The organism is Streptomyces sp. NPDC003943, from assembly GCF_053605265.1.
The window spans coordinates 1-112,563 of sequence record NZ_JBSGIW010000007.1 but is presented as its reverse complement, the minus strand read 5'-3'; the positions used below and the strand labels follow the sequence as shown (position 1 = coordinate 112,563).

100 protein-coding genes, 2 tRNA genes and 2 pseudogenes (1 of these 104 only partly in view) are annotated in these 112,563 nt (G+C 72.7%); 67 read left to right on the top strand and 37 right to left on the bottom strand.

Annotated elements, in window-relative coordinates; genetic code table 11:
* Together ACWEV0_RS05085 and ACWEV0_RS05080 are read right to left on the bottom strand one after the other, a co-directional pair.
* Positions 1-385 carry the start of a glycosyltransferase family 39 protein gene (locus tag ACWEV0_RS05085; RefSeq protein ID WP_453146606.1) on the bottom strand. The gene continues 845 nt to the left of window position 1, outside the view, so only the first 385 of its 1,230 coding nucleotides appear in the window; the start codon lies at positions 383-385; the stop codon falls past the left edge of the window.
* A 233-nt stretch (positions 386-618) separates the two neighbouring features.
* Positions 619-1,791 (bottom strand): pyridoxal phosphate-dependent aminotransferase, encoded by a 1,173-nt coding sequence (locus ACWEV0_RS05080; protein ID WP_453146561.1) that lies wholly within the window; start codon positions 1,789-1,791, stop codon positions 619-621.
* Between the two features lie 836 nt (positions 1,792-2,627).
* Here ACWEV0_RS05080 and ACWEV0_RS05075 point away from each other — a divergent pair.
* The 8 genes from ACWEV0_RS05075 to ACWEV0_RS05040 all read left to right on the top strand — a co-directional run bounded on the left by ACWEV0_RS05075 (position 2,628) and on the right by ACWEV0_RS05040 (position 11,441).
* A complete protein-coding gene (locus ACWEV0_RS05075; protein WP_453146559.1) occupies positions 2,628-3,146 on the top strand; it encodes a DUF2617 family protein in 519 nt (172 codons plus the stop codon).
* 115 nt (positions 3,147-3,261) lie between these two features.
* Complete coding sequence (locus tag ACWEV0_RS05070; protein WP_453146557.1) at positions 3,262-4,950, top strand: spermidine synthase; 1,689 nt, start codon at positions 3,262-3,264, stop codon at positions 4,948-4,950.
* A 71-nt stretch (positions 4,951-5,021) separates the two neighbouring features.
* Positions 5,022-5,861 (top strand): SRPBCC family protein, encoded by an 840-nt coding sequence (locus ACWEV0_RS05065; protein ID WP_453146555.1) that lies wholly within the window; start codon positions 5,022-5,024, stop codon positions 5,859-5,861.
* Between the two features lie 67 nt (positions 5,862-5,928).
* Positions 5,929-6,720, top strand: a complete 792-nt coding sequence (locus tag ACWEV0_RS05060; protein WP_453146553.1) for an aldose epimerase family protein — start codon at positions 5,929-5,931, stop codon at positions 6,718-6,720.
* Positions 6,721-6,756: 36 nt separating this feature from the next.
* Positions 6,757-7,305, top strand: coding sequence for an orotate phosphoribosyltransferase (gene pyrE, locus ACWEV0_RS05055; protein WP_453146551.1), 549 nt, complete (start codon positions 6,757-6,759; stop codon positions 7,303-7,305).
* 241 nt (positions 7,306-7,546) lie between these two features.
* Positions 7,547-8,569, top strand: coding sequence for a class II fructose-bisphosphate aldolase (gene fbaA / locus ACWEV0_RS05050; RefSeq protein WP_403793974.1), 1,023 nt, complete (start codon positions 7,547-7,549; stop codon positions 8,567-8,569).
* An 89-nt stretch (positions 8,570-8,658) separates the two neighbouring features.
* Positions 8,659-9,816 (top strand): MalY/PatB family protein, encoded by a 1,158-nt coding sequence (locus tag ACWEV0_RS05045; RefSeq protein WP_453146604.1) that lies wholly within the window; start codon positions 8,659-8,661, stop codon positions 9,814-9,816.
* 167 nt (positions 9,817-9,983) lie between these two features.
* Positions 9,984-11,441, top strand: a complete 1,458-nt coding sequence (locus tag ACWEV0_RS05040; RefSeq protein WP_453146602.1) for an MFS transporter — start codon at positions 9,984-9,986, stop codon at positions 11,439-11,441.
* A 306-nt stretch (positions 11,442-11,747) separates the two neighbouring features.
* Here ACWEV0_RS05040 and ACWEV0_RS05035 read toward each other — a convergent pair whose 3' ends face one another.
* Complete coding sequence (locus ACWEV0_RS05035) at positions 11,748-12,173, bottom strand: DUF3151 domain-containing protein (protein WP_453146549.1); 426 nt, start codon at positions 12,171-12,173, stop codon at positions 11,748-11,750.
* Positions 12,174-12,325: 152 nt separating this feature from the next.
* Here ACWEV0_RS05035 and ACWEV0_RS05030 point away from each other — a divergent pair, with 152 nt between their 5' ends.
* The 7 genes from ACWEV0_RS05030 (at position 12,326) to ACWEV0_RS05000 (ending at position 19,641) form a co-directional block, all read left to right on the top strand.
* A complete protein-coding gene (locus ACWEV0_RS05030; RefSeq protein ID WP_453146547.1) occupies positions 12,326-13,129 on the top strand; it encodes a DUF3152 domain-containing protein in 804 nt (267 codons plus the stop codon).
* A gap of 118 nt (positions 13,130-13,247) precedes the next feature.
* Positions 13,248-14,111 carry a tryptophan 2,3-dioxygenase family protein gene (locus ACWEV0_RS05025; protein WP_453146545.1) on the top strand — a complete coding sequence of 288 codons (864 nt, stop codon included), beginning with the start codon at positions 13,248-13,250 and terminating at the stop codon, positions 14,109-14,111.
* Positions 14,104-15,330: a kynureninase gene (gene kynU / locus ACWEV0_RS05020; RefSeq protein ID WP_453146543.1), complete on the top strand. Its 1,227-nt coding sequence runs from the start codon at positions 14,104-14,106 to the stop codon at positions 15,328-15,330. The genes ACWEV0_RS05025 and kynU overlap by 8 nt, the downstream gene beginning before the upstream one ends.
* A 130-nt stretch (positions 15,331-15,460) precedes the next feature.
* Entirely contained in the window at positions 15,461-16,330 is an 870-nt protein-coding gene (locus ACWEV0_RS05015) for an alpha/beta hydrolase family protein (RefSeq protein ID WP_453146541.1), read from the top strand.
* A gap of 96 nt (positions 16,331-16,426) precedes the next feature.
* Positions 16,427-17,737: a sensor histidine kinase gene (locus ACWEV0_RS05010; RefSeq protein WP_453146540.1), complete on the top strand. Its 1,311-nt coding sequence runs from the start codon at positions 16,427-16,429 to the stop codon at positions 17,735-17,737.
* Positions 17,734-18,396 (top strand): response regulator, encoded by a 663-nt coding sequence (locus ACWEV0_RS05005; RefSeq protein ID WP_453146538.1) that lies wholly within the window; start codon positions 17,734-17,736, stop codon positions 18,394-18,396. Before ACWEV0_RS05010 ends, ACWEV0_RS05005 begins: the two co-directional genes overlap by 4 nt.
* A 42-nt stretch (positions 18,397-18,438) precedes the next feature.
* A complete protein-coding gene (locus tag ACWEV0_RS05000) occupies positions 18,439-19,641 on the top strand; it encodes a cytochrome P450 (protein ID WP_453146536.1) in 1,203 nt (400 codons plus the stop codon).
* A gap of 65 nt (positions 19,642-19,706) precedes the next feature.
* Here ACWEV0_RS05000 and ACWEV0_RS04995 read toward each other — a convergent pair whose 3' ends face one another.
* On the bottom strand, positions 19,707-21,287 hold the full coding sequence (locus ACWEV0_RS04995) for an ABC transporter permease (protein WP_453146534.1): 1,581 nt from the start codon (positions 21,285-21,287) through the stop codon (positions 19,707-19,709).
* Positions 21,284-22,177: an ABC transporter ATP-binding protein gene (locus tag ACWEV0_RS04990; RefSeq protein WP_453146532.1), complete on the bottom strand. Its 894-nt coding sequence runs from the start codon at positions 22,175-22,177 to the stop codon at positions 21,284-21,286. Before ACWEV0_RS04990 ends, ACWEV0_RS04995 begins: the two co-directional genes overlap by 4 nt.
* Before the next feature lie 83 nt (positions 22,178-22,260).
* Here ACWEV0_RS04990 and ACWEV0_RS04985 point away from each other — a divergent pair, with 83 nt between their 5' ends.
* Complete coding sequence (locus ACWEV0_RS04985) at positions 22,261-22,869, top strand: GbsR/MarR family transcriptional regulator (RefSeq protein WP_453146600.1); 609 nt, start codon at positions 22,261-22,263, stop codon at positions 22,867-22,869.
* Here ACWEV0_RS04985 and ACWEV0_RS04980 read toward each other — a convergent pair.
* Together ACWEV0_RS04980 and ACWEV0_RS04975 are read right to left on the bottom strand one after the other, a co-directional pair.
* A complete protein-coding gene (locus ACWEV0_RS04980) occupies positions 22,853-24,139 on the bottom strand; it encodes a hypothetical protein (RefSeq protein WP_453146530.1) in 1,287 nt (428 codons plus the stop codon). The two genes, ACWEV0_RS04985 and ACWEV0_RS04980, sit on opposite strands and share 17 nt — an antisense overlap.
* 34 nt (positions 24,140-24,173) lie before the next feature.
* Positions 24,174-24,938, bottom strand: a complete 765-nt coding sequence (locus ACWEV0_RS04975; protein WP_453146598.1) for a diacylglycerol kinase — start codon at positions 24,936-24,938, stop codon at positions 24,174-24,176.
* A gap of 194 nt (positions 24,939-25,132) precedes the next feature.
* Between ACWEV0_RS04975 and ACWEV0_RS04970 the strand changes: the two genes are divergently transcribed.
* Positions 25,133-26,416 (top strand): adenylosuccinate synthase, encoded by a 1,284-nt coding sequence (locus ACWEV0_RS04970; RefSeq protein ID WP_453146528.1) that lies wholly within the window; start codon positions 25,133-25,135, stop codon positions 26,414-26,416.
* Between the two features lie 68 nt (positions 26,417-26,484).
* Here the strand turns inward: ACWEV0_RS04970 and ACWEV0_RS04965 are convergent, their stop codons facing one another.
* Positions 26,485-27,318: an oxidoreductase gene (locus ACWEV0_RS04965; protein WP_453146526.1), complete on the bottom strand. Its 834-nt coding sequence runs from the start codon at positions 27,316-27,318 to the stop codon at positions 26,485-26,487.
* A gap of 87 nt (positions 27,319-27,405) precedes the next feature.
* Between ACWEV0_RS04965 and ACWEV0_RS04960 the strand changes: the two genes are divergently transcribed.
* Positions 27,406-28,476 carry a LysR family transcriptional regulator gene (locus ACWEV0_RS04960; protein WP_453146524.1) on the top strand — a complete coding sequence of 357 codons (1,071 nt, stop codon included), beginning with the start codon at positions 27,406-27,408 and terminating at the stop codon, positions 28,474-28,476.
* A 12-nt stretch (positions 28,477-28,488) separates the two neighbouring features.
* On the opposite strand, the gene ACWEV0_RS04955 is transcribed toward ACWEV0_RS04960, so the two are convergent.
* The gene (locus tag ACWEV0_RS04955) at positions 28,489-30,336 is read right to left on the bottom strand and encodes a serine/threonine-protein kinase (RefSeq protein WP_453146522.1); all 1,848 of its coding nucleotides are present in this window, start codon (positions 30,334-30,336) and stop codon (positions 28,489-28,491) included.
* A gap of 39 nt (positions 30,337-30,375) precedes the next feature.
* Positions 30,376-30,637: pseudogene (locus ACWEV0_RS04950) on the bottom strand (phosphate ABC transporter substrate-binding protein); the annotation flags it as partial.
* Between the two features lie 105 nt (positions 30,638-30,742).
* On the opposite strand from ACWEV0_RS04950, the gene ACWEV0_RS04945 reads away from it, so the two are divergent.
* Positions 30,743-31,696 (top strand): NADP-dependent oxidoreductase, encoded by a 954-nt coding sequence (locus ACWEV0_RS04945; RefSeq protein ID WP_453146520.1) that lies wholly within the window; start codon positions 30,743-30,745, stop codon positions 31,694-31,696.
* A gap of 41 nt (positions 31,697-31,737) precedes the next feature.
* Here ACWEV0_RS04945 and ACWEV0_RS04940 read toward each other — a convergent pair whose 3' ends face one another.
* Complete coding sequence (locus tag ACWEV0_RS04940) at positions 31,738-32,226, bottom strand: MarR family transcriptional regulator (protein ID WP_453146518.1); 489 nt, start codon at positions 32,224-32,226, stop codon at positions 31,738-31,740.
* Positions 32,227-32,322: 96 nt separating this feature from the next.
* On the opposite strand from ACWEV0_RS04940, the gene ACWEV0_RS04935 reads away from it, so the two are divergent.
* A complete protein-coding gene (locus ACWEV0_RS04935) occupies positions 32,323-32,787 on the top strand; it encodes a MarR family winged helix-turn-helix transcriptional regulator (protein WP_453146517.1) in 465 nt (154 codons plus the stop codon).
* A 3-nt stretch (positions 32,788-32,790) separates the two neighbouring features.
* Here ACWEV0_RS04935 and ACWEV0_RS04930 read toward each other — a convergent pair whose 3' ends face one another.
* Entirely contained in the window at positions 32,791-33,225 is a 435-nt protein-coding gene (locus tag ACWEV0_RS04930) for a hypothetical protein (RefSeq protein WP_453146515.1), read from the bottom strand.
* A gap of 566 nt (positions 33,226-33,791) precedes the next feature.
* Here ACWEV0_RS04930 and ACWEV0_RS04925 point away from each other — a divergent pair.
* From ACWEV0_RS04925 to ACWEV0_RS04915, 3 genes are all read left to right on the top strand, one after another.
* Entirely contained in the window at positions 33,792-35,153 is a 1,362-nt protein-coding gene (locus ACWEV0_RS04925) for an aminotransferase class III-fold pyridoxal phosphate-dependent enzyme (protein WP_453146513.1), read from the top strand.
* 148 nt (positions 35,154-35,301) lie between these two features.
* Positions 35,302-36,018 carry a GntR family transcriptional regulator gene (locus tag ACWEV0_RS04920; RefSeq protein ID WP_453146511.1) on the top strand — a complete coding sequence of 239 codons (717 nt, stop codon included), beginning with the start codon at positions 35,302-35,304 and terminating at the stop codon, positions 36,016-36,018.
* A gap of 236 nt (positions 36,019-36,254) precedes the next feature.
* A complete protein-coding gene (locus ACWEV0_RS04915; RefSeq protein WP_403793928.1) occupies positions 36,255-36,908 on the top strand; it encodes a hypothetical protein in 654 nt (217 codons plus the stop codon).
* Positions 36,909-36,946: 38 nt separating this feature from the next.
* On the opposite strand, the gene ACWEV0_RS04910 is transcribed toward ACWEV0_RS04915, so the two are convergent.
* On the bottom strand, positions 36,947-37,777 hold the full coding sequence (locus ACWEV0_RS04910) for an SLATT domain-containing protein (protein WP_453146508.1): 831 nt from the start codon (positions 37,775-37,777) through the stop codon (positions 36,947-36,949).
* Between the two features lie 243 nt (positions 37,778-38,020).
* Here ACWEV0_RS04910 and ACWEV0_RS04905 point away from each other — a divergent pair, with 243 nt between their 5' ends.
* From ACWEV0_RS04905 to ACWEV0_RS04895, 3 genes are all read left to right on the top strand, one after another.
* Positions 38,021-38,362, top strand: coding sequence for a YbaB/EbfC family nucleoid-associated protein (locus ACWEV0_RS04905; protein WP_403793926.1), 342 nt, complete (start codon positions 38,021-38,023; stop codon positions 38,360-38,362).
* A gap of 156 nt (positions 38,363-38,518) precedes the next feature.
* Positions 38,519-39,118 carry a recombination mediator RecR gene (gene recR, locus ACWEV0_RS04900; RefSeq protein WP_265865201.1) on the top strand — a complete coding sequence of 200 codons (600 nt, stop codon included), beginning with the start codon at positions 38,519-38,521 and terminating at the stop codon, positions 39,116-39,118.
* A gap of 50 nt (positions 39,119-39,168) precedes the next feature.
* Positions 39,169-39,822 carry a DUF5063 domain-containing protein gene (locus ACWEV0_RS04895; protein WP_453146506.1) on the top strand — a complete coding sequence of 218 codons (654 nt, stop codon included), beginning with the start codon at positions 39,169-39,171 and terminating at the stop codon, positions 39,820-39,822.
* Between the two features lie 311 nt (positions 39,823-40,133).
* Here ACWEV0_RS04895 and ACWEV0_RS04890 read toward each other — a convergent pair whose 3' ends face one another.
* Genes ACWEV0_RS04890 through ACWEV0_RS04880 form a run of 3 tightly spaced genes read right to left on the bottom strand, consistent with a single transcriptional unit; the run spans position 40,134 to position 42,672 of the window.
* Positions 40,134-40,898: an amino acid ABC transporter ATP-binding protein gene (locus ACWEV0_RS04890; protein WP_453146504.1), complete on the bottom strand. Its 765-nt coding sequence runs from the start codon at positions 40,896-40,898 to the stop codon at positions 40,134-40,136.
* Positions 40,895-41,740 (bottom strand): amino acid ABC transporter permease, encoded by an 846-nt coding sequence (locus ACWEV0_RS04885; protein WP_453146596.1) that lies wholly within the window; start codon positions 41,738-41,740, stop codon positions 40,895-40,897. Before ACWEV0_RS04885 ends, ACWEV0_RS04890 begins: the two co-directional genes overlap by 4 nt.
* Positions 41,741-41,784: 44 nt before the next feature.
* Positions 41,785-42,672, bottom strand: coding sequence for an ABC transporter substrate-binding protein (locus ACWEV0_RS04880; protein WP_453146502.1), 888 nt, complete (start codon positions 42,670-42,672; stop codon positions 41,785-41,787).
* Positions 42,673-42,920: 248 nt separating this feature from the next.
* On the opposite strand from ACWEV0_RS04880, the gene ACWEV0_RS04875 reads away from it, so the two are divergent.
* The 4 genes from ACWEV0_RS04875 to ACWEV0_RS04860 all read left to right on the top strand — a co-directional run bounded on the left by ACWEV0_RS04875 (position 42,921) and on the right by ACWEV0_RS04860 (position 47,428).
* Positions 42,921-44,192, top strand: a complete 1,272-nt coding sequence (locus ACWEV0_RS04875; protein WP_403793917.1) for an aspartate kinase — start codon at positions 42,921-42,923, stop codon at positions 44,190-44,192.
* Between the two features lie 46 nt (positions 44,193-44,238).
* A complete protein-coding gene (locus ACWEV0_RS04870) occupies positions 44,239-45,273 on the top strand; it encodes an aspartate-semialdehyde dehydrogenase (RefSeq protein ID WP_453146500.1) in 1,035 nt (344 codons plus the stop codon).
* A 263-nt stretch (positions 45,274-45,536) separates the two neighbouring features.
* A complete protein-coding gene (locus ACWEV0_RS04865) occupies positions 45,537-46,295 on the top strand; it encodes a SigE family RNA polymerase sigma factor (protein WP_453146498.1) in 759 nt (252 codons plus the stop codon).
* A 59-nt stretch (positions 46,296-46,354) separates the two neighbouring features.
* Positions 46,355-47,428 carry a hypothetical protein gene (locus ACWEV0_RS04860; RefSeq protein WP_453146497.1) on the top strand — a complete coding sequence of 358 codons (1,074 nt, stop codon included), beginning with the start codon at positions 46,355-46,357 and terminating at the stop codon, positions 47,426-47,428.
* Between the two features lie 24 nt (positions 47,429-47,452).
* Here ACWEV0_RS04860 and ACWEV0_RS04855 read toward each other — a convergent pair whose 3' ends face one another.
* Positions 47,453-48,193 carry an SURF1 family protein gene (locus ACWEV0_RS04855; protein WP_453146495.1) on the bottom strand — a complete coding sequence of 247 codons (741 nt, stop codon included), beginning with the start codon at positions 48,191-48,193 and terminating at the stop codon, positions 47,453-47,455.
* Positions 48,194-48,216: 23 nt separating this feature from the next.
* Positions 48,217-50,118 (bottom strand): prolyl oligopeptidase family serine peptidase, encoded by a 1,902-nt coding sequence (locus tag ACWEV0_RS04850; RefSeq protein WP_453146493.1) that lies wholly within the window; start codon positions 50,116-50,118, stop codon positions 48,217-48,219.
* A gap of 70 nt (positions 50,119-50,188) precedes the next feature.
* Between ACWEV0_RS04850 and ACWEV0_RS04845 the strand changes: the two genes are divergently transcribed.
* Positions 50,189-51,031, top strand: coding sequence for a class I SAM-dependent methyltransferase (locus tag ACWEV0_RS04845; protein ID WP_453146491.1), 843 nt, complete (start codon positions 50,189-50,191; stop codon positions 51,029-51,031).
* Here the strand turns inward: ACWEV0_RS04845 and ACWEV0_RS04840 are convergent.
* On the bottom strand, positions 50,997-51,317 hold the full coding sequence (locus ACWEV0_RS04840; protein WP_453146489.1) for a DUF6191 domain-containing protein: 321 nt from the start codon (positions 51,315-51,317) through the stop codon (positions 50,997-50,999). The two genes, ACWEV0_RS04845 and ACWEV0_RS04840, sit on opposite strands and share 35 nt — an antisense overlap.
* 73 nt (positions 51,318-51,390) lie before the next feature.
* On the opposite strand from ACWEV0_RS04840, the gene ACWEV0_RS04835 reads away from it, so the two are divergent.
* A complete protein-coding gene (locus ACWEV0_RS04835) occupies positions 51,391-52,410 on the top strand; it encodes a YdcF family protein (RefSeq protein ID WP_453146487.1) in 1,020 nt (339 codons plus the stop codon).
* 119 nt (positions 52,411-52,529) lie between these two features.
* On the top strand, positions 52,530-52,811 hold the full coding sequence (locus tag ACWEV0_RS04830) for a hypothetical protein (RefSeq protein WP_453146485.1): 282 nt from the start codon (positions 52,530-52,532) through the stop codon (positions 52,809-52,811).
* 25 nt (positions 52,812-52,836) lie between these two features.
* Here ACWEV0_RS04830 and ACWEV0_RS04825 read toward each other — a convergent pair whose 3' ends face one another.
* Complete coding sequence (locus tag ACWEV0_RS04825; protein WP_453146484.1) at positions 52,837-53,955, bottom strand: protein kinase domain-containing protein; 1,119 nt, start codon at positions 53,953-53,955, stop codon at positions 52,837-52,839.
* Positions 53,956-54,112: 157 nt separating this feature from the next.
* Positions 54,113-54,631, bottom strand: coding sequence for an SAM-dependent methyltransferase (locus ACWEV0_RS04820; protein ID WP_453146482.1), 519 nt, complete (start codon positions 54,629-54,631; stop codon positions 54,113-54,115).
* 202 nt (positions 54,632-54,833) lie between these two features.
* On the opposite strand from ACWEV0_RS04820, the gene ACWEV0_RS04815 reads away from it, so the two are divergent.
* From ACWEV0_RS04815 to ACWEV0_RS04805, 3 genes are all read left to right on the top strand, one after another.
* On the top strand, positions 54,834-56,351 hold the full coding sequence (locus ACWEV0_RS04815) for an alkaline phosphatase (protein ID WP_453146480.1): 1,518 nt from the start codon (positions 54,834-54,836) through the stop codon (positions 56,349-56,351).
* Between the two features lie 89 nt (positions 56,352-56,440).
* Positions 56,441-57,013 carry a hypothetical protein gene (locus ACWEV0_RS04810; RefSeq protein ID WP_453146478.1) on the top strand — a complete coding sequence of 191 codons (573 nt, stop codon included), beginning with the start codon at positions 56,441-56,443 and terminating at the stop codon, positions 57,011-57,013.
* 183 nt (positions 57,014-57,196) lie between these two features.
* Complete coding sequence (locus ACWEV0_RS04805) at positions 57,197-57,964, top strand: alpha/beta hydrolase (protein WP_453146476.1); 768 nt, start codon at positions 57,197-57,199, stop codon at positions 57,962-57,964.
* 109 nt (positions 57,965-58,073) lie between these two features.
* On the opposite strand, the gene ACWEV0_RS04800 is transcribed toward ACWEV0_RS04805, so the two are convergent.
* The 3 genes from ACWEV0_RS04800 to ACWEV0_RS04790 form a co-directional block, all read right to left on the bottom strand.
* Positions 58,074-58,147, bottom strand: a tRNA-Pro gene (locus ACWEV0_RS04800).
* Between the two features lie 37 nt (positions 58,148-58,184).
* A complete protein-coding gene (locus ACWEV0_RS04795) occupies positions 58,185-58,868 on the bottom strand; it encodes a Pr6Pr family membrane protein (RefSeq protein WP_453146475.1) in 684 nt (227 codons plus the stop codon).
* A gap of 61 nt (positions 58,869-58,929) precedes the next feature.
* Positions 58,930-59,868 (bottom strand): metallophosphoesterase, encoded by a 939-nt coding sequence (locus tag ACWEV0_RS04790; protein WP_453146473.1) that lies wholly within the window; start codon positions 59,866-59,868, stop codon positions 58,930-58,932.
* A gap of 74 nt (positions 59,869-59,942) precedes the next feature.
* Between ACWEV0_RS04790 and ACWEV0_RS04785 the strand changes: the two genes are divergently transcribed.
* Positions 59,943-60,407, top strand: coding sequence for a GatB/YqeY domain-containing protein (locus tag ACWEV0_RS04785; RefSeq protein ID WP_451606013.1), 465 nt, complete (start codon positions 59,943-59,945; stop codon positions 60,405-60,407).
* Positions 60,408-60,513: 106 nt separating this feature from the next.
* Here the strand turns inward: ACWEV0_RS04785 and ACWEV0_RS04780 are convergent, their stop codons facing one another.
* The gene (locus tag ACWEV0_RS04780) at positions 60,514-62,739 is read right to left on the bottom strand and encodes a transglycosylase domain-containing protein (protein ID WP_453146471.1); all 2,226 of its coding nucleotides are present in this window, start codon (positions 62,737-62,739) and stop codon (positions 60,514-60,516) included.
* Positions 62,740-63,339: 600 nt separating this feature from the next.
* On the opposite strand from ACWEV0_RS04780, the gene ACWEV0_RS04775 reads away from it, so the two are divergent.
* Positions 63,340-63,684 carry a WhiB family transcriptional regulator gene (locus tag ACWEV0_RS04775; RefSeq protein ID WP_046910200.1) on the top strand — a complete coding sequence of 115 codons (345 nt, stop codon included), beginning with the start codon at positions 63,340-63,342 and terminating at the stop codon, positions 63,682-63,684.
* Between the two features lie 57 nt (positions 63,685-63,741).
* Here the strand turns inward: ACWEV0_RS04775 and ACWEV0_RS04770 are convergent, their stop codons facing one another.
* Positions 63,742-65,232, bottom strand: coding sequence for an ArsA family ATPase (locus ACWEV0_RS04770; RefSeq protein WP_453146594.1), 1,491 nt, complete (start codon positions 65,230-65,232; stop codon positions 63,742-63,744).
* 56 nt (positions 65,233-65,288) lie between these two features.
* A complete protein-coding gene (locus tag ACWEV0_RS04765; RefSeq protein ID WP_453146469.1) occupies positions 65,289-66,251 on the bottom strand; it encodes an ArsA family ATPase in 963 nt (320 codons plus the stop codon).
* Positions 66,252-66,400: 149 nt separating this feature from the next.
* Here ACWEV0_RS04765 and ACWEV0_RS04760 point away from each other — a divergent pair, with 149 nt between their 5' ends.
* From ACWEV0_RS04760 to ACWEV0_RS04740, 5 genes are all read left to right on the top strand, one after another.
* Positions 66,401-66,559, top strand: coding sequence for a DUF4177 domain-containing protein (locus tag ACWEV0_RS04760; RefSeq protein ID WP_017947820.1), 159 nt, complete (start codon positions 66,401-66,403; stop codon positions 66,557-66,559).
* Positions 66,559-67,026, top strand: coding sequence for a RidA family protein (locus ACWEV0_RS04755; protein WP_453146467.1), 468 nt, complete (start codon positions 66,559-66,561; stop codon positions 67,024-67,026). The genes ACWEV0_RS04760 and ACWEV0_RS04755 overlap by 1 nt, the downstream gene beginning before the upstream one ends.
* A 211-nt stretch (positions 67,027-67,237) precedes the next feature.
* Positions 67,238-68,128, top strand: a complete 891-nt coding sequence (locus ACWEV0_RS04750; RefSeq protein ID WP_453146465.1) for an NUDIX hydrolase — start codon at positions 67,238-67,240, stop codon at positions 68,126-68,128.
* Positions 68,125-68,955 carry an MBL fold metallo-hydrolase gene (locus ACWEV0_RS04745; protein WP_453146463.1) on the top strand — a complete coding sequence of 277 codons (831 nt, stop codon included), beginning with the start codon at positions 68,125-68,127 and terminating at the stop codon, positions 68,953-68,955. The genes ACWEV0_RS04750 and ACWEV0_RS04745 overlap by 4 nt, the downstream gene beginning before the upstream one ends.
* A gap of 111 nt (positions 68,956-69,066) precedes the next feature.
* Entirely contained in the window at positions 69,067-69,951 is an 885-nt protein-coding gene (locus tag ACWEV0_RS04740; protein ID WP_453146461.1) for a prohibitin family protein, read from the top strand.
* A 167-nt stretch (positions 69,952-70,118) separates the two neighbouring features.
* On the opposite strand, the gene ACWEV0_RS04735 is transcribed toward ACWEV0_RS04740, so the two are convergent.
* On the bottom strand, positions 70,119-70,793 hold the full coding sequence (locus ACWEV0_RS04735) for a Crp/Fnr family transcriptional regulator (RefSeq protein WP_046910193.1): 675 nt from the start codon (positions 70,791-70,793) through the stop codon (positions 70,119-70,121).
* Between the two features lie 214 nt (positions 70,794-71,007).
* On the opposite strand from ACWEV0_RS04735, the gene nth reads away from it, so the two are divergent.
* The 3 genes from nth to ACWEV0_RS04720 are packed head-to-tail and all read left to right on the top strand — an operon-like array spanning position 71,008 to position 74,051.
* Positions 71,008-72,012 carry an endonuclease III gene (nth, locus tag ACWEV0_RS04730; RefSeq protein ID WP_453146459.1) on the top strand — a complete coding sequence of 335 codons (1,005 nt, stop codon included), beginning with the start codon at positions 71,008-71,010 and terminating at the stop codon, positions 72,010-72,012.
* 47 nt (positions 72,013-72,059) lie between these two features.
* Positions 72,060-72,803: an NUDIX hydrolase gene (locus ACWEV0_RS04725; protein WP_453146457.1), complete on the top strand. Its 744-nt coding sequence runs from the start codon at positions 72,060-72,062 to the stop codon at positions 72,801-72,803.
* 48 nt (positions 72,804-72,851) lie between these two features.
* Entirely contained in the window at positions 72,852-74,051 is a 1,200-nt protein-coding gene (locus ACWEV0_RS04720; protein ID WP_453146455.1) for a MarP family serine protease, read from the top strand.
* A gap of 48 nt (positions 74,052-74,099) precedes the next feature.
* Here the strand turns inward: ACWEV0_RS04720 and ACWEV0_RS04715 are convergent, their stop codons facing one another.
* The 6 genes from ACWEV0_RS04715 to ACWEV0_RS04690 all read right to left on the bottom strand — a co-directional run bounded on the left by ACWEV0_RS04715 (position 74,100) and on the right by ACWEV0_RS04690 (position 82,178).
* Complete coding sequence (locus tag ACWEV0_RS04715) at positions 74,100-74,288, bottom strand: hypothetical protein (protein ID WP_453146453.1); 189 nt, start codon at positions 74,286-74,288, stop codon at positions 74,100-74,102.
* Between the two features lie 153 nt (positions 74,289-74,441).
* Positions 74,442-75,389, bottom strand: coding sequence for an alpha/beta fold hydrolase (locus ACWEV0_RS04710; RefSeq protein ID WP_453146451.1), 948 nt, complete (start codon positions 75,387-75,389; stop codon positions 74,442-74,444).
* Positions 75,386-75,883, bottom strand: coding sequence for a phage holin family protein (locus tag ACWEV0_RS04705; RefSeq protein WP_453146449.1), 498 nt, complete (start codon positions 75,881-75,883; stop codon positions 75,386-75,388). The genes ACWEV0_RS04710 and ACWEV0_RS04705 overlap by 4 nt, the downstream gene beginning before the upstream one ends.
* Before the next feature lie 46 nt (positions 75,884-75,929).
* Complete coding sequence (gene nhaA, locus ACWEV0_RS04700; protein WP_453146447.1) at positions 75,930-77,342, bottom strand: Na+/H+ antiporter NhaA; 1,413 nt, start codon at positions 77,340-77,342, stop codon at positions 75,930-75,932.
* 239 nt (positions 77,343-77,581) lie between these two features.
* The gene (gene acs / locus ACWEV0_RS04695) at positions 77,582-79,537 is read right to left on the bottom strand and encodes an acetate--CoA ligase (protein WP_453146445.1); all 1,956 of its coding nucleotides are present in this window, start codon (positions 79,535-79,537) and stop codon (positions 77,582-77,584) included.
* A 220-nt stretch (positions 79,538-79,757) separates the two neighbouring features.
* Complete coding sequence (locus ACWEV0_RS04690; protein WP_453146443.1) at positions 79,758-82,178, bottom strand: bifunctional SulP family inorganic anion transporter/carbonic anhydrase; 2,421 nt, start codon at positions 82,176-82,178, stop codon at positions 79,758-79,760.
* Between the two features lie 231 nt (positions 82,179-82,409).
* Here ACWEV0_RS04690 and ACWEV0_RS04685 point away from each other — a divergent pair, with 231 nt between their 5' ends.
* Positions 82,410-83,726, top strand: a complete 1,317-nt coding sequence (locus ACWEV0_RS04685; protein WP_453146441.1) for a hypothetical protein — start codon at positions 82,410-82,412, stop codon at positions 83,724-83,726.
* Here the strand turns inward: ACWEV0_RS04685 and ACWEV0_RS04680 are convergent.
* Positions 83,704-84,726, bottom strand: a complete 1,023-nt coding sequence (locus tag ACWEV0_RS04680) for an ATP-binding protein (protein WP_453146439.1) — start codon at positions 84,724-84,726, stop codon at positions 83,704-83,706. The two genes, ACWEV0_RS04685 and ACWEV0_RS04680, sit on opposite strands and share 23 nt — an antisense overlap.
* A gap of 102 nt (positions 84,727-84,828) precedes the next feature.
* Between ACWEV0_RS04680 and ACWEV0_RS04675 the strand changes: the two genes are divergently transcribed.
* Positions 84,829-85,647 carry an oxidoreductase gene (locus ACWEV0_RS04675; protein ID WP_453146437.1) on the top strand — a complete coding sequence of 273 codons (819 nt, stop codon included), beginning with the start codon at positions 84,829-84,831 and terminating at the stop codon, positions 85,645-85,647.
* Between the two features lie 323 nt (positions 85,648-85,970).
* On the opposite strand, the gene ACWEV0_RS04670 is transcribed toward ACWEV0_RS04675, so the two are convergent.
* Positions 85,971-86,867 (bottom strand): HAD family hydrolase, encoded by an 897-nt coding sequence (locus tag ACWEV0_RS04670; protein ID WP_453146435.1) that lies wholly within the window; start codon positions 86,865-86,867, stop codon positions 85,971-85,973.
* A 604-nt stretch (positions 86,868-87,471) separates the two neighbouring features.
* On the opposite strand from ACWEV0_RS04670, the gene ssd reads away from it, so the two are divergent.
* From ssd to ACWEV0_RS04635, 7 genes and pseudogenes are all read left to right on the top strand, one after another.
* The gene (gene ssd / locus ACWEV0_RS04665; protein ID WP_453146592.1) at positions 87,472-88,515 is read left to right on the top strand and encodes a septum site-determining protein Ssd; all 1,044 of its coding nucleotides are present in this window, start codon (positions 87,472-87,474) and stop codon (positions 88,513-88,515) included.
* Positions 88,512-89,663 (top strand): TadA family conjugal transfer-associated ATPase, encoded by a 1,152-nt coding sequence (locus ACWEV0_RS04660; RefSeq protein ID WP_453146433.1) that lies wholly within the window; start codon positions 88,512-88,514, stop codon positions 89,661-89,663. Before ssd ends, ACWEV0_RS04660 begins: the two co-directional genes overlap by 4 nt.
* A complete protein-coding gene (locus ACWEV0_RS04655) occupies positions 89,663-90,508 on the top strand; it encodes a type II secretion system F family protein (protein ID WP_453146431.1) in 846 nt (281 codons plus the stop codon). The genes ACWEV0_RS04660 and ACWEV0_RS04655 overlap by 1 nt, the downstream gene beginning before the upstream one ends.
* A complete protein-coding gene (locus tag ACWEV0_RS04650) occupies positions 90,505-91,266 on the top strand; it encodes a type II secretion system F family protein (RefSeq protein ID WP_453146429.1) in 762 nt (253 codons plus the stop codon). Before ACWEV0_RS04655 ends, ACWEV0_RS04650 begins: the two co-directional genes overlap by 4 nt.
* A gap of 88 nt (positions 91,267-91,354) precedes the next feature.
* Positions 91,355-91,567 carry a DUF4244 domain-containing protein gene (locus ACWEV0_RS04645; protein WP_451606064.1) on the top strand — a complete coding sequence of 71 codons (213 nt, stop codon included), beginning with the start codon at positions 91,355-91,357 and terminating at the stop codon, positions 91,565-91,567.
* Entirely contained in the window at positions 91,554-91,910 is a 357-nt protein-coding gene (locus ACWEV0_RS04640; protein ID WP_453146427.1) for a TadE family type IV pilus minor pilin, read from the top strand. The genes ACWEV0_RS04645 and ACWEV0_RS04640 overlap by 14 nt, the downstream gene beginning before the upstream one ends.
* Positions 91,907-92,176 (top strand): annotated as a pseudogene (locus ACWEV0_RS04635) (Rv3654c family TadE-like protein); the annotation flags it as partial. The gene ACWEV0_RS04640 and the pseudogene ACWEV0_RS04635, both read left to right, overlap by 4 nt.
* 43 nt (positions 92,177-92,219) lie before the next feature.
* Here ACWEV0_RS04635 and ACWEV0_RS04630 read toward each other — a convergent pair.
* The gene (locus ACWEV0_RS04630) at positions 92,220-94,790 is read right to left on the bottom strand and encodes a DEAD/DEAH box helicase (protein ID WP_453146425.1); all 2,571 of its coding nucleotides are present in this window, start codon (positions 94,788-94,790) and stop codon (positions 92,220-92,222) included.
* A 78-nt stretch (positions 94,791-94,868) separates the two neighbouring features.
* Here ACWEV0_RS04630 and ACWEV0_RS04625 point away from each other — a divergent pair, with 78 nt between their 5' ends.
* The 12 genes from ACWEV0_RS04625 to ACWEV0_RS04570 all read left to right on the top strand — a co-directional run bounded on the left by ACWEV0_RS04625 (position 94,869) and on the right by ACWEV0_RS04570 (position 112,035).
* A complete protein-coding gene (locus tag ACWEV0_RS04625) occupies positions 94,869-95,222 on the top strand; it encodes an STAS domain-containing protein (protein ID WP_345487142.1) in 354 nt (117 codons plus the stop codon).
* Between the two features lie 60 nt (positions 95,223-95,282).
* Entirely contained in the window at positions 95,283-95,741 is a 459-nt protein-coding gene (locus tag ACWEV0_RS04620; protein WP_453146423.1) for an ATP-binding protein, read from the top strand.
* Positions 95,742-95,973: 232 nt separating this feature from the next.
* Positions 95,974-98,328, top strand: a complete 2,355-nt coding sequence (locus ACWEV0_RS04615) for a sodium-translocating pyrophosphatase (protein WP_453146422.1) — start codon at positions 95,974-95,976, stop codon at positions 98,326-98,328.
* Between the two features lie 188 nt (positions 98,329-98,516).
* On the top strand, positions 98,517-99,188 hold the full coding sequence (locus tag ACWEV0_RS04610; RefSeq protein WP_453146421.1) for a small secreted protein: 672 nt from the start codon (positions 98,517-98,519) through the stop codon (positions 99,186-99,188).
* A 108-nt stretch (positions 99,189-99,296) separates the two neighbouring features.
* Entirely contained in the window at positions 99,297-100,844 is a 1,548-nt protein-coding gene (locus tag ACWEV0_RS04605; protein ID WP_453146419.1) for a DUF7059 domain-containing protein, read from the top strand.
* Between the two features lie 123 nt (positions 100,845-100,967).
* The gene (locus tag ACWEV0_RS04600) at positions 100,968-102,152 is read left to right on the top strand and encodes an ABC transporter permease (RefSeq protein ID WP_453146418.1); all 1,185 of its coding nucleotides are present in this window, start codon (positions 100,968-100,970) and stop codon (positions 102,150-102,152) included.
* A 224-nt stretch (positions 102,153-102,376) separates the two neighbouring features.
* Positions 102,377-102,574 carry a hypothetical protein gene (locus ACWEV0_RS04595; protein ID WP_453146416.1) on the top strand — a complete coding sequence of 66 codons (198 nt, stop codon included), beginning with the start codon at positions 102,377-102,379 and terminating at the stop codon, positions 102,572-102,574.
* Positions 102,575-102,823: 249 nt separating this feature from the next.
* Complete coding sequence (gene topA, locus ACWEV0_RS04590) at positions 102,824-105,646, top strand: type I DNA topoisomerase (RefSeq protein WP_453146414.1); 2,823 nt, start codon at positions 102,824-102,826, stop codon at positions 105,644-105,646.
* A gap of 164 nt (positions 105,647-105,810) precedes the next feature.
* Positions 105,811-108,969, top strand: coding sequence for a dTMP kinase (tmk, locus tag ACWEV0_RS04585; protein ID WP_453146412.1), 3,159 nt, complete (start codon positions 105,811-105,813; stop codon positions 108,967-108,969).
* A 63-nt stretch (positions 108,970-109,032) separates the two neighbouring features.
* Positions 109,033-110,235, top strand: coding sequence for a DNA polymerase III subunit delta' (locus ACWEV0_RS04580; protein ID WP_453146410.1), 1,203 nt, complete (start codon positions 109,033-109,035; stop codon positions 110,233-110,235).
* 80 nt (positions 110,236-110,315) lie between these two features.
* The gene (locus ACWEV0_RS04575; RefSeq protein ID WP_453146408.1) at positions 110,316-111,854 is read left to right on the top strand and encodes an alpha/beta hydrolase; all 1,539 of its coding nucleotides are present in this window, start codon (positions 110,316-110,318) and stop codon (positions 111,852-111,854) included.
* A gap of 107 nt (positions 111,855-111,961) precedes the next feature.
* A tRNA-Thr gene (locus tag ACWEV0_RS04570) sits at positions 111,962-112,035 on the top strand.
* Positions 112,036-112,563: the final 528 nt, after the last annotated feature.

The following is a 112,563-nucleotide window of genomic DNA, read 5'->3' as shown; positions in this document are numbered from 1 at the left end:
GCAGCCCGGCGGTCCCGTAGGCGATCGGCAGCACACCGGCGACGGCCCGGATCAGCCCCGGGTAGAGCGGGAAGAACGCCAGGTCGGACATGGGCGCCCCGTCCGGCCAGTGGAGCGTGCGGCCATAGCCGTTGGCCGCGATCCGCAAGTACCAGTCCGAGTCCCACGACTTCGCGAGCAGGGCCCGCGGCGAGCGCCCGATGTGCCACGCCCAGAGCGCGAACACCAGCGTCCCGGTCAGCCGCGCGGCGGCGAAGAGGCCGAGCGCGGGCGCGGCCCGGCGCAGCGAGGCGCGCAGGCGCGCGAGGCGGCGGCGCCGGGCGGGCGCGGCGGTGGGCGCGGGGGCGGCGTCGGCCGGCGGGCGGTCGATCGTCTCGGCGGACAGGGGGCACCTCCGTGCGCGCGGGAATCCGGTCGGTCATTTCCCGACAGTCGGTTTACCCGACAAGCGGCGTGCCACGGAGGGGGCGCGCCCGTCGGAACCGGGGGATTTTCCCCGGATTGTCCGTGTCCGTGTACATGCCCGTGTACGCGTACGTGCCCGTGCCCGTGTGCGTGCCACTGCCGCGCGCCGCGCGGGATGTGCCGATCCGCGCCCGAACCCGCCCCCCCCCAGCCCTACGCCAGCTTCTTCAGCCGCTCCACCGCCTCCTCCAGAACCTCCGTCTTCTTGCAGAACGCGAACCGCACGAACGGCGCGCCCTCCTCGCGGTGGTCGTAGAAGACCGCGTTCGGGATGGCGACGACCCCGGCCCGCTCCGGCAGCGCGCGGCAGAAGGCGAAGCCGTCGGTCTCGCCGAGGGGACGGATGTCGGTGGTGACGAAGTACGTGCCGGCGGGGCGGTGGACGCCGAAGCCGGCCGCCGTCAGGCCCGCGCTCAGCAGGTCTCGCTTGGCCTGGAGTTCGGCGCGCAGGGCGTCGGTGTACGAGTCGGGGAGCCGCAGCGCCTCGGCGACCGCGTACTGGAACGGGCCGGACGACACGTACGTGAGGAACTGCTTCGCGGACCGGACCGCGCTGGTCAGTTCGGGCGTCGCCGTGATCCAGCCGACCTTCCAGCCGGTGAAGGAGTACGTCTTGCCGGCCGAGCCGATGGTGACGGTGCGCTCGCGCATCCCGGGCAGCGAGGCGATCGGCAGGTGCGCGGCGCCGTCGAAGACCAGGTGCTCGTACACCTCGTCGGTGACGACCAGCAGGTCCCGCTCCTGGGCGAGTTCGGCGACGGCGGTCAGCTCGGCGCGGCTGAGGACGGTGCCGGTGGGGTTGTGCGGGGTGTTGAGCAGGATCAGCCGGGTCCGGTCGGTGACCGCCGCGCGCAGCTCGTCGAGGTCGAGGACGAAGGCCCCGTCGTGCGGGCGGAGGGTGACCGGGACGCGGGTGCCGCCGGCCATGGCGATGCAGGCGGCGTACGAGTCGTAGTACGGCTCCAGGGCGATGACCTCGTCGCCCGGCTCGACCAGCGCGAGCAGCGCGGCGGCGATGGCCTCGGTGGCGCCCGCGGTGACCAGGGCCTCGGTGTCGGGGTCGTACGCGAGGCCGTAGCGGCGCTGCTGGTGCTCGGCGATCGCGGCGCGCAGCTCGGGCACGCCGGGGCCGGGCGGATACTGGTTGCCGCGGCCCTCGCGCAGGGCGCGCACGGCGGCCTCGCGGATCTCCTCGGGGCCGTCGGTGTCGGGGAAGCCCTGGCCCAGGTTGATCGAGCCGGTGGCGGTGGCGAGCGCGGACATCTCGGCGAAGATCGTCGTCCCGAACTCGGCGAGCCGGCGGTTCAGCAGCGGCCTGGTACCCATCAATGCTCCTCGCTCCTCACGACTCGTCGTCGGGGTCATCCTCTGACGGCGGGCGAGCGACGGACAAGCAGGCGACCCGGGCGCCCCGCCAGCCCCCGGCCCCCCGGCGCCTCGCCCGAGGCGCCAGAAGGCTCCTGAGACGGCCGGTGTCGACCGCCCCGCGGGGCGAAGCTCTGGACTTGCTCAAGTGCGCGGCCGGTGCGCTTCGAGCCCGGTCGGGGCGGGAATCCCCCTCGCACAGCCACTCCGGCTGACGCGAAAGCTCGAACGTACGGGGGACTCCATGGGCGGTTTCATCGTCATCGGACTCATCATTCTTGTGGTCGTCGGATTCGCCGCGGCGACCAGTGGCAGCCGGTCCCGCAAGCGGCGCAAGCGCCGGGGCGGCTGGGCGGGCGGCGGTTCCTCTTCTTCCTCTTCCTCGTCCTCGGGTGGCGGCGGCTGCGGCTCCTCGTCCTCGTGCGGTGGCTCCTCGGGCTGCGGGTCCTCGGGTTGCGGCTCGGGCTGCGGGGGCGGCTGTGGCGGGGGCAGCTGACGGGCCCGGCGGGAACAGCGGGGGACAACACGCGTCTGTGACCACTCTGTTGAGCGATTGTGGGAATCACGCGATCGAATCCGGTTGAACAGTTGAACCGTGGGGCCCCCGAGGGGATGGAAACCACGCCAAGTTGGGCAAAAACGCTGCGACTCGCCCACGGTTCATGATTCCCTCGTTGTTGAGAACATCCAGCCCTCGGACCGTGTGTGGACCCGAGCCGGCGATCCCCACTCCCGGTCGAAACACTTCACCGGGACGCCTCCGGCCCACCCGCCAACCGTGTTTGCGGAGCCGATCCATGCTCACGACCCTGAAAACCTCCTACACCGATACGCGCGCGGCCGACCTGGCCTGGGCGCTGGGGCGCGACCCGCTGCCCGCGCTCGCCGTACTCGATCTCGAACTCTCCGGGGCCGAACTGCAGTTGAGACTGCTCGGCGCCTCCCATCAGGTACTCCTCCGGGAGGAGGACCGCAGTTGCTCGGAGACCGTCGCCTGCATGCCCGGCAGCAGCACCCCGCTGCCGCTGGGCGTGTCCAAGCGGGTCGGCGAGTGGGAGTACGAGTTCGCCGCCCGCGTCGAGACCCTCACCCAGGGCTCGTTCGCGGGCCGCGCGCAGGAGTTGCTCGCACTCGTCGCCGACCATCCGCACGGCCTCGCGGGGACCTTCCCCGGCTCGCCGCACGCCTTCACGGCGATGCTGGCGCAGCGCCACGAGGGCCAGGTGCGCTGGCGCACCTGGCACGCCTACCCGCAGGAAGGGCAGTTGGTGGTGACGAGAACGCGGATCGGCGCGCGGATGCCTGCCGCGCTCTGAGCCTCGCTCCGAACCGACGGCGTAGCCGCGCCTTCGCGGCGCCGCCGCACATATGCCTCGGATGCACTCGTTCGGGTGACACTGCGCGGAACAGGTGTGACGTAGCGTTACGGGCATGATCGACCCGCCCGTGACCACGCTGCCCCTGCCGCCCAAGCCGGCGGTGCGGCAGCCAGTCCGGCCGGGCGGGGTGCGGTATCCGGTCCTGGTCACGGTCTTCGTCTGCGCCGCCTGCGGCCTGGTCTACGAGCTCGAACTGGTGGCGCTCGCCTCCTACTTGATCGGCGACTCGGTCACCCAGGCGTCCGTCGTGCTGTCCGTCATGGTCTTCGCGATGGGCGTCGGCTCGCTGCTCGCCAAGCGGCTGCGCTGCCGCGCCGCCGTCGGCTTCGGCCTGGTCGAGGGCGGGCTCGCGCTGATCGGGGGCTGCTCGGCGATGGTGCTGTACGCGGCCTTCGCCTGGCTCGGTGAGGCGCAGTGGGTGCTCGTCGCCTTCTCGCTGGCCATCGGCGTGCTGATCGGGGCCGAGATCCCGCTCCTGATGACGCTCATCCAGCGGGCGGAGTCGGCGCGTTCACGGGCGCGGCCGGTCGCCGGCGTCGTCCCGGGCGGCACCCGGCGCGGCCGGGCCCGCGCCCAGCGGGGCCCGTACGACGCCGCCGGGACCGTCGCCGACCTGTTCGCCGCCGACTACGTGGGCGCGCTGGTCGGCGGGCTCGCCTTCCCGTTCCTGCTGCTGCCCTGGCTCGGCCAGCTGACCGGCGCGCTGGTCACCGGCGCGGTCAACGCGGTCGCGGGCGGCGCGCTCGTCCTGTGCCTGTTCCGGCACGACCTGACGGCCCGTGCGCGGGCGCTGCTCATCGGCGCGAACCTCGCCGTGCTCGCCGTGCTCGCCACCGCGACCGTCCTCGCCGACGACTTCGAACAGGCGGCGCGACAGGCGGTGTACGGCGACAGCGTGCGGATCGCCGTGCGCACCGACGTCCAGGAGGTGGTGGTCGCCGGCGAGCGCGGCGGCCCGCCCGACCTCTTCCTGGACGGCCGGCTGCGGGTCGGCGGGCGCGACGAGTACCGCTACCACGAGGCCCTGGTGCACCCCGCGATGAACGGCCGGCACCGGCGTGTGCTGATCCTGGGCGGCGGCGACGGGCTCGCCGCCCGCGAGGTGCTCCGCTACGACGACGTCCGCGCCGTCACCGTCGTCGAGCTCGATCCGGGCGTCGCCCGGATCGCCCGCACCGACCCCGACCTGGCCGCCCTCAACGGGCAGGCGTTCCGCGACCCGCGGGTGACCGTCGCGTACGGGGACTCGTTCCGCTGGCTGCGCCTGCACCGCGCTTCGCAGGAACGGTACGACGTGGTGATCTCCGACCTGCCCGACCCCGGGCCCGGCGACACCGCGGGCGCCGTGCTCTACTCCGAGGAGTTCTACGGGCTCGCCGCCGGCGTCCTCGCCGACGGCGGCCGCCTCGTGGTCCACGCCGGCCCGGCGACCGGCCGCCCCCGCACGTACTGGACCGTCGACGCCACCCTCCGCGCCGCCGGCTTCACCACCCGCCCGTATGCCGCGGCCGCGCGGGGGGACGAAGAGCGGGCGGGCGAGCGGGCCGGGGACGAGGAGTGGGGCTTCCTGCTCGCGACCCGGGGCGGCCCGCCGCCGGTCCTCGGCCTCGCGTCCGACGCCCCCCGGCTGCGTTCCGTCACCGCTGCCACCCTCACCGAGGCGGAGAGCCGCCTGGAGCGCACCCGCACGGGCGGCGCGGGTGACCTGCCGCCGTCGACGCTGGTGCATCCGCGCTACTGACGCGCGGCCGGGGCGCCCGGAGGCCCGCAAACAGGCGACGGGCGGGCCCCGGCTGAGTAGGCTCGGCTCCCATGGAGCATGAGGTGTTCGTCCCGGTCCCGGCCGAGGTCCTGCGCGCCACGCTGACGGACCCGGCGCGGATCGCGCGCTGCGTCCCCGGCTTCCAGCAGGACGCCGACGCGGCGACCGGGCCGCTCTCGGGCCGGCTGAAGATCCGGGTCGGCGGCAACACCATCACCTACCGCGGCACCTTCCGGATCGCCGAGCGCGACGGCGGCGCGGGCTTCGCCGTCGAGGGCGAGGGCACCGAGGTCCGCGGCAAGGGCACGGCGTCGCTCGCGCTGGCGCTGACCCTCACCCCGCTGGCCGAGGGCACCACGATCGGCTTCACCGGCGAGGTGACGGCGGCCGGGCGGCTCGCCGAGGCCGACGCGGACGCCCGGGGCGCGGTGGGCGCCCGGCTGCTCGACCGGTTCGCGGAGGCGCTGGTCGCGGTCGCGGACGTGGAGGCCGAGATGGCCGTCGAGAGCGAGGGCAAGGGCAACGGCCAGGACGAGGACGAGGACGAGGACGGGGACGGGGTGGAGGACGCCGACGAGGCGGCGGAGCGGGACGCGCGTACGTCCGTCTTCGACACCCCGGTGCCGCCGCCGTCCCTCGACGCGCTCGCCGACGAGGAGTACGAGGCGCCCGGCACAGGTCAGCCCGCCGAGGCCGCGCACGCCCGGCGCACCATGATCGGCCGCAGCGCCGAGGAGGTCGACCACGCCCCGCCGCGCGGCCGCTACGCCCCCGTGCCCGCCGTCGAGACCTCCGGCGCCGGCGCGAGCCTGCGCTGGATCGCCCCGGCCGCCGCGCTCGCCCTCGCCTCCGCCGTCGTGGTGAGCCGCGCCCTGCGCCGCCGCCGCTGAGTCGGCAGGTGAGTCGGCGAGTCGCTGAAACGCTCCCGCACGCCTGGTCATCGCCTAGGGTCGGGACGTGAGCAATCTGACGCGACTGACGGCCGGTGACGCCGAGCTGACCATCGACCCCGAACACGGCTGCCGCATCACCGGCCTGCGCATCGGGGACACCGAACTGCTGCTCCAGGGCGCGCACTTCGGCTGCTTCGTGATGGCGCCCTGGGCGGGCCGGACCGAGAACGCCCGCTTCCGCAACGGTGCCACCACCCAGGAGCTCCCGGTCAGCGAGCACGCCGCCCCGCACGCCATCCACGGCACCGTCCGCGACGTCCCGTGGAAGACCGCCGAGGTCACCGAGTCGACGGCCGCGTTCACGACCGAACTGGGCGAGCCCTGGCCGTACGCGGGGAAGGTCACCCAGATCGTCGAGCTGGGCGAGGGCTCGCTCACGCTCACGCTCGGCGTCGAGACCGCGTCCGACTCCTTCCCGGCGCAGGCCGGCTGGCACCCCTGGTTCCGGCGCTCGCTCGGCGGCGCGGACGTCGAGCTCGGCTTCCACCCGGCCTGGCAGGAGGAGCGCGGCGCCGACCACATCCCGACCGGCCGCCGCATCGACCCGACCCCGCGCCCCTGGGACGACTGCTTCGGCATGCCGGACGGCGTCGACGTCACCCTCACCTGGCCGGGGCAGCTGGAGCTGCGCGTCACCAGCCGCGCCGAGTACGTCGTCATCTACGACGAGCCCGAGGACGCCGTCTGTGTCGAGCCCCAGTCCGGTCCGCCGAACGGCCTCAACACCCTTCCGCGCCTGGTCACGCCCATCGATCCGCTGGAGGTCTCGACGACCTGGAGCTGGCGCCGGCTGTAGCGGGCGGCTCCGGGGACAGGCCCTAAGCTCATGAGCATGACTGACGTACGCGCTGAGCTGCTCCAGCAGATCAAGGACAAGGCCGTGGTGCACGGCAAGGTGACCCTCTCCTCGGGTCTTGAGGCCGACTACTACGTGGACCTTCGCCGGATCACGCTCGACGGCGCGGCCGCGCCGCTCGTCGGCCAGGTCATGCTCGAGCTGACCAAGGAGCTGGAGTTCGACGCCGTCGGCGGTCTGACCCTGGGCGCCGACCCGGTCGCCACCTCGATGCTGCACGCCTCCGCCGCGCGCGGTGCGCGCCTGGACGCCTTCGTGGTCCGCAAGGCCGCCAAGGCGCACGGCATGCAGCGCCAGGTCGAGGGCCCGGACATCAAGGGCCGCCGGGTCCTGATCGTCGAGGACACCTCGACCACCGGCGGCTCGCCGCTGACCGCCGTCGAGGCGGCCCGCGCGGCCGGCGCCGAGGTCGTCGCCGTCGCGACGATCGTGGACCGGGCGACGGGCGCGGGCGAGAAGATCGCCGACACGGCGGGTGTGCCGTACCTCTACGCGTACGCGCTGGACGAGCTGGGCCTGGGCTGACGCTGACCTTCCCGGCTGAATCGCCGCGAAGTCGTGACTTAGCGTCCGGGACCGGTGTGAACCGGCTCTGACCTGGGGTTTTATCAAGGGGCGGGGTGTTTCACGTGAAACACCCCGCCCCTTCCTCTGCCGCGCCCGTGGGACCTTCCGCAGGAGTCTGGAAGGATGGGGGCGACGATGACGTCGCCCCCAGGTCAGGGACAAGCAACGCACCTACCCGCACATCACAAGGAGCGGACGTATGCCCATCGCAACCCCCGAGGTCTACAACGAGATGCTCGACCGGGCGAAGGCAGGCAAGTTCGCCTACCCGGCGATCAACGTCACCTCGTCCCAGACCCTCCACGCCGCCCTGCGCGGTTTCGCGGAGGCCGAGAGCGACGGCATCATCCAGATCTCGACCGGTGGCGCCGAGTTCCTGGGCGGCCAGTACAACAAGGACATGGTCACGGGCGCCGTCGCCCTGGCCGAGTTCGCGCACATCGTCGCCGCGAAGTACGACATCACGGTCGCGCTGCACACCGACCACTGCCCGAAGGACAAGCTGGACGGCTACGTCCGCCCGCTGCTCGACATCTCCGCCGAGCGCGTCAAGGCCGGCCGCAACCCGCTCTTCCAGTCGCACATGTGGGACGGCTCCGCCGAGACCCTGGCCGACAACCTGGCCATCGGCCAGGAGCTGCTCGCCAAGGCCGCCGCCGCCAAGATCATCCTCGAGGTCGAGATCACCCCGACCGGTGGCGAGGAGGACGGCGTCAGCCACGAGATCAACGACGAGCTGTACACCTCCGTCGACGACGCCATCCGCACCGCCGAGGCCCTGGGCCTGGGCGAGAAGGGCCGCTACCTGCTGGCCGCGTCCTTCGGTAACGTCCACGGCGTCTACAAGCCGGGCAACGTCGTGCTCCGCCCCGAGCTGCTCAAGGACCTCCAGGCGGGCGTCGCCGAGAAGTTCGGCAAGGCCTCCCCGTTCGACTTCGTCTTCCACGGCGGCTCCGGCTCGACCGCCGAGGAGATCGCCACCGCCCTCGACAACGGCGTGGTGAAGATGAACCTCGACACCGACACCCAGTACGCCTTCACGCGTCCGGTGGCGGACCACATGTTCAAGAACTACGACGGTGTCCTGAAGGTCGACGGCGAGGTCGGCAAGAAGTCGACCTACGACCCGCGCACCTGGGGCAAGCTCGCCGAGGCGGGCATGGCCACGCGTGTGACCGAGGCGTGCGCCGCGCTGCGCTCGACCGGTACGAAGCTGAAGTAAGCGCCCTCGGCGTTGTACGACGGGCCCGGCACCACGAGAGTGGAGCCGGGCCCGTTCGTCGTTCCCGTTCCTGGAGGTATGAGGTGTCGGTGTTCGAGTTCGACCGCGAGATAGACCGGCGCGGCACCTGGTCGGTCCAGTGGGACGGGATATCCGACCGCTTCGGCGTCTCCGACCTGCTGCCCTTCACCATCTCCGACATGGACTTCGCCTCCCCGCCGGCCGTCCTCGACGCCCTGCACGCGCGCGTCGACCACGGCGTCTTCGGCTACACCGACTGGCGGCTCGGCGAGTTCCGGGAGGCCGTACGGGACTGGTACGCGAGCCGGTACGGCGCCGAGGTCGACCCGGAGGCCATGGTCTACGCGCCCTCCGTGCTCTCCCAGCTCTCCCAGCTGCTCAGGATGTGGACGGAGCCCGGCGACGGCATCGTCGTCCACACCCCCACCTACGACGGCTTCCGCAAGGCCGTCACCGGCCTCGGCCGCGAGCTGCGCGGCGTGCCCGTCGGCGACACCGAGGCCCTGGAGCGCGAGCTGGCCCGGCCCGACAGCCGGATGCTGCTGCTCTGCTCCCCGCACAACCCGACCGGCCGGGTGTGGCGCGAGGACGAGCTGAAGGAGTTCGCCCGGCTCGCCGAGCGGCACGGCGCGGCCGTCGTCAGCGACGAGATCCACGCCGACCTGACCGGCGCGGGCCACCGCCACGTGCCATGGACGGCGGTCGCCGAGGCAGGGCGGGGGCGCCGCTGGGCGCTGGTCACCTCCGGCACCAAGGCCTTCAATTTTCCCGCGCTCTCCGGTTCGTACGGCTTCCTCGGCGACCCCGAGGAGCGCACGGAGTTCGTCCGGCGCATGGAGACCGGCGAGGGCCTGGCCTCCCCGGCCGTGCTCTCCCTGACCGCGCACATCGCCGCGTACCGGCACGGCGCGCCCTGGCTCGACGCGCTGCGCGGCTATGTCGCCGGGACGATGACCATGGCCGCCGAGCGGCTCACCGCCGGTCTCCCGGGCCTCGACTGGACCCCGCCGCAGGCCGGCTACCTCGCCTGGATCGACCTGCGGCCGCTGGGCATCGACGAGACCGCGCTCCAGGAGGAGCTCGTCACCAAGGAGAAGGTCGCGATCATGCCGGGTGGGGTCTACGGCACCCCCGGCTTCGTCCGGCTGAACCTCGGCTGTCCGCGGGCCAAGGCCGAGCGCGGCGTGGACGCGCTGGTACGGGCCGCGGCCCGGCTGCGGGGCTGAGCGGCCGAGGGGCCGGGAGGTTGCGGGGCGAGGGGCTGCCGGGGCCGGACGGCTGCGGGGCTGAGCGGCCGAGGGGCCGGGAGGTTGCGGGCCGCGCGGCTGCGGAGTCGAGTGGTTCGCGGGACCATGCAGGCATGGCCGACACGGCGGGCGCTGCGGCGCCGGGCATGGGGATCCGGCTCGCCTCCGGGACCGGGCGGTGGATCGTCTTCACCACCGTGCTCGGTTCGGCGATGGCGCTGCTCGACTCGACCGTCGTCAACGTCGCCCTGCCGCACATCGGCGAGGACCTCGGCGCCGATCTGGGCGCCCTGCAGTGGACCGTCAACGCCTACATGGTCACGCTCGCCGGGCTGATCCTGCTCGGCGGGTCGCTCGGCGACCGGTACGGACGGCGGCGCGTCTTCGTGATCGGCGTGGTGTGGTTCGCGGTGGCCTCGCTGCTGTGCGGGCTCGCGCCGAACGCGGGCATCCTCGTCGCCGCCCGCGCCCTCCAGGGAGTCGGCGGCGCGCTGCTCACGCCCGGCTCGCTCGCGCTGATCCAGGCCAGCTTCCACCAGGACGACCGGGCCCGGGCGGTCGGGCTCTGGTCCGGGTTCGGCGGGGTGGGGGCGGCGGTCGGACCGTTCGTGGGCGGGTGGCTGGTGGACGGACCCGGCTGGCGATGGGTGTTCCTGCTGAACGTGCCGCTCGCGCTCGTCTGCGTGCCCGTGGCCCTGCGGCACGTCCCCGAGTCCCGCGACGTCGTCGCGCACGGCCGCTTCGACGTGCTCGGCGCGGTCCTCGGTGCGCTGGCGCTCGCCCTCGTCACGTACGCGCTGATCGCGCAGGTGTGGTGGGCGGGCGCGGCCGGTCTGCTGGTCGGCGCGGGGTTCGTGTGGGTCGAGCGGCGGCGGGGCGAGCGCGCGATGGTGCCGCTGTCGATCTTCCGGTCGCGGCAGTTCACCGCGGTCAACCTGGTGACCTTGTGCGTGTACGCGGCGTTCAGCGGCTTCTTCTTCCTGGCCGCGCTGCAGCTCCAGGTGGTCTCCGGCTACTCGGCGCTCGCCGCCGGGACGGCGCTGCTGCCGACCACGGTGCTGATGCTGCTGCTCTCGGCGAAGTCCGGCGAGCTGGGCGAGAAGACCGGGCCGCGGTTGCCGCTGACGGTCGGGCCGCTGCTGTGCGCGGCCGGAATGCTGCTGATGCTTCGGGTCGGCGAGGACCCTTCGTACCTGGCCGACGTCCTGCCCGCGATGCTCGTCCTCGGCCTCGGCATGACGACGCTGGTCGCGCCCCTCACGGCCACGGTGCTCGCCTCTGTCGACGTCTCCCGAGCCGGCCTCGCCAGCGGCATCAACAACGCGGCCGCCCGGGCGGCGGGGCTCATCGCGGTGGCGGCGCTGCCGCTGCTCGTGGGGATGGGCCCGGAGGCGTACCGCTCGGCGACGGAGTTCGACGCCACCTTCCGCCGTGCGATGCCGATCCTCGCGGGCGTGCTGGTGGTGGGCGCGGCCCTCGCCTGGTTCACCCTGCGGGCCCCGGCCCCGGCGCGGGCCGCCGGGTGCCACCCCGAGTGCCGGGTCCACTGCGGGGTGGGGGCGCCGCCGCTGGACCCGGGCGAGTCGCGGAAGACGCGGGGCTGAGCCCGGGCCCGGGTGCGCGTGGGCGGCCGCGCCGCCGTGGGTGGTGCGCCCGGCCTCAGGCCGGGCTGGGGACCCACCCGCACCACCCGTACAGCTCTGTGTGCAGAGGGGTGCGGGCCTTCGGGGGCCGGGCGCTCGCCGTCGGCGGCCGACGGCCGACGGCTGCGCGCCCGGCCTTCGGCCGGACGGAGGCGGCGCCGGCCCCACCGGGCTGCGCCCGGGAGGGCCTGGCCCGCGCGGCGCGTCTGCCGGGCGGGGGCTTCACCGGGCTGCGCCCGGAAGCCCGCGCGGCGCGCGCCGCGATCGTCAGCGGTGCAGCTCCGTGTACGCCTCTTCGCTGCTGTCGCGCAGGAACTGCCAGCAGCGCTCCTGCTCGTCCTTCTCGCCGATGTCGCCCGCCGCGCGGGCCAGGGCCGCCAGGCAGCGGAGGAAGCCGCGGTTGGGGCGGTGGGACCACGGGACGGGGCCGTGGCCCTTCCAGCCGGCGCGGCGGAGGGCGTCGAGGCCGCGGTGGTAGCCGGTGCGGGCGTAGGCGTAGGACTCGATGACGCGGCCGGACTCGTAGGCGTCGTCGGCGAGCATGGCCCACGCGAGGGAGAAGGTGGGGTGCTTGCGGGCGACCTCCGCGGGGGCCAGGGACTCCTCGGCGAGGAGGCGGTAGGCGTCCTCGTTCTCGGGCAGGAGCGTCGGGCCGGGGCCGCCGAGCAGGTTCTGGTGGGTGTGCGTCGTCATGAGGGCAGTCTGCCACCGGACCGGCGGAAGCCGGCGGCCGGAACTCTTCTCTCCGATCCCCCGTCCTGAGGGGCGGGGACACCTGTTCGAAGGTGTGGGAAGAGGGGGCTGCGGTGGGGCGACGACGAGCGAGACGGAGGCGCGGGTGGCCGGTGCTGCTCCTGGTCCTGGTGGTGCTCGGCTGCGGGGCGGCGGCCGTCCACTACCGGGGGCGGAACACCGCTGCCGCGCCCGCGCCCGCCGCGTCGGGTCCGCGGCCGACGACAGCCTCACCGACACCGACACCGACACCGACACCGCCCCCGCCGCCCTCGGCCAAGCCGAAGCCGAAGCCGAAGCCCGCGCCCAAGCCCGCGCCCAAGCCCGCCCCGAAGCAGCCGCCCCGCGTGCCCCGCTCCGGCCCCGGCACCTTCACCACCGCCCGGGCCACCGGTGACCCCGTCGGCTCCGGCGGCGCCCTGCGCCGCTACCGCGTCCAGGTCGAGGACGGCGTCGACGTCTCCGCGCGCGAGGCCGCCGAGGAGATCCAGCGGATCCTGGCGCATCCGCGCGGCTGGGCCGCGCACGGCCGGGGCCGCTTCCAGCTGGTCACCGACCACGCCGACTTCGTGATCCGGATCGCCACCCCGGACACCGCCGACCGGCTCTGCGCGGCCAACGGCCTGAACACCCACGGCGAGCTGAACTGCGAGACGAGCACCGGTGTCGTGGTCAATCTGAGGCGGTGGATGCTGGGCTCGCCGACCTTCGCGGGCCCGCCGGCCGAGTACCGGAACCTGATCATCAACCACGAGGTCGGGCACGAGATCGGCATCCGCCGGCACCTCGGCTGCGCCGGTCCCGGCCGGCCCGCGCCCGTGATGATGCAGCAGATCAAGGGCCTGAACGGCTGTCATTCGAACGCATATCCGTATGACGAAGACGGGATCTACATCTCGGGTCCGGTCGTGTCATGATGCGCTTGGGAGTGCGTGCGCCGAAGCCCGCCTCCCGAGGGGACCGGGGCTCCTGAGCCGGACGAGCCGGAGGAGAGGAGCGGACCGCTACCCGGTGTTACGTATCGAGGAGACAGAAATGTCCACCTTCCCCGATGCCCCCGGAGCCGGTACGGTCGCCGACGCAGTCGCCGACGCGCCGAACCTCGACTTCGCGGGTACGACGCCGTACGAGGACTACGTCCAGGCGGACGTCCTGACCCACCTCCAGCACCTCCGCTCCGACGACCCGGGCGAGATGGTCTTCCTGGTCACCACCCAGGTCATGGAGCTGTGGTTCACCGTGATCGTCCACGAGTGGGAGACCGCGAGCCACGCCCTGCGCCGGGACGACCTGCCCGTCGCCATGGACGCGCTCAAGCGCTCCGTGCGCGAGCTCGAAGCCCTCAACCACTCCTGGCGGCCGCTCGCCCAGCTCACCCCCGCCCAGTTCAACGCCTACCGCAGCGCGCTCGGCGAGGGCTCCGGCTTCCAGTCGGCGATGTACCGGCGGATGGAGTTCCTGCTCGGCGAGAAGTCGGCGTCCATGCTGGTGCCGCACCGCGGCGCGCCCCGCGTCCACGCCGAGCTGGAGAAGGCGCTCCAGGAGCCCAGCCTGTACGACGAGGCGCTGCGGCTGCTGGCCCGCCGCGGGCTGCCCGTCCCGGCCGAGGTCCTCGACCGCGATCCGGCGCTGCGCTACGAGCCCTCCGCGGAGGTCGAGCGGATCTGGGCCGGGATCTACGCCGACCCCGACCAGAACGCCGAACTCGTCCGCCTCGGCGAGGCGTTGAGCGATGTCGCCGAGCTGGTCTGGCGCTGGCGCAACGATCACCTGGTCGCCACCCGGCGCGCGATGGGCGCCAAGACCGGCACCGGCGGCTCCGCGGGCGTGGCCTGGCTGGAGAAGCGGGCCCAGAAGAACGTGTTCCCCGAGCTGTGGACGGCGCGCAGCCATGTCTGAGACGTACGCGGAGCGCGCACAGGCGCTTGACACCGCCGACGAACTGGCCAAGCACCGCGAGAAGTTCGCCCTCGACGAGGTCGTCTACCTGGACGGCAACTCGCTCGGGGCGCTGCCCGCGCACGTACCCGCCCGCATGGCCGACGTCATCACCCGCCAGTGGGGCGAGCTGCGCATCCGCTCCTGGGACGAGTCCGGCTGGTGGACCGCGCCCGAGCGGATCGGCGACCGGATCGCCCCGCTCGTCGGCGCCGCCGCCGGGCAGATCGTGGTCGGCGACTCGACCAGCGTGAACGTCTTCAAGGCGGTCGTGGCGGGCGTCCGGCTGGCCGGCGAGGGGCGCGACGAGATCCTCGTCGACGCGACGACCTTTCCCACGGACGGGTACATCGCCGAGTCCGCCGCGCGCCTCACGGGTCACCGGATCGTGCCCCTCGACCCGGCCGAGATGGCCGGCGCGGTGACCGACCGCACGGCCCTCGCCCTGGTCAACCACGTCGACTACCGCACCGGCCGGCTCCAGGACCTGCCCGGTCTCACCGCCGCCCTCCACGAGGCGGGCGCGCTCGCCGTCTGGGACCTGTGCCACAGCGCGGGCGCGCTGCCGGTCGGCCTCGACGCGCACGGCGTGGACCTGGCCGTCGGCTGCACGTACAAGTACCTCAACGGCGGCCCCGGCGCGCCCGCGTACCTGTACGTCGCCGAGCGCCACCAGGCCCGCTTCGACTCGCCGCTGCCCGGCTGGAACTCGCACGCCGACCCCTTCGGCATGACCCCCGGCTACCGGGCGGCCGAAGGCGCGCTGCGCGGCCGGGTCGGCACGCCCGACATCCTGTCGATGCTGGCCCTGGAGGCGGCCCTGGAGGTCTGGGACGGGGTCGGGATCGAGGCCGTGCGCGCCAAGTCGCTGGCCCTGACGGACTTCTTCCTGGAGTGCGTACGGGCCTACGCCCCGGCGGGCCGGGTCGAGTCCGTGACGCCCGAGGCGCACGCGGAGCGGGGCAGCCAGGTCGCGCTGCGCTGCGCCGAGGCGCCGGCCGTGATGGCGGAGCTGATCCGGCGCGGCGTGGTGGGCGACCTGCGGCGCCCGGACATCCTGCGGTTCGGCTTCACGCCGCTCTATGTGGGCTTCGCGGACGCGGAGCGGGCGGCGCGGGTGCTTGCCGAGGTGCTCTCTTCCCAGGGCTCCGTCCAGGGCTCCACCCAGGGCTCCGTCTAGAGCTCGACCCAGGGCTCTTCCCAGGACGGATGATCATCGGTTGATCGCCTGATCTGCGGGGGCCGTACTCCTGATACGGTCCCCGCAGGTCAGGCCAATCGGCCCCGTTCCAGGAGAGGTTGGAAGCAGCATGCCGGACCCCGCCGCGCGCGACGCCGCCGAAGAAGCATCGGCCTTCTCGCACCCGGCCGTCGCCCCGGACGCCTCCGCCGCGTACGGCGCGCATCCCGACCAGCTCGTCGACTTCTACGCGCCGCGCGACGGACGGGAGCGCGCGCCGCTCGTCGTCGCCCTGCACGGCGGCGCCTGGCGCGCGCCGTACGACCGGCAGCACCTGACCCCTTTCGTGGACTTCCTCGCCCGGCGCGGCTTCGCCGTGGCCAGCGTCGAGTACCGGCGCGGCAGCGACATCCCGCGGCAGGGCGGCACGGCCCCGGTGGCCGGGCGCTGGCCGGAGACCTTCGACGACGTGGCCGCCGCGCTGGACGCGGTCGCCGACCTCGCCGCCGAGCACCTTCCGCAGGCCGACCCGCGTCGCCTCGTCCTCACCGGCCACTCCGCCGGCGGCCACCTCGCCCTCTGGGCCGCCGCCCGCCATGTCCTGCCGGCCGGCTCCCCGTGGCGTCTTCCGGCCCCGCCCGCGCTGCGCGGCGTCGTCGCCCTGGCCCCGATCGCGCACTTCGAGCGGGCGGTGGAGCTGGACGTCTGCGGCGGTGCGACGACCGAACTCCTCGGTGGGAAGGCCGACTTCGACGCCCGCGCGGCCCTCGCCGACCCGGCCGTGCTGCTGCCCACCGGCATCGCCACGACCGTCGTCCAGGGCCGTGACGACATCGTCGTCCCGGCGGCCGTGGCGGAGGCGTACGTGGACGCGGCGGCGAAGGCCGGCGAGACCGTCGGCTTCACCCTGCTGGAAGACGTCGGCCACTTCCCGCTGATCGACCCGGCGGCGGACGCGTGCGCGGTGGTCGCGGAGGAGATCGCCCAGCTCGCCTGGTGACGGACGCGGGCAGCCGCGGGTAGTCCTCAAGGCGGACCCCGCGGAATCCGCATCCAGCCGGACGCCCCCGCCGCGGCCCGCCCGTACGGTGGTCCGGTGACTTCGACCCGGACCACCGAAACGAGCCGCAGCCCCGAGCTACGCCTGACCCTGACGGCGCTCGGCGGTCTGCGCGCGGACCTCTTCCACGGCGCCTTCGCCTACCGGCCGCTGAGGCGTCTCGACCTGAGCCGCGGGCCGCTCCGGTTCCTGCCGGAACGGATCCGCGACGAAGCGGGTGTGGTCCCGCACCTCGCCGTCGGCTTCGCCGCCCTGATCGTCTTCTTCCTCGGGCTCGCCCGGGCCGACGGCTCCCCCAGCCCGGTCGTCCTCGTGTACACCCTCGTACCGGCCGCGACCGTGGTGCTCACCCTGATACGTCCGGTGCTCGCCTTCTGGGCCTCACTCGTCTCCACGCCCTTCGTCGCCTTCCTGGGCGGCCACGGCGAGGGCTGGCCGTGGGCGCCGAACTCGCTGGCCGCGCACCTGGTCGTCCTCGTCGTCGTCGCCCTGCGCACCCGGCCGCGCACCGCCGGCTGGATGTGGCTGGTCACCGCCGGCTACGCCGCCTCGGCCTCGGCCGTCATCGGGGTGAGCGGCGGCGACGCCGTAGTGCTGCTCTTCGTCGCCGGCGTCCTCCTCCTGCTCGTCACGACCTTCCAGGTCCGCCGCGAGGCGGCCCGCGAGGTCACCGCACAGCAGTCGGTGACGGCGGTCGAGCGGTCGAAGCGGACCCTGCTCGAAGAGCGCACGACCATCGCCCGCGAGCTGCACGACGTCGTCGCGCACCACATGTCGGTGGTGGCGATCCAGGCCGAGGCCGCCCCGTACCGCGTCGAGAACCCGCCGCCGGAGCTGGAGCAGGCCTTCGTGACGATCCGGGAGAACGCGGTGGCCGCGCTGACCGAGCTGCGCCGCATCCTCGGGGTCGTACGGGCCGAGGACTACGAGGCGCCCGACGCGCCGCAGCCGACGCTCGCGGACCTGGACGGCCTGGCCGCCAACGTCCGGGAGGCCGGCCTGGAAGTGGAGCGGACGGTGACCGGCGCGGTGCGCGAGCTGCCGCAGGGCGTGGAGCTCTCGGCGTACCGGATCGTGCAGGAGGCGCTGTCGAACGTGCTGCGGCACGCGCCCGGCGCCACCGCGAAGGTGGAGCTGTCGTACGTCCTCGGCGGGCTCGGGCTGCGGATCGCCAACGGCCCGGCGCGCGGTCTCGTGAAGCCTTCCCCGGGCGCCGGCCACGGCCTCACCGGCATGCGGGAGCGGGTGACCATGCTGAACGGCGAGATGACCGCCGAGGCGACCGGCGACGGCGGCTACGAGGTCACCGTGTACATTCCCGTGCCCCGTGAGGAGCTCCAGTCGTGATCCGCGTCCTCATCGTCGACGACCAGATGATGGTCCGCGAGGGCTTCTCCGTCCTCCTGAACGCCATGCCGGACATCGAGGTCGTCGGCGAGGCCGTGAACGGCCGCGAGGCCGTCGCCCAGGTCGCCGCCCTCCGCCCCGACGTGGTCCTGATGGACATCCGCATGCCGGAGCTGAACGGCATCGACGCCACCCGCGAGATCGTCGCGGCCGACGCCGCCGCGAAGGTGCTCGTCCTGACCACCTTCGACCTGGACGAGTACGTGTACCAGGCGCTGCGCGCCGGAGCCTCCGGCTTCCTCCTCAAGGACGCCTCCGCCCGGCAGCTCGCGGAGGGCGTGCGGGTGGTCGCGGCCGGCGAGGCGCTGCTCGCGCCGACCGTGACGAAGCGGCTCATCAACGAGTTCGCGAGGTCGGCGGCGACCGCGCCGCGACCGCCCGCGATGGCCCAGATCGGCGAGCTGACGGAGCGCGAGACGGAGGTCCTCGTGCTCATCGCGCAGGGCCTGTCGAACCAGGAGATCGCCGACCACCTCGTCGTCGCCGAGTCGACGATCAAGACGCATGTGAGCCGGATCCTGGTGAAGCTGGGCCTGCGGGACCGGACGCAGGCGGCCGTCTTCGCGTACGAGGCGCGACTGGTGCAGGTCGGCGGCTGACAGCGGGTGGGCAGCGGGTGCGCAGCGGGTAGGGAACGGGGCATGGATTTCGACCCCTGGTCCCCGGAGTTCGTCGCCGACCCGTACCCCGCCTACGCGCGGCTGCGCGCCGCCGGCCGCGCCCACTGGTACGGCCCCACCCAGCAGTGGCTGATCCCGCACTACGAGGACGTGTCCGCGCTGCTCCGGGACCGCCGCCTGGGCCGTACCTACACTCATCGCTTCACGCACGAGGAGTTCGGCCGCCCGGCGTCCGACGCCGCCCACGAGCCGTTCCACACGCTCAACGACCACGGACTGCTCGACCTGGAGGGCGCCGACCACACCCGGATCCGGCGCCTGGTGTCGAAGGCGTTCACGCCGAGGACGGTGGAGCGGCTCGCGCCGACCGTACGGCGCCTGGCCGGCGATCTGGTCGGGGGACTGGTCGCGGACGGCGGCGGCGATCTGCTCGCGCGGGTAGCCGAGCCGCTCCCGGTGGCGGTGATCGCCGAGATGCTGGGCGTGCCGGAGGACGACGAGGAGCGGGCGCGGCTGCGGCCGTGGTCGGCGGACATCTGCGGGATGTTCGAGCTGAACCCGTCGGAGGAGACCGCCCGCCGGGCCGTCCGGGCCTCGATCGAATTCTCCGACTACCTGCGGGAGTTGATCGCACGGCGGCGGAAGGATCCGGGGGAGGATCTGATCTCGGGGCTGCTCGGTGTCGCGGACTCGGCCGAAGGAGCGCTGACCGAGCAGGAGATGATCTCCACCTGCGTGCTGCTCCTCAACGCGGGCCACGAGGCGACCGTGAACGCCACGGTCAACGGCTGGTGGGCCCTGCTCGCCCGCGGGGTCCGCCCGGATCCGGCTCCCGAGGCTTTGTCCACAGCTGTGGATGAACTCCTGCGCTACGACACCCCGCTCCAGATGTTCGAGCGCTGGGTCCTCGACGACATCGAGCTCGGCGGCGTCGTCATCCCGCGCGGCGCCGAGGTCGCCCTGCTCTTCGGCTCCGCGAACCGCGACCCCGCCCGCTTCGGCCCGGACGCCGACAGGCTCGACCTCGCCCGCCCCGACAACCCGCACATCAGCTTCGGCGCCGGCATCCACTACTGCCTCGGCGCCCCCCTCGCCCGCCTCGAACTCACGGCGGTGTTCGGTGAGTTGCTGAGGCGGGCGCCGGGGCTGCGGCTCGCCGCGGAGCCGGTGCGGAAGCCGGGCTACGTGATCCGGGGCTTCGAGGAGCTGCTGGTGGAGGTCTGACAGGCGTACGGGTACGGGCTCGGACGGGTACGGGCTCGGCGGGTAGGGCCAAGACGGGTACGGGCTCAGCTCTGCATGTCCCGGCGGCGCAGTCCCGCCAGGCCCGCCGCCGTGAGCGCCGACGCCAGGGCGGTGAGCACGAGGACGGGGGTCCAGGCCATGTCGCCGCCCGGCAGCTTCGGCAGATGCCCGAACGGGGACAGGTCCAGGGCGGCCTGCGGCAGGTCGAGCGCGGGCCCGATCCAGCCGAGCGCCAGGCACACCCCGGCCACGCCCCACGCGGCCGCGGCGGCCTTCGGGACCGCGCCCCACAGCAGCACCGCCAGGCCCGCGAGCGTCCACACGGCCGGGACCTGGGCCAGCGCGGCGCCCAGGATCGGGCCGAGCTCCCTGCCGTACGAGAGCGCGAGCCCGACCCCGCTGAGCAGCAGGATCAGCGCCGAACCGGCGAACGCGACCACCAGGTGCCCGGCCGCCCAGCGGAGCCGGCCGACGGGGCCGGCGAGCAGCGGTTCGGCGCGCTGCGAGGTCTCCTCGCCGTGCAGGCGCAGCACCGAGCCGACCGCGAACAGCGCGGCGACCATGCCGAAGAGCCCGACCATGGTGGCGAGGAAGGCGTCGGTGAGGGCGCTCTGGCCGCCCATCCGCTCGAAGATCTGCCGGGCCTGTTCGTTGTCGCCGACGATGTCCGCGGCGCCCTCGACCATTCCGCCGAAGACCAGTCCGCCGAGCAGGAAGCCGAGCGACCAGCCGAGCAGCGTGCCGCGCTGCAGCCGCCAGGCCAGCGCGCCCGCCGTCGCGAGCCGTCCGTCGGCGGGCCCGGGCCGGGTGGGCAGGAAGCTCATGCCGACGTCGCGCCGGGCGGTCAGCCCGTACGCCACGGCCGTCTGGACGAGGACGGCGGCGGCGACCAGCGCCGGCACCCACCATCGTTCCCCGTCCGCGTCGAAGGCGCGGATGTTCTCGGCCCAGCCGACGGGCGAGAGCCAGGTGAGGACGCTGCCGCCGTCGGCAGTGCCCGCGTCGCCGGCCGCCCGCAGGACGAAGGCGAGCCCGAGCAGCCCGCCCGTCAGCCCCTTGGCGAGCCGGGCGCTCTCGGTGAGCTGGGCGACGATCGCCGCCATCGTCGCGAAGACCATGCCGGTCCCGCCGATGGCGAGGCCGAGCGCGAGGGCGCCGCTCGTGCCTTGCCTCGCCAGTCCGGCGGTGACGATGAGCACCACGGCGGTGTTGGCGGTGAGCGCGGCGAGCAGTGCGGCGGTCAGCGGGGCCCGGCGGCCCACCGCGCCGGCCGACAGCATCTCCTGACGGCCCGTCTCCTCCTCCTCGCGGGTGTGCCGGACCACGATGAGCAGGCTCATCACGGCGGCGAGGACGGCGGCGAAGGTGCCGAACCGCCAGGCGACGAGCCCGCCGAGGGAGTCGTCGAAGACCGGCCCGTAGAGCGAGCGCATCGAGCTGTTCGCGGTCATGGACGCGGCGAGTTCGGCGCGCTGCGCGGCCGTCCCGTAGAGGCTCTGCAGCGAGCCCGCGCCGCTCGCCACCAGGCCGCCGGTGACCAGGGCCCAGACGGGCAGCATCAGCCGGTCGCGGCGCAGGGCGAGCCGGGTGAGGGAGGCGGTGCCGGCGAGGCTGAGCGTGCTCATGCCGCTTCCTCCGCGGTGTAGTGGCGGAGGAACAGCTCCTCCAGGGTGGGCGGGGTGCTGGTGAGGCTGCGTACGCCGGACTCGGTGAGCGAGCGGAGGACGGCGTCGAGCTTGTCGGTGTCGACCTGGAGGCGGATCCGCTGCCCCTGCACGTCGAGGCCGTGCACGCCCGGCAGATGGGCCAGGCCGTTGGGCGGGCCCGCGAGTTCGGCGACCACGCTCGTCCGGGTGAGGTGGCGCAGTTCGGCGAGCGAGCCGGACTCGACGGTGCGGCCCTTGCGGATGATGCTGACCCGGTCGCAGAGGGTCTCCACCTCGCTGAGGATGTGCGAGGAGAGGAGGACGGTCCGGCCGTGGGCGCGCGCCTCGGCGACGCACTCCTGGAACACCTCCTCCATCAGCGGGTCGAGCCCGGACGTCGGCTCGTCGAGCACGAGCAGGTCGACGTCGGAGGCGAAGGCCGCGACCAGGGCGACCTTCTGCCGGTTGCCCTTGGAGTACGTCCGGCCCTTCTTCGTCGGGTCCAGCTCGAAGCGCTCGATCAGCTCGGCGCGCCGGGCCCTGTCGAGGCCCCCGCGCAGCCGCCCGTACAGGTCGATCACCTCGCCGCCGGAGAGGTTGCGCCAGAGGGTGACGTCACCGGGGACGTAGGCGATCCGCCGGTGCAGCTCGACGGCGTCGGCCCACGGGTCCCGGCCGAGCACCCGGGCGCCCCCGGAGTCGGCGCGCAGGAGCCCGAGGAGGACGCGGATGGTGGTGGACTTCCCGGAGCCGTTGGGACCGAGGAAGCCGTGGACCTCACCGGTCTCGACGGTGAGGTCGAGGCCGTCCAGTGCGCGGGTGCGGCCGAACGACTTGTGGAGTCCGGCGACGCTGATTGCCTTCGTCATGCTTCAGAACGTACGCTGATTTCACAAACTTGTGAAGTTAAGGAAGCGCATAAACTTGGGGGATGAGTGAGGGGATGAGCGAGATGACGACGCCCGAGGAGAGCAGGGCCGGCGAGCGCAGTGACGTGGGGAGCGCGGCCGCTGACGACGAGGCGGTCTCCCGCTTCGTCGAGCGGTTCGCGGGCGAGATGACCGCGGCCGGCATGCAGCGCATGGCGAGCCGCGTCTTCGCGGCCCTGCTCGCCTCCGAGACGGCCTCCATGACCTCCGCCGAGCTCGCCGAACGGCTCCGGATCAGCCCGGCCGCCGTCTCCGGCGCGATCCGCTACCTCTCACAGGTCGACATGGTCAGCCGCGAACGCGACCCCGGCACCCGCCGCGAGCGGTACGTGCTCCACAACGAGCTCTGGTACGAGACCTTCACCCGCCGCGACCAGGTCCTCACCCGCTGGGAGAAGGTCCTCGTCGAGGGCGCCGAACTCCTGGGCCGCGACACGGCGGCGGGCCGCCGCACCGCCGAGACGGCCGAGTTCTTCGCGTTCCTGCACGGCGAGATGGCCGGGATCATGGACCGCTGGCGGGCCCACAAGGACGCCGAGAAGGCGGCGGAGAAGGCGGCCGACAGGGCAGGGGCGAAGGCGGCGGACAGGGCAGCGGCGAGGGCGGCCGGGGCGGCTACCCCAGGGGAATGAGCGAGGTGGGCGGAGCCATCACCTCGGCGAACTTCTCCGTCCCCGCCTCCAGGTACGCGTCCATGGGCCACAGCGCCCGGCCGTCCACCCACGGGACCACGATCGGCCGCCCGGCGGCGGTCCGGTCCAGCCAGCCCCGCAGCTCCACCTCGCCGACGGACGCCTCCGGGACGTCCACCGCCCGCAGCGGCAGCACCCCCATGGGCCGGGCGTCCGGCCCGCCGCCCGCGGGGAAGACCACGAGGAGCGGCCCGTTGCCCCGGGGCGTGCGCAGCAGCACGTACCGCTTCGGTACGAGGGCGGGGGCGGCCGCCGCGCGGGCGAAGAGGGCCGCGAGGGGCCGGCCGAAGGTCAGGAACCGGTACGCGTACCAGCCGGCCCCGCCCAGCGCGATCGCCCCGGTCACCACGGGCTTGAAGCTCGGCTGGACCCACCACAGGGCGCCCGTCACGAGCACCAGCAGCGCGCTCAGCGCGATGGACGGCAGTCCGGACAGCCTCCGCAGACTGCGCACCCGCCACCACGGCACGCTCCGCGCGTCCGCCTCGGGGCGGCGGCGCCCGGGCTTCTTCCCGGACCCGGGCTTCGGTGTCCAGGCGTACGCGGCGAGCAGGCCGTACGTGAGGTCGGAGGGCCTGACGGTCGGGCGCACCGGGCCCGGGGCCGGGGCCGGCGCCACGCACTGCGGCTGGGCCGGGACCGGCCGGACGAGCAGCCCGTCTTCGGCCGCGCGCCGGACGAGGCTCCGCCGGGCGTTCCGGTGGAGCACCGGCACCGCCCAGACCAGGGTGCCGCCACCCGGCTGGGCGAGCACCCCGCCGCGTTCCGGGTCGCCGCACCACCACAGCACGCCGGAGGGGCCGGGCTGGGCCAGGTAGTGGCGCTGCTGGACCGCTCGCAGGGCCAGCGGCCACGTCTCTCCGGTGGCCGGGTCGGTCAGGACCACGGTCGCCGGGTGCAGCCGCCCGCGCGAAGGCACGAGATCGGCCGGGTGGGCGGACCAGGGTTGGGCGGCGAGGACGCGGCGCATGCGGCGGGCGGTGACGACGGTGCCGAGGCTGACGGCGGCGACGAGCAGCCCGAACGTGAGGAGCCCGGGCCCCACCTGCTCGCCCCACACGCCGTCCGCCGACGCGGCGACCAGCAACCCTCCGGCCACGGCCACGACGACCCCGCCGGCCCAGAAGCCGTGCGCCCGCGTCCGGTACTCGCCCAGAGCGTTCGCCGTCGCCGGCACGTCGAGCGCTCTCGCGCCCCCCGCCTCGTCCATGAAATCCCCCTGCGGATCGGTCCCCGCCAGGAGCCTAGACCCGCTCCGCCGGCACCGTCAGACCCCAGGCCCCCTCCCGTACCGCCCAGGTCCGGCGGCGCACCGGCCCGGCGACCGCCGCGTCGGCGCGGTAGCGGAAATCGGGGCCGGTGACGGTGAGGGTGCGGGCGGTGGTGTGCAGGGCCGGGGCGCCGGCCGGGATCAGGGTCAGCGCGGCCCGGCCGTCCACGACGCGGGCCGTGAGGCTCTCCACGGGGGTGTCGACGTCGCAGAGCAGCTCGCCGTCCGCCTCGATCCGCAGCCGGTGGGTGCGGACCGCGAGGGCCGTCGGGGCGGGGCGGACCAGGGTCCGGACGAGGGAGCGGCAGGTGTCCCAGACGGTGGGCGGCGCGGGCGCCAGCTCGTGGGCGGCGGGCACGTCGAGCCGGGTGAGGACGATGCCGTCGCTGTCGTCGACCAGCAGGTCGAGCCGGCGCACCGCCCCGTCGAGGACCGCCCGGGCGGCGGCGACCGTGCCCTGCGGCACGCCGAGCGCACGGGCCGTCTCCAGCCGGTCGGGCGCGCCGATCGGGACCATCGCGACCGCTGTGGCGGACGCCGTGCCGCTCGGGTTCCGCTCGCGCTGGAGGAGGGTCACGGTGCGCAGCAGCGCGCGGTCGTCTCCGAGGACGACGGGGCGCCGGGAGCCGCGCCTGGCCAGGGCCCGGGAGAATTCCTCCGGAGTGTCCGGCAGGCAGATCTTCGCTTCCGCGCCCGCGGACAGCACATCTTTCGCGATCCGTACGGACTCGCCGTCCATTCGGCGGGCGACCGGGTCGACGATGACCAGCAGCTGGTCGTGATCCGACACCTCGGTCCTTCCTCGGGTAGTCTCTTTGTGCAAGAGCCCCTTGCGCTATTGCGCCAGGGGCTTCGTCTATTCCGGGGCACACAGGTGAGGCGGCGTCGGCCCCCTGACCTTGGTCTTGCCCCGCCCGGAAGGGGTGTACGCCTGTGCCCGCACTTGTGCTGCTCGGTGCTCAGTGGGGTGACGAGGGCAAGGGAAAGGCCACCGACCTGCTCGGTGGTTCCGTTGATTATGTGGTGCGCTACCAGGGTGGCAACAACGCCGGCCACACGGTCGTCGTAGGCGACCAGAAGTACGCGCTGCATCTTCTCCCTTCCGGAATCCTCTCCCCGGGGTGCACCCCGGTCATCGGAAACGGCGTCGTCGTCGACCCGGCGGTCCTGCTCTCCGAGCTGAGCGGACTCAACGAGCGCGGCGTCGACACCTCCAAGCTCCTGATCAGCGGCAACGCCCACCTGATCACGCCGTACAACGTCACCCTCGACAAGGTGACGGAACGGTTCCTCGGCAAGCGCAAGATCGGCACCACCGGCCGTGGCATCGGCCCGACGTACGCCGACAAGATCAACCGCGTCGGCATCCGGGTCCAGGACCTGTACGACGAGTCGATCCTCACCCAGAAGGTCGAGGCGGCGCTCGAGGGCAAGAACCAGCTGCTCGCGAAGCTCTACAACCGCCGCGCCATCGAGGCCGGGCAGATCGTGGAGGAGATGCTCCAGTACGCGGAGCAGATCAAGCCGTTCGTCGCGGACACCACGCTGATCCTCAACAAGGCGCTCGACGACGACAAGGTCGTGCTCTTCGAGGGCGGCCAGGGCACCCTGCTCGACGTCGACCACGGCACGTACCCCTTCGTCACCTCCTCGAACCCGACCGCCGGCGGTGCCTGCACCGGCGCCGGCGTGGGCCCGACGAAGATCAGCCGCGTCATCGGCATCCTCAAGGCGTACACGACCCGCGTCGGCGCCGGCCCGTTCCCGACCGAGCTCTTCGACGAGGACGGCGAGGCCCTGCGCCGCATCGGCGGCGAGCGCGGTGTCACCACCGGCCGTGACCGCCGCTGCGGCTGGTTCGACGCGGTCATCGCCCGCTACGCGACCCGCGTCAACGGCCTGACCGACTTCTTCCTCACCAAGCTCGACGTGCTCACCGGCTGGGAGCAGATCCCGGTCTGCGTCGCGTACGAGATCGACGGCAAGCGCGTCGAGGAGCTGCCGTACTCGCAGACCGACTTCCACCACGCGAAGCCGATCTACGAGATGCTCCCGGGCTGGTCCGAGGACATCACCAAGGCCAAGACCTTCGCCGACCTGCCGAAGAACGCGCAGGCGTACGTGAAGGCCCTGGAGGACATGTCCGGCGCCCCGATCTCCGCGATCGGCGTGGGCCCGGGCCGCGACGAGACGATCGAGATCAACTCGTTCCTGTAGGCGGTAGGCCGTACTGCATACGTGAAAGGGCCCGCACCCCTGAGGGTGCGGGCCCTTTCACGTGCGTGCTAGGCGTCGAACTTGGTGTCCCGGCCGACCTTCTCCCACGCGTCGAGGTCCGCCCGGACCTGGTCCAGGTGCGCGTAGATCGTGTCGATCGAGTCGTCGCCGAGCGCCAGCCGCAGCGGCGGCTCGTCGGCGTTCAGCGCCGCGAGGACGGCCGCCGCGGCCTTCGCCGGGTCGCCGGCCTGGCCGCCGTCGCCGCCCTCGACGAAGGCGCGGGTGGCGCCGACCGTGTCGGCGTAGTCGGCGATGGTGTCCTCGCTGAGGCTCTTGCCGCTGCCGAAGAGGGACGTGCGGAAGGCGCCCGGCTCGACGATCAGGACCCGGATGCCGAGCGGGTTCACCTCGGCGGCCAGCGCCTCGGACATGCCCTCCAGGGCGAACTTCGTCGCGCTGTACGCGCCGAAGCCGGCCATCGACATCTGGCCGCCGACGCTGCTGAGCTGCACGATCGCGCCGGAGCGGCGAGCCCGCATGTGGGGCAGGACGGCCCGCGTGAGGGCGGCGGGACCGAAGACGTGGACGTCGAAGAGCGAGCGCAGCTCGGCGTCGCCGGTCTCCTCGACCGAACCGACGTGGGTGCGGCCCGCGTTGTTGACCAGGACGTCGATGCGGCCGTGCCGCTCGGCGACCTCGGCCACCACGCGGTCGATCGCGGCCGTGTCGGTGACGTCGAGGGTGACGGCCTCGACCTGGTCGGGGTGGGCGGCGACCAGCTCGTCCAGGGTGCCGGCGCGGCGCGCGGCGGCGACCACGACGTCCCCGGCGCCGACCGCGGCCTCGACGAAGGCGCGTCCGAAGCCGCTGTTGGCGCCGGTGATCAGCCAGACCTTGCTCATGTTCGTGGATTCCCCTCGTTCGTTGTGCAACTAGCGTGCATCCGAAGGGCGTTGCCCGTCCAAGATCCGTCGTGATAGCCCATGGTTATGGACGCGAATGGGGACGTGGGTGCGAAGGGGCACGGCGGCGCGCACGGGCTCGTGGACGCGAACGGGAACGTCGGCGCGCAAGGGCTTGTGGACGCGCACGGGCACGTGGACGCGGATCGACTCGTGGACGCGCACGGGGTCGTGGACGTGCACGGGCGGGATCTGCGCTACTTCCTCGCCGTCGCCGAGGAACTCCACTTCACGCGCGCCGCCGAGCGGATGTACGTCTCGCAGCCGGCGCTCAGCAAACAGATCCGGGCGCTGGAGCGCGGGCTCGGCGCCCCGCTCTTCGACCGCGACCGGCACGGCGTCCGCCTCACCGAGGTCGGCGCGGCCCTGCTGCCGCACGCCCGCGCCGTGCTCGCCGCCTGGGCGGAGGGGCATGCCGCGGTACGGGCCGCCCGGGAGGCCGCGGACGGCACCCTGGTCGTCGGGATGAGCACCAGCCCGGGCCGCGGCGGCCTGCTGCCCGCGATCCGCTCCCGCTTCACCGAGGCCCACCCGAGGGCCCGCACCCGGCTCCGCCAGGTCGGCTGGGAGGACCCGACGGCGGGGCTCGCCGACGGCAGCAGCGACGTGGCCTTCGTCTGGCTGCCGCTCACCGGCGCCGAACGCTTCCGCTGGGTCGTCGTCGCCACCGAACCCCGCCTGGTCGCCCTCCCCGCCGACCACCCGCTGGCCGCCCGTGACCGCCTCGCCGTGGCCGACCTCCTCGACGAGCCCTTCCTCGCCCTGCCGCCCACCGGCCCCGAACTCCGCGACTACTGGCTCGCCCTCGACGCCCGCGCCGGCCGCCCCCCGGTCATCGGCGCCGAGGTCGCCAGCGCCGACGAGACGTACGAGGCCCTCGTCGGCGGCCTCGGCATCTGCCTGGTCGCCACCGGCAACGCCCCTCTCCTCACCCGCGACGGCGTCGTCACCCGCCCCGTCGACGGCATCTCCCCGTCCCGTTTCGCCCTCGCCTGGCGCGCCGACGACCCCCGCGCCCTGGTCCAGGACTACGCGCGGGCGGCGGCGGAAGTGGCGGGGGCGGGGGCGGGGGCGGGGGCCGGGGCGGGGGCCGCCTAGGGGTCCGGCGGGCTACTCGCGGACGAACTCGCCCGGCTCGCCGTCCGCGCTCATGCCGTAGACGTGGAGCAGCTCCTTGCCCTGGTAGTGGACGATCCGGAGATTGCTGGAACCCTCCTCCACGCACTCCGGGTCCCAGCTGTCCGGGTCGCGGGTCTGCGGGCCGATGACGAGGAGGCCGCCGGCGCCGCCGACGAGGGCGGTGGCGGTGCAGTGGACGTCCTCGGAGGTGAGGTTGCCGTCCTTGTCGGTGCGCGGGTAGATCTGCTCGAAGCGGACCAGCGGGGCGCCGACCGGGCCCTGGGTGACGGTGAGGCGGTAGCTCCAGCGGTCGGGCTCGGGCTGGGTGACGGTGGACGGGTTCTGCTTCCAGGTGCCGAGGAGGGCGGCCGGGACGACGCTCGCGCCGGGCGCGGTCCGCTGGAAGGTGGCCTTGGCGACGCCGGAGCCCCATTCGACGACGTCGTTCGAGCGCAGCCGGAGGGTCTGGCGGGCGGCCGGGGTGCAGCGCTGGGCGGGGACGCTGGCGGTGACCTCGGCCTCGCCGAGGACCAGTTCGGTGTCGGTGGCGGAGACGAGGGCGGCCCGGCCCATGCACAGCTGCTCTCCGGTGACATGGGTGTAGACGGCCGTCCGGGCGCCCGCCGCGCCCTGGGTGATCTCGATGCGGCTGGTCTCGTAGGGGGCGTCGGCCGAGCCCCGGAGGACGCCTTCCCAGGCGCCGAGGAAGGCGGCCGGGACGATTCCCGCGGTCCGGGCCGCACCCGTGCCCGCGCTGGCGCTCGTACCGCCGCGGGCCTTGCCGTCCGGTCCGCCGGTGTCCGGGGCGGGCCAGTAGGTGTACGCGAGTCCCGCCGCCGCGGCGACGGCGAGCGCGGTCGCGGCGGCGAGCAGGCCACGGCGGCGGCGCCGGGGCGCCGGGGCCGCTGGGGGTGCCGGGGTGGGGTCCTCGGCCGGTGGCGGGGCGCCCTGGTCCTCGGTGTCGAGGAGCCGGGCGGCGTGGCGGCCGAGCCGGGCCAGGACGTCGGCGGGCAGCCACGGGTCGGTGACCTGGAGGGTGTCGACGAGTTCGGTCGCCGAGGGGCGCGCCGCCGGGTCCTTGGCCAGGCAGGCGCGGATGAGGCCGGCGAGCTCGGGCGCGAGGCCCGTGAGGTCGGGCTCGTCGTGGGCGATGCGGAACATGGTGGCGTGCACCCCGCTGTCGGTGCCGCCGAACGGCGAACGCCCGGTCGCCGCGTACACGAGCACCGAGCCCAGGCAGAACACGTCGGAGGCGGGGCTGAGCTTCTCGCCGCGGACCTGTTCGGGCGACATGAAGCCGGGCGAGCCGACGACCGCGCCGGTGGTGGTCAGGCCGCCGTCGGTGACGGTGTCGAGGGCGCGGGCGATGCCGAAGTCGATGATCTGCGGGCCGTCGACCGTGAGCAGCACGTTGGACGGCTTGAGGTCGCGGTGGACCAGGCCAGCGGCGTGGATGTGGGTGAGGGCCCGGGCGAGCCCGGCGGCGAGGGTGCGCACGCTGGCGGGCGGCAGCGGCCCGTACTCGTCGGCCACGACCGTGCGCAGCGAGGGCCCGGGTACGTATCCGACGGCCACCCACGGCAGCTCGGCCCCGGTGTCGGAGCCGAGTACGGGCGCGGTGCCGGTGCCGCCGACCTTCTCCAGGGCGGCGACCTCGCGGGCGAACCGCAGCCGGAACTCCTCCTGCGCGGCCAGCTCCGGGTGCACGACCTTCACCGCGACCGCGCGGCCGCCCGCCGAACGGCCCAGGTACACCCGGCCCATGCCGCCGGTGCCGAGCCGTCCGATCAGCCGGAAGGGCCCTATGACGACCGGGTCTTGCGTGCTCAAGGGATCCACGAGGTCAGAGCATGCCAGAGCGGGAACCGGCGCGGATCGTCATCCCTCGCCGCAGATCTTCAGACCCCTGGGGGTGGCCGCCGCCGCGGGTGAGGCAGGTCAGGAAGGTGGAGGTCAGCGAGTCGGCCGGCGGCCGGCCGTGGGTGTCGGCGTACTCGATCTCCCGGTACGGGTACGGCGGGGTGCCGATCCCGTCGACGTTCGGGCGGCGCCCGTCGATCGCGATGCGGTGCAGGCCCCTGAGGCCGATGCCGGAGCGCGGTTCGGTGTAGCCGAGGGCGCCGGGCAGCGCGGCGACGGTCGTCGCCCTTCCGCCAGGTTCCCCCGAGCTTCCGTCACCTGTTGCCGGGGGTGGCGGGCGTGGGTCTAATGGCGACGAGGGGGCTGCCGCAGGAGGAGAAACCCCATGCGTGTCGTCGAAGTGACCGCCTACGGCGGACCCGAGGTCCTGAACATGGCCCGCCGCCCCGAGCCCGAGCCCGGGGACGTGCCCGGCAAGGTCCGGGTCCGGCTGAAGGCGGCCGGTGTGGCCGTCGCGGACATGAGGATCCGGGCGGGTTACTACGCCGACGAGCTGGAGCCGCTCCGGCCCCCGTTCGTCCTCGGCACGGACTTCGCCGGCCGGCTCCTCGACCCCGCGCCCAGCCCGACGGGCACCCTTCCGGCCGGTACCCGGGTGGCCGGCTTCGTGCCGTGGTTCACCGAGCGGACCGGCGAGGGCACCTACGCGGAGGTCATCCGGGTCGACCCGGAGTGGCTGGCGCCGATCGCGGACGACATCGACTTCACCCAGGCGGCCTCCGTCCCGCTCGCCGCCGCCACCGCGCAGCAGGGCCTCGGCGTGCTCGATCTCCCCACGGGCTCGACGATCCTCGTCACCGGCGCCAGCGGCGTCGTGGGCCGCTTCGCGGTCCAGTTCGCCTCGGCGGCCGGCCTGGAGGTCGTCGCCGTCGCCCACGAGGGCGACGAGAGCGAGCTGAAGGTCCTCGGCGCCAAGCACTGCGTCACCCGCGGCGAACCCGTGGACGTCCTCAACCAGCTCCTCGCGATCCTCCCCGACCGCGTCGACGGCGTCTTCGACGGCGCCCTCGTCGGCGGCCCGGTCCTCCCCGCCGTCAAGGACGGCGGCGTCTTCGTCGCCCTCGCGAAGGACCGCACCCCCGCCTCCGAACGCGGCATCCGCGTGGAGACCGTCTTCGGCCGTCCCGACCCCGTCGAGCTGGCCGCCATCTTCCAGATGGTCGCCGACCGGCGCCTCATCACCCGCGTGGCCGACGTCATGCCCCTCGAAGAGGTCGCCGAGGCCCACCGCCGCGCGGAGGCGGGCCGCCGCCCGGGGCGGATCATCCTGATGATCTGAGCTTCCGCCTCCCCAACCGGCTCGTCCTGGAGGGCCGGCTGTCAGGCCGTCAGCGCTGCGAGCTCCGCGTCGGCCCGCTCGGTCACCAGCGCGAGCACCCGGCCGGCGGCGGCGAGGTCCTCGGTGGGTATGCCGCCCCAGACACGGGCCGAGATGGGGGCGGTCTCCGCGGCGAGGGTGGCGATCAGCTCGCGGCCCGCGTCCGTGGGGAGGAGGTGTGCGCCGTCCGTGACGAGCAGCTTCCGGGCCTCCAGCTCGTCGAGCGTGGTGCGGATGTCGGCCGGGTCGGTCTTGAGGGAGCCCCGGACCTGGGCGATGAGCTCGTCCGCCGTCTGCGGGGCGTCGGCCGTGACGGCGGCGCGCAGGGCGATCTGCTGCTGGAACGTGGTGCCGTGCCGGCCCAGCACGTGCTCCAGGACGCCGCGGGCGGCGTAGTGGGCGAGGCCGAGGGCGCGGGCGTCGGCGAGGGGAGCGGTGGTCGGGGCGGCGTTGACGCTGGTGGCACTGGCGGCGTCGGTGTTCACGGACATGCTCGTTCACTCCTCTAACGTTCGGATGACTAACGTTTGTGGCACTAACGACAGTAGATCGTTCGTGCCACTAACGCAAGGGGTAATCTGCACCGCATGAGCGAGACTCCCGAGACTCCCGAGATGCCCGAGGTCACCGACCTCCCCGACCGGCTGCGCGGCCTGCCCAGCCGCCTGCTCGCGCTCACCTCGGCCCGCGCCGACCGGGTGGTGAGCGAGCGTCTCGCCGCCGAGGACGCCCGCAAGTGGCACTACGCGACGCTCGCCTCACTCGCCGAGTACGGCCCCACCAGCCAGGCGGGCCTCAGCCGTCGCACCGGCATCTACCGCAGCGACCTCGTCGCCGTCATGAACGAGCTGGAGGCGCAGGGCCACGTCGCCCGCACCCCCGACCCCGCCGACCGCCGCCGCAACGTCGTGACGATCACCTCGCAGGGCCGCCGGCACCTCCGGCGCCTCGACAAGATCCTCGCCGACGCGCAGGACGAGCTGATGGCCCCGCTCTCGGTCGCGGAACGGTCCCTGCTCGTCAGCCTGTTGGAGCGGATGCTCGCGCGCTGAGCCTCAGCTTCCGCTGTCGAAGATCGCGACCAGCAGGCTTCCCAGCGCGACGAGCGGGACCCCGACGCCCACCAGGCCCTTCAGCACCCCGGCCTCCGAGCGGTACTTCTTCCGCACGTCCTCCGCGGTCCCCACCATCGCCCGACTGGGCCGACGCGGGTCGTACACCACCGGCGCCACCGAGCCGACCGGCTCCGGTTCCTTCACCTGGAGCTCGTAGAACTCACCGCTCCGGCCGCCGTCCACGACGACCCGGTAGTGCACCCGGAACTTCCTGTTCATCCAGTCGTGGTGATACGACACCGCGTCACCCTCGACGCCGTGCCGCACCAGCGCGCGCAGCTTCAGGCACAGCGCGATGCCGCCGGTCGTGACGAAGAGCGCGAAGCCGCCGAACACGATGAGCAGGGCGCCTATGACGGTGAGGGCTCTGTTCATCAGCGCTGCCCGGTGAAGAAGGCGACGCCGTCGCCGGAGCCGGAGCTGCTGTGGCTGGACTCGAACCAGTGCAGGGTCTTGCTCATCTTCCCTCTCCCGCCAACCGCTCGACGAGGCCCGGTGATTCGCGCGGGCCAGGAGCCCGAGACCGGATCTTCGCACAGCGCCGGGCGTACGTGCTCCCCTTGGCCGGCCGCGTTGTTGCGGAGGCCGGAGCCCACGGGAGCTGCTCCCGAACGCTCCGGACATGAAGATCGGTGAGGCCTCCAGCCCAGCGGCGTCGAGGCTCGGAGGCGCCCTGCCGGCGCCCCCGAGGTACACCCCCTGGCCGACGGCCCGGAGGTGCGGCGGCGGCCGGGCACCCGGCGGACCCGCGGCAAACACGCCCTCGACCCCTGGCGCTGGAGCCCCGCCGGATCACTCCGCACACACGGCGCGCGCCCGCACACTCCGCGCGCCCGCACACTCCGCGCGCGACCACTCCCAGCAATCTGTCTCGTCCGCCCCGGTCTCGGTGGACAAGATGGTCATGGCCCGCCCCACCTGCGGTTACCTACCCTCGACCCATGACCCCTCATGTCGAACCCGACCCCCAGGCCGGTGCGGCCGTCAAGGCCGCCGACCGCGCGCACGTGTTCCACTCCTGGTCCGCCCAGGGCCTGATCGACCCGCTCGCCGTCGCCGGCGCCGAGGGTTCGTACTTCTGGGACTACGACGGCAACCGCTACCTCGACTTCACCAGCGGCCTCGTCTACACCAACATCGGCTACCAGCACCCCAAGGTCGTCGCCGCGATCCAGGAGCAGGCCGGGAAGCTCGCGACCTTCGCGCCCGCCTTCGCCGTGGACGTGCGCTCCGAGGCCGCGCGCCTCATCGCCGCGCGCACGCCCGGCGACCTGGACAAGATCTTCTTCACCAACGGCGGGGCCGAGGCCGTCGAGAACGCCGTCCGCATGGCCCGGCTGCACACCGGCCGTACGAAGGTGCTCTCGGCCTACCGCTCGTACCACGGCGCCACCTCCACCGCGATCAACCTGACCGGTGACCCGCGCCGCTGGGCCTCCGACACGGCCTCGGCCGGCGTGGTCCACTTCTGGGCGCCGTTCCTCTACCGCTCGCCGTTCTACGCCACCACCGAGGCGGAGGAGTGCCAGCGCGCGCTCCAGCACCTCGAGGACACCATCGCCTTCGAGGGCCCGGCGACCGTCGCCGCGATCATCCTGGAGACCGTGCCGGGCACGGCCGGCATCATGACCCCGCCGTCCGGCTACCTGACCGGCGTGCGCGAGATCTGCGACAAGTACGGGATCGTCTTCGTCCTCGACGAGGTCATGGCGGGCTTCGGGCGCACCGGCAAGTGGTTCGCCTCCGAGCACTTCGACGTCGTGCCCGACCTGATGACCTTCGCCAAGGGCGTGAACTCCGGGTACGTGCCGCTGGGCGGCGTCGCCATCAGCGCGAAGATCGCCGCGACCTTCGACACCCGCCCGTACCCCGGCGGTCTGACCTACTCCGGGCACCCGCTGGCCTGCGCCGCCGCCGTCGCCACCATCAACGTGATGGCGGAGGAGAAGGTCGTCGAGCACGCCGCCCACATCGGCGAGACCGTCCTCGGCCCCGGCCTGCGCGAGCTGGCCGAGCGCCACCCGTCGGTCGGCGAGGTCCGCGGCATGGGCGTCTTCTGGGCGCTCGACCTGGTCAAGAACAAGGAGACGCGCGAGCCGCTCGTCCCGTACAACGCGGCCGGCGAGGCGAACGCGCCGATGGCCGCCTTCGGCGCCGCGGCGAAGAAGAACGGCCTGTGGCCGTTCATCAACATGAACCGCACCCACGCCGTCCCCGCCTGCAACGTCAGCGAGGCGGAGGCCAAGGAGGGCCTGGCCGCCCTCGACGCGGCGCTGAGCGTCGCCGACGAGCACACGGTGTGACGCACCCTGCGTGACGCACACGGTGTGACGCACCCTGCGTGACGCACACGGTGTGACGTATTCGGGCCAAGCGACTGTGATCGGCCCCTCTCCGCCCTGGACTAGGGTGTCCCGGAACCGGACGGACCGGACGGAGGGGGCCGACCACATGCCCGCGAGCGGAGCTGTCACCCGCAACACCCTGCGACAGCAGATCGCGGACGCGCTGCGTGACGAAGTCCTCGCTGGGCGTCTCCAGCCGGGGGAGGAGTTCACGGTCAAGCAGATCGCCGAGCAGTACGGCGTCTCCGCGACGCCCGTGCGCGAGGCCCTCGTCGATCTGTGCGCGCAGGGGCTGCTCGACTCCGACCAGCACCGGGGCTTCCGGGTGCACGAGTTCTCGGTCGACGACTACCGGGGCATGGTCGAGGCGCGCATGCTCGTGGTGGACGGCATCTTCCGCCGGAACGCGCCCTCCTCGGAGCTGCCGGCCGAGCCCGCCGAGCCCGACATGACGTACGGCGTCACCCTTGTCTCGATACGCCGCCGGGGCGAGGCCGCCGCGCGTGCCGCCCGGGCCGGGGACCTGGACGTTCTCATCGGATACGACATCCGATACTGGCGCGAGCTGGGCCGGCTCGTCGCCGCCAACGACTACATCGCCGACTTCCTGCACCGGCTGCGCGTCCAGGCGTGGGTCTTCTCCGTCCCGTACCTGCGCTCCGACCGCGATCTGGTCGGCTGGCTGTGGAGCGGGCACGTCGAGCTGGTCGACGCGATCACGCGCGGCGACGCGGACGGCGCGGTGGCGGTCGTACGGGACTACAACGCGCGGTCGCTGGAGTGGGCGGACCGGCTGGAAGCGCGCCCCCGGCGCACGGGCTGAGACGTACGGGTCGAGACGCGCCGGTTGAGACGTACGGGCTGAGTCGTGCCGGTTGAGACGTACGGGCTGAGTCGTGCCGGTTGAGCCGTACGGGCTGAGTCGTGCCGGTTGAGCCGTACGGGCCCAGACGTACGGGTTGACGAGCCGCCCGCGCGGGCAGGCACCCAGCGGGTAGGCGGGGCCGCGTGGTCCCACTAACCTGGCCACCCCTGCAACTGACGGAGAGCGAGCCTCCCTTGGCCTGTGACCTGTGGCTGGTCCCCCTCGTCGACGTGCTGTGCCACAGCGCCGACAACCCCTTCGCCGAAGAGATAGCCACCTTCGACCAGGCCCTGACCGAGGCCGGCCTGCCCACCGTGCCCGTCTACGCCTACATGCCGGGGCTCACCGGCGACGTCGCCCCGGTCGCGGGCTTCGACTACGAGGCCCTGCACTTCCTGCGCCGTGCCTACCTGCTCCAGATGTGCGGGCTGCCGGTCGAACCGGTCGGCGAGCTCGGCGGGGACTACGAGCAGCTCCTGGAGATGTTCGAGGCGACCGCCCAGCAGTCGCACCTGGTGTGGCACTACGACCACGCCGGCGCCTATGTGCCGGTCGACTTCCCCGTACCGCTCTCCAACGACGAGCTCCTGGAGGGCGGCGGTCCGCTCGGCTCCTCGCACGGGCTGCTCCGCGAGCTGGAGTTCGTCGCGCCCGCGATCGGCATCGACCCGGCGAACCCCCCGGCCGCGCCCGCGCCCCCGGACCGGCCGACCAGCCTGGAGGAGCCCGCCGCCCCGGCCCCGTACCAGGACGACAGCCCCTTCGCCCGCGAGCGGCACGTCTGGCTGGGACTGCACGCGGCGGCCACCCGCAGCCTGGCACAGGGCTCGATGATCATCCTCAGCTAGTACGGGTACGGGTACGGGACCAGGGCTCCCTACGGCGCTCAGCGCGGCTCCGGCGGGCGCTGGCGCGGCATGTTGGGCCGGGTGCCCGGCGGCAGCGGGAAGCGGCCCGAGGGATGGCCGGCCTCGGGGCGGGAGCCCGGGGCCGTGCCGACGGCCTGGAGGGCCAGCGGCGCCGGGCCGGAGCGGAACTCGACCATCCAGTCCGTGGTCTCCGCCCGTACCAGCTCCGTCACGTCCTCCGAGAAGCGGCGCAGGATGCCCAGACAGCGCTCGGCGGCCTCGCTGGCCGTGCCCTCCGTCGGGCCGAGCACCTCGCGCACGCTCTCCGAGGCCCAGTCGAACTGGAGCGCCTGGAGCCGGCGCTGCACGGCCTGCGCGGTGGCCACGTTCCTTATCCAGCCCGAGGTGATGCCGAAGTAGCGGTCGCAGGCGAGGCAGGCGGCGCCGAGGAGCAGCGAGAGATAGCCCCAGCCGGCCAGGCCGTCGGCGACCCCGGCCAGGTCGAGCAGCGGCAGCGCGGCGCCCGCGATCGCGCCCAGGGCCGTGCCGACGCGCAGCAGGCGGGCGCAGCGGCGCTTCCACACGCGGTCGGAGAGGTACCACTCGGCGGTGCGCAGCGCGTTCGACTCCACCCAGCGGTAGAGCTCGTCGAGGCGCTCGGCGGGCTCGCCCCAGTCGCCCAGCGGGAAGGGCGCCCCGGTCAGGTCTGCGGCCCGGTCGCCGTACCGGTCGCCGTTCAGGCCCCTGCTCCGGCCACTGCTCCGGTCTCCGGTCCGGTCGCGGTGCGCGGCCGGGACTCCGGGCTCGCCGGAGTTGCCCGGGCCTTCGGGGTTCCCCGGCTGCGGCTGCATGTCCGGCTGCTGGCTCACCGGGGGACTCCTCTGTTCAGCTCAGCGCTCGTGTCCTTCTGTGACGTGCGGTGCACGTGGTGCCTGCCCTTCCTACCGCCGAATGGTGGGCTGTGGGCCCGGAATCCCGGGATTTCCGCCCACAAGAGGGTGTTGATCAGGTAGAGGAGCCCGCAGTTTCTCACTCGAAAGAGTTGCGTCGGCGTGGGGGTCGACGACCACGTAGGCTCGTTTTCACCAAGTTCCGAAACCTGAGGAGTGACCGTGATCCCCGGTGGTGGCCAGCCCAACATGCAGCAGCTCCTCCAGCAGGCCCAGAAGATGCAGCAGGACCTCGCCCGCGCCCAGGCGGAGCTCGCGGCGACCGAGGTCGACGGGCAGGCGGGCGGCGGCCTGGTCAAGGCCACCGTGACCGGCTCGGGCGAGCTGCGCGGCCTGGTGATCGACCCGAAGGCGGTCGACCCGGAGGACACCGAGACCCTGGCCGACCTGATCGTGGCCGCCGTGAAGGCCGCCAACGACAACGCGCAGCAGCTCCAGCAGCAGAAGCTGGGCCCGCTGGCGCAGGGCCTGGGCGGCGGCGGCCTGCCGGGCCTGGGTTTCTGAGACCCGGCCCCGGCCAGGCCTTCCGGGACCCGGCCTCCGGTCCGGTTTCCGGGACCTGGTCCCGCCATCCCTCCGGGTCTTCGACCCGTACATCTTCTGTGGCCGGATTCCAGCCACTACCGTAAGAATCAAGCACTTCCGAGAAGGGCGCCGGCATTGTACGAAGGCGTGGTTCAGGACCTCATCGACGAACTGGGCAGGCTGCCCGGCGTCGGTCCCAAGAGCGCCCAGCGGATCGCCTTCCACATCCTCCAGGCCGAGCCGACCGACGTGCGGCGGCTCGCCCAGGCGCTTCTGGAAGTGAAGGAGAAGGTCCGGTTCTGTGCGGTCTGCGGAAACGTCGCGCAGCAGGAGCAGTGCAACATCTGCCGTGACCCGCGCCGGGACCAGACCGTCATCTGCGTGGTCGAGGAGCCGAAGGACGTCGTGGCGATCGAGCGGACCCGCGAGTTCCGCGGCCGCTACCACGTGCTCGGCGGCGCGATCAGCCCGATCGAGGGCGTCGGCCCGGACGACCTGCGGATCCGCGAGCTGCTGGCGCGGCTCGCGGACGGCACGGTCACCGAGCTGATCCTGGCCACCGACCCGAACCTGGAGGGCGAGGCCACCGCGACGTACCTGGCGCGGATGATCAAGCCCATGGGCCTGAAGGTGACGCGGCTCGCGAGCGGTCTGCCGGTCGGCGGCGACCTGGAGTACGCCGACGAGGTCACCCTGGGGCGTGCCTTCGAGGGGCGGCGACTGCTAGATGTATGACGACGACCGAGTCCGTGCGGACGACGCCGCACTCTCAGAGAGGCTCCTCGATGTCTGACGCCACGCTGCACTCCATCACCCAGGACCCGGACGACTTCGCGGTGCAGGTCGCGGACTCGATCGAGAGCTTCATCGTCGCGACGACGGAGGTCGCCAAGGGCGACGAGCCGGACAGCGCGGTGCCCTTCCTGCTCCTGGAGGTCTCGCAGCTGCTGCTCGCCGGCGGGCGGCTCGGCGCGCACGCGGACATCGTTCCGGACGAGCAGTACGAGCCGGACGCGGGGCCGGACGTGGACGTGGACGACCTGCGCGAGCGGTTCGCGGTCATGCTGGAGCCGGTCGACGTGTTCTCCGAGGTCTTCGACCCGTACGAGCCGCGCAAGGCGCCCGTACCGGCGCGGATCTCCGACAACCTCGCCGACATCGTCACCGACCTGAGGCACGGCCTCGCCCACTACCGGGCGGGCCGGACCAGCGAGGCGCTGTGGTGGTGGCAGTTCTCGTACTTCTCGAACTGGGGCCCCACCGCCTCCGCCACCCTGCGCGCCCTCCAGTCCCTGGTGGCGCACGTCCGGCTCGACCAGCCGCTCGCCGACCTGGCGGGGCTCGACACGGACGAGGACCTGGCGGAGGACGCCCTCGCGGAGGAGGCGGGGCGCGTGATGGCGGAGGAGCTGGGCGGCCTGGGCCGCCACGGGATCTGACAGGCAGAGAGACTTACGGGCCGGCCCCGGCTTTGCGGGGCCGGCCCGCGGTGTACGTACGGGGCTCACGTGGCCGTACGAGCCGGCTCGCGGGTCTCTACGGGGCCGGGCACCGCGCGTAACGGCCCGGCCCGCGGCCTACGAGCCCGACGGTGGCGTACGAGGCCGACGGCGGCGTACGGCCCCGCCCGCGGCGTACGGCCAGCGGGGGGGCCTACGAGCCGCCCGACGGCGGCATACGAGCGGGCGGCGTACGAGGCCAGCGGCGTACGGGCTGACGCGGCCGTACGGGCCAGGCGGCGGCGTACGCCCTACAGGCGGCCCGCCTCCACGATGCGGCTCAGGAACCGGCGCGTGCGCTCGTGCGCCGGGGCGCCGAAGACCTCGGCCGACGTGCCGCGCTCCAGGACGACCCCGTTCTCCAGGAAGCACACCTGGTCGGCGACCTCGCGGGCGAAGCCCATCTCGTGGGTGGCGATGACCATGGTCATGCCCTCCTCCTTGAGGTCCCGCACCACGTTCAGGACCTCGCCGACCAGCTCCGGGTCGAGCGCCGCCGTCACCTCGTCGAGCAGCAGCAGGCGTGGCCGGCTCGCGAGCGCTCGGGCGATCGCCACGCGCTGCTGCTGGCCGCCGCTGAGCCGGTCCGGGTACTCGCCCGCCTTGGCGCCGAGCCCGAGCCGGTCGAGCAGCTCGCGCGCCCGCTCCTCGGCGGCCCGGCGCTCGGCCTTGTGGACGCGGCGCGGGGCGAGCGTGATGTTGTCGAGCACGCTCATGTGCGGGAAGAGGTTGTACGCCTGGAAGACCACGCCGATCCGGCGCCGTACGGCATCGGCGTCGGCGCGCGGGTCGGTGATGTCCTCGCCGTCCAGGAAGATCGCGCCGTCGTCGATCTCCTCCAGGAGGTTGGCGCACTTGAGGAGGGTCGACTTGCCGGAGCCGGAGGCGCCGATGAGGACGGTGACCGAGTGCTGCGGGACGGTGAGGTCGACATCGCGCAGGACGACGGTCTGGGCGGAGCCGTGGCCGTACGTCTTGCGGACGGACTCCAGGCGGAGGACGGGCGTCTGCGTCATACCGTGCCTCCCTGCGACTGGCGGCGGTTCATCCGGGCCGTGACCCAGTCCGTGAACCGGGTCATCGGGATCGTCAGGACGACGAAGACCAGGCCCGCGACGACGTACGGCGTGTAGTTGAAGGTCTTGGAGGCGAGGATCTGGGCCGCGTACACGGCGTCGACCGCGCCCGCGATGGAGACCAGGCCGGTGTCCTTCTGGAGCGAGACCAGGTCGTTGAGCAGCGGCGGCACCACCCGGCGTACGGCCTGCGGCAGCACCACGTAGCGCATGGTCTGCGCGCTCGACAGGCCGAGCGAGCGGGCGGCGGCGCGCTGGCTGGGGTGGACGCTCTCGATGCCGGCCCGGAAGACCTCGGCGACGTATGCCGAGTACGTGAGGACCAGCGCCGTACCGCCGAGGACGACCGGGTCGGTCGGGACGCCCTGGAGGCGCAGTGCGGGCACGCCGAAGATCACCGCGAGCAGGCAGATGATCAGCGGCAGGCCGCGGAAGAAGTCGACGTAGGCGGTGGCGAGCGCGCGCAGCGGGAAGAACGCCGGGCCGCGCAGGGTGCGGGCGACGGCGAGCAGCAGGCCGAGGACGAGCGTGATGGCGCCGCAGACGACGAGGAGGCGGAGGTTGAGCCACAGGCCGTCGATGACCTGGGGGAACGCCTGGCGGGCGTACCCCCAGTCGAAGAAGGTCTCCTTCGTGCGCGGCCAGCCGGGGGAGCCGGTGATGACGAAGTAGAGCACCGCCAGCGTGACGGCGGTGCTCAGGGCGGCGACGGCCGTCGCGCGGCGGGTGCGGGAGCGCTTGTAGCGCTCCCGCTCGATCCGCCGCTGCGACGGCCTGTACATCTCGCCCGGAGTGTCCTCCCGGGGCGAGTCCTCCTTCGTGACGGTCACTTCAGCACCGGCGCGCCGGCCGCCTCGGACAGCCACTGCTTCTCGATCGCGGCGAGCGTGCCGTCCTTGCGCAGCGCGTCCACGGCCTGGGAGACGCAGGAGGTCAGCGCGGAGCCCTTGTCGAGGACCAGGCCGAACTGCTCCTTGGCGCCGCCGGTGGTCTCGAACTGGCCCACGACCTTGGCCTCGGGGACCTCGGCGCCGGTGATGTAGAACGCGGTCGGCAGGTCCACGACGATCGCGTCGACCTGGCCGTTCTTGAGCGCGGCCTTGGCGAGGTCGTTCTTCTGGAAGACGGCGGGCTGCTGCTCCGGCTTGATCTGCTGGTTGATCACGTCGAGGCTGGTCGTGCCGACCTGCGCGCCGAGCTTGGCGCCCTTGAGGTCGGCGAGGGTGGTCGCCTTCGCGGCCTTGGAGCTCTTGAGCGCGATGACGGCCTGGCGGACGTCGTAGTAGCCGGAGGACAGGTCCACGGCCTTGCGGCGGTCCTCGTTGATCGACACCTGGTTGACGTCGAAGTCGAAGCTCTTCTCGCCGGGCGCGAAGGCGTTGTTGAACGCGACCTTCTGCCAGACCACGTCACCCTTCGCGAAGCCGAGCTTCTGCCCGACCGCGTACGCGACGGCGGACTCGTAGCCCTTGCCGTTGGCCGGGTCGTCGTCCTGGAACCAGGGCGCGTAGGCGGGCGTGTCGGTGCCGACCGTCAGCTTGCCCTTTGCCTTCGTGGCGAGCGTGTCCTTCGCGCAGGACGCGGGCGCGTTCTTGGCGGGCTTGGCGCCGGCCGCCTGCCCCTGGGGGGCCTCGGGCTGGGGCGCGCACGCGGACGCGGCGAGGGCGACGAGGACGGAGGCCGTTGCGAGCGTGGCGGTGTGACGTGGGCGCATGGCGGGAGATTGGCACTCGTCCGGGCATCTGTCCAGGTCACGCGCATGCCGTCTCGTATGCCGAAACGTTTGTGACCGGCGTGTTGCGGCACCTCCGCGGCACCTCGCGGCGGGTTCGACGATCGTGAGTGATCACTCCGCGAGCAGCGGATCTCATCATGCGATATCACCGTGGCGTTTTTCCACCGCTCGTTAGACTGAGCCGACCGCAGTGAGAAGCTGCGGCAACGACTGAGCGAGGAGCGCACGTGGGCCTTGTCGTGCAGAAGTACGGAGGCTCCTCCGTTGCCGATGCCGAAGGCATCAAGCGCGTCGCCAAGCGAATCGTGGAAGCCAAGAAGAACGGCCACCAGGTGGTGGTCGTGGTCTCCGCGATGGGCGACACGACGGACGAGCTGATCGATCTCGCCGAGCAGGTATCCCCGATGCCGGCCGGCCGTGAGTTCGACATGCTGCTGACCGCCGGAGAGCGGATCTCCATGGCCCTGCTGGCCATGGCGATCAAAAACCTGGGCCACGAGGCCCAGTCGTTCACGGGCAGTCAGGCGGGTGTCATCACCGACTCGGTCCACAACAAAGCGCGCATCATCGATGTCACGCCGGGCCGCATCCGCACCGCGCTCGACGAGGGCAACATCGCCATCGTCGCCGGTTTCCAGGGCGTGTCCGCGGACAAGAAGGACATCACCACGCTGGGCCGCGGCGGCTCCGACACGACCGCCGTCGCCCTGGCCGCCGCGCTCGACGCCGAGGTCTGCGAGATCTACACGGACGTCGACGGCGTCTTCACCGCCGACCCGCGCGTGGTGAAGAAGGCGAAGAAGATCGACTGGATCTCCTTCGAGGACATGCTGGAGCTCGCCGCCTCCGGCTCCAAGGTGCTGCTGCACCGGTGCGTCGAGTACGCACGCCGCTACAACATCCCGATCCACGTCCGCTCCTCCTTCTCGGGGCTGCAGGGCACGTGGGTCAGCAACGAACCGACAGGGGATCTGAAGGTGGAGCAGGCCATCATCTCCGGTGTCGCCCACGACACCTCCGAGGCCAAGATCACGGTCGTCGGCGTGCCGGACAAGCCGGGCGAGGCCGCGGCCATCTTCCGTGCCGTCGCGGACGCCGAGATCAACATCGACATGATCGTGCAGAACGTGTCCGCGGCCTCCACCGGGCTCACGGACATCTCCTTCACCCTCCCCAAGTCCGAGGGCCGCAAGGCCATCGACGCCCTGGAGAAGACGAAGGCCACGATCGGCTTCGACTCGCTCCGCTACGACGACCAGATCGGCAAGATCTCCCTCGTCGGCGCCGGCATGAAGACGAACCCGGGCGTCACCGCGGACTTCTTCAAGGCGCTGTCGGACGCGGGCGTCAACATCGAGCTGATCTCCACCTCCGAGATCCGCATCTCGGTCGTCACCCGCGCCGACGACGTCAACGAGGCCGTCCGCGCCGTCCACACCGCCTTCGGCCTGGACAGCGACTCGGACGAGGCCGTGGTCTACGGCGGCACCGGCCGGTGACGTGCCTCAGGTAGGCACTTCGGGCACGAAGCCGACGCTCGCGGTCGTGGGAGCGACCGGGGCCGTCGGCGCCGTGCTGCTCCGGATGCTCTCGCACCACGCGGACGTCTGGGGCGAGATCCGACTCCTCGCCTCCGCCCGCTCGGCCGGCTGCCGCAAGCTGACCGTGCGGGAGGAGGAGAGCGAGGTCCTCGCGCTGAGCGAGGAGAACCTGGAGGGCGTCGACGTCGCCCTCTTCCTCGTGCCCGACGCCGTCGCGGCGCGCTGGGCGCCGATCGCCGCCGCCAAGGGCGCGGTGGTCGTGGACACCTCCGCGGCGTTCCGGGCCGACCCCGACGTGCCGCTCGTGGTCCCCGAGATCAACGCGCACGCCGCACGGATGCGGCCGCGCGGCATCGTCGCGAGCCCCGGCTGCTCCACCCTGGCGCTGATCGTCGCCGTGGGCGCCCTGCACGCCGAGTACGGGCTCGCCGAGCTCGTCGTCACCGTGCAGCAGGCCGCGAGCGGCGCCGGCCGGGCGGGCACCGCCGCGCTGCGCCACCAGCTGGCCGTCGTCACCGGCAGCGAGCTGGGCACGCACCCCGGCGACGTGCGCCGGGCGGTCGGCGACGCCACCGGCCCCTTCCCCGGGCCGCTCGCCCTCAACGTGCTGCCCTGGTCGGGTGAGCTCGCCGCCGACGGCTGGTCCACGGAGGAGCTCGCCGTCCGCGAGGAGACCCGCAAGATCCTCGACCTGCCCGGGCTGCGGGTCGCCGCGACCTGCGTCCGGATCCCGGTGGTGGCCGGGCACTCCGTCTCCGTGCACGCCCGCTTCGAGAAGCCCGTCACCGTCGCCCGCGCGCACGAGATCCTCGCCACCTCGCCGGGTGTGGTGCTGTACGACGATCCCGGCGCCGGCGACTTCCCGACGCCCGCCGACGTCGTGGGCACCGATCCCTCCTGGGTCGGCCGGGTGCGGCGGTCGCCGGACGACACCCGGGCCCTGGACCTCTTCGTGTGCGCGGACAACCTGCGCAAGGGCGCCGCGCTCAACGCCGTCCAGATCGCGGAGTCGATCGTGGGGACGATCTCAACTTTGTAGGATCTGTGAACGCCTTGTGAGTAATTCGGCGTCGGCAGGCTCTTGATCAGGTCAGATGTCCTGGACGACGATGCTGTTCCCGCCCCGCTGCAACCAGGCGGTCGGGCGGGAGCGTCTTCGCGTGCACCCAGGACCATGTGACGCGAAGCACGCCTAGAGCGGGGCATCGGGGGAGAACGGGTACGCATGAGGGCAAACGACGCACCGTCAAAAACGGTGGCGTACGCGTACAACCCTGACGGGGGGAAGCGTGTCCAACAGGCGTGGCAGAGGTACTCGACATCGCGGCGGTCATCCCGCTGCACGGCACCGGGGTGCGCCCGCTCAGGCGGCCGCGCCCGGTCGGCGGCATGCCGGTGATCGCGCCCATGCCCCTCAAACCCCGCCCCTTGCGGCCCGCCCGTCCCGCCGGTCAGACTCCGGGGCAGACCGAAGAGATCGCTGGTCAGAGCGCCGGTCAGAGCACCGCGACGCCGACCGTGAGCGGTATTCCGGCGCCCCGCGGGGGCGCTGACGACACGATGGCTGCCGGCACCACCGTCGACCACCTCACCGAGACCTACCGCGCCCACTACCGGTCGCTGCTCGGTCTCGCCGCGCTGCTCCTCGACGACACCGCCTCCTGCGAGGACGTCGTGCAGGAGGCGTTCATCCGGGTCCACTCGGCCCGCAACCGGGTCCGCGACCCCGAGAAGACCCTGGCCTACCTGCGCCAGACCGTCGTCAACCTCTCGCGCTCCGCGCTGCGCCGCCGCATCCTCGGCCTCAAGCTGCTCTCGAAGCCCATGCCGGACATGGCGAGCGCGGAGGAGGGCGCGTACGACCAGCTGGAGCGGGACGCGCTGATCAAGGCGATGCGCGGGCTCCAGCGACGCCAGCGCGAGGTCCTGGTGCTGCGCTACTTCGCGGACATGACGGAGGCCCAGGTCGCCGAGACCCTCGGCATATCGCTCGGCTCGGTCAAGGCATACGGCTCCCGCGGCATAGCGGCACTGCGCGTCGCCATGGAGGCCACGTCATGAGCGGCGGGCGGCATGATGGGCGCGACGGTGAGCGGGACGACCTGAGTGGATTCGGTTTGGTGAACGAAGCGCCGGAGGGCCAGGCGGCGGAGGACCGGGCGGTCGGGTCTGGGGCCGCGGACGGCTCCCTCGACGAGGTCGCGCTGCGGCGGCTGTTCCAGGGCGCGGTGTCCGGGCTCGAGCCGTCCACGGACGCGCTCGACCACCTGCGCCGGGCCGTGCCCGCCCGCCGGGCTCGCAAGCGGCAGGCCGTCGTCGGCATGGCCGCCGCGATCGTCCTCGTCGGCACGGCCGTGCCGGCCCTCGTGCACGTCGCATCGTCGGACGGGATCAGCACCGACAAGGCCGTCAACGCCGGACACGGCGAGCAGGCCCAGGGCGGCACCGGCACCGAGACCGGCATCGAGGGCGGACAGAAGACCACCACACCGTCCCCCGGGGCCACCGCGACCGGCCAGGGCGGCGCCGAGGGCACCACGGGCAGGCCGCCCGCCGCCACGGCGCCCGGCACGGGCGTCGGCAGCGGCGCCAAGCCCACCCCGTCCGTCGCCCCGGACGCCCCGCCGGCCTGTCTCGCCGGCCAGCTCGGCGTCGTCTCGGCCCAGGCCGGCGCGCCGGACGAGTCCGGGAAGGTCTACGGCACCTTCCGGATCGCCAACGTCTCGCCGCGCGACTGCGTGGTCGGCGGCGCCGGGAAGATCGCCTTCGAGGCGCACGGCGCGGCCGACCGTACGAAGATCGCGGTCGTGGAACACACCGCGGGGGACGCGGCCGGCGGCCTGCCCGACCCCGCCCAGGAGTCGCCGCGGCTGCTGCTCACCCCGGACAACGCGTACGAGGTGAAGTTCGCCTGGGTGCCCAGCGAGACCTGTCCGACCACCGGCACCACGCCGACGCCGACCCCGACCGACCCGACGAGCGGCGGCTCGACCACCGGCGGCACCACCACCGGCGGGTCCGGCGCGGAACCGTCCGCCAACACGCCCGACACGCAGACGACGGACGGCACCACCGCCGACGGCAGCATCGCCGTGACGCACACGGCGGACCCGGGCGGCCCGGTGGCCGAGACGACCGTCCCCAACGCCTGCGCGGGCACGATCTACCGGACCGGGATCCTGGACGCCTCCTGAGGCGTCCAGGACCGGCGGCCTCCGTCAGAGCCCGAGGGCCGCATCCCGCTGGGTCTCCACCTCGCGGCGGACGAGGCGGAACCACATGAAGACCACGAAGCCCGCGAAGACGAACCACTCGGCCGTGTAGCCGAGGTTCTGGAACGCCTTCATGTCCAGGCTCGTGCCGGCGGCCGCGGCCGCCGGCACCGGCTTGAGCCCGGCGGGGGAGTCGGTGAGCGTGATCCAGGCGTCGTAGACGTCGTCCTGCACCACGTTCACCAGCGACGCGGCGCTGATCAGGCCGAGCTGCCCGGCGGGCAGCCCGCCCGTGGTGCGGACGCCCTTGGTGCCCGGGCCCTCCGACGCCTGGAGTGCGCCGGTGACCGTGACCGGGCCGGTCGGCGGGGCCGGTGCCTCGGCGCCCGTCGGCAGCCAGCCGCGCACCACCGGCAGCGACTTGCCGTCGTCCGTCTTCAGGAGCGTGAGGACGTACGAGCCGGTGCGGCCGTCCAGCTCCCGGTCCGGAACCAGGAACTGCTCCCCGTACCGCCCGTCGGCCCGCGCGATGCGACCCGAGGTCTCCTTGTCCACGGGCAGCAGCGCGTCCAGCGCCTCGGCCTTCTGCGTCGCCGGGTCGGGGCGCCGCCCGGCCTCCTCGTGGGAGGCGACACGGTCCTCGAACCTGCCCAGCTGCCAGGTCCCCATGAACACGCAGAACGGGATGGCGAGGAGGACGAAGACGTTGATCCCCCACCAGCGGGGCGTTCTCAGGAACCGGTACACACCCCCACGGTACGGGGGGCCGCTCAGCCCACCTCCTTCCGGGGTCCGGAAGGCCCGGGCGTCCCCAGGTGCCGGGCCGCGAAGGCGAGATCGAGCGCCACCTGCTTGATCCGCTCGTCCACGACCAGCGAGCCGTGCCCCGCGTCGTACCGGTACACCTCGTGCACCGCGCCCCGGGCGGCGAGCCGGTCCACGTAGTTGTCGATCTGGCGGATCGGGCAGCGCGGGTCGTTGACGCCGGCGGTGATGTGCACCGGGGCCCGGACCGCGTCCACGTACGTCAGCGGCGACGAGGCCGTGAACCGCTCCGGGACCTCCTCCGGCGAGCCGCCGAGCAGCGTGCGGTCGAGCGCCTTGAGGGCCTCCATCTCGTCCTCGTACGCCGTCACGTAGTCCGCGACGGGCACCGCGGCCAGGCCCAGCGCCCAGGCGTCGGGCTGGGTGCCGAGGCCGAGCAGGGTGAGGTATCCGCCCCAGGAGCCGCCGGCCAGAACCAGCTTCGCCGGGTCGGCGAGGCCGCTCGCCACCGCCCACTCGCGGACCGCGGCGATGTCCTCCAGCTCGATCAGACCGACCCGGTGCTTCAGCGCGTCCGTCCACTCCCGGCCGTAGCCGGTCGAGCCGCGGTAGTTGACGCGCACCACCGCGTAGCCGTGGTCGAGCCAGGCCGCCGGGCCGGAGGCGAAGGCGTCGCTGTCGTGCCAGGTCGGCCCGCCGTGCACCTCGAAGATCGTCGGGAACGGCCCCTCGCCCTCCGCCGGGCGCTGCACGAGGGCGTGCACCCGGCCGCCCGGACCGTCCACCCACACGTCCTCCACCGGCACCGACGGCGGCGCCTTAGGGCCGGGCGGGTCGAGGACGACCGAGCCGTCCGTGGAGCGCACCACCGGCGGCTGGGCGGCCGAGGACCACAGGTACTCGACGGTGCCGTCCGGGCGTGCCGTCGCGCTCGACACCGTGCCCGCCGGGGTCTCCACCCGGACCAGGGCGCCGGTCGCGATGTCGTACCGCCACAGCTCGCTGCGGGCCTCGAAGCCGTGCACGATCAGCAGGCCCGAGCCGTCCGCGAACCACTCCGCGGACACGTCGCCCGGCAGGTCGAGCCGCAGGTCGGTCTCGGTGCCCGTGGCCACGTCCCACAGCATCGGCTCCCAGCGGCCGCGCCGCTGGTGCCCGACGAGCAGCCGGGTGTCGCCGGCCACCGGCGCGAATCCGAGGACGGTCAGGCCCAGCTCCTCCGTACCGCCCTTGGTGTCGTCCAGCTCGGCCACCACGGCGGAGGAGCCGGCTGCGGCGCCGGCGTCGGGATCGGCCGCGACGTCGGCGCGCAGCACGCGGATCGCCGAGTGCATCGCGTCCCCGTGCTCGGTGTGCTCGATCGCGATCAGGGAGCCGTCGTACGACAGGTCGCCGACCCCGGCCGACTCCCGGTGCCGGTAGATCTCCACCGGCTCGGCCGCGCCCGGCCGCAGCAGGTGGACGGTCGAGCCGTCCTCGTCCGTGGAGCGGCCCACCACGACCGTGCCCTCCCGGCCGAGGGCCAGGCCGGCCGGGTAGGAGGCGTCGAGCCCGGGCACCGCGGGCTCGTCCGCGCCACCCTCGAAGGGCTGGCGCATCCACACCCCGAACTCGTCGCCGTCGGTGTCCGCGAACCACCAGATCCACCGGCCGTCCGGGCTGAGCGTGCCGTCCGTCGTCCCGTTCGGCCGGTCCGTCACCTGGCGCTGCCCGCCCGTCGCCCGGTCCCACGCGTACAGCTCGAACGTCCCCGTCGCGTTCGACACGAACAGCGAGCGGTCCGGGGCCTCCTCCGCCCACTCGGGCAGCGAGACCCGTGGCGCGCGGAACCGCTGCTCCCAGGCCGGGGCGCCGGCGAAGTCCGTGTGCCTGCTCTGTTCAGTGCTCTGGTCAGTGCTCTCGGTCATGGAGCCATGATGCTCCGCTCCGCCGACAAATCGTTCGCCTCGCCCCCAACCTGTGGATAACCTCGCGGGCATGTACGCACCGACCCCCGACGACTGGCACGAGGCCAACCGCGCACGCTGGGACGAGCGGGTGCCGATCCACGCCGCCAGCGACTTCTACGGCCTCGACGACTTCCGAGCCGGCAAGGACGCGCTGCGAGACTTCGAGCTCGCGGAGGTCGGCGACGTCACCGGCCGCTCGCTGCTCCACCTCCAGTGCCACATCGGCCTGGACACCCTGTCCTGGGCCCGGCACGGTGCCGCGCGCGTCGTCGGCCTCGACTTCTCCGAGCCGGCCGTCGAGACCGCCCGCTCGCTCGCCGCCGACCTCGGACTGACGCCCGAGCAGGCCGCGTTCGTCGCCGCCGACGCGTACGACGCCGCCACGGCCGTGCCGGACTCCGCGTACGACATCGTCTACACCGGGGGCGGCGCGCTGTGCTGGCTGCCCGACCTCGAACGCTGGGCCGAGACGGCCGCCTCGCTGGTGGCGCCCGGCGGGTTCCTGTACGTCGCCGAGTTCCACCCCATGGCGGACTCCTTCGACGACGAGACCGCGACCCGGCTGGTGCACGACTACTTCGTGCGCGATCCGTGGGTGGACACCACCCCCGGCACGTACGCGGACCTGGACGCCGCCACCACCCACAACCTCAGCGTGGAGTGGGTGCACCCGGTCGGCGAGGTCGTCACGGCCCTCGCGAAGGCGGGACTGCGCATCGAGTTCCTGCACGAGCACGACATGACCCTGTTCCCCCGCTTCGAGTCCCTGGCGCGCCAGGAGGACGGCTACTACCGCTTCGCGGCCGACCGCCCCCGGATCCCGCTGATGTACTCGATCAAGGCGTCGAAGGCCCGGCAGCCCGCCCGGTAGACGGCGTCAGCCTGATCACGGCGCGCCCGCCCGCCAGATCCACCGTGGAGCGGTGCGGCGGGGCGCCGTCCTCCTCGTCGTCACGCAGCACGAGGGAGCTCTGCCGCTCCTTCAGCTCGTTCTGCTTGCCCTGCGAGAACGTGGCGTGCAGCTGCTCGAAGCCGGTCGCGGAGACCTGGCCGGTGCGCTTCCCGCGCCCGGTGGCGCGCAGGATCTGATCGCCGAACGCGAGCAGCGTCAGCAGGATGACCAGCCCGGGCAGCGTCACGAACACGGCGAATCCCATGCCGCCATTCTGCCCCGGGCCCTGAAACGGCGTAAGCCGCCGGCCTGTCGGAGGCCGGTCCTACGATTGCGGCATGGAGTTCGCATTCGTCGTTGCAGCAGTGTTTCTCCTGCTCTTCGGGGCCGGGGTGCTGCGCGACCGGCGCCGCTTCGGCAACGCCGTCCATCTCGGCCTGGCCGTCACCTTCCTCGGCCTCGGCCTGCTCGCCGGCATCGACGACGCCCCGCCCGGCGTCGGCGAGACGGTGATGGTCGTCGTGCTGCTCGTGCTCGCGCTCGGCCCGGTCGTACTGGCCGGGCTGCTGTGCGCGAACGGCGTGAAGATGGTCCGCAAGGAGGGCAGACGCCCCGCGAACCTGCTGGCGCTGCTCGCCGGGCTCGGCATGTTCGGCGTGATGGTGCTGATGGCCGTCGCGGTCGTCAGCCGATCGGTGCGGCTCGGCGTGGTCGTCGGCACGCTGCTGCTCGTCCTCGGCTATGTCTCCTTCCTCTTCGTCTGCTTCATCGGCTACGCCTTCCTCTACGGCCGGATGGGCATCCGCCGCGACGCCGACTACGTCGTGGTGCTCGGCTCCGGACTGCTCGGCGGCCGCCGGGTGCCGCCGCTGCTCGCCAGCCGCCTGGACCGGGGCCGGGAGGTGTACGAGAAGCTCGCCGAGCTCCGCGAGGTGGACCGCCCGCCGGTGCTCATCACCTCCGGCGGCCAGGGCCCCGACGAGCAGCTCCCCGAGTCGCACGCGATGGCCGACTACCTCGTCGAGCGCGGCTTCCCGGCGGACCGGATCCTGCGCGAGGACCGCTCGCGCACGACCGAGGAGAACATGCTGTTCAGCCGGGAGCTGATGGAGGCGGAGCGGCCCGGCGCCGAGTGCGTGATCGTCACCAACAACTTCCACGCCTTCCGGGCCGCGCTGCTCGCCCGGAAGACGGGCGTGAAGGGCCAGGTGGTGGGCTCGCCCACCGCCGCGTACTTCTGGCCGAGCGCCACGATCCGCGAGTTCGCCGCCGTGTTCCTCCAGTACAAGGCCGTCAACCTGGGGATCTGCGGGGCGCTGATACTCATGGGCGCCCTGGCCCTCGCCGCCGCTCCCTGACCCCGCTCTCCGGCCCACCCCGCTCTCCGGCCCACCCGGACCGCCGGGAGTAGCACCGCAGGTCGGATGACGTCGGCCGTCCTACGCTGGAGGAGGCCGATACGGGCGGAGGCGACGTCATGAAAGCTCGGCACCACTTCCACATCGAGTACCGGGGCCACTCGGTGAGTGCCACCGTCCAGACCGGGCACCGGCCGGTCGTCGAGATCCTGGTGGACGGCAAGGAGACGGGCCACGCCACGACCGAACACGACCGCCCGGTCACCCTCCACATCGAGCTGCCGACCGAGCCTCCGACGCCGGTCACCGTGCGGGCGACCCCGGGCCCGGGCGTGCCGCGCTGCATGCTTTTGGGCCCGGAGGAGCAGGAGCAGCATGTGATGGCCCCGCGTATCTACTGATCCCGGTGCTGGGTTCCTCGCACGGTCAGCTGAGCCAGGCCATCCCGATCAGCAGGAAGACGACGAAGGCGACGGCCCCGGCGACGGCCGCGGTACGGCGCGGGCGGCGCCGGGAGATCGCCGCGAGCGGGTTCTCGGCGGGCGCGGCCGCGCGCCGCGAGCGGGGTCCGGGCGAGGCGGCGGGGACCGGTCTCGGGGGCGCGGAGCGCGGTGCCGAGTGCGGTGCCGAATACTGTGCCGAGTGCGGTGCGGAGCGCGGTGCCGAATGCTGTGCGGGGCTCGGCACGGGCTGCGGCTGCGGCGGGGGTACGGCCTGCGGCAGCGGCTGCGGCTGGTCGCGCCACGAACCGGAGGCGAACCAGTCGGCGATGGCCTGGGCCTGCGGCCGCTGCTCGGGCTGCTTGGCGAGCAGCGTGAGCAGGAAGTCCTCGAAGGCCACCGGGATCGGCACGCCGAGCTGCCGCGGCGGCGCCGGCGCGGTGTCGATGTGCTGGTAGAGCAGCGCGGTCGCGGTGTCGGCGCGGAACGGAGGCTGTCCGGTGAGCAGTTGGTAGAGCACGCAGCCGAGCGAGTAGACGTCCGAGGCGGGCGAGGCGGGCTGCCCCAGGGCCCGCTCCGGCGCCAGGTAGAGCCCCGTGCCGACGATCTGGCCGGTGGTGGTGAGCGCGGCCGACGGGTCGTCGACGAAGCGCGCGATGCCGAAGTCCGCCAGCTTGACGGTCCCGTGAGAGTCCATCAGCAGGTTTCCCGGCTTGATGTCGCGGTGCACCACGCCCTGCCGGTGCGCCGCGGCGAGGCCCGCCGCGGCGTGCGCGGCGACGGTCGCGACCTGCTCGGCGGAGTACACCGTCGAGTGGTTCCGGTCGCCGGCCAGGCTGTCGCCGTCGACGAGCTCCATGACGAGGTAGAGCTTTCCGTCCCAGGTGCCGAAGTCGAAGACGCCGACGACGTGCGGGTGGCTCAGCCGGGCCGCGGTCTGGGCTTCCAGCCGGAACCGGTCGGCCGCCGACGGGTCGTGCTCGTGACCCAGCATCAGCTTCACGGCCACGTCGCGCCCGAGCACCTCGTCGGTCGCCCGCCAGACCTCGCCCATGCCGCCACGTCCGACGCACACCTGGAGCCGATATCGGTCCGCGACCAGCACCTGAGACCCACCCTTCTCTTGATGACTCATCGTAGAGCGGGTTCGCCCGGCGCTTCCTCAAGCCCTGGACTCCCAAGCCCTTGAACTCCCAGCCCCCTGGACTCTCAAGCCCCCGGGCACCAGGAGCAGCAGCACGCTCCACGGGAGCGAGCCAGGTTCACGCCGGCATCCACGCGCTGACGCAGACGGCGTACGGGGAGGTGGTGGTACGGGTCGGGAAGCCGTACGCCGTGAGCGCGGCCGCCGTCCGGGCGGCGGCCTGCGCCGAGCGGTCGGCCGGCCCCCCGCCGTATCCGAAGAACAGGTGCAGCGCCCCGCCGGGCACGAGCACGCGCTCCAGGACGGCGAGTTCGCGGTCCGGCGACCGGGTCCAGAACACGTTGACGTTGAAGGCGAACACGGTGTTGAACTCGTGCCGTTCGGCCAGGTCGAGCAGGGGAAGCGTGCGGACCTCCGCCCGCCCGGCGGCGATCTGCCCGGCGAGCCGGCGGCGCGCCAGGGCGGTGGCCCTGGCCGAGCGGTCGATCGCCACGATCCGTCCGGCGCCGCCGGAGAGCCGCTCGCACACGAGCGCGGCGGCCGAGCCGTTGCCGCAGCCGATCTCCAGGACGCGGTCGTCGGGCCGGAGACCGAGGACCGTCAGCGCCCAGGCGAAACGCGGGGGGATCGCAGCCATACGGCCACCTTACGGCGGCGGCTCGCGGCGGAGAGACCGGAAGGAATCCGTCAGGCCCGGCCTGTTCCCCTTCGCGACACCCTGGCATCGCGGACTGTTCACGGCCCGCTCCTAGCGTCGCTGACACCCGGCTCTTCCGGGTGCGTCGCACCCGGCACACGACGGGGCCGGGGAGTGACGCCCAGCGTCTAGGAGCATCCGCATGCGCAGATCCGTCAGGATCCTGACGGTCGTCGCCACGACCGGCGCCCTCGCCGCCGGCAGCGCCGTGGCGGCCAACTCGGCGCCCCAGCACGGGGGCAAGGGCAACGAGATACGCAACGTCATCTACCTGCTCGGCGACGGCATGGGCCGCACCCACGTGACCGCCGCCCGCGAGCGGTACTACGGCGCCACCGGCAAGCTGAACATGGAGCGGCTGCCGAACTACGGCGCCGTCGCCACGTACGCCGTCGAGAAGGACAGCGACCAGCCCGCGCTGGTCACCGACTCCGCCAGCTCGGCCACCGCCTGGTCGACCGGCAAGAAGACCTACAACGCCGCCATCAGCGTCGACGCCTACGAGAAGAAGGTCGCGACCCTGATGGAGCAGGCCCACCAGGCCGGCTTCGCCACGGGCAACGTCTCCACCGCCGAGGTCACCGACGCGACCCCGGCCGCCCAGTACAGCCACGCGCTGCTGCGCGGCTGCCAGGGCCCGGTCTACTCGGACGCCTCCTGCCTGCCGAAGAAGGCCGACGGCACCTTCGAGGACAAGCCGGCCGACCAGACCCTGATCACGCCGATCGCCGAGCAGATCGCCCGCAACGGCACCGCCGACGTCATCCTCGGCGGCGGCCTGGCCCGCTTCGAGCCGGACGACCAGAAGGCGCTGCAGGCGCAGGGCTACCAGGTGCTCGGCAGCTTCGGCGACCCGGCGCTGCCCGCGCAGACCGCCGCCACCCAGAAGGTCGCCACCAAGGCCGACCTGGCGAACGTCAGGCGCGGCAAGGTCGTCGGCCTGTTCAGCCGCGGCAACCTGACCGTCGAGCAGGCCAAGGCCAAGCTGCCGGCCGACGCGCCGCAGCAGCAGGAGCCGACCCTCGCGGAGATGACCAAGAAGTCCATCTCGCTGCTCGACGGCCGGTCCAAGAAGGGCTTCCTCCTCCAGATCGAGGGCGCCCAGATCGACAAGCGCTCGCACGCCAACGACGCGGCGCAGACCCTCGGTGAGATCAAGGCGTTCGACGACGCCGTCAAGGCCGCGGTCGACTTCGCCAAGAAGGACGGCCACACCCTGGTCGTCGTGACGGCGGACCACGAGTGCGCCGGCTTCAACATCATCGAGAAGGGCACCTTCACCAACGCCGAGGCGGCCGCCCCGCCGGCCAACACCGACGCGGGCAACCCGGCGAACAACTCCACGCCGTCGCGCTCCTCCTCGGCCAACGTCAAGGACCCGGCCCGCTCCTCCGGCATCGTCAACGGCGCCGGCGCGAACGACCCGAAGAACTTCGGCCCGGCCACCTTCCGTACTCCGGACGACCCGGCGGACGTGCAGGACGGCAGCCCGGAGGCGAGCCTCTGGCTGTCCTACCTGTCCGGCAACCACACCGGCGCCGACGTGCCGATCTACGCCTACGGCCCGGGTGGCAAGCGCTTCGCCGTCAGCCAGAACAACGTCGAGCTGTACGGCAAGATGTACCGCTCGCTGTTCGGCACGGCTCCGCGCACCGACTGAGCCCGTGCGCGGGGCCGGGGCGCGTCCCACTCGGCGCGCCCCGGCCCCGCGCTTCCGTCCTCGCAGTCACCCACCCCCGGAGTTCGCCGATGAGCCCGCTCACCCGCACCACCAAGGCCGCCGTGCTCGGCCTCCTCGCCCCGGCCGCCCTCGTCGCGACGCTCACCGCTTGCGGCGGCCCCTCGGCGGGCGCCGGGCAGGACGCGGCCCCGAAGCCCCGGCCCACCGCCACCGCGGCCGCCCAGGTCACCTTCCCCGCCCCGCGCACCGCCCCGCCCGCCGCGCCGACCCTCACGCCGGCCCCCGCCAAGGGCGAAGTCCGCGTCGAACAGGGCTCCTTCACCGACCGCGTCCGCCTCACCCGCCTGACGCTCACGTCCGCTGCCGCCGAGCCGCGGGTCACCGGCCACCTGGCCGTCACCTCCGACGTCAGCGACGTCCTGGCCCTCGAACTCCGCGCCGCCTTCTACGACGCGCACGGCCGCCTCCTCGGCACCGGCTCCTTCCAGTACCAGGAGGAGGGCGAGGACTCGCACGGCACCGAGCGCCACGACGGCCCCCGCGCCGCAGGTGACGGCATCGACGTCACCATCCCGGCGAAGGGCCTCAAGGGCACGCCGGCGGCCGCGGTGGTCTCCGTACCGGTGCTGGTCAACGAGTAGCCCCGTAAAACCGTTTGGCCGCCCACGGCGCCGCTGCTACTTTTTCGGAAGCCGTGCAGGAGAACGAGGAGGTGGTACCCGTGAACGCAGTATCGACATGGGTGCTCCCCTCAGGGGTCACGGTCGGGCGATAGGTCGTCGTCCGGGAGCGCCGTTTCACGAGCACTCCCGAAAGGCACGACCATGTACTTCACTTCTGAACAGCGCCTCGACGACGGCGTCCTCGAGCGCGCATTCACCCTGGGCGAGATCCCCGGCATCCTGTGGACCCCCGGGTCCGCCTCCGGGTCCACGTCCGCATCCGCATCCGCATCCGCACCGGCACCGCTGATCCTGATCGGCCTCCCCCCTCTCGGACTGCACCAGGTGTACTCCCGGGTGGCGGCGCGGGCCCGCTACTACGCGGCGGAGTACGGCTTCGCCGCGGCGACCATCGAGCTCCCCGGAACCGGCGACCGGCCCCGTCTGGCCGCCCTCGAACAGGCCCGAGCCGACCTGCGCAGGGCCGTGCAGGCCGGCGAGCCGGTCACCGGCGAGATCGTCGACGCCCTCGTCCTCCCCCTGGTCGACAAGGCGGTCCCGGAATGCCAGGCCGCCCTGGACGCCCTTCTGGAGCTACCCGGGATCGGCGGCCCCGTCGCGTACGAGGGCGGGGTGATCTCCATCGGCGTCCGGCTGGCGGCGGTCGACCCGCGCATCGCGGCCGCCTGCCTCTTCGCCGGGAGCTTCGTGCCCGCCGCCGTCTTCGAAGAGGCCCGCCGGGTCACCGTTCCGCTCCAGGTCCTGCTGCAGTGGGACGACGAGGGCAACGACCGGCAGGCGGCCCTGGACCTGTTCGACGCCTTCGGCTCCAAGGAGAAGACCCTGCACGCCAACCTCGGCGGTCACACCGGCGTCCCGCACTTCGAGCTCGACGCCGCGGCCCGGTTCTTCACCCGGCACCTGAAGTGAAGCCGGGTTCGGTCTTCACGGAGCGGTAGTCACGTGACGTAGGCGCTCAGACGCGAACAGGTGAGGCCGGTACTGAGATCAGTACCGGCCTCACCTGCTGTTTCGGCTGTCGGGGTGGCGGGATTTGAACCCACGACCTCTTCGTCCCGAACGAAGCGCGCTGCCAAGCTGCGCTACACCCCGATGTCGCTGCTCTGGTCTTCCCTCGCGGCGACATCGATTACTTTAGCCCACCCGCGCCCAGAGACGAAATCCGGTTCTCGCGGCCCACCACCGCAGGTCGGAAGCGGTCGGCCGTGACGAGGGCGAGGCCGAGGCCGTAGAAGGCGAGACCCAGGACGAGGGCGTTGACGAGGACGGTCGGGTAGCCGTGCGCGGGGATGTCCAGGAAGGGGTACGGGTAGCGGGTCGGGGCGTCGGGGGAGACGAGGGCGCCGCGGGTGAGGGCGAAGGCGAGGTAGGCCGCGGGGGCCGCGAGCCACTGGGCGGCGTGGCGCCACAGCAGGGCGGCCGGGCGGGTGAGGAGGAGCCAGTCGAGGAGCACGCCGATCGGGGTGACGGTGTGCAGGAGCTGGTTGGCGACGGCCCGGGCGCCGGTGAGGCGGGCGATGGCGTCGGCCGCGTTGAACTCGCTCGACGCGTTGTCCAGGACCAGGTGGAAGACGAGCCCGACGACGGTGATGCAGAGCAGCACCCCGCCCGTCCACAGCGGCGGGAGCGGTGGCTCGCGCCGCCAGGACCGGACGGCGCCCAGGCCGAGGACGACGGCGACGGCGGTGTTCGACCAGATCGTGAAGAAGCTGAAGACGACGAGGGGGCTGCCCTCGACGCACTCGAGCACGATGCCGGTCGCCGCGGCCAGGGCGATCAGCGCGCGGAAGACGGCAGTGAGGCGATTCGGCATGGGCCTCACCGTATGCGCCGTACGGGTGGCGGCGCAGACGGCGAGGCCGGAGCCGTACGACTCAGTCCCGGGCGGTCAGCGTGAGCAGCGTCGCCTCCGGCGGGCAGGCGAAGCGGACCGGGGTGTAGCGGTTGGTGCCGCAGCCGGCCGAGACGTGGAGGTACGAGGTGTGGCCGCCGGCCGTGTGGGTGGAGAGGCCCTTCACGCGGTCGGTGTCCAGGTCGCAGTTGGTGACCAGCGCGCCGTAGAAGGGGATGCACAGCTGGCCGCCGTGGGTGTGCCCGGCGAGGATCAGGTCGTAGCCGTCCGCCGTGAACGCGTCGAGGGCCCGCAGGTAGGGCGCGTGGACCACGCCGAGCGTGAAGTCCGCGTCGCGGTCCGGGCCGCCGGCGACGCGCTCGTACCGGTCGCGCTTGATGTGCGGGTCGTCGATGCCGGTGAAGGCGAGGTCCAGGTCGGGCAGCTTGAGCCGGCCGCGGGTGTTGGTGAGGTTGACCCAGCCGGCCGCGTCGAAGGCGTCCCGCAGGTCCTCCCAGGGGTTGTGCACGGCGCCGACCGCCGGCGGGTTGCCGTTCAGGCCGTGCTTCCCCTGCACCTTCTCCTTCAGATAGAGCGCGGGGTTGCGCAGCCGCGGACCGTAGTAGTCGTTGGAGCCGAAGACGTAGACGCCCGGGAACTCCATCAGCGGCCCCAGCGCGTCGAGCACCTCCGGCACCGCCTCCGTGTCGGAGAGGTTGTCGCCGGTGTTGACGACGAAGTCGGGCCGCAGCCCCGCGAGCGACTGCAGCCAGGCGCGCTTCTTGCCCTGGCCGGACACCATGTGGATGTCCGAGACCTGGAGTACCCGCAGGTCACGCATGCCGCGGGGGAGCACCGGGATGGTCACCCGGCGCAGTCGGAAGGAGCGGGCTTCGAAGCCCGCCGCGTAGACGAGTCCGGCCGCGGCCGTCGCCGCGAGGCCGGCCGTGATCTTCAGGGGGATCCCGTACCGTGCGCGCATCCCCTTATCGTCGCAGACCCGATGAGCCGAAATGCGCGGGCGGTACGGGCCCGGCACCTGACACACTTGACCCCATGACCACGCTCAAGGCCAAGCTCCAGGACGACCTCACCGCCGCGATCAAGGGGCGCGACGAACTGCGCTCCTCGACCCTGCGGATGACCATCGCCGCGATCAACAAGGAAGAGGTCGCGGGCAAGACCAAGCGCGAGCTCTCCGAAGACGAGGTGCAGAAGGTGATCGCCAAGGAGGCGAAGAAGCGCCGCGAGGCCGCGGACGCCTTCACCCAGGGCGGTCGCGCCGAGTCCGCCGCGCGCGAGCTGGCCGAGGGCGAGATCCTCGACGCGTACCTGCCGAAGCAGCTGAGCGACGAGGAGCTGGAGGCCGTCGTGGCCGCCGCCGTCGAGGAGGCGAAGGCCGCGGGCGCCGAGGGGCCGCGCGCGATGGGCGCCGTCATGAAGATCGTGAACCCGAAGGTCGCGGGCCAGGCGGAGGGCGGCCGCGTCGCCGCCGCCGTGAAGAAGCTGCTCGCCGGCTGACATCCGTAGCCGCAGACAGACGAAGGGCGCCCCTCCCGGTCCGGGAGGGGCGCCCGTCGTCATTCGGCTTGCGGGTCCGCGGTACGCGGGTCCGCGGTGGGCGGCGCTACGGCTTGCGGTGGCCGCCGCGGCCGGTGGTCCCGCCGATGAGGTCCGGCGGGAGGACGATGCCGCCCGGAAGCGTCGTGCCGGGCTGCGGGCCGCCCGGCTTGTTGTCGCCGGGGCGCTTGGTCGGGTCCTTCGTCTTGTCCTCGGGGTTCGCGCCGCGCGGCAGGTCGACCGGGACGAAGGTCGGGGTCTGGCCGGCGTCGAGCGCGCCGGTCATCGCGATCTTCCAGATCGGTCCGGGGAGGCAGCCACCGCAGACCTTGTCGTAGTACTGGCCGCCGATGGTGATGTCGTACATCGGCCGCTTCTCGCCGACGTCGTCACCGACCCACACCGCCGTGGACAGGTTCGGCGTGTAGCCGACGAACCAGGCGTCCTTGCGGTCGTTGGTGGTACCCGTCTTGCCCGCGTTGTCGCGGTCGCTCAGACCGGCCCGGGTACCCGTGCCGTCCTCGACGACGCCCTTCAGCATCTGGTTGACCGTGTCGGCGGTCTTCTCGCTCATCGCCCGCGTGCACTCGGTCTGAGGGACCTTCAGCTTCTCGCCGTTGGCCGTCGTGATGGACTCGATGATGACGGGGGAGCAGTACGTGCCGCGGTTGGCGAAGGTCGCGTAGGCGGAGGCCATGTCGAGCGGGGTCGCCTCCTGGCCGCCGAGGGTGATGGAGGGGAGCTCCTTCAGCTTCTTGCCGAGCTCGCTCTCGTACCCCATCTTCTTCGCCATCTGCACCGTCTCGCACAGCCCGGTCATCTGCTCCAGGTTCGCGAAGTACGTGTTGATGGACTTGCCGAGCGCGCTGGTCATGTCCCAGCTGCCGGTCTCGGTCTCCATCTCGTTCTGCAGGTCCCAGTTGCCGGAGCCGGACGGGGCGCCCGAGCAGGTGGTGTACGAGTTCATCGGCACCGAGATCTTCCACGGCGTCGAGAACGACTGGGCCGGGCTCAGCCCCTTCTCCAGGGCCGCGGCGGCGGTGATCGGCTTGAACGTCGAACCGACCTGGAAGCCGTACGTCGTGCCGCCCATCTTCTTGCCGACGGCGAGGTTGAGCGTCGTCTGGTGCAGCTTCTGGTCGAGGCCGTACGGGCGGGACTGGCCCATCGAGAGGATCTTGCCGGTGCCGGGCTGGACCTGGACCACCGTGGCGGCGACCGGGTCGTCCTTGTCGACCTTGGCGACGGCGGCCTCGTTGGCGGCGGCCTGGGCGCGCGGGTCGAGGGTGGTCCGGATGGTCAGACCGCCCAGGTTCCACAGCTTCTGACGCTCCTCGGCGGTCTTGCCGAAGACCGGGTCGTTGAGGATCGTCTTGCGGACGTAGTCGCAGAAGAAGCCGGCGCCGTCGACGGCGGTGATGCAGCCGTTCTTCGGCGACTTCACCTTCAGCTTGATGGGGGTGGCCTTGGCCTTGTCGGCCTCCGCCTGGCTGATGTCCTTCACGTCGGCCATGCGCTGCAGCACGATGTTGCGGCGCTTGGTGGCCTCCTGGAGGTCGTTCACCGGGTCGAAGCGACTCGGCGACTGCACCAGGCCGGCCATCATGGCGGCCTCGGGGAGGGTCAGGTCGGCGGCGTGCTTGGAGAAGTAGCGCTGCGAGGCGGCCTCGATGCCGTACGCCTGCTGCCCGAAGAACGTGATGTTGAGGTAGTTCTCCAGGATCTTCTTCTTGCCCAGCTCCTCCTCGACCTGGATCGCGAACTTCAGCTCGCGCACCTTGCGGCCCATGGTCTGCTGGGTGGCGAGCGCGACCTTCTCCGGGTCGTCGCCCGCCTCCTCGACGAAGACGTTCTTCACGTACTGCTGGGTGAGCGTGGACGCGCCCTGCGCGACCCCGCCCGACTGCGCGTTGCGGTTGATGGCGCGCAGCACGCCCTTGAGGTCGATGGCGCCGTGCTCGTAGAAGCGCGAGTCCTCGATCGCGACGATCGCCTTCTGCATGTACGGCGAGATCTTCTCGATCGGCACGACCTTGCGGTCACGCGAGTACACGGTCGCGATGTGGCCGCCCTCGGAGTCGAGGATCGTCGTACGCTGACTCAGCGGCGGCGTCTTCAGGTTGGACGGGATCTCGTCGAACCCCTCGACCGTGCCCTTGGCGGCCAGTCCGAGCGCCCCGGCCGCGGGCAGGGCGATGCCCGCCAGCACGGCCCCGGAGAGCACACTGACACCGAGGAACTTGGCGGCTTGCTGGGTCCGGGTGAGACCACCGCCCGAGCGCTTCTTTGCCATGGGGGCAGCCTAATCCGTAGCCATGAGGGTTCCGTAGGAGCGGGTGCTTCTCGGAGCGTTCGAGTACCGGACCGTGACATCTCGAGAGACCTGGCCCAACCCCGGCCTGGCCCCTGACCCCGGACCGGACGCCGACGAGGGGCACCAGCGGCCCTGCAACCGTGCCGTGAACGGAGGACTCGTCCGCTGAACTTGACGGCACAGCAACGTGAGGCGCCTACGTTCTCATTCGCCGGACACACGTATATGCCTTGGCCTAAGCTGCTCCCAACTGTCACAGCAGTGGGGTCCCGCATCAAGACCCGTGCGTGACATCGGCGTGAAAAACGGCCATGACCGGCCTGATCGGCGTGAGATTCCGCGTACCCGAAGCGCGGGATGTTCATGCCCGAATCCGGCTCATGTCCGAAAAGGGAGCTATGTCCTTCGATCACTCCCCTGGGTGATCTCACGCGCACGCATAGTCCGTTCGGGCCATTCAAGATTGGGCCCGAAGGGGGTGTTGCGCTGTCGCCACCTTCCGTAACGTCCCAACTGGCAGCGGTGAATATGCCGCTACCGCCGTGGGGGAGCCTCGATTCGGGAGAGGACGGCGCCGGTATGGGCTGGGTAGCTGACTGGAGTGCGCAGGCGGCCTGCCGCACTACCGATCCGGATGAACTTTTCGTGCAGGGTGCGGCGCAGAACAGGGCGAAGGCGGTGTGCACCGGATGTCCGGTGCGGACCGAGTGCCTTGCCGACGCCCTCGACAACCGCGTGGAATTCGGCGTGTGGGGCGGCATGACGGAGCGCGAGCGACGCGCCCTGCTGCGCCGCCGACCGACCGTCACCTCGTGGCGCCGGCTTCTGGAGACCGCGCGCACGGAGTACGAGCGGGGAGCGGGCCTGCTGCCCGTGGCGATGGACGACGACGCGACGTACGAGACGTACGCGGCGGTGGGCTAGCCCTACCGGCAGCCCCGCCGGGCGCACCGAACGGCGCCCGCGGCGGGCGCGCCTCGGCTACGGTATGCGGCCGACCGTCAGACGGTCACCGATGGCCCGCAGGCCGTCGAGGTCATGTACGTCACCGGGAAGGGCGGCCACTTCGGCGACCGCCACCTCGGGGTGGAGCGCGGTGAAGCGATCGCGCGTGCGCTGTTCACGCGCGAGCACCTGCATCCGCTCGGCATGCAGTCGGAGCAGACCGGCGGTGAGTTCCCTGACGTCCGGATCGTTGACGTCGTCGGAGTCGTGCGGGTCGCGATCGTCGGCGTCGGGATCGTTCACGTCGAGATCGTTCACGTCGGGGTCATCCGGACCGGCAGCGCTTGGATCGCCGACGATGGGGTCGTCGACGTCCGAGGCGTCCGAGTCCGTGTCGGCTGTGGGGGCAGCCTCAGGTGCGGACAACTGGGACGGTACGGCGGCGGTGGCGAGGTCTGACGGCTCGGGAGCGATGGCCAAGGGGCCACGCCCAGCAGTCTTCCCGGCCGCCTGATCCACAATGCGGCCCTCGTCAAGATTTTCTGCGGCGGCCCGCGCCCGCTCGGCCGACAGCCGGGCGGCGCCGCTGCCATGGACCCGGTTGAGGACGAGACCGGCCAGCGGCATCTCCTCCGCGGCCAGCCGCTCCACGAAGTACGCCGCCTCGCGCAGCGCGTCGCGCTCCGGCGTGGCGACCACGAGGAACGCCGTGCCCGGCGCCTGGAGCAGCTTGTACGTGGCGTCCGCGCGGGTCCGGAAGCCGCCGAACATCGTGTCCATGGCGGCCACGAAGGTCTGCACGTCCTTCAGGAACTGACCCCCGAGCAGCTTCCCCAGCGTGCCCGTCATCATCGACATGCCGACGTTCAGGAACTTCATCCCGGCCCGGCCGCCGACCTTCGCCGGGGCCATGAGGAGCTTGATGAACTTCCCGTCCAGGAAGGACCCGAGCCGCTTCGGCGCGTCCAGGAAGTCGAGCGCCGAGCGGGACGGCGGAGTGTCGACCACGATCAGGTCCCACTCGTCCCGGGCCCGCAGCTGGCCCAGCTTCTCCATCGCCATGTACTCCTGCGTACCGGCGAAGCCGGCCGACAGGGACTGGTAGAACGGGTTCTCCAGGATCGCCCGGGCCCGGTCGGCGTCCGCGTGCGCCTCGACGATCTCGTCGAAGGTCCGCTTCATGTCGAGCATCATCGCGTGCAGTTCGCCGCCGTCGCTGCCCTTGATGCCGTCCACCTTGCGCGGCACGTTGTCGAGCGAGTCGATGCCCATCGACTGGGCGAGCCGGCGCGCCGGGTCGATGGTGAGCACCACCACCCGCCGGCCGCGCTCCGCCGCCCGGACGCCGAGCGCCGCCGCGGTCGTCGTCTTGCCGACGCCGCCCGCACCGCAGCACACGACGATGCGGGTGGCCGGGTCGTCGAGCAGCGGATCGAGCTCCAGGACGGGCGCCGTGTCGAGACCGCCCGCCCCGGGGGCCGGCTTCCCCTTCCCCGTCGCCGCCTCGCCCTCCGTCTCGCCCGCCATCCCGCTCTTCGTCCCGCTCTTCGTCCCGGTCTTGGCCCCGGTCGCCTTGGCCGCTGTCACGCGCCCACCCCTTGTCGCCGCAGCTCCTTCGCCAGCCGGTAGAGGCCGGCGATGTCCGCCCCGTCCCCCAGGAAGGGGAGTTCGTACGTCGGCACGCCGATGGCGTTCAGCGCCTCGCGCTGGGCCCGCTCGAGCTCCACCCGCTGGGCGTGCTCCGCCGCCTGCTCCAGGAGCGGTTCGACCAGCCGCGTACCGCCCTTGATGCCGACGGACGCCAAGGTCCCCGCGACGGCCTCCCGGTGGGCGCCGGAGGCGGCCCGTACCGCCGCCTCGTCGAGGACGTGCGGGCGGACCATGTTCACGATCGCGCGGCCGACGGGCAGTCCGGCCTCGCGCAGCTCCGCGATGCCGTCCGCGGTCTCCTGGACCGGCATCTCCTCCAGCAGGGTCACCAGATGCACCGCCGTGTCCGGCGACTTGAGGAAGCGCATGATCGCCTGGGCCTGATTGTGTATCGGGCCGATCCTGGCGAGCCCGGCCACCTCGTCGTTGACGTTCAGAAAGCGGGTGATGCGGCCGGTCGGCGGCGCGTCCATCACCACGTAGTCGTAGGTGAAGCCGCCCTGCTTCTCGCGGCGGCGCACCGCCTCGCACGCCTTGCCGGTCAGCAGCACGTCCCTGACGCCCGGCGCTATGGTCGTCGCGAAGTCGATCGCGCCGAGCTTCTTCAGGGCCCGCCCCGCACTGCCCAGTTTGTAGAACATCTGGAGGTAGTCGAGGAGGGCGCGCTCGGCGTCGATCGCCAGCGCGAACACCTCGCCGCCGCCGGGCGCGACGGCGATCTTGCGTTCCTCGTACGGCAGCGCCTCCGCCTCGAAGAGCTGCGCGATGCCCTGCCTGCCCTCCACCTCGACCAGGAGGGTCCGCTTTCCCTCGGTCGCGAGGGCGAGCGCGAGTGCGGCGGCGACCGTCGTCTTACCGGTACCGCCCTTGCCGCTGACGACCTGGAGCCTGCTCACGTATTCGAGCCTAACCACTGGCGGCCCGCACCAATCAGAGGGCCGCCCCGGAGAAGACCCGGAGAAGTCCCCCGAGAAGCCCCGGAGCCGCCCCCCGAATGAGCCCCTACGGGAACGGGGCGCCTCCCCGCAGCGGCTACAGTCGGCTCATGACCAAGTGGGAGTACGCGACTGTGCCGCTGCTGGTGCACGCGACGAAGCAGATTCTTGACACCTGGGGCGAGGACGGCTGGGAGCTCGTCCAGGTCGTGCCCGGGCCGAACAACCCCGAGCAGCTCGTGGCCTACCTGAAGCGGGAGAAGTCCTGATGAGCGGGGCCGTCGAGGCGAAGCTCGCCGAACTGGGCCTGACCCTGCCGGACGTCGTGCCGCCGCTCGCCGCGTACCAGCCGGCCGTGCAGTCGGGCGCGTACGTCTACACCTCGGGCCAGCTCCCGATGGTCGCGGGCAAGCTCGCGCTGACCGGCAAGGTCGGCGCCGAGGTGACGGCCGAGGAGGCCAAGGAGCTCGCCGCCACCTGCGCGCTGAACGCGCTCGCGGCCGTGAAGTCGGTCGCCGGTGACCTGGACCGGATCAAGCGGGTCGTGAAGGTGGTCGGCTTCGTCGCCTCCGCCCCCGACTTCACCGGCCAGCCCGGCGTCGTCAACGGCGCCAGCGAGCTGCTCGGCGCCGTCCTCGGCGACAAGGGCGTGCACGCCCGCAGCGCGGTCGGCGTGGCGGTCCTCCCGCTCGACGCCCCGGTCGAGGTCGAGGTCCAGGTGGAGCTCGAGGCCTGAGAGCCCGAGGGCGCGAGGTCTGAGAGCCCGAGGTCTGGAGCGCGAGCTCTGAGAGCCTGAGCTCTTGAGCGCGAGCTCTGAGCTGAGAGCCCGAGGCTGGAGCGTGAGCTCTGAGGCCCGTGCCCGGCCCTCCCGCACGTGTGAGCCGGTTCCTCCCGCCCAGGAGGAATCGGCTCTCGTGCATTTCGATGCTTGCGCATAGCATCCGGCCATGTCGAATGGTCAGTCGAACGGTCAGTGGTACCCAGCGGAATGGCCCGACCGCATCCGCGCCCTCGCCGCCGGTGAACTCGTGCCCGCGGCCCCCAAGCGCGCCGCCACCGTGCTGCTCCTGAAGGACGGCCCGGACGGCCCCCTCGTGCACATGCTGCGCCGCCGCGCCTCCATGGCCTTCGCGGGCGGCGCGTACGCCTATCCCGGCGGCGGCGTCGATCCGCGCGACGAGCACCCGGTGCGCTGGGCGGGCCCGTCCCGCGAGGAGTGGGCGGCCCGGCTCGGCCTCGACGACCCGGCGCAGGCGCAGGCCGTCGTCTGCGCCGCCGTCCGGGAGACGTACGAGGAGGCGGGCGTCCTGCTCGCCGGCCAGACGCCGGACTCCGTCGTCGGCGACACGACCGGCGACGACTGGGAGAAGGACCGGGAGGCGCTCGTCGCCCGCGAGCTCTCCTTCGCCGACTTCCTGGACCGGCGCGGGCTGGTCCTGCGCTCCGACCTGCTGGGCGCCTGGGCCCGCTGGATCACGCCCGAGTTCGAGCCGCGGCGCTACGACACCTGGTTCTTCGTGGCGGCGCTCCCGGCCGGTCAGCGCACCCGCAACGCCTCCACGGAGGCCGACCGCACCGTCTGGATCCGCCCGCAGGACGCGGCGGCCGGCTACGACCGCGGCGAGCTCACGATGATGCCGCCGACCATCTCCACCCTGCGCGGCCTGCAGCGGTACGGCACGGCCGCCGAGGCCCTCGCCGCGGCCCGGGACCAGGACATGACCCCCGTGCTCGCGCAGGCGCGCCTCGACGGCGACGAGGTGATCCTGAGCTGGCCGGGGCACGATGAGTTCACGAAGCACGTTCCCTCGGCCGGACGCGAAGGAGGGACGATATGAGCGACGCCCACGCCCTGCCCGGGCAGCCGCGCGGGGCCGTGGTCTCCGGGCCGGCGACCACCCGCGCGGTCAACGTCCTCGCGCCCAACCCCTCCGCGATGACCCTGGACGGCACCAACACCTGGATCGTCGCCGAGCCGGACGCCGACCTCGCCGTCGTCATCGATCCCGGACCGCTCGACGAGGACCATCTGCGGCGGGTCGTGGAGACAGCCGCGAGGCTCGGCAAGCGGATCGGGCTCACCCTGCTCACCCACGGCCATCCGGACCACGCCGAGGGCGCGGCTCGGTTCGCCGAGCTGACCCGGACCAAGGTGCGGGCGCTCGACCCGGTGCTGCGGCTCGGCGACGAGGGCCTCGCCGCCGGTGACGTGATCACCACGGGCGGGCTCGAACTCAGGGTCGTACCGACGCCCGGACACACCTCCGACTCGCTGTGCTTCCACCTGCCGGCCGACCGCGCGGTGCTGACCGGGGACACCATCCTGGGGCGCGGCACGACGATGGTGGCCCATCCGGACGGGCGGCTCGGGGACTACCTGGACTCGCTGCGGCGGCTGCGCTCGCTCACCGTCGACGACGGCGTCCACACGGTCCTGCCGGGCCACGGGCCGGTCCTGGAGGACGCGCAGGGGGCCGTGGAGTTCTATCTGGCGCACCGGGCGAGCCGCCTCGCCCAGGTGGAGACGGCCGTGGAGGCCGGATACCGGACGGCTCCGGAGGTGGTGGCGCATGTGTACGCGGACGTGGACCGCTCGCTGTGGCCGGCCGCGGAACTGTCGGTACGGGCGCAGCTGGACTATCTACGGGACCACGGCCTGATCTGATCGGCCCCCGATCGGACCGGACCCGGATCTGATCGGACCCTGCAACCTCTGGGCTACGGCGCGTGTCTTACGCTCCGCTTACATCTGGCCGTAGCTCTCGGGGGGAAGCCCGTGTTCGTCATAGCCATCCTGCTGGTCATCACAGCGGCGGTGCTCTACTTCATCGGCCGCGCGAACGACACCCGCGGCCTCAAGCTGGGTGCTCTCGGCGCCCTGCTCGCCAGCCTGTTCTCGCTGGTCGCGAGCATGACCTACGTGGTCAGCGCCTACGAGGTCGGCGTCCCGGTCGCCTTCGGGAAGGTCGGCTCGCCGCTGTCCTCCGGCCTGCACGTGGTGTCGCCGTTCACCAGCGTGACGACCTTCTCGACCCGCCCGGTGGACCTCAACCTCTCCGACAAGGACGTGGTCGAGGTCCGCTCCTCGCAGGGTGGCGTGATGTACGCCGAGGTCACCGTGAAGTGGGCGGTGCACCCGTCGCAGGCCGTCGAGCTGTACCGGCTGGCCGGCAGTGAGGACGCCATCCAGCAGCGGCTGGTCTACCCGGACAGCCGTGAGATCGTCCGCAACGTCTTCGCCCGCCACACCAGCGAGGAGGGGTACGCCTCCGACCGCGAGGGGATCAACGCCGAGATCGCGTCCCTCATCAAGCAGCGGCTCGCCCCGCGCGGCATCCAGGTCACCACGGTCAACCTGCGCAACGTGAAGCCGTCGAACGCACTCCAGGACCAGATCGACCGCAAGATCCAGCAGCAGCAGGCCACCGAGCGGGCCCTGGAGGCCTCCCGCACCGCGAAGGCCGAGGCCGACCGGCGCCGTATCGAGGCCGAGGGCATCGCCCGCGCCAACAAGATCCTCAACGACTCGCTGACCGACAAGGTCCTGATGAACCAGTGCATCGACGCCTACCGGGAGGCTTCGGCGAAGAACCCGGTCTACGCGGTGCCGTGCGGCGGTGGCGGCTCGAACCCGCTGATCGTGGACGGTTCGAAGCGCTAGAAGCGCCGAAAGCGCCGGAAACGCCGAGAGGGAGCGGCAACAGATAGCGCCGCTCCCCATGCACATCCCCATGCGCACTCCCGATGCGCATACGGAAGGGGGCCACCCGGATCGACCGGGCGGCCCCCTTCTCGTACGTACGACTCTTCTGAGTCCGCTGAGTCCGCTTACCGCGAGCGCTTCGCGAGGCGCTCCACGTCGAGCAGGATCACGGCACGGGCCTCCAGGCGCAGCCAGCCGCGCTGGGCGAAGTCGGCGAGCGCCTTGTTGACCGTCTCGCGGGAGGCGCCGACCAGCTGGGCCAGCTCCTCCTGGGTGAGGTCGTGGACGACGTGGATGCCCTCCTCCGACTGCACGCCGAAGCGGCGCGACAGGTCGAGGAGCGCGCGGGCGACACGGCCCGGGACGTCGGAGAAGACCAGGTCGGACATCTGGTCGTTGGTCTTGCGCAGGCGGCGGGCCACGGCGCGCAGCAGGGCGCTGGCCACCTCCGGGCGCGCGTTCAGCCAGGGCTGGAGGTCGCCGTGGCCGAGGCCGAGCAGCTTGACCTCGGTGAGCGCGGTCGCGGTCGCGGTGCGCGGGCCCGGGTCGAACAGGGACAGCTCGCCGATCAGCTCGCCGGGGCCGAGGACCGCCAGCATGTTCTCGCGGCCGTCGGGCGAGGTGCGGTGCAGCTTGACCTTGCCCTCGGTCACCACGTAGAGCCGGTCGCCCGGGTCGCCCTCGTGGAACAGTGCGTCGCCACGGGCGAGCGTCGCCTCACTCATCGAGGCGCGCAGCTCGGCGGCCTGCTCGTCGTCGAGCGCCGCGAACAGCGGCGCGCGTCGCAGAACGTCGTCCACGAGTTCTCTCCTATGTCGACCTCAGGTGCGATCAATCACAACAAGTTTGACTCACCGGAGGGCCTTTCCGTACGTCAGGGGCCCGATTGGGTCGTGATCGGGTGCGCGCGGGGCGGATGTCGGCGGCGGCCCCTAGGCTGGCCGGGTGTCCAACTCGCCGGTGAGAGCACAGGCCAAGGGGGCTGGAAGAGTGCGGGACGAAGGTAATTCCGCTGTGGGCGAACACGGTGTGTCGAAACAGCCAAATGTGACAAAACGCTCATCGCGGGGCGTGGCTGGCACGTCGAAGAAGACGACGGCGGCCGCGAAGAAGGAGACGGCGAAAGAGGCAGGGAAGGAGACGGCGCGCAGGGCGGCCGCCGCCGAGCAGACGGCTGCCGCGAAGCCCGCCGCGAAGCCCGCGGCGAAGGCTGCCAAGAAGGCCGTGAAGAAGGCCGTCGCCAGGCCCGAGTCGCACCTCGGCATGGTCCGGCGGGCCCGGAAGATCAACCGGGAACTCGCCGAGGTCTATCCGTACGCCCATCCCGAGCTCGACTTCCGCAACCCCTTCGAGCTCCTGGTCGCCACGGTCCTGTCCGCCCAGACCACCGACCTGCGGGTCAACCAGACCACCCCGGCGCTCTTCGCGGCCTACCCGACCCCCGAGGACCTGGCCGCCGCCGTCCCCGAGGAGGTCGAGGAGCTGATCCGGCCGACCGGCTTCTTCCGGGCCAAGACCAAGTCGATCATGGGCCTGGCCGCCGCCCTCCGGGACGACTTCGGCGGCGAGGTCCCCGGCCGCCTGGCGGACCTGGTCAAGCTGCCCGGGGTGGGCCGCAAGACCGCCTTCGTCGTCCTCGGCAACGCCTTCGGCGTGCCCGGCATCACCGTCGACACCCACTTCATGCGCCTGGCGCGCCGCTGGAAGTGGACCGAGTCCGACGACCCGGTGAAGATCGAGGCCGAGGTCGCCGAGATCTTCCCGAAGAGCGAGTGGACGATGCTCTCGCACCGGGTGATCTTCCACGGCCGCCGCATCTGCCACGCCCGCAAGCCCGCGTGCGGCGCCTGCCCGATCGCCCATCTCTGCCCTTCGTACGGGGAGGGCGAGACCGATCCGGAGAAGGCGAGGAAGCTCCTGAAGTACGAGAAGGGCGGCTTCCCGGGCCAGCGGCTCAACCCGCCCCCGGACTACCCGGGGCAGCCGGCGCCCCCGCTGGGCGCGAGCCCGAGCGCATGAGGGAACGAACGACGACTCCGACCGCGTTGTGAAACACGGGGGTGCCTATGACGCGCACTGGTGAAGAGATCCACGGCGAAGAGCTCCACGGCAAGGAGATCGGCGGTGCGGCCGACGGTATGACCGGCGGCCTGCTCAGCCGGGCCGGGCTGCCCGACTGGCTGGCGCCGGTCGACCGGGCGGCCCGCACCGTCGAGCCCGAGCAGCTGAGCCGCTTCCTGCCGCCCGAGGACGGCGCGGGGCGGCAGTCCGCCGTGCTCGTCCTCTTCGGCGAGGGTGCGCGCGGCCCCGAGCTGCTCCTGATGGAGCGTTCCGGCAGCCTCCGCTCACACGCCGGCCAGCCGTCCTTCCCCGGTGGCGCGCTGGACCCCGAGGACGGCGACCCGGCCGACGGCGGCCTCCTGCGGGCCGCGCTGCGCGAGGCCCGCGAGGAGACCGGCCTCGACCCGGCCGGCGTCCAGCTCTTCGGCGTGCTGCCCCAGCTCTACATCCCGGTCAGCAGCTTCGTCGTCACCCCTGTGCTCGGCTGGTGGCGCCGCCCCAGCCCGGTCGGGGTCGTCGACCCCGCCGAGACCGCACGGGTCTTCACCGTCCCCGTGGCGGATCTCACGGACCCCGCGAACCGTGCCATGGCCGTCCACCCGCTCGGTCACGAAGGCCCCGCGTTCCTCGTCGCATCGGCTCTGGTCTGGGGTTTCACCGCCGGAGTGATCGACCGGTTGCTGCACTACGCGGGCTGGGAGCAGCCCTGGGACCGCTCCAGGAAGGTCCCGCTCGACTGGAGGGCATGACAGGCTGGCCCCCGGGCGACCGAAGACGAATCTGCGAGGCTCTTGACGGTGAACGTGCTGGACATCCTGTTGCTGCTCCTCGCCGTGTGGTTCGCGATCATCGGCTACCGCCAGGGCTTCGTGGTCGGCATCCTCTCGGTGATCGGCTTCCTCGGCGGCGGTCTCGTCGCCGTTCTGCTGCTGCCGGTCATCTGGAACCAGCTGACCGACCACAGCGAGGTCTCCACGGTGGCCACCGGGGTCTTCGTGATGGTGGTCATCGTCTGTGCCTCCGTCGGCCAGGCGTTCACCACCCACCTGGGAAGCAGACTGCGCCGGCACATCACCTGGACCCCCGCGCGCGCCCTTGATGCCACCGGCGGCGCGCTGGTGAACGTCGTCGCGATGCTCCTCGTGGCCTGGCTGATCGGCTCCGCGCTCGCCGGCACCGTCATGCCCACCATCGGCAAGCAGGTCCGCAACTCCAAGGTGCTGCTCGGGGTCTCCCGGGTGATGCCGGATCAGGCGCCCGGCTGGTTCTCCGACTTCACCTCGGCGCTCGCCCAGAACGGCTTCCCGCAGGTCTTCAGCCCCTTCGCCAACGAGCCCATCACCGAGGTCAGGCCGCCGGATCCGGCGCTCGCCCACAGCTCCGTCGCCGACAGCGCCAAGCGCTCCGTCGTCAAGGTCGTCGGCACCGCGCCCAGCTGCGGCAAGGTGCTCGAAGGCTCCGGCTTCGTCTTCGCCGACCGCCGGGTGATGACCAACGCCCATGTCGTCGGCGGCGTCGACGAGCCGACCGTGCAGATCGGCGGCGAGGGCAAGCTCTACGACGCCAAGGTCGTGCTCTACGACTGGAAGCGCGACATCGCCGTCCTCGACGTGCCCGACCTGGACGCCCGGCCACTCCAGTTCACCGACGAGGACGCGCGCAGCGGCGACAACGCCATCGTGGCCGGCTTCCCGGAGAACGGCGCTTACGACGTGCGCTCCGCCCGCGTCCGCGGCCGGATCACCGCCAACGGGCCCGACATCTACCACCGCGGCGAGGTGCGCAGGGACGTGTACTCGCTGTACGCGACGGTCCGTCAGGGCAACTCCGGCGGACCGCTCCTCACCGAGGACGGCAAGGTGTCCGGCGTGATCTTCGCCCGCTCCCTCGACGACGCCAACACCGGGTACGCGCTCACGGTCGACGAGATCCGGCAGGACATCGCCCAGGGCCGGGCGGCCAACCAGCAGGTCGACAGCCAGGGCTGCGCGCTGTAGCGCGCTGCGGGCGGTGGAGTGCGGGGGTGTGACGTACGGGGCTTCCCGCTACGTACGGGTGTGGCGCAGCCGGGCCGAGACCCATCGGGCCCGGCGGCGCAGGATGCGCGAGATCCCCACGGCCGACGCCGCGTGCGCGTGGCCCTGGTCCTGCGTGCCGCCCCGCTCAGGGGCGCCGGAGCCGCCCATCGAGCGTCGGTCGCGTGCTGTGTCTCCGTAGTCGTGCGTCCAGCCCATACCGGGACGTCTGCCCGGGGCCCAAGGTCGGTAACCGCCCCGGGGCCCGCCAATTGGCGTATGCGCGGGGCACATGGCAGTTCGGCGGACGCCTGTGCGCCACCGGCGGGCGACAGAACGCCGACGGACCGTCAGTGGCCCGTCGACAGCCTGTCAGCGGTCCGGCTCGGGGTCCTTCAGCCAGTTGACGAGCTCCGTGGTGAACGCGACCGGGTCCTCCTCGTGCGGGAAGTGCCCGAGCCCGTCGAAGAGCCGCCAGCGGTACGGGGCCTCCACGTACTCCCCGGAGCCCGCCGCGCTGCGGGTGCGCATCACCGGGTCGAGCGATCCGTGCAGATGCAGCGTGGGCACCCGCACCGGCCGCTTCATGCGCCGGTTGAACTGGATGCCGTCGGGCCGCGCCAGGGAGCGCACCATCCAGCGGTACGGCTCGATCGAGCAGTGCGCGGTCGACGGGATGCACATGGCCCGCCGGTAGACCGCCAGGGCCTCCTCGTCGGCGGCCGACCGGGGGTGCGGGCCCGACCACTCCTCGATGAGCCTCCCGACGAGCGCCGCGTCGTCCGCGACGAGCTGACGCTCCGGCAGCCACGGCCGCTGGAAGCCCCACACATGCGAGCCGGCGCGCGTCTGGGAGAAGTCGGAGAGCATCGCCGAGCGCCAGCGGCGCGGGTGCGGCATCGAGGAGACCACCAGCCGGCGCACCAGCTTGGGCCGCATGACGGCGGCCGTCCAGGCGAGATAGCCGCCCAGGTCGTGGCCGACGAGCGCCGCGTCCGGCTCGCCCAGCGAGCGGACCACACCGGTGATGTCCAGGGCCAGGTTGGCCGGGTCGTAACCGCGGGGCGTACGGTCGCTGCCGCCCACGCCCCGCAGATCCATCGCCACGGCCCGGAACCCGGCCTCGGCGAGGGCCGGCAGCTGGTGCCGCCAGGTCCACCAGAACTGCGGGAAGCCGTGGAGCAGCAGCACGAGCGGGCCGTCGCCCATCTCCGCGATGTGGAATCGGGCACCGTTGGCCGCCACGTCGCGGTGCGTCCACGGTCCGTCGATGCGGACCGGGCCTCCGCCGTTGGCGCTGCTGCTCTCAGGGACGGTCATGCGGACGAGCGTGCCACAGACTCGCCCTTGTCCAGGGCGACCAGGTCCGCGCCGGCCGGCTCGATGCGGGGATGCGGCTTGACGTTCTGCATGATCGCCGCGGTCTCCTTGGCCGAGGCGATGGACTTCTTCGGCGGCTTCACCTTCTTGAACTTGGCGACCGCGATGGCCCCGAGCAGCCCGGCGAACAGCACGTTCGCGGCGAAGGAGAGCAGGAAGCACCAGACCAAGTTCCAGCCGCCGTTGCCGTTGTGCCCGCCGGTCCAGGTGTTGATGGCGTACGCGAGCGCGAAGCTCAGCATCGGCAGCGAGAACAGCAGCACCACCAGCGCGCCGATGCTGAGGATCGCGCCGATCCCGCCGCGCTTGACGTCCTGGCGGATCTCGGCCTTGGCCAGGGCGATCTCGTCGTGCACCAGTGCGGACATCTCGGCGGTCGCCGAGGCGACCAGTTGGCCGAGGCTGCGCTCGGTTCCGTCGAACGGGTCGCTCATGGCTGCTCCCTCTTCTCCCCTTACGGGCCGGATAGTGGCTCTCAGATCATGCCGGACGGTCGGCCTCATCGCGCGGTGCCCCCGCCAGTTGGGCGCGCTCACGATGCTCGGCGGCCTTCCGCTCGTAGATCTCGGCCATCCTCAGGTGGTATTCCGGGTTGTTCTCCTCGTACACGTCGGGGATGCCGTCGTGGTCCTCGTCACGCTCCTCCTCGGCGCACAGCGCCTGGTACTTGCGCACCCGCAGCTTCAGCAGCACCGAGGCGAGCGTGGCGGCTATCAGCGAGCCGATGAGCACGGCCGCCTTGACCTCGTCGGTGAGGACCGGGTCGCCCGCGAAGGCCAGCTCGCCGATGAGCAGTGAGACGGTGAAGCCGATGCCGGCGAGTGAGGCGACGGCGAAGACGTCCGGCCAGGCCAGGTCGGGGTTGAGCGAGGCCCGGGTGAAGCGGGCGGCGAGCCAGGTGCCACCGAAGATGCCGACCGCCTTGCCGACCACGAGCCCGAGCACGACGCCGAGCGTCACGGGCTGTGTGAAGACGTCGCTGACGGCCTTCCCGGAGACCGTCACCCCGGCCGAGAACAGCGCGAACAGCGGCACGGCCAGACCGGCGGAGACCGGCCGCACCAGGTGCTCGATGTGCTCGCCGGGGGAGTGCTCCTCGCCCTCCCGGGTGGTGCATCGCAGCATCAGGCCCATGGCGACACCGGCGATGGTGGCGTGGACGCCGCTGTTGTACATCAGGCCCCAGATGATCAGGGCCAGCGGCACGTACACGTACCAGCCGCGGACGCCCTTGCGCAGCAGCAGCCAGAAGACGACCAGGCCGACGACGGCGCCGCCGAGGGCCGCGAAGTTCAGCTCGCCGGTGAAGAAGATCGCGATGATCAGGATGGCGAACAGGTCGTCGACGACGGCCAGCGTGAGCAGGAACGCCCGCAGCGCCGAGGGCAGCGAGGTGCCGATCACGGCGAGGACGGCGAGCGCGAAGGCGATGTCCGTGGCCGTGGGCACCGCCCAGCCGCCGAGGTCCCCGCCGCCGACCACGTTGACCAGCGTGTAGACCAGGGCGGGCACGGCCATGCCGCATATGGCGGCGATGACGGGCAGGGCGGCGGCCTTGGGATCGCGCAGCTCGCCCGCGACCAGCTCGCGCTTGAGCTCGATGCCGGCCACGAAGAAGAAGATCGCGAGCAGTCCGTCCGCCGCCCAGTGCTGGATCGACAGGTCGAGCCCGAGGGCGGCCGGGCCGATGTGGAAGTCCCGTATCGCCGCGTAGGAGTCCTTGAGCGGGGAGTTGGCCCACACGAGCGCGGTGATGGCGGCGACCAGGAGCAGCACGCCACCGACGGTCTCGGTGCGCAGCGCGTCGGCGACGAACCGGCGCTCGGGCAGCGAGAGACGGCCGAGGAACCTGCGGTCGTTGGCGGGCTTGGGCGCGGTCGTGGGCGCGGGCACGGGGCGAACCTCCGGTCGGTGGGCAGCACAGAGCACTTGCCGACCAGACTTCCCGGCGCACCTCGTAAACCCTTACTTTACCTAAAGATGCCCCGGTGGTGTCCGGTGATCTTCACTTTAGGTGCGTAAGGGGATACCAGCACCCCCTGTGGACAAACGCCTGTGGACAACGCGAAGGCGCCCGTCCCGGATGCTCCGGAACGGGCGCTCACCTGCGCTTCAGTGGCTCAGCGCGCCGCTCAGTCCTCGCTCGGCGCGGCCGGCAGCTTGGTCTGGATCAGGTCCATGACCGACGAGTCCGTCAGCGTCGTGACATCGCCCAGCTCGCGGTTCTCGGCGACATCGCGCAGGAGCCGGCGCATGATCTTGCCCGAGCGGGTCTTCGGCAGCTCCGCCACCGGCAGGATCCGCTTCGGCTTGGCGATCGGGCCGAGGGTCGCGCCCACGTGGTTGCGCAGCTCGGCGACGAGGGCGTCGTCCTCGCTGGCCGTACCGCGCAGGATCACGAAGGCGACGATCGCCTGGCCGGTCGTCTCGTCGGCGGCGCCGACCACGGCCGCCTCGGCGACGGACGGGTGGGAGACCAGGGCGGACTCGACCTCGGTCGTGGAGATGTTGTGGCCCGAGACGAGCATGACGTCGTCGACGCGGCCGAGCAGCCAGATGTCGCCGTCGTCGTCCTTCTTGGCGCCGTCACCGGCGAAGTACTTGCCCTCGAAGCGGGACCAGTAGGTGTCGATGAAGCGCTGGTCGTCGCCCCAGATGGTGCGGAGCATCGACGGCCACGGCTCGGTGAGGACCAGGTAGCCGCCGCCACCGTTCGGCACCTCGTTCGCCTCGTCGTCGACGACGGTGGCGGAGATGCCGGGCAGCGGGCGCTGCGCGGAGCCGGGCTTGGTCTCGGTGACGCCGGGCAGCGGCGAGATCATCATCGCGCCGGTCTCGGTCTGCCACCAGGTGTCCACGATCGGGCAGCTGTCGGCGCCGATGTTCTTGCGGTACCAGATCCATGCCTCGGGGTTGATCGGCTCGCCGACCGAACCCAGGATCCGCAGCGACGACAGGTCGAACTTGGCGGGGATGTCGTCGCCCCACTTCATGAACGTACGGATCGCGGTCGGCGCCGTGTAGAGGATCGTGACGCCGTACTTCTGCACGATCTCCCAGAACCGGCCCTGGTGCGGGGTGTCCGGGGTGCCCTCGTACATGACCTGCGTCGCGCCGTTGGCCAGCGGGCCGTACGTGATGTACGAGTGGCCGGTGACCCAGCCGATGTCGGCGGTGCACCAGAAGACGTCGGTTTCCGGCTTGAGGTCGAAGACGGCGTGGTGGGTGTACGCGGCCTGGGTGAGGTAGCCGCCGGAGGTGTGCAGGATGCCCTTCGGCTTACCGGTGGTGCCGGAGGTGTAGAGGATGAAGAGCGGGTGCTCGGCCTCGAACGCCTCCGGGGTGTGCTCGGCGGGCTGGCGGGCCACGATGTCGTCCCACCAGACGTCCCGGCCCTCGGTCCAGGCCACGTCCTGCCCGGTGCGCCGCACGACCAGCACGTTCCGGACCCGGTCGACCCGGTCGAGCGCCTCGTCGACGGCGGGCTTGAGCGCGCTCGGCTTGCCACGGCGGTAGCCGCCGTCGGCGGTGATGACCAGCTTGGCGTCGGCGTCCTCGATGCGGGTGGCGATGGCGTCGGCCGAGAAGCCGCCGAAGACCACCGAGTGGGCGGCGCCGATGCGCGCGCAGGCGAGCATCGAGACGACGGCCTCGGGGATCATCGGGAGGTAGACGGCCACGCGGTCGCCCTTGGTGACACCGAGCTCGGTGAGGGCGTTGGCGGCCCTGGACACCTCGTCCTTGAGCTCGGCGTAGGTGATGGCACGGCTGTCGCCGGGCTCGCCCTCGAAGTGGATGGCCACCCGGTCGCCGTGGCCGGCCTCGACGTGCCGGTCGACGCAGTTGTACGCGACGTTCAGCTCCCCGTCGGCGAACCACTTGGCGAACGGCGGGTTCGACCAGTCGAGGGTCTCGGTCGGCGCGGTGGCCCAGCTGAGCCGCTTGGCCTGCTCGGCCCAGAAGCCCAGCCTGTCCGCCTTGGCCTGCTCGTACGCCTCCGCCGTCACGTTGGCGTTCGCGGCCAGCTCGGCGGGCGGCGCGAAGCGGCGCTCTTCCTTGAGCAGATTGGCCAAGGATTCGTTGCTCACGACATCTCCCTTTCCCAGGGCGTCCTATGTGCCTATGTGTCCCGCGTCATAGCTCATCAGGCGGATGCCCGGGTGACAAGAGCCTCCGGGTAATTGGTTTAGACCTGTGAGTGGATGCGCGGAGGTGACGCCCGCTCCCCGAGCGGAAGGGAGCGGGCGTCACACCATTGCACGGACGAACGGAACGGAAGGTTCAGCGGGCGCGGGACCGGCCCGCGCCTCATGACGCCCGGGCCACCTCCAGGACCGGCACCGTCGGTTCCGGCGTGGCGGACTCCCGTGTTTTCGGGGCGGGGGGCACGTGGTTGAACACGTCGTCGTAGCTGTGCACCTCGTCCGTGCCGGCCAGCAGATACGCCTGGGCCTCGCCCACGTGGAAGTACATCCCGTGCAGGGTCAGGGTGCCCTCGGCGAGCCGCCGGGCCACCGACTCGTACCGCCGCAGATGCTCCAACTGCTGCACCACGTTGGTCAGACACAGCTGCTCGACCTCGTCCGCCGGCAGCCGCCCGGAGATCCGGGCCCAGGCGTGGCGCCGGCTCGCCATCCGCTCCAGGCTCGGCCGCCCGTGCCGGAGCCACCGCCGCAGCGGGGTCGACGCCCCGTCGGCGCCGCCGCCCAGCAGGGCCTGCATCGCGCCGCAGCCGGAGTGCCCGCAGACCGTGATCGACTCGACCCGCAGCACCTCCACCGCGTACTCGATCGCGGCCGCCACCGAGTCGTCCCCGCTCTCCTCGCCGGGCAGCGGCACCAGATTGCCCACATTGCGCACGGTGAACAGGTCGCCCGGGCCGCTGGACGTGATCATGCTCGTGACCAGCCGGGAGTCGGCGCAGGTCAGGAAGAGCTGCGAGGGCCGCTGCCCCTCCCGGGCCAGTCGCGCCAGCTCGTCCCTGACGAGCGGCGCCGTGTCCCGCTGGAACGCGCCGATGCCGGTCGCCAGCCGGTGCCCGGTGCCGCTCCGGGTCTCGCCGGCCGGCTGCACCTCGCCGCACTGGTGGTTGCGCCACGGCGTCCAAGGGTGGCAGCAGGAGTGCGTGGCGGGGGAGCCGGCGGCCGCGGCCCCGGCACCCGGGGCCGGCGTTCTTTCGGCGATCAGGCCGCCGCTGGGCCCGGTGGTCCGCACCGTGCCGCCGTGCGCCAGATGCGAGGTCTGCCAGTCGTGCAGCGTCTCGTACGCCGCGTGGTCCATGAACGACCCGTCCAGCTCCACGACGGCGTCGGCGCCCGCCGGGATCTGGTGCAGCGCCCGGCTCAGCCGCGGCACCGCGAGGAAGGTCAACTGGCCGCGGATCCGCACCAGATGCCGCCCCTCCCGCTCCTCCCGGGTGATCCGGGTGCGGGCCAGCCGCTGCATCGCGACGGCCACCGCCACCGCCACCCCGAGGCCCACGCCCTCCAGGATCCCGAGGAACACCACTCCCGCCAACGTCACCGCGTAGACGAGGACTTCACGGTGACGGGTGACGGCTCTGATGTGCGTGATGCTGACCATCTGCCCGCCGACCACCATCACGAGGGCGGCCAGCGCGGGCAGCGGGATGAGGTCGAGGACCGGGACGAGGAAGAGGGCGGCGAGCACGATCCAGACGCCGTGCAGTATCGCCGAGTTGCGGCTCACGGCTCCGGCCGACACGTTCGCGACGCTGCGCACCGCGACCCCGGCGACCGGAAGCCCGCCGAGCGCGCCGGACACGATGTTCGCCGCGCCCTGACCGGCGAGTTCGCGGTCGAGCCGGGTGCGGCCGGCCGCGGGGGCGGCGGCTCCCGCGCCGGCGGCGCGCCGGGCGACCAGCTTGTCGACGGCGACGGCGGAGAGCAGGGACTGCACGCTGGTGACCAGCGTGATGGTCAGCACCCCGGCCGTGATCCCGAGGACCGGGCCGTCCGGCAGCCCGGGCAGCGCGTGGCTGCTCCACGACGGCAGGTCGACCCGCGGCACGCCGAGCCCCGCGAGCGCGGCGAACGCCGTGGCGGCGCCCACCGCGACCAGTGCGGCGGGGGCCTTCCGCAGGAGCCGTCCCGTACGGGCGGGCAGACGCGGCCAGAGGAGCAGCAGTGCGACGGTGAGGGCGCTGACGGCGAGCGCGGCGCCGGACGCGTGCGCGAGCTGGTCCGGCAGGCCGAGGGCGTTGTCGACGGTGGAGCTCTGCGGGGTGCCGCCGAGCACGATGTGGAGCTGGGCGAGGGCGATGGTGACGCCGATGCCGGCGAGCATCCCGTGCACGATGGCCGGGGAGACGGCGAGGGCGGACCGGGCCACCCGCAGAGCGGCCAGGCCGAGTTGCGCCAGTCCGGCGAGGACCGTGATGGCGCAGGTGGTGCGCCAGCCGTAGCGCTGGATCAACTCGGCCGTGACCACGGTCAGCCCGGCGGCAGGGCCGCTGACCTGGAGGGGCGATCCGCCGAGCCGGCCGGCCACGATGCCGCCGACGGCGGCGGCGACCAGACCGGCCTGGAGCGGGGCTCCGGTGGCGAGGGCGATGCCGAGCGAGAGCGGCAGCGCGATCAGGAAGACGGCGACGGACGCGGAGAGGTCCGCGCCGGCGACACGGAAGCGGCGGCGGTCGCCGTCCGGCGGGCTGTGCGGCCGCTGGAGGCGGGGCCGGGTGGTCGGTCGGGTGGGGCGGTAGAGGGTCATGTTCCCGTCTCCTCCGGGGCAGTGGCGGGGACACCGATCAACGCTCAGTAAATGGATAGTAATGGAGAGTAAAGACTCTGGCATTATTTTCGGGGCAAATGGGGCAATGATTCACCGGATCCGGTGACAGAACGTAGCTATGCCGCTTGTCGTTGCGGCTCCCCGGCAGACCGGGTGCGAGGTTTGCGCCGCTTGTACGGAAATCCGAGGATCCGAGGAGAGGTGGGCTACATGGCAGCCGCCGGGAGAAGCACCGGAAGAGGGACCACTGTCCAGCGGAGGGTGCTAGCCGTCGGCGCCCTCGCCGTCGCCCTGACGGCCGGCCTCGCCGGCTGCTCCGGCTCGGGAGGTTCCACCCCGAAGGGCGCGCCGGGTGCGGGCCCGGCGAAGAAGGGCCCCGCCGCGGCCCCGCAGAGCGCGGTCCGGCTGATCGGCGACGGCTCCACCGCCTTCACCGGCGCCCAGCCGCACCAGCCGGTCTGGCAGCGCCTGAAGCCGGGCCAGGAACCGCCGCAGTTCGTGGTGTTCTCCTGGGACGGCGCCGGCGAGGACAGCCAGAAGCTCTTCTCCCACTTCCGCAAGGTGGGCAAGCAGTACGGCGCGACGATGACGTACTTCCTCAGCGGCGTGTACCTGCTGCCGGAGGAGAAGCGCGACCTGTACGACCCGCCGCAGCACTCCCCGGGGCGCTCCGACATCGGCTTCAACGACCTCGAGGGCATCCGCGACACCGTGCGCCAGCTGCGCGGCGCGTGGGAGGAGGGCAACGAGATCGGCACCCACTTCAACGGCCACTTCTGCGGCAAGGACGGAGGCGTGGGCACCTGGTCGGTCGACGAGTGGAAGAGCGAGATCAACCAGGCCAAGTCCTTCGTCAAGCACTGGAAGACCAACGCCGGCCTGAAGGCGGAGCAGCCGCTCCCGTTCGACTACGACAAGGAGCTCGTCGGCGCCCGCACGCCCTGCCTGGAGGGCCGCGAGAACTTCGTCCAGGCGGCTTCCCAGATGGGCTTCCGCTACGACACCAGCGGCGTCAACGACCAGATCTGGCCCAAGAAGGACCGCGGCCTGTGGGATCTGTCGATGCAGCTCGTGCCGGTCCCCGGCCGCGCGTTCCAGACGCTGTCCATGGACTACAACTTCCTGGTCAACCAGTCCGGTACGACCCAGGGCGACCCGTCCCGGCACGAGTACTGGGGCAACCAGATGCGCGACGGCCTCGTGCAGGCCTTCGAGCGCTCGTACCGGGGCAACCGGGCGCCGCTGATCATCGGCAACCACTTCGAGTCGTGGAACGGCGGCACGTACATGCGGGCCGTCGAGAACACCATCGCCACGGTCTGTGTGCAGAAGGACGTCAAGTGCGTCTCCTTCCGCCAGCTCGCCGACTGGCTCGACGCCCAGGACCCCGCCGTCATCGCCAAGATGCGCACCCTGAAGGTCGGCGAGGCCCCGAGGGCCGGCTGGCAGTCCTTCCTGGCCTCCCAGCCGGCCGCTCCTGCCGGCGCCCCGGCCGCCGCTCCGGTCAGGCCGGCTGCACGGCACTGAACCCTTCGGCCAGACCGAGCTCTTCGGACAGGCTGAGCCCTTCCGACAGCACGAACCCGGGGTCGACCTGCGCCGCCAGGTCGGCCCCCGTCTTGGCGTTGCCCCAGCTCTCCGCGTTGCGGAGGTGGAAGTGCACCATCTGGCGGGTGTAGCGCTCCCAGTCGCGGTGGGCGTACGAGCCGTCCGCCGCGTTCCGGAGGGTGCGCAGGGCCGTGCGGTTGGCGGGCTCCAGGAGGTCGAAGCGGGGCGGGCGGCCCTTCTCCATGGCGCGGACCCAGTCGGAGTGGCCGACCGTGACCAGGAGGTCGTCGCCGACCTCGGAGCGCAGGAAGTCGACGTCGTCCTGGCCCTGCACCTTGTTGCCGACGACCCTGAGCGCCACCCCGAAGTCCCGTGCGTACTCCTTGTACTGGCGGTAGACGGAGACGCCCTTGCGCGTCGGCTCGGCGACCAGGAAGGTCATGTCGAAGCGGGTGAACATGCCGGAGGCGAAGGAGTCGGAGCCCGCGGTCATGTCGACGACCACGTACTCGTCCGGACCGTCCACCAGGTGGTTCAGGCACAGCTCCACCGCGCCGACCTTCGAGTGGTAGCAGGCCACGCCGAGGTCCGACTCGGTGAACGGGCCCGTCGCCATCAGCCGGATCTCGTCGCCGTCGAGCCGCACGGGCCGGGCGCAGGCCGCGTAGACCGGGTTGTCCTCGCGGACCCGGAGCAGCCGCGAACCCTCCCCGGGCGGCGTCGTCTTGATCATCGTGTCGGCGGAGGCGATCCGCGGGTTGTCGCCCCGCAGGTACTCCTTGATCAGTGGCAGATGCGCGCCCATCGCGGGCAGCGCGGCGGCCTCCTCGTCGGAGAGGCCGAGGGCCGCCCCGAGGTGCTGGTTGATGTCGGCGTCGACCGCGACGACCGGGGCCCCGGTGGCGGCGAGGTGTCGGATGAAGAGCGAGGACAGCGTGGTCTTGCCGCTGCCGCCCTTCCCCACGAAAGCGATCTTCATGTTCACCTAGCGTAGCGGGACGATTGCGGGTCGTGGTCGGGATGCGTGAAGAAGACCACTCCAAGGTGGGGCGGGCCCGCCAGGCGCGTAGCCTCCCTACTTATGAGTACGCACGCCTCTGACCCCCTGGCCGCCCTCGGCTCCCTGCCGGGCGTCGCCGACTCGGTGGACTCCGTACGCAAGGCCGTCGACCGGGTCTACGGCCACCGTGTGATGCGCCGTCGCAGCAACGAGATCACCTCCGAGGCGGCGCTGCGCGGCTCGCGTGGCTCGGCCGCGCTCGCGGGTGCCGACTGGGCCCTGGAGGAGGTCCGTCGGCGTACCGACTTCAGTGCCGACCCGGAGGCCCGCACGGTGGGCGCGGCCCTGCGGCTGACCGCCGAGTGCGGGCAGTTGCTGTCCATCTGGCGCCAGTCGCCGGTGCGGGTGCTCGCCCGGCTGCACCTGGTCGCCGAGGGCGAGCCGCTCGACTCCACGGGCCGGCCGCGCCAGGCGGGTGAGACGGTGGACGAGCCGCTGATCGAGGCGGCGCTGCCGACGCCCGAGGAGGTCTCGGCCCGGCTCGACGGGCTCGCGGAGCTGATCATCGCGGGCGGTGAGGCCCCGGCCCTGGTCACCGCCGCCGTCGTGCACGGCGAACTCCTCGCCCTGCGCCCCTTCACCTCGCGCAACGGTCTGATCGCGCGGGCGGCGGAGCGGATCGTGCTGATCGGCAGCGGCCTCGACCCCAAGGCGATCTGCCCTGCCGAGGTCGGCCACGCTGAGCTGGGGAGGGCGGCCTACCTGGCGGCTTTCGAGGGGTACCTGTCCGGGACCCCGGAGGGCATGGCCGCCTGGATCGCGCACTGCGGGCGGGCCGTGGAGCTCGGCGTCCGGGAGTCGACGGCCGTCTGTGAGGCGCTGCAGCGCGGCGCGGCCTGAAAGTCCCGTACGGGCCGGAAAAGGCCCGTGCATGGGTTGCGGCGGTACCAGACTTCGGTACCGCCGCTGGCACGTCTACCCAGTTACCAAGCGTCCTCGATATGTGCCCATCAGGCGGGGAACTTTGCCCTGCGCCTGGTGCGGCTGGCCCTTAATCGAAGGGTCGACGTCGCGTGGGTGCCAGGTTTCTGTGCGTTAGGTCCGTGGGGCCGACTTGCTCAACAGGTGATCCTCTCGGATGTCCTAGGTCTCGCGGGCCTGATTCCTTTCTACTCCTGTCCGGGAGGAAGCGAAAGTGCTGACTCCGCTTCTTTGCTTTCACCTCAAATCCGGGCAAAGCGATCGGCAAGGCCGAGAGGTCTAAGCGGCCTGTGAGCGGCCCGCGGCAGCGAGGTCGCCTGCCGACGGCGGCTGGCGTACCAGACGAGCGCGGCGGTGGCGGCGGCCGCACCTAGCGCCGCCGCGGCGACGAGCGCCGGACGGGGCGGCATCGTGAACTCGGGCAGCCGCTGCTTCAGCCGGACCGGCTTGTCGAAGACGAGCACCGGCCAGTCCCGGGCGACCGCCTCCCGTCGCAGCGTCCGGTCGGGGTTCACCGCATACGGGTGGCCCACGGTCTCCAGCATCGGCAGATCGGTCGCCGAGTCGCTGTACGCGTAGCAGCGCGAGAGGTCGTATCCCTCGGACTCGGCCAGCTTCCGGACCGCCTCGGCCTTGGTCGGTCCGTAGGCGTAGTACTCCACCTCGCCGGTGAAGCAGCCGTCCTCCCCGACCACCATCCGGGTGGCGACGACCCGGTCGGCGCCCAGCATCTCGCCGATCGGCTCGACGACCTCGGCCCCGGAGGTCGAGACGATCACGACGTCGCGGCCGGCCGCGTGGTGGTCCTCGATGAGCGAGGCCGCCTCGTCGTAGATGATCGGGTCGATCAGATCGTGCAGGGTCTCGGCCACGAGCTCCTTGACCAGCGCGACGTTCCAGCCTTTGCAGAGCGCGGAAAGATATTCGCGCATCCGCTCCATCTGGTCGTGATCGGCTCCGCCCGCCAGGAACACGAACTGGATGTACGCCGTCCGCAGCGCGGCGCGGCGGCTGATCAGTCCGCCCCGGTAGAAGGACTTGCTGAAGGTCAGCGTCGAGGACTTCGCAATGACCGTCTTGTCCAGGTCAAAGAAGGCGGCTGCGCGCGGCATCGAGTGGTTTTCCACGAGCCCGAGCATAGGTGCCCGCCATTCGGCGTACGCTGGGGCGCGTGGGTTTGCCTGAGAAGGCTCTCGGGTACACCATGGAAGTCACGGATCGTTCGCGACCGTGCTAACCCGGTCCGGCTCCTCCCCCCCCGAGTCGGCCGGAGAGACGACCCCCGCTCTCCCCCCCGGCGGGGGTCGTCGCATGTCCGGACCCGTTTTCGACCGTGGAACCGGCATCGCCGCCCCTCCTTCCAGCTCGCGCCACCGCGTCGCCCGGGCAGCCGCACGACACCTCATTTCGTCACTCAGCGTAGCCGTCGCGCTGCTCTCCGGGCAGTACCTGTTTGGGTGGCGAAGTTATTCACAGGCGGCGGGTTATCCACAGTTTTTGAGCAAGATCCACAAGATTTCCGAGACGGCTGCACCTTGATTCCGGCCGCGAAGTTCGCGGACCGCTGGAATCAGGTGGGGAGTGTGCGCCGTGCACGGATCGAAGGCTTCCGGAAGGCCGGTACGAGGCGGGTCGACCGCCCGCCGGGACACGGACTCGGACAGGGACACGGGCCCGGGGGCGGGTGCGGGTCCCGGTGCAGGTGCGGGTGCAGGAGGGGAAGGGGCGCGGCAGGCCCGGCCGCTGATCGTCACCGAGGACCTGGTGCTCCTCGACGACCTGCTGCGGCTGTGCGCCGCCGCCGGCGCCGAGCCCGAGGTGCACCACACCGTGCCCGAGCGCCGTCCGGGCTGGACCGACCCACCGCTCGTCCTCGTCGGCGACGACGCGGCGGCCAGCTGCCGGGGCGCCACCCGCAGGCCCGGCGTGCTGCTCGTCCACAGGGAATCCGACGACCCCGGCGTATGGCGGCGCGCCGTCGAGATCGGCGCCGAAGGAGTCCTGGCCCTGCCCGGCGAGGAGAACCGGCTCGTCGACCTGATCGCCGACGCCGTCGAAGGGACCGGCCGGCAGGCCCTCACCGTGGGCGTCATCGGCGGACGCGGTGGCGCAGGCGCCTCCACCCTCTCCTGCGCCCTGGCGCTCGCCGCCGCGCGGGCCGGGGAGCGCACCCTGCTCGTCGACGCCGATCCGCTCGGCGGCGGACTCGACGTACTGCTCGGCGGCGAACGCGTCGAGGGCCGGCGCTGGCCCGACTTCGCCGCCTCGAAGGGGCGCGTGGCGGGTGCCGCCCTGGAGGAGTCGCTGCCCTCAGTCCGGAACGTGCGCGTCCTCAGCTGGGACCGTGGGGACCCGGTGCGGGTGCCGCCCGAGGCCATGCGCTCGGTGCTTGCCGCCGCCCGCCGCCGTGGCGGAGTCGTCGTGGTCGACCTGCCCCGCCACGTCGACGGCGCGGTCACCCAGGCGCTCGCCCAGCTCGACGTCGGGCTGCTGCTCGTCCCGGGTGAACTGCGCGCCGTCGCCGCCGCCCACCGGGTGGCCGGAGCGGTCGGCACGGTGCTCCGCGACCTGCGCACGGTCGTCCGCGGGCCGTACGCGCCCGGGCTCGACGAATGGTGGATCGCCGACGCCCTGCGGCTGCCCCTCGTCGGTGAACTCCCCGCAGAGGAAGGGCTCTCGGCTGCCGGGGACGGCGGACCGCCGCCCGGTGCCGACGCCCGCGGCGGACTCGGCCGCTTCTGCACCGCCTTCTGGGACCGCGTGCTCGCCCCGGAGCGTGCGGCATGAGCGGCGCGGGACTGCTCGACGCCGTGCGGCAGCGGCTCGCCGAGAGCGGCGCCGAACCGACTCCGGCCCGCGTCGCCGCGGCGCTGCGCGCCCAGGGCCGGCTGCTCGGCGACACGGAAGTGCTCGGCGCCGCCGAGGAGTTGCGCTGCGAGCTCATCGGCAGCGGGCCGCTGGAGCCGCTGCTCGCCGACCCCCGGGTCACCGACGTCCTCGTCTCGGCACCCGACCGGGTCTGGGTGGACCGCGGCGCCGGGCTCGAACCGACCGGGGTGACCTTCCCGGACGCGGCGGCCGTACGGAGGCTGGCGCAGCGGCTCGCGGCCGTGGCCGGGCGGCGCCTGGACGACGCCCGGCCGTGGGTGGACGCCCGGCTGCCCGACGGCACCCGGATGCACGCCGTACTGCCGCCGGTCGCGGTCGGCTCCACCTGTCTCTCGCTGCGGGTGGTGCGGCCGAGGGCCTTCTCCGTGGCGGAGCTGACCGGGGCCGGCACGGTCCCACCCGGCGGCGAGCCGCTGCTGCGGGCGCTGGTCGAGGCCCGCGTCTCGTTCCTCGTCAGCGGCGGCACGGGATCCGGCAAGACGACCCTGCTCTCCACCCTGCTCGGTTTTGTGGGCGAGCGGGAGCGGATCGTCATCGCCGAGGACTCCGCGGAACTGCGCCCCGACCACCCGCATGTGGTGCGCCTGGAGGCACGCCCGCCCAACCAGGAGGGTGCGGGGCTCGTGACCCTGCGGGACCTGGTGCGGCAGGCGCTGCGGATGCGACCGGACCGGCTTGTCGTCGGTGAGGTCCGGGGGCCCGAGGCGGTCGACCTGCTCGCCGCCCTCAACACCGGTCACGAAGGCGGCTGCGGGACGGTCCACGCCAACACGGCGGCCGACGTGCCGGCCCGGCTGGAGGCCCTGGGGACGGCGGCGGGGCTCGACCGGGCCGCCCTGCACAGCCAGTTGGGCGCCGGGCTCTCGACGGTGCTGCACCTGGTGCGAGACCGCTCGGGGCGTCGGCGGATCGCCGAGGTGCACGTCCTGGAGCGGGACCGGGAGGGGCTGGTCGTGACGGTGCCCGCGCTGCGCTGGGCGGCCGGCGGGTTCGAGCGCGAGCCGGGCTGGGGACGGCTGCGGTCGCTGATCGGAGGGGAGCCGTGATGGTGACGACGGGCGCGGCGGTGCTGTGTGCGGCACCGGTGCTGTGGTGGACGGCCGCGCGGGAGCGGGCGCTGCGCAGGGCCCGCTCGGTCCTGACGCTGCCCGGAGGGCCGGGAGTGCTGCTCCGACCCGTGGCTGCCGGGCGCTGGCGGGAGGCGGTGCGCGGCCGTCGGGAGTGGTGGTGTCTTCCGGTGGCCGCGGTGTGCGCGCTCCTCGGAGCTTCGCCGCTCCCGCTGCTGGCGGGCGCGGTGGCCGTGCCGCTGGTGGGTCGCAGACTGCGTGCCGCGAGGGCGCGCCGGGAGCGTGAGGCGCGGGCGGACCGGGTGGTGGCCCTGTGCGGGGCGGTCGCCGGGGAGCTGAGAGCCGGGTGGCAGCCCGCCCAGGCGTTGGCGTTCGCCGCGCGGACGACGGGGGCGCTCGGCGGCGAGGAGGCCGCGGTCCTGGCGGCGGCCCGGTTCGGCGGAGACGTCCCGGAGGCGCTGCGCCGGGCCGCTCGGAGGGACGGGGCCGACGGGCTCGCCGGGATGGCCGCGTGCTGGCAGGTCGCCGTGGACGGCGGTGCGGGCCTCGCCACCGGCCTCGACCGGCTGGAGGCCGCGCTACGGGCCCACCGGGACCAGCGGGAGCGGCTGCGGGCCCAACTGGCCGGAGCCTGGGCCACGGTGGCCGTCCTCGCGGTTCTGCCGGTCGCCGGACTCGGTCTCGGGGCGGCGCTCGGGGCGCGGCCCCTGCGGGTGCTGCTGCACACCCCTGCCGGCCTGGTGTGTCTGCTCGTCGGCGGGGTCCTGGAGGCCGTGGGGCTGTGGTGGGCGGCCCGGATCGTGCGGGGCGGTGAGCGGCTGTGACCGGGGTCCTCGCGGTGCTCTGCGCGCTGGCGGCGGCGGTCGTGGCGCTGACCGGAAGGCGTCGGGACCGGCGGACGCGCCGCAGAGCCGCGCTGCTGCTGCTCGCGACGGTTCCGGCACCCGGGCGATGGTCCGGCCCGCGCCTGTCGCCGCGCGTACGAGCCTGGGGCGTGCCCTGTGCGGCGGGCCTTGCCGGCTACGTGCTGGTGGGCGGGGTGCTGGGGCTGCTCGTCGGGGCCGGCATTGCCGGGGGCGCGTGGTGGTGGCGGGCGCGACATCCGCGCGACGCGCCCGAGATCGCGGCGGAACGGGCGGAAACGCAGCGTCAGCTGCCGCTCGCGGCGGATCTGTTGGCGGCCTGCGCCTCGGCCGGGGCAGCCCCCGCCGAGGCGGCGGAGGCGGTGGGCCGTTCGCTGGGCGGTCCGGTCGGCGGACGGCTGCTCCGTACGGCGGCCGAGCTGCGGCTCGGAGGCGAACCGACTGAGGTGTGGCGGAGGTTCGGGGAGATACCCGGCGCGTTGGGACTGGCCCGCTGCCTGGAGCGCGCGGCCTCCTCGGGGGCGCCCGCGGCCGAAGCCGTGGCACGGCATGCCGAGGGCCTGCGGGCGGCCCGTGCCCGTGCGGCGGCGACCCGGGCACAGCGGGCGCAGGTGCTGATCACGGCGCCGGTCGGACTGTGCTTCCTGCCCGCCTTCCTGGCGGTGGGAGTGACTCCGGTGGTGATCGGCCTCGCGAGCGGACTGCTCGCCGGCAGATGAATGCACGGCAGAACACACGGCAGATCAAGACAGAAGCCGGCCGATGCAGAAGTCGGCTGAAGGCGACGAATCGAACGAGGAGTTGGACATGAAGGTCGGGACGTGGACGTTCCTGAAGAAGTGGTGGCGGACGCGGACGGCGGCGGTACGGCGCGACGCCGGCATGAGCACCACCGAGTACGCCATGGGCACCATCGCGGCGGCGGCGTTCGCGGCCGTGCTCTACAAGGTGCTCACCAGTGGCACGGTCTCGAAGGCGCTGGAGTCGGTGATCGGGAAGGCCCTCGATGCGCCGTTCTGACCGGGGGGCGGTGACCGCCGAGACTGCGGTCGTGCTGCCCGCCCTCGTCCTGTTCACGGCGGCGCTGCTGTGGGCGCTGGCCGCGGCGGCCGCGCAGATCCGGTGCGTGGACGCGGCCAGGGCCGGAGCGCGGGCGGTGGCCCGGTCCGAGCCGGTGCCGGCCGCCGAGGCCGCCGCCCGGGCGGCCGCTCCCGACGGCGCCCGGGTGACCGTGGCGCGGGAGGGCGAGCTGTGGCGGGTGACGGTGGAGGCGACGGCGCCAGGTCCGGGCGGACTGGGGCTGACCCTGCGGGCCGGTGCGGCGGCGCTCGCCGAGGACACGGTGGGGGAGGCGGCCCCATGAGCCGGCGGCCCGGGGCCGACCGGGGAGCGGCGACGGTGTGGACGGCGTTCGCCGCGTGCGCCCTGTGCGTGGTGTTCGGCGCAGTCCTGGCCCTCGGCCAGGCCGTCGCCGCCCGCCACCGGGCCGGCGCGGCAGCCGATCTGGCGGCCCTCGCCGCCGCCGACCGCGCCCTGTGGGGCGAGGCCGACGCCTGCGCCGCCGCCGGCCGGGTGGCCGTCGCTCAGGGGGCCGCGCTGCCGCGCTGCCGGGTCCGGGAGGACATCGCGGACGTCACCGCCCGCGTCACGCTCGGCGCCTGGTCGGTCGAGATCAGGTCGCGGGCGGGCTCTCCGGCTCCTCTGGGGCCTTCAGGTCCTCCAGGCCCTCCGGCTCCTCTGAGGGCTTCAGGTCTTCCCGGTCCTCTCGGTCCTCCCGGTCTTCCGGGGCCGGTGGCTGGGGCGCCTCTCGGAGGAGTTCCGTGAGGAGGCGGACCGCGCCGCGCTTGTGGAGGGGGTCGTTGCCGTTGCCGCACTTGGGGGACTGGATGCAGGAGGGGCAGCCGGAGTCGCATTCGCAGGAGGCGATGGCCTCGCGGGTGGCGGTGAGCCAGGCGCGGGCGGTCTGGAAGGCGCGTTCGGCGAAGCCGGCGCCGCCGGGGTGACCGTCGTAGACGAAGACCGTCGGAAGCAGGGTGTCGGGGTGGAGCGGCACGGAGACGCCGCCGATGTCCCAGCGGTCGCAGGTGGCGAAGAGGGGGAGCATGCCGATGGAGGCGTGTTCGGCGGCGTGCAGGGCGCCGCCGAGGATCTCCGGGTTGATCCGGGCGGCGTCGAGCTGGTCCTCGGTGACCGTCCACCACACGGCCCGGGTGCGCAGGGTGCGGGGCGGCAGGTCGAGCTTGGTCTCGCCGAGCACCTCGCCGGTGATCAGACGGCGGCGGAGGAAGGAGACGACCTGGTTGGTGACCTCGACGGAGCCGTAGCAGAGGCGGCCGGCTCCCCAGGGGATCTCGGTGTCGGTGGACAGGACGGAGATGGAGGTGGTGTCGCGGGCGGTGGTCGAATAAGGCGGGTTCGCCTCCTCGACCAGGGCCACGGAGTCCTTCAGGTCGAGCTCGCGGACCAGATAGGTGCGGCCTTGGTGCAGATGGACGGCGCCCTCGTGGACGGAGGCGTGGGAGGCGGCCTCGTCGACGGTGCCGAGGAGCCGGCCGGTGCCGGCCTCGACGATCCGGACCGGGCTGCCCCCGCCGCCCCGGATGTCGGTCAGGTCGGCGGCCCGCTCCCGGCGGGTCCAGTACCAGCCGCCCGTGCGGCGGCGCAGCAGTCCGGCCGACTCGAGCTGGGGCAGCAGTCCGGGCGCGGCCGGGCCGAAGAGGGTCAGGTCGGCCTCGGTCAGCGGGAGCTCCGCAGCGGCGGCGCACAGATGGGGGGCGAGGACGTAGGGGTTGTCGGGGTCCAGGACGGTCGACTCGACGGGCTGCTGGAAGATCGCCTCGGGGTGGTGGACCAGGAACGTGTCCAGCGGGTCGTCGCGGGCGACCAGGACGGCGAGGGCGCCCTCGCCCGAGCGGCCGGCCCGGCCCGCCTGCTGCCACAGGGAGGCACGCGTGCCGGGGTAGCCGGCGATGACGACGGCGTCCAGGCCGGAGACGTCGATGCCCAGTTCCAGGGCGGTCGTCGCGGCGAGACCGAGCAGTTCCCCGGAGTGCAGGGCCCGCTCCAGGGCGCGCCGCTCCTCGGGGAGGTAGCCGCCGCGGTAGGCGGCGACCCGGCGGGCGAGGGAGCGGTCGACCTCGGCGAGGCGCTCCTGGGCGATCACCGAGATCAGCTCGGCGCCGCGCCGGGAGCGGACGAAGGCGACCGAGCGGACACCCTGCACGGTCAGGTCGGTCAGCAGGTCCGCGGTTTCGGCGGTGGCGGTGCGGCGGACCGGGGCGCCCTGCTCGCCGTGCAGCTCGGTCAGCGGCGGCTCCCACAGGGCGAAGACCAGCTCGCCGCGCGGGGAGGCGTCGTCGGCGACCTCGGTGACCGGCAGGCCGGTGAGCCGTCCGGCGGCGAGGGACGGCTCCGCGGAGGTGGCCGAGGCGAGCAGGAAGACTGGCTCGGAGCCGTAACGGGCGCAGACCCGGCGCAGCCGGCGCAGCACCTGGGCGACGTGGGAGCCGAAGACGCCCCGGTAGGTGTGGCACTCGTCGACGACGACATAGCGCAGGGAGCGCAGGAAGGAGGACCAGCGGGGGTGGGAGGGGAGTATGCCCCGGTGCAGCATGTCGGGGTTGGTGAGCACGTAGTTCGCGTACTGGCGGACCCACTCGCGCTCCTCCACCGGCGTGTCGCCGTCGTAGACGGCGGGCCGGATCCGGTTGCCGAGCGGGGCGGCCAGTTGGCGTACGGTTCGCCGCTGGTCGGCGGCGAGGGCCTTGGTGGGGGCCAGGTAGAGGGCGGTGGTGCCGCGGCCGTTGGGAGCCTCGGCGCCGTCCAGGAGGGTCGAGAGGACGGGGGTGAGATAGGCGAGCGACTTGCCCGAGGCGGTGCCCGTGGCGATCACCACGGAGGTGCCGTCCAGGGCGTGCTCGGCGGCCTCCGCCTGGTGGGCCCAGGGGTGCTCGATGCCGGCCTGCTCGATGGCGGCGATCACCTCCGCCCGGATGCGGTGCGGCCACACGGCATGGCGGCCCTCACGGGCGGGCAGATGCTCCGTATGGGTGATGCGCGCGGCCCGGCTCTCGCCTCGGGAGAGCCGGGCGAGTACCTCGCTCGGAGAGGGGCGGCTGCCCGTCTCTGCGGCGGGTCGGCTGGGGCGGTGATTCTCGGCCATCGGCACCGAGTGTGTCACCGGCGTGACGGACAATGCTCCCAAGGCGTCGTGCATGGCTGCCGGTAAGTGATTGAATGCCATCGCGGCCGGCGTCCGTCCCGTGGCTCCGCACGGGAGTCCAGAGGGACGGCCGCTCGATAGCTAGGTGCTGGAGGACCCGTGGACCTGTCTCTCTCGACTCGCACTGTGCCCGGCCCCAACGGCGACCGAACGGTCGTCGAGGTCGGCGGCGAGATTGATGTGTATACCGCGCCCAAGCTGCGCGAGCAGTTGGTCGAGTTGGTGAACGACGGCAGCTACCACCTTGTTGTCGACATGGAAGGCGTGGACTTCCTCGACTCGACCGGCCTCGGCGTGCTCGTGGGCGGACTGAAGCGCGTGCGCGCGCACGAGGGCTCGCTGCGTCTGGTCTGCAACCAGGAGCGCATCCTCAAGATCTTCCGGATCACCGGTCTCACCAAGGTGTTCCCGATCCACACGTCGGTGGACGAGGCCATCAACGCTGCCGACTGAGGCCGCGCCCTCGCGCGGCCCTCGCCCTCGTGCAGCCCTCGAGAATCCCAGGGGAATCGCATGGCCACCGTTGAACTCCTCTTCAGTGCTCAGCCCGAGCACGTCCGCACGGCCCGCCTCGTGGCCGCCGCGGTCGCCAGACGGGCCGGGGTCGACGAGGCGGTCCTCGACGAGGTCCGGCTCGCCGTGGGCGAGGCGTGTTCCCGGGCGGTCGGGCTGCACCGCAGCAACGGGGTCACCACCCCCGTCCGGGTCGTGCTGACCGAGGAGGAGAAGACCTTCTCCATCGAGGTCGGCGACGAGGTGCCCGGCGCGGGTGTGGCGGCGGCCGACGCCGCCGGCGTGCCCGGCGCGCGCGACGCCGCACCGGACGAGGACTTCGACGACGCGGGTGGCGAGGACGAGATGGGCCTCGCGGTGATCCGCGGGCTCGTCGACGACGTCGAGGTGAGTGCCGGCCAGGAGGGCGGCACCATCCGGATGAGCTGGCCCGCCGACCCGGACGCCGCGCTCACCTGATCCTGTGGCGTAGCGGAAGTTACGCCCACAGCGTGAAAAGAAGAGGCCCTGCCACGCAGGGCCTCTTTTCATGCCTGCGGCCCCCGATCCGCCGCGGATGCCTTGGTCTCATTGCCGCATTTGGCGGTACTTGAAAGGTATTCACGCATTACAAATGCGGCGCCCTGTTTTGACCGGGTTTCTCTCCTTACAATCCGCCTTGTCCTGGATTCATGACGTCAAGGAGGACGGAATGGCGGGTCTCGCAGCCGCGGTGCTCACCCAGGAGAACCGCGTGATCGTGGTCGTCGTCGCGGCCGTCGCGCTCGCGGCGCTGCTCGTGGCCCAGCTTCTCGTCCGGCAGGTGCTGCGGGCGGGTGAGGGCACGGAGAAGATGAAGGAGATCGCGGCCGCCGTCCAGGAAGGCGCGAACGCCTATCTCGCGCGGCAGCTGCGCACCCTCGGCGTCTTCGCCGTCGTCGTGTTCTTCCTGCTGTTCCTGCTGCCCGCCGACAACTGGTCGCAGCGGGCCGGCCGCTCGCTGTTCTTCCTGGTGGGGGCGCTTTTCTCGGCGGTCACCGGGTACGTCGGCATGCGGCTCGCCGTCCGCGCGAACGTGCGTGTCGCCGCCGCGGCCCGGGAGGCCACGCCAGGCCCCGGCGAGCCCGAGAGGGACCTCACGACCGTCTCCCACCGGGCCATGAAGATCGCTTTCCGCACCGGTGGTGTGGTCGGCATGTTCACCGTCGGCCTCGGGCTGCTCGGCGCCTCCTGCGTGGTTCTCGTCTACGCCGCCGACGCGCCGAAGGTCCTGGAGGGCTTCGGCCTCGGCGCCGCGCTCATCGCCATGTTCATGCGCGTCGGCGGCGGCATCTTCACCAAGGCCGCCGACGTCGGCGCCGACCTGGTCGGCAAGGTCGAGCAGGGCATCCCCGAGGACGACCCGCGCAACGCCGCGACCATCGCCGACAACGTGGGCGACAACGTCGGCGACTGCGCGGGCATGGCCGCCGACCTCTTCGAGTCGTACGCCGTCACGCTCGTCGCCGCGCTCATCCTCGGCAAGGCCGCCTTCGGCGACCTCGGACTCGCCTTCCCGCTGATGGTGCCCGCGATCGGCGTCGTCACCGCGATGATCGGCATCTTCGCGGTCGCCCCGCGGCGCGCCGACCGCAGCGGGATGAGCGCCATCAACCGGGGCTTCTTCCTCTCCGCGCTGATCTCGCTCGCCCTCGTCGCCGTCGCCGTCTTCGCCTACCTTCCGTCCTCCTACGCCGACCTCAAGGGCGTCACCGAGCCCGGCATCCCCACCCACAGCGGCGACCCGCGCGTCCTCGCCCTGGTCGCCGTCGCCATCGGCATCGTGCTCGCCGCGCTCATCCAGCAGCTCACCGGCTACTTCACCGAGACCGGCAGGCGCCCGGTCCGCGACATCGGCAAGTCCTCCCTGACCGGCCCCGCCACCGTCGTCCTCGCCGGCGTCTCGCTCGGCCTGGAGTCCGCCGTCTACACGGCCCTGCTCATCGGCCTCGCCGTCTACGGCGCCTTCCTGCTCGGCGGCGCGTCCATCATGCTGGCGCTCTTCGCGGTCGCCCTGGCCGGCACCGGGCTGCTCACCACGGTCGGCGTGATCGTCGCCATGGACACCTTCGGGCCGGTCTCCGACAACGCCCAGGGCATCGCGGAGATGTCCGGCGACGTGCAGGGCGCGGGCGCGCAGGTGCTCACCGACCTCGACGCCGTCGGCAACACCACCAAGGCGATCACCAAGGGCATCGCGATCGCCACCGCCGTCCTCGCCGCCTCCGCGCTGTTCGGCTCCTACCGGGACGCCATCGCGACCGCCGTCGCCGACGTCGGGGCGAAGGCGACCGAGACGAACCTCTCCATGAACATCTCCCAGCCCAACAACCTCTTCGGCATGGTGCTCGGCGCCGCCGTCGTCTTCCTCTTCTCCGGGCTCGCCATCAACGCGGTGTCCCGGTCCGCCGGAGCGGTGGTGTACGAGGTGCGGCGGCAGTTCCGCGAGCACCCCGGGATCATGGACTACACCGAGAAGCCCGAGTACGGGCGGGTCGTCGACATCTGCACCAAGGACGCGCTGCGCGAACTCGCCACGCCCGGACTGCTCGCCGTGATGGCCCCGATCGCGGTCGGCTTCACCCTCGGCGTCGGCCCGCTCGGCTCGTACCTCGCCGGCGCGATCGGCACCGGCGCCCTGATGGCCGTCTTCCTCGCCAACTCCGGCGGCGCCTGGGACAACGCCAAGAAGCTGGTCGAGGACGGCCATCACGGCGGCAAGGGCAGCGACGCCCATGCCGCGACCGTCATCGGCGACACGGTCGGCGACCCGTTCAAGGACACCGCGGGCCCGGCGATCAACCCGCTCCTGAAGGTGATGAACCTGGTCGCGCTGATCATCGCCCCGGCGGTGGTGCAGTTCAGCTACGGGGCCGATGCGAGCGCCTGGCTGCGGGCGCTCGTCGCGGTCATCGCGATCGTCGTCATCGTGGCCGCGGTCCGCGTCTCCAAGCGGCGCTCGGTGGCCGTCGGGGACGACACGCCCGAGCGGAACGGTTCGTCGAAGGACGCCGCCGTCCCCTCGTAACGGTTGTTGATGCTCCGTCAAAACAGCAGTGCGGGCCGGGGGCGGGCGGACTGTTCCGACGTGACGTCCGCCCCTGTTGACTTGGTTCAAACGGCTGCAATGCCGGATGAACCGGTCGCACGATCGGTGGATCACACCCGCATGGCGTGTATGTTCCGGGGCCGAGAGCCTTGGAAGGGACCGATCCGGTGAACAAGAAGCTTGCGGCCGCACTGTCCGGCGGCGCGGTACTGATGCTCGTGCTGTCCGGTTGCAGCGACGACGAGGGCAACAAGGTCGACGACTGGGCCAAGACGTTCTGCGACCAGGCGCAGCCGCAGATCCAGAAGCGGGCCAACGCCAACCAGCTGATCATCTCCACGGCTGCCGACAGCAAGCCGGCCACCATCCAGGCCGCCGACTCCAAGGCGTTCCAGGACATCGCCGACGCCGACCGGGCCCTCGCCAAGGCCGTCGAGAGCGCCGGGGCGCCCCCGGTCGACAACGGCCAGAAGATCCAGCAGGACGCCATCAAGGAGCTCAACGCCACGGCCGTGGCCTACGACGGGCTGAAGAAGCAGGTCGACGCGCTCGACACGACGAACCAGCAGAAGTTCGCCGACGGGCTCAAGGTCGTCTCGGACAACCTGGCGAAGATCCAGAACATGGACCAGGACGCCGTGGCCAAGCTCCAGGCCGGCGAGCTCGGCCAGGCCATGGCCAAGCAGCCCGGCTGCCAGACCCCGAAGGCGTCCCTGCCGCCGAGCGCGTCCCCGAAGGCGGGCGCGCCGGACGCCAAGCCGTCGGGTTCCGCCAAGCCGTCCGGTTCCGCGAAGCCCTCCGGCTCGGCGAAGCCCTCCGCCTCCGCCAAGAGCGAGTAGAGCGAGTAGAGCGAGTAGTCCGCGCAGGACCACGCAGCGGACTCAGTGACGGGCCGACCGGGCGCCTTCGCCGGGTCGGCCCGCCCGTTGTCGGTGGCGGCCGTCACAATGGGGCACGTGAGTACGACCAGCACGACCACCAGCCTTCCGGTGCCCACGCACGCCGCCCGACTGCGCGAGGCACTGCTCGCCGCCGACTTCACCGCCGACGGTCTGCTCGACCTGCTCGGCGCCCAGGCGTACGCCGCCCTCGCCCGCAGCGAGGTCGTGCCCGCCCTCCGCGCCACCCGCGGGGACGCCCCGCTGGACACCCTCGTCCGGCTGTTCCTGCTCCAGCGGGCCGTGGAGTACGAGCGGGCCGCCGCCGCCCTGCCCCTGGAGGAGGCGCTCGCCGACGGCTGGGTGGTGCGGGAGGACGACGCCGTGCTCGCCACGGTCGACGTCCGCCCGTACGGCGGCCCGGACGGCGAGGACTGGTTCATCGTCTCCGACCTGGGCTGCGCCGTCGGCGGCGCCGGCGGCATCGGCAAGAAGGACGAAGGCGTCGTCCTCGGCGTCGGCGGGGCCTCCACCACCCTCGCCGGCATCACCGTCCGCACCCCTGTCGCCACCGCCCTCGACCTCGGCACCGGCTCCGGCATCCAGGCGCTGCACGCCGCCCAGCACGCCACCCTGGTCACCGCCACCGACCTCAACCCGCGTGCCCTCGACTTCACCCGGCTCACCCTCGCCCTCTCCGGGGCCCGCGGCGCCGAGCTGCTCCAGGGCTCGCTCTTCGAGCCGGTCGACGGCGACACGTACGACCTGATCGTCTCCAACCCGCCGTTCGTGATCTCCCCCGGCGCCGGACTCACCTACCGCGACGGCGGCATGGGCGGCGACGACCTGTGCCGCACGCTGGTGCAGCAGGCCGGGGACCGCCTCAACGACGGCGGGTACGCGCAGTTCCTCGCCAACTGGCAGCACGTCGAGGGCGAGGAGTGGCAGGACCGGCTGCGCTCCTGGGTGCCGCGCGGCTGCGACGCCTGGATCGTGCAGCGCGAGGTCCAGGACATCACGCAGTACACCGAGCTGTGGCTGCGCGACAGCGGCGACCACCGCGGCGACCCGGCCGAGTACCGCCTCGCGTACGGACGGTGGCTCGACGAGTTCGAGGCCCGCAAGACCAAGGGCGTCGGCTTCGGCTGGATCACACTGCGCAAGAACCCGGCGGTGGTCTCCGGCGCGGTCGAGCCGTCGATCGTCGTCGAGGAGTGGCCGCACCCGGTGGAGCAGCCGCTCGGCGACACCGTGCGGGCCCACTTCGACCGCCAGGACTACCTGCGCGGCCACGACGACGCGGCGCTGCTCGCCGGCCACTTCGTCCTCGCGCCCGAGGTCGTGCAGGAGCAGGTCGGCATGCCCGGTGCCGAGGACCCCGAGCACGTCCTGCTCCGGCAGAACCGCGGGATGCGCCGCGCCACCCGCGTCGACCACGTCGCCGCCGGCTTCGCGGGCGTGTGCGACGGCACGCTGAGCGCCGGGCAGATCCTGGACGCCATCGCCCAGCTCACCGGCGAGGACCCGGTCGTGCTGCGGGACCGCACCCCGCAGGCGATCCGGCTCCTGGTCGAGGAGGGCTTCCTGCTGCCCGCCGCGGACGGGAGGTCAGCTTGATACGGATCGAGCTGGACGAGGCCGCGTTCGGCGCGACCCGGATCGCGTGAGCCCGCTGCGGGACGCCTTCTGCGCCCTGCACCTCCAGCTGCCCTGACGCACCCCCTCCTGGCCGTACCAGGAGTGGGCCACGCCCGGGCGGTGTGGCGCGAGGACGATCGCCTGCGGCCGCTGTGGGACCTGCTCGCCGAAGGGCGGTACGACGTCTCCGACTTCCTGCTGCCCCGGCCCACCGGCACCCCGGACGTGTACGAGGAGCTGGACGCCCTGCGGGCCACCGGCCCGGCTTTCGTGCGCGCCCAGGCCGCCGTCTACTACCCGGACATGGCCGAAGCGCCGTTCCTGCGGCCCTGTCTGACGGAACCGCAGGCGGCGTGCGCGACGCTCGCCGATGCCTACGCCGCCTGGTGGGAGGAGGCCATCGCCCCGTACTGGCCGGTGATGCGCAGGCTCGTCGAGGACGAAGTCCTCGTCCGTGCCCGGACCTTCGCGATCGAGGGCGTGGACGCGCTGTTCCGTTTCCGTGCCTCCGCCCGGCTCCTCGTGGTCGGCGGGGCGATCTCGTACCGCGCCCTGTTCAACTGGACGACTCCGCCCATGTTCATCGGAACGCTGCTGGTCGGACCGCTGCTCCAGGTGTTCTTCTTCGTCTTCCTCGGACGGGAACTCGGGGTCGCCGACGACCGTTTCCATCTTGTCGGGAACGCCGTCCTCGCAGCCTCCGCCTCCTGCGTGTACGGCGGCACGATGGCCTTCGCCAACGAGCGCCGGTACGGCACGCTGGGCGCCGTCCTGCTCTCGCCCCGCGCCCGCGTCCCGCTGTGGGCCGGACGGGCGCTGCCGTACGTCCTCAACGGACTGGTCGTCAGCGCCTTCGTGCTCACGGTGGCCGCGACCGTGCTCGGCCTGCGCGTGCCGGCGGGCGCGCTGCCCGGCCTGGGGCTTGTCCTGCTCGCCGGGGCCGGGGCCGGGGCCTGCTCGGCGTTCGGACTCGCGCTCGGCGCCCTCGGGCCGCGCTTCCGGGACGTGTTCCTGGTGTCGAACGTGGCGAGCTCGCTGCTCCTGCTCCTCACGGGCGCCGCCGTCCCCCGGGACACCCTGCCCGGGTGGATGCGGACGGCCGGGGAGCTGCTGCCGCTGACCCACGCGGCGGACGCGGCGCGCCGGCTCACCGCGGGCGGCGGGCTCGACGGGCGGCTGCTCGGGGCCGAGCTGCTCGTGGGCGCGGGGTACGCGCTGCTGGCAGTGGCGCTGCTCGCGCTCTACGAGCGGGGCAGCCGGCGGCGGGCCACGCTCGACGTGATGTGACGAAGAGACGTGAGGTGACGAAGAGACGTGGGGTGACGAGGAGAAAGAGAGGAAGGGGAGAACGGGGAGAGGGAGAGAGAGGGGGAAGGGAGTACCGGCCATCCTCGTGAAACCGTTCCGGTCCGTGCCTGCCGTTCACCGGGAATTAGCCCTGCTGACGCCGGGAGGTGCCAGCCTCGGCCGCGGGGACCGAAGAGCCATGGGCGAGGGAACGGGGCAGGGGCATGGAGAGCGGGCCGGCGATCTTCGCGGGGGCGGCGTTCACGCTGTTCGGGGCGGTGCTGCTGCTGTGGACGGGGGTCCGGGTCCGGCAGGGTGCGCCCGTGGCGCTCGGGGTGGCTCCCGGACCCGCCGCGGTGCTCACGGCGCTCTTCGGCGCGGCCTTCCTCCTGCTCGGGATCTGGTGCTTCGGCCGGCTGTGACGTGGACCCGCCGGGGAGGCTGTCCGGGAGTCCGGGCGGCAGGAAGGGGCGGAGTCGGGTTACCGTTCGAGTGGCCGTTGCGGGCTTTTGCCGTTTGACACGGGGGCGGGTTGTACCGTCACACTCCGCAGCGACGACAGTGTCACCGTACGTGCCGCTGCCGTGCGTGCCAGCGCCGTACGTACGCCGCGCCGCGTACGTACGCAGTCAGTACGTGCCAGAGAGCGTCGACCGGAGAGAAGAGCGAAGTTGTCCCCGACCAGCGAGACCGCACACGGCGGCCGCCGACTCGTCATCGTCGAGTCGCCTGCCAAGGCGAAGACGATCAAGGGCTACCTCGGCCCCGGCTACGTCGTCGAGGCGAGCGTCGGGCACATCCGTGACCTCCCGAGCGGCGCCGCCGAGGTGCCGGAGAAGTACACGGGCGAGGTGCGCCGGCTCGGCGTCGACGTCGACCATGACTTCCAGCCCATCTATGTCGTCAATGCCGACAAGAAGGCGCAGGTCAGGAAGCTCAAGGAGCTGCTCGCCGAGTCCGACGAGCTCTTCCTCGCCACCGATGAGGACCGCGAGGGCGAGGCCATCGCGTGGCACCTCCAGGAGGTCCTGAAGCCCAAGGTCCCGGTCCACCGGATGGTCTTCCACGAGATCACCAAGGACGCGATCCAGCAGGCCGTGCGCAACCCGCGCGAGCTGAACAAGCGGATGGTCGACGCCCAGGAGACCCGCCGCATCCTCGACCGGCTCTACGGCTACGAGGTCTCGCCGGTCCTGTGGAAGAAGGTCATGCGCGGCCTGTCCGCCGGCCGTGTCCAGTCCGTCGCCACCCGGCTCGTCGTCGAGCGCGAGCGCGAGCGCATCGCCTTCCGCTCCGCCGAGTACTGGGACCTCACCGGCACCTTCTCCACCGGCCGCGCCGGCGACCCGTCCGACCCGTCCTCGCTGGTCGCGCGGCTGGCGACGGTCGACGGCAAGCGCGTCGCGCAGGGCCGTGACTTCGGCGCCGACGGGCAGCTGAAGACCCAGAACGTGCTCCACCTCGACGAGGCGAACGCCCGCGCGCTCGCCGCGGCCCTCGCCGACACCCGGTTCGCGGTCCGCTCGGTCGAGTCGAAGCCGTACCGCCGCTCGCCGTACGCCCCCTTCCGCACCACCACCCTCCAGCAGGAGGCCAGCCGCAAGCTCGGCTTCGGTGCGAAGGCGACCATGCAGGTGGCGCAGAAGCTGTACGAGAACGGCTTCATCACCTACATGCGTACGGACTCCACGGTGCTCTCCGACACGGCCGTCGCCGCGGCCCGTGCCCAGGTCACCCAGCTGTACGGCGCCGACTACCTGCCGGACCAGCCGCGCGTCTACGCGGGCAAGGTCAAGAACGCCCAGGAGGCGCACGAGGCGATCCGTCCCTCGGGTGATCGTTTCCGCACCCCGGCGGAGACCGGCCTCACCGGCGACCAGTTCAAGCTCTACGAGCTGATCTGGAAGCGGACCGTCGCCTCCCAGATGAAGGACGCGACCGGCAACTCGGTCACCGTCAAGATCGGCGGCACCGCGGCGGACGGCCGCGACGCCGAGTTCTCGGCCTCCGGCAAGACGATCACCTTCCACGGCTTCATGAAGGCGTACGTCGAGGGCGCCGACGACCCGAACGCCGAGCTCGACGACCGCGAGCGGCGCCTGCCGCAGGTCGCCGAGGGCGACGCGCTCGCCGCCGAGGAGATCACCGCCGACGGCCACGCCACCAAGCCGCCCGCCCGCTACACCGAGGCCAGCCTGGTCAAGGAGCTGGAAGAGCGCGAGATCGGCCGCCCGTCGACGTACGCCTCGATCATCGGCACCATCCTCGACCGCGGCTACGTCTTCAAGAAGGGGACGGCGCTCGTGCCGTCGTTCCTCTCCTTCGCCGTCGTCAACCTCCTGGAGAAGCACTTCGGGCGGCTCGTCGACTACGACTTCACCGCCCGGATGGAGGACGACCTCGACCGCATCGCGCGCGGCGAGGCCCAGGCGGTGCCGTGGCTGAAGCGTTTCTACTTCGGCGAGGGCGGCCCCGAGGGCTCCGGCGCCGCCGACGCCGGGAACGGCGACGGCGACCACCTCGGCGGTCTGAAGGAGCTGGTCACCGACCTGGGCGCGATCGACGCCCGGGAGATCTCCTCCTTCCCCGTCGGCAACGACATCGTGCTCCGCGTCGGCCGCTACGGCCCGTACGTCGAGCGCGGCGAGAAGGACCAGGAAGGCCACCAGCGCGCCGACGTCCCCGACGACCTGGCGCCCGACGAACTCACCGTCGCGTACGCGGAGGAGCTGCTCGCCAAGCCGAGCGGCGACTTCGAGCTGGGCACCGACCCGGTCAGCGGCAACCAGATCGTCGCCAAGGACGGCCGCTACGGCCCGTACGTGACGGAGATCCTGCCCGAGGACACCCCGAAGACCGGCAAGAACGCGGTCAAGCCGCGCACCGCCTCGCTCTTCAAGTCGATGTCCCTGGACACCGTCACCCTGGACGACGCGCTCCGGCTGATGTCGCTGCCCCGCGTCGTCGGCACCGACGCCGAGGGCGTCGAGATCACCGCGCAGAACGGCCGCTACGGCCCGTACCTGAAGAAGGGCACGGACTCGCGGTCGCTCACCGACGAGGAGCAGCTCTTCACGATCACGCTGGAGGAGGCGCTGGCGATCTACGCCCAGCCCAAGCAGCGTGGCCGCGCCGCCGCCAAGCCCCCGCTGAAGGAGCTCGGCACCGACCCCGTCAGCGAGAAGCCCGTGGTCGTCAAGGACGGCCGTTTCGGCCCGTACGTGACGGACGGCGAGACCAACGCCACCCTGCGCACCGGCGACAGCGTGGAGACCATCACGCCCGAGCGCGGCTACGAGCTGCTCGCCGAGAAGCGGGCCAAGGGCCCCGCGAAGAAGGCGGCCAAGAAGGCTCCGGCCAAGAAGGCGCCCGCGAAGAAGACGGCGGCCAAGAAGACGACCGCGGCCAAGAAGACCACGACGGCCGCGGCGAAGAAGACCGCCGCCAAGAAGACCACGACGGCGAAGAAGGCGGCTGCCGCCAAGCCGGAGTGACGTAGCGGAGTGACGTTGCCGACAGCGTGAGTGGGGGTGCGGGCCGGGGGCCCGTACCCCCACTCGTTCGTTCCGCTGATCGTCAGGTGATCGTCAGGTGATCGTTCGGCTGGGTGTTCGGTCGAAGGCCGCGGGGAGCAAGGCCGTCCGGATAGGGTGGACGGATGACGCGAGCAGAGCAGCCATCCACCGACGCCGCACTCGTCGCGGATTCCAGGGAGCGTGCCGTACGGGCCCTCTTGCGCCATCAGCCCCTGCGAAGGCTGTGGAGCGCCCAGTTCGTCGGCGGCACCGGCGACGCCCTCGCCGTCCTCGTCCTGATCCTGCTCGGCTTCCAGGCGGCCGTCACCCAGCACATGCTGGGCGGCGGCTACCGCGGCGCCGCGCTCGCCGTCGCCGCCGTGATCGGCGCCCGGATGCTCGCCGCCGTCCTCTTCGGCGCCGTCCTGCTCGGCCCGCTCACCGCGCTCACCGCGCCCGGCGGCCCGCTTGACCGCCGCTGGACGATGATCGGCGCCGACGTGCTGCGGCTCGCGCTGCTCGTCGTCGCACCGCTGTGGATCGAGTGGACCCCGGGCAGGGCACTGTGGTTCCTGCTCGGCACCGTCTTCGTCAGCGGCGCCGCCGAGCGCCTGTGGACCATCGCGAAGGAGGGCGCGGCGCCCGCGCTGCTGCCCGCCCCGCCGATCGAGGGCGCCGCCGTCCGGCCGCTGCCCGACCACCTGGGCGCGCTGCGCACCCTCAGCCTGCGCACCGGCTTCCTGGCCGTGCCCACCGCCGCGGCGGCGCTGCTGCTCGCGACGCTCGTCGGCAACCTGCTCGGCGCCGGCATCGACTGGTTCTCGGAGCACCAGGCCGCCCTCGGCTCGTACGTCGCCGCCGGGCTCTTCTCGGCGTCCGTCTCCGTCCTGTGGTTCGTCACGCTGCCCGGCGACCAGACCCCGCGGCCCCGCTCTCCCCTCGAGGGCCTGCGCCGGCCCACGTACGGCGACCAGGGCCCCGAGAAGGGGCGCACCGGCGCGCTCGGGCTGCTCGTCCTGGCCTGCGCCACCGTCGCCGGCGCCATCGCCGCCGCCGCGGCCGTCTCCGTCCTGCACGCGTACGACCTGGGCGGCGGGCCCGTCACGTACGCCCTGCTGATCCTCGCGCTCAGCGTCGGCACCGGCGTCGGCATCCGCACCGCCGGATCCGTCCTTACCGTGCTCTCCCGGCGCCGGCTGCTCGCCCTCGCGATCGCCGTCACCGGCATCGCGCTGCTCGCGATGGGCCTGGTGCCGGACACCGCGACCGTGCTGATGATCGCCGCGCTCGCCGGTTACGCGGCCGGGGTCGCCGCCCGCACCGGGCACAGCCTCGTCGACCAGGAGACCGAGGAGCCCCGCCGGGCCCGGGTCACCGAACACCTCCAGGCCGTCGCCCGCGTCGGAATGGGCGTCGGCGCGCTCGCCGCGCCGCTGCTCGCCGCCGCGATCGGCCCGCACCGGCTCGCCTCCGGCAGCTTCGTCTTCGCCCACGGCGGCGCCGCCTTCACGCTGATGCTGGTCGGCGCGCTGCTGCTGCCCGTCGCCGCGCTCGTCCTCGCCAAGACCGACGACCGCGCGGGCGTGCCGCTCCGCCGCGACCTGCGCGACGCGCTGCGCGGCGCCGACCCGGTCCAGGCGCCCTCGCCGACCGGCTTCTTCATCGCCCTGGAGGGCGGCGACGGAGCCGGCAAGTCCACCCAGGTCGAGGCGCTCGCCGAGTGGATCCGCGCCAAGGGCCACGAGGTCGTCGTCACCCGCGAGCCCGGCGCCACCCCGATCGGCAAGCGGCTCCGCATGATCCTGCTCGACGTGTCGAGCGCCGGCCTGTCCAACCGCGCCGAGGCGCTCCTGTACGCCGCCGACCGCGCCGAGCACGTCGACTCCCTCGTCCGGCCCGCCCTGGAGCGGGGCGCGGTGGTGATCTCCGACCGCTACATCGACTCGTCCGTCGCCTACCAGGGCGCCGGCCGCGACCTGTCCGCGACCGAGATCAGCCGCATCAACCGCTGGGCGACCGGCGGACTCGTGCCGAACCTGACCGTGCTCCTCGACGTCTCCCCGGAGACCGCGCGCGAGCGCTTCACCGAGGCCCCGGACCGGCTGGAGTCCGAGCCGCCGGAGTTCCACGCGCGCGTGCGGGCCGGTTTCCTCGCCCTCGCCGCCGCCGACCCGGGCCGCTACCTGGTCGTCGACGCGGGCCAGGAGCCGGCGGCCGTCACCACCGTCGTGCGCCACCGGCTCGACCGGATGCTGCCGCTCTCCGAGGCCGAGGTGAAGGCCCAGGAGGAGGCCCGCCGCAAGGCCGAGGAGGAGGCCCGGCGGAAGGCCGAGGAAGAGGCCGCCCGCAAGGCCGAGGAGGAGCGCCTGGAGCGCGAGCGCCAGGAGCAGCTCGCCAGGCTCCGTGCCGAGGAGGAGGCGCGGCGCAAGGCCGAGGAGGAAGAGGCCCGGCGCATCGAGGCCGAGCGGCAGGCGGAGGAGGCCCGGCGGCGCGCCGAGGAGGCCCGGATCGCCGCCGAGGAGGAGCGCAAGCGGCGCGAGGCCGAGGAGAAGGCCCGCCGCGAGGAGGAGGAACGGCTCCGCAAGCAGGCCGAGGAGGAGGCCCGGCTGCGGGCCGAGGCCGAGGAACGCCGCAGGGAGAAGCAGCGCAAGGCCGAGGAGGCGCTGCTGCGCGCCGAGGAGGCCCGCAAGCTCGCGGAGGCCGCGGCGGCGAAGGCCGCGGAGGAGGCCGCGCGGAAGGCGGCCGAGGAGAAGGCCGCGGCGGCGGCAGCGGCGGCATCGGCAGCGGCGAAGGCGGAGGCCGAGCGCAGGGCGGCCGAGGCGAAGCGCCTGGAGAAGCGCGCCGAGGAGTCCGCGAACGAGATCACGGTGCCGACGCCGGTCGTGAAGCCGGACGAGGCTCCCACGGTCTCCCCGAACGAGGTCACCGTCCCGACCCCGATCGTGAAGCTCGGCGACGACGAGACCACGGTCATCCCGCGGATCAAGGACGTCAAGGACGGCAAGGACGTCAGGGGTGCCAGGGACGTCAGGGGTGCCGACGAGACGGCCGTGCTGCCCTCCGTACGCGAGACCGACCCCGTCGACCGGGTGCCGCAGGGCTTCTTCCGCGACGCGCAGGACGAGCCCGCCGACTCGAACGACCGCACGCGCGAGCTGCCGCAGCTCGACGAGCAGGGCAGGCCGCGGCGCCGCTCCGACTGGGCGGAGGAGACCCCGCTCGACGATCTGCCGACGCTGGCGGACGAGCTGCTCGGCGGCTTCGAGGACGACGAGGAGGACCGCCGGCGCCGCGGGCGCTGAGTGTCAGCGGTTGTCAGCGGGCTGCCCCACAATGGAACGCGTACCTGAGGAGGGGCATCGGACATGGCCGTATGGGACGACCTCGTGGGGCAGCCGCGGGTCGAGGAGCAGCTGGCCGCCGCCGCGCGCGACGCCGACGCGCTCGTGACCGCGCAGGCCGCAGGCGAGCCCGCCCCGGAGGCGTCGAAGATGACGCACGCGTGGCTGTTCACCGGGCCGCCCGGGGCGGGGCGGGACACGGCGGCGCGGGCGTTCGCGGCGGCGCTGCAGTGCGTGAGCCCCGACCGGGCGCTCGGCGGGGCGCCGGGCTGCGGCTTCTGCGACGGCTGCCACACGGCCCTCGTCGGCACCCACGCCGATGTCGAGGTGGTCCGCACGGACCTGCTCTCCATCGGCGTGAAGGAGACCCGTGACCTGGTGCGGCGGGCCCAGCTCTCGCCCGCCGTCGGGCGCTGGCAGGTCATCGTCCTGGAGGACGCCGACCGGCTCACCGAGGGCGCGGCGAACGTGCTCCTGAAGGCCGTCGAGGAGCCCGCGCCCCGCACCGTCTGGCTGCTGTGCGCGCCCTCCCTGGAGGACGTGCTGCCCACGATCCGCTCCCGCTGCCGGCACCTGACGCTGACCACGCCGTCGGTGACGGCCGTGGCGGACGTGCTGATCCGCCGCGACGGCATCGAGCCGGAGCTCGCGCTCTCCGCCGCCCGGGCCACCCAGGGCCACATCGACCGCGCCCGGCGGCTCGCGACCGACGAGCGGGCGCGGGCCCGCCGCTCCGTGGTCCTCAAGCTGCCGCTGCGGGTCGGCGACGTCGGCGGCGGCCTCCGCGCCGCCCAGGAGCTGATCGACGCGGCCGCCGAGGACGCCAAGCAGGTCGCCGAAGAGGTCGACGTCAAGGAGACCGAGGAGCTGAAGGCGGCCCTCGGCGCGGCCCAGGGCGGCCGGATGCCGCGCGGCACGGCCGGCGCGATGAAGGAGCTGGAGGAGCGCCAGAAGCGGCGCCGCACCCGCACCCAGCGCGACAGCCTCGACCTCGCGCTCACCGACCTGACCGGCTTCTACCGCGATGTGCTCGCCCTCCAGCTGCGCGCCGCGACGCCACTGGCCAACGAGGACGTGCGCGACTCCGTCGAGCGGATCGCCGGCGACACCACCCCGGAGCGCACGCTGCGCCGCATCGAGGCGGTCCTCGCCTGCCGCGAGGCCCTCGACCGGAACGTGGCGCCGCTCCTCGCGGTGGAGGCGATGACGATGGCGCTGCGCGACTGACCCCGAGTCGTCCACAAGGCGCCCGGTTGTCCACAGGGGCGATTGGACACGTTGCGTACCGGTCCCGATACGCTCCGGGAATGGACTCCAGGCGCCTGCTCCGCATCACCGCCACGGCCTTCGCCGCCGCCGGCCTCGTCCTCTCCGGCTGTACGAGCGGGAGCGGCGCCGCCGCGCCCTCGCAGCGCCCGTCCGGCGCGTCGGGCCCGGCCGCGCTCGAGAAGTACTACGCGCAGAAGGTGTCCTGGCGGGACTGCGGCGTCGCGAACTTCCAGTGCGGCACCGTCCGCGCCCCGCTCGACTACGCCAGGCCCGAGGGCGCCGAGGTGAAGCTCGCCGTCTCCCGGGTCCGCGCCACCGGCCCCGGCAAGCGGCTCGGCTCCCTCCTGGTCAACCCGGGCGGCCCCGGCGGCTCGGCGGTCGGCTACCTCCAGGGGTACGCGGGCATCGGCTATCCGGCCCCGGTCCGCGCGCGGTACGACCTCGTGGGCGTCGATCCGCGCGGCGTGGCCCGCAGCGAGCCGGTCGAGTGCCTGACCGGCAAGCGGATGGACGCGTACACCCAGGTCGACCAGACGCCGGACGACGCGGCCGAGCAGAAGGCACTCGCGGACGCCTACAAGGAGTTCGCGGCGGCCTGCCGGCAGAAGTCGGGCAAGGTGCTCCCGCACGTCTCCACGGTGGAGGCGGCCCGTGACATGGACATCGTCCGGGCGGCCCTGGGCGACCAGAAGCTGACGTACGTGGGCGCCTCGTACGGCACCTTCCTCGGCGCCACCTATGCGGAACTCTTCCCCAGCCGGGTCGGGCGGCTCGTCCTCGACGGGGCCATGGACCCGTCGCTGACCGCCGAGCAGCTCAACCGGGACCAGACCGCCGGCTTCGAGACCGCCATCAACGCCTTCGCCGCCGACTGCGTGAAGAAGACCGACTGCCCCCTCGGCACGACCTCCACCGCGGCGGCCCTGGACAGGCTCCGGCGCTTCTTCCGCGACACCGACGCCAGGCCGGTGCCGACCGGCGAGAGCCGCCCGCTCGGCGAATCGCTGGCCACCACCGGTGTGATCGCCGCGATGTACGACGAGGCCGCCTGGCCCGAGCTGCGCGAGGCCCTCACCCGGGCCACGGGCGGCGAGGGTTCCGCGCTGCTCGCCCTCGCCGACAGCTACTACGAGCGCGAGGCGGACGGCACGTACGCCAACCTGATGTCCGCCAACGCGGCCGTGAACTGCCTCGACCTGCCGCCCGCCTTCCCCGGCGGCCCGGCGGACGTCGTCAAGGACGTGCCGGCCTTCGAGAAGGCGTCCTCCGTCTTCGGCCGCAACCTCGCCTGGGCCGCCCTCAACTGCACCTACTGGCCCACCCCGGCCACCGGCCACGCCCACCGCATCACCGCCGAGGGCGCCGCCCCCATCGTCGTCGTCGGCACCACCCGTGACCCCGCCACCCCCTACAAGTGGGCCCGCTCCCTCGCCGCCCAGCTCTCCTCCGGCACCCTCCTCACCTACGAGGGCGACGGCCACACCGCGTACGGCCGCGGCAGCGACTGCATCGACACCGCCATCAACACCTACCTCCTGGACGGCACCCCGCCGGCCGAGGGCAAGCGCTGCTCATAGCCCCTTCGCCGTCCCGGATCCGGCCGGATCCGGGGGTGGTCGGAGCACCCCCGGAAACTGTGTAGACTTGGCGACGCTGCTGCACCCACCATGGGAACGCAGGGCGCGCCGCCTTAGCTCAGTTGGCCAGAGCAACGCACTCGTAATGCGTAGGTCTCGGGTTCGAATCCCGAAGGCGGCTCTAATAGGACCCAGGACAGAGACTTCTGTCCTGGGTCTTCTGCTTTTCCCGTGGCATATGACCAAGAGTTGTCAAAGAACACCGGACAGTGCCCACGTTTCCTGGTCATAGCGACCTGATCAGGAGAGTCTCATGGTTGTACTGGCAACGTATCGAGACGCCTGGGCCGGCTCAATGGTGAGCTACAAGCTTCCCGATGGGGGTGCCTGTTGTTTCCCGTGCGTCCAGGTGCGTGCCACACGATGAGCAGGCCGCCGGGGGGCGGCAGGAGGGGAGCACATCCTGTACACCATCAGCAGACCGCCGACGAAGGCCCAGTCGACCAAGGCCCCGCCGGCGAGCGCGCAGAAAGCACCGCCGCCGGAGGCCTCGGCGGCGGCCGGGGCGGACGAGCTCGTTCCGGCGGGGCGGGGGGGGCGCGCGCGGGGGGCGGGGGGGGCCGCCGCCGCGGGGGGGGGGGGGGGGGGGGCCCGGGGGGGGGGGGGGGGGGCCCCCGTTGGGGGGGGGGCTCTTCAACCGGTGCCGGGG

Excerpts from the sequence above, each read along its gene's own strand:
- ACWEV0_RS05080 (WP_453146561.1), bottom strand. The coding sequence starts at position 1,791 with ATGGGTACCAGGCCGCTGCTGAACCGCCGGCTCGCCGAGTTCGGGACG.
- ACWEV0_RS05075 (WP_453146559.1), top strand. The coding sequence starts at position 2,628 with ATGCTCACGACCCTGAAAACCTCCTACACCGATACGCGCGCGGCCGAC.
- ACWEV0_RS05070 (WP_453146557.1), top strand. The coding sequence starts at position 3,262 with ATGATCGACCCGCCCGTGACCACGCTGCCCCTGCCGCCCAAGCCGGCG.
- ACWEV0_RS05065 (WP_453146555.1), top strand. The coding sequence starts at position 5,022 with ATGGAGCATGAGGTGTTCGTCCCGGTCCCGGCCGAGGTCCTGCGCGCC.
- pyrE (WP_453146551.1), top strand. The coding sequence starts at position 6,757 with ATGACTGACGTACGCGCTGAGCTGCTCCAGCAGATCAAGGACAAGGCC.
- fbaA (WP_403793974.1), top strand. The coding sequence starts at position 7,547 with ATGCCCATCGCAACCCCCGAGGTCTACAACGAGATGCTCGACCGGGCG.
- ACWEV0_RS05040 (WP_453146602.1), top strand. The coding sequence starts at position 9,984 with ATGGGGATCCGGCTCGCCTCCGGGACCGGGCGGTGGATCGTCTTCACC.
- ACWEV0_RS05035 (WP_453146549.1), bottom strand. The coding sequence starts at position 12,173 with ATGACGACGCACACCCACCAGAACCTGCTCGGCGGCCCCGGCCCGACG.
- ACWEV0_RS05025 (WP_453146545.1), top strand. The coding sequence starts at position 13,248 with ATGTCCACCTTCCCCGATGCCCCCGGAGCCGGTACGGTCGCCGACGCA.
- kynU (WP_453146543.1), top strand. The coding sequence starts at position 14,104 with ATGTCTGAGACGTACGCGGAGCGCGCACAGGCGCTTGACACCGCCGAC.
- ACWEV0_RS05015 (WP_453146541.1), top strand. The coding sequence starts at position 15,461 with ATGCCGGACCCCGCCGCGCGCGACGCCGCCGAAGAAGCATCGGCCTTC.
- ACWEV0_RS05000 (WP_453146536.1), top strand. The coding sequence starts at position 18,439 with ATGGATTTCGACCCCTGGTCCCCGGAGTTCGTCGCCGACCCGTACCCC.
- ACWEV0_RS04995 (WP_453146534.1), bottom strand. The coding sequence starts at position 21,287 with ATGAGCACGCTCAGCCTCGCCGGCACCGCCTCCCTCACCCGGCTCGCC.
- ACWEV0_RS04990 (WP_453146532.1), bottom strand. The coding sequence starts at position 22,177 with ATGACGAAGGCAATCAGCGTCGCCGGACTCCACAAGTCGTTCGGCCGC.
- ACWEV0_RS04985 (WP_453146600.1), top strand. The coding sequence starts at position 22,261 with ATGACGACGCCCGAGGAGAGCAGGGCCGGCGAGCGCAGTGACGTGGGG.
- ACWEV0_RS04980 (WP_453146530.1), bottom strand. The coding sequence starts at position 24,139 with ATGGACGAGGCGGGGGGCGCGAGAGCGCTCGACGTGCCGGCGACGGCG.
- ACWEV0_RS04975 (WP_453146598.1), bottom strand. The coding sequence starts at position 24,938 with ATGGACGGCGAGTCCGTACGGATCGCGAAAGATGTGCTGTCCGCGGGC.
- ACWEV0_RS04965 (WP_453146526.1), bottom strand. The coding sequence starts at position 27,318 with ATGAGCAAGGTCTGGCTGATCACCGGCGCCAACAGCGGCTTCGGACGC.
- ACWEV0_RS04960 (WP_453146524.1), top strand. The coding sequence starts at position 27,406 with ATGGACGCGAATGGGGACGTGGGTGCGAAGGGGCACGGCGGCGCGCAC.
- ACWEV0_RS04945 (WP_453146520.1), top strand. The coding sequence starts at position 30,743 with ATGCGTGTCGTCGAAGTGACCGCCTACGGCGGACCCGAGGTCCTGAAC.
- ACWEV0_RS04940 (WP_453146518.1), bottom strand. The coding sequence starts at position 32,226 with ATGTCCGTGAACACCGACGCCGCCAGTGCCACCAGCGTCAACGCCGCC.
- ACWEV0_RS04935 (WP_453146517.1), top strand. The coding sequence starts at position 32,323 with ATGAGCGAGACTCCCGAGACTCCCGAGATGCCCGAGGTCACCGACCTC.
- ACWEV0_RS04930 (WP_453146515.1), bottom strand. The coding sequence starts at position 33,225 with ATGAACAGAGCCCTCACCGTCATAGGCGCCCTGCTCATCGTGTTCGGC.
- ACWEV0_RS04925 (WP_453146513.1), top strand. The coding sequence starts at position 33,792 with ATGACCCCTCATGTCGAACCCGACCCCCAGGCCGGTGCGGCCGTCAAG.
- ACWEV0_RS04920 (WP_453146511.1), top strand. The coding sequence starts at position 35,302 with ATGCCCGCGAGCGGAGCTGTCACCCGCAACACCCTGCGACAGCAGATC.
- ACWEV0_RS04895 (WP_453146506.1), top strand. The coding sequence starts at position 39,169 with ATGTCTGACGCCACGCTGCACTCCATCACCCAGGACCCGGACGACTTC.
- ACWEV0_RS04890 (WP_453146504.1), bottom strand. The coding sequence starts at position 40,898 with ATGACGCAGACGCCCGTCCTCCGCCTGGAGTCCGTCCGCAAGACGTAC.
- ACWEV0_RS04885 (WP_453146596.1), bottom strand. The coding sequence starts at position 41,740 with ATGTACAGGCCGTCGCAGCGGCGGATCGAGCGGGAGCGCTACAAGCGC.
- ACWEV0_RS04880 (WP_453146502.1), bottom strand. The coding sequence starts at position 42,672 with ATGCGCCCACGTCACACCGCCACGCTCGCAACGGCCTCCGTCCTCGTC.
- ACWEV0_RS04850 (WP_453146493.1), bottom strand. The coding sequence starts at position 50,118 with ATGACCGAGAGCACTGACCAGAGCACTGAACAGAGCAGGCACACGGAC.
- ACWEV0_RS04845 (WP_453146491.1), top strand. The coding sequence starts at position 50,189 with ATGTACGCACCGACCCCCGACGACTGGCACGAGGCCAACCGCGCACGC.
- ACWEV0_RS04840 (WP_453146489.1), bottom strand. The coding sequence starts at position 51,317 with ATGGGATTCGCCGTGTTCGTGACGCTGCCCGGGCTGGTCATCCTGCTG.
- ACWEV0_RS04835 (WP_453146487.1), top strand. The coding sequence starts at position 51,391 with ATGGAGTTCGCATTCGTCGTTGCAGCAGTGTTTCTCCTGCTCTTCGGG.
- ACWEV0_RS04830 (WP_453146485.1), top strand. The coding sequence starts at position 52,530 with ATGAAAGCTCGGCACCACTTCCACATCGAGTACCGGGGCCACTCGGTG.
- ACWEV0_RS04820 (WP_453146482.1), bottom strand. The coding sequence starts at position 54,631 with ATGGCTGCGATCCCCCCGCGTTTCGCCTGGGCGCTGACGGTCCTCGGT.
- ACWEV0_RS04815 (WP_453146480.1), top strand. The coding sequence starts at position 54,834 with ATGCGCAGATCCGTCAGGATCCTGACGGTCGTCGCCACGACCGGCGCC.
- ACWEV0_RS04810 (WP_453146478.1), top strand. The coding sequence starts at position 56,441 with ATGAGCCCGCTCACCCGCACCACCAAGGCCGCCGTGCTCGGCCTCCTC.
- ACWEV0_RS04805 (WP_453146476.1), top strand. The coding sequence starts at position 57,197 with ATGTACTTCACTTCTGAACAGCGCCTCGACGACGGCGTCCTCGAGCGC.
- ACWEV0_RS04795 (WP_453146475.1), bottom strand. The coding sequence starts at position 58,868 with ATGCCGAATCGCCTCACTGCCGTCTTCCGCGCGCTGATCGCCCTGGCC.
- ACWEV0_RS04790 (WP_453146473.1), bottom strand. The coding sequence starts at position 59,868 with ATGCGCGCACGGTACGGGATCCCCCTGAAGATCACGGCCGGCCTCGCG.
- ACWEV0_RS04785 (WP_451606013.1), top strand. The coding sequence starts at position 59,943 with ATGACCACGCTCAAGGCCAAGCTCCAGGACGACCTCACCGCCGCGATC.
- ACWEV0_RS04780 (WP_453146471.1), bottom strand. The coding sequence starts at position 62,739 with ATGGCAAAGAAGCGCTCGGGCGGTGGTCTCACCCGGACCCAGCAAGCC.
- ACWEV0_RS04775 (WP_046910200.1), top strand. The coding sequence starts at position 63,340 with ATGGGCTGGGTAGCTGACTGGAGTGCGCAGGCGGCCTGCCGCACTACC.
- ACWEV0_RS04770 (WP_453146594.1), bottom strand. The coding sequence starts at position 65,232 with ATGGCGGGCGAGACGGAGGGCGAGGCGGCGACGGGGAAGGGGAAGCCG.
- ACWEV0_RS04760 (WP_017947820.1), top strand. The coding sequence starts at position 66,401 with ATGACCAAGTGGGAGTACGCGACTGTGCCGCTGCTGGTGCACGCGACG.
- ACWEV0_RS04755 (WP_453146467.1), top strand. The coding sequence starts at position 66,559 with ATGAGCGGGGCCGTCGAGGCGAAGCTCGCCGAACTGGGCCTGACCCTG.
- ACWEV0_RS04750 (WP_453146465.1), top strand. The coding sequence starts at position 67,238 with ATGTCGAATGGTCAGTCGAACGGTCAGTGGTACCCAGCGGAATGGCCC.
- ACWEV0_RS04745 (WP_453146463.1), top strand. The coding sequence starts at position 68,125 with ATGAGCGACGCCCACGCCCTGCCCGGGCAGCCGCGCGGGGCCGTGGTC.
- ACWEV0_RS04725 (WP_453146457.1), top strand. The coding sequence starts at position 72,060 with ATGACGCGCACTGGTGAAGAGATCCACGGCGAAGAGCTCCACGGCAAG.
- ACWEV0_RS04715 (WP_453146453.1), bottom strand. The coding sequence starts at position 74,288 with ATGGGCTGGACGCACGACTACGGAGACACAGCACGCGACCGACGCTCG.
- ACWEV0_RS04710 (WP_453146451.1), bottom strand. The coding sequence starts at position 75,389 with ATGACCGTCCCTGAGAGCAGCAGCGCCAACGGCGGAGGCCCGGTCCGC.
- ACWEV0_RS04705 (WP_453146449.1), bottom strand. The coding sequence starts at position 75,883 with ATGAGCGACCCGTTCGACGGAACCGAGCGCAGCCTCGGCCAACTGGTC.
- ACWEV0_RS04690 (WP_453146443.1), bottom strand. The coding sequence starts at position 82,178 with ATGACCCTCTACCGCCCCACCCGACCGACCACCCGGCCCCGCCTCCAG.
- ACWEV0_RS04685 (WP_453146441.1), top strand. The coding sequence starts at position 82,410 with ATGGCAGCCGCCGGGAGAAGCACCGGAAGAGGGACCACTGTCCAGCGG.
- ACWEV0_RS04680 (WP_453146439.1), bottom strand. The coding sequence starts at position 84,726 with ATGAAGATCGCTTTCGTGGGGAAGGGCGGCAGCGGCAAGACCACGCTG.
- ACWEV0_RS04675 (WP_453146437.1), top strand. The coding sequence starts at position 84,829 with ATGAGTACGCACGCCTCTGACCCCCTGGCCGCCCTCGGCTCCCTGCCG.
- ACWEV0_RS04670 (WP_453146435.1), bottom strand. The coding sequence starts at position 86,867 with ATGCTCGGGCTCGTGGAAAACCACTCGATGCCGCGCGCAGCCGCCTTC.
- ACWEV0_RS04660 (WP_453146433.1), top strand. The coding sequence starts at position 88,512 with ATGAGCGGCGCGGGACTGCTCGACGCCGTGCGGCAGCGGCTCGCCGAG.
- ACWEV0_RS04655 (WP_453146431.1), top strand. The coding sequence starts at position 89,663 with ATGGTGACGACGGGCGCGGCGGTGCTGTGTGCGGCACCGGTGCTGTGG.
- ACWEV0_RS04645 (WP_451606064.1), top strand. The coding sequence starts at position 91,355 with ATGAAGGTCGGGACGTGGACGTTCCTGAAGAAGTGGTGGCGGACGCGG.
- ACWEV0_RS04640 (WP_453146427.1), top strand. The coding sequence starts at position 91,554 with ATGCGCCGTTCTGACCGGGGGGCGGTGACCGCCGAGACTGCGGTCGTG.
- ACWEV0_RS04630 (WP_453146425.1), bottom strand. The coding sequence starts at position 94,790 with ATGGCATTCAATCACTTACCGGCAGCCATGCACGACGCCTTGGGAGCA.
- ACWEV0_RS04620 (WP_453146423.1), top strand. The coding sequence starts at position 95,283 with ATGGCCACCGTTGAACTCCTCTTCAGTGCTCAGCCCGAGCACGTCCGC.
- ACWEV0_RS04615 (WP_453146422.1), top strand. The coding sequence starts at position 95,974 with ATGGCGGGTCTCGCAGCCGCGGTGCTCACCCAGGAGAACCGCGTGATC.
- ACWEV0_RS04605 (WP_453146419.1), top strand. The coding sequence starts at position 99,297 with ATGGGGCACGTGAGTACGACCAGCACGACCACCAGCCTTCCGGTGCCC.
- ACWEV0_RS04595 (WP_453146416.1), top strand. The coding sequence starts at position 102,377 with ATGGAGAGCGGGCCGGCGATCTTCGCGGGGGCGGCGTTCACGCTGTTC.
- tmk (WP_453146412.1), top strand. The coding sequence starts at position 105,811 with ATGACGCGAGCAGAGCAGCCATCCACCGACGCCGCACTCGTCGCGGAT.
- ACWEV0_RS04580 (WP_453146410.1), top strand. The coding sequence starts at position 109,033 with ATGGCCGTATGGGACGACCTCGTGGGGCAGCCGCGGGTCGAGGAGCAG.
- ACWEV0_RS04575 (WP_453146408.1), top strand. The coding sequence starts at position 110,316 with ATGGACTCCAGGCGCCTGCTCCGCATCACCGCCACGGCCTTCGCCGCC.